This window comes from Achromobacter sp. Root565, from assembly GCF_001427425.1.
GTDB classification, from domain to species: Bacteria; Pseudomonadota; Gammaproteobacteria; order Burkholderiales; family Burkholderiaceae_B; genus Achromobacter; species Achromobacter spanius_D.
Genome location: NZ_LMGO01000005.1, coordinates 960,896 through 1,045,376, shown reverse-complemented (window position 1 = coordinate 1,045,376; position 84,481 = coordinate 960,896). Strand labels below are relative to the sequence as shown.

General features: G+C 65.7%; 71 protein-coding genes, 2 tRNA genes, 2 rRNA genes, 1 other RNA gene and 1 pseudogene (1 of these 77 only partly in view). 53 read left to right on the top strand and 24 right to left on the bottom strand.

The features are described from left to right. Nucleotides 1-25: 25 nt before the first annotated feature. The 3 genes from rrf (ASD71_RS21390) (at nucleotide 26) to ASD71_RS21380 (ending at nucleotide 1,007) form a co-directional block, all read left to right on the top strand. Nucleotides 26-138, top strand: a 5S ribosomal RNA gene (gene rrf / locus ASD71_RS21390). Nucleotides 139-367: 229 nt separating this feature from the next. Continuing rightward, nucleotides 368-480: ribosomal RNA gene (gene rrf / locus ASD71_RS21385) — 5S ribosomal RNA — on the top strand. Nucleotides 481-641: 161 nt separating this feature from the next. Continuing rightward, the gene (locus ASD71_RS21380) at nucleotides 642-1,007 is read left to right on the top strand and encodes a hypothetical protein (RefSeq protein WP_056569333.1); all 366 of its coding nucleotides are present in this window, start codon (nucleotides 642-644) and stop codon (nucleotides 1,005-1,007) included. Between the two features lie 509 nt (nucleotides 1,008-1,516). On the opposite strand, the gene ASD71_RS21375 is transcribed toward ASD71_RS21380, so the two are convergent. Next, a complete protein-coding gene (locus tag ASD71_RS21375; RefSeq protein ID WP_006217453.1) occupies nucleotides 1,517-1,795 on the bottom strand; it encodes an SWIB/MDM2 domain-containing protein in 279 nt (92 codons plus the stop codon). Between the two features lie 147 nt (nucleotides 1,796-1,942). Here ASD71_RS21375 and ASD71_RS21370 point away from each other — a divergent pair, with 147 nt between their 5' ends. Next, nucleotides 1,943-3,136 (top strand): M20 aminoacylase family protein, encoded by a 1,194-nt coding sequence (locus ASD71_RS21370; protein WP_056569330.1) that lies wholly within the window; start codon nucleotides 1,943-1,945, stop codon nucleotides 3,134-3,136. Then, the gene (gene pyrC, locus ASD71_RS21365) at nucleotides 3,132-4,211 is read left to right on the top strand and encodes a dihydroorotase (RefSeq protein ID WP_056569548.1); all 1,080 of its coding nucleotides are present in this window, start codon (nucleotides 3,132-3,134) and stop codon (nucleotides 4,209-4,211) included. The genes ASD71_RS21370 and pyrC overlap by 5 nt, the downstream gene beginning before the upstream one ends. 106 nt (nucleotides 4,212-4,317) lie before the next feature. Here pyrC and ASD71_RS21360 read toward each other — a convergent pair whose 3' ends face one another. Further along, nucleotides 4,318-6,144 (bottom strand): ATP-binding cassette domain-containing protein, encoded by a 1,827-nt coding sequence (locus tag ASD71_RS21360; protein ID WP_056569327.1) that lies wholly within the window; start codon nucleotides 6,142-6,144, stop codon nucleotides 4,318-4,320. Nucleotides 6,145-6,271: 127 nt separating this feature from the next. On the opposite strand from ASD71_RS21360, the gene rnpB reads away from it, so the two are divergent. The 16 genes from rnpB (at nucleotide 6,272) to lpxC (ending at nucleotide 25,402) form a co-directional block, all read left to right on the top strand. Then, nucleotides 6,272-6,677, top strand: an RNA gene (gene rnpB, locus ASD71_RS21395) — RNase P RNA component class A. Nucleotides 6,678-7,032: 355 nt separating this feature from the next. Further along, nucleotides 7,033-7,461, top strand: coding sequence for a division/cell wall cluster transcriptional repressor MraZ (gene mraZ / locus ASD71_RS21355; RefSeq protein ID WP_056322651.1), 429 nt, complete (start codon nucleotides 7,033-7,035; stop codon nucleotides 7,459-7,461). A 7-nt stretch (nucleotides 7,462-7,468) separates the two neighbouring features. Then, nucleotides 7,469-8,566, top strand: coding sequence for a 16S rRNA (cytosine(1402)-N(4))-methyltransferase RsmH (rsmH, locus tag ASD71_RS21350; protein WP_056569324.1), 1,098 nt, complete (start codon nucleotides 7,469-7,471; stop codon nucleotides 8,564-8,566). Next, nucleotides 8,566-8,859: a cell division protein FtsL gene (gene ftsL, locus ASD71_RS21345; protein WP_056569320.1), complete on the top strand. Its 294-nt coding sequence runs from the start codon at nucleotides 8,566-8,568 to the stop codon at nucleotides 8,857-8,859. Before rsmH ends, ftsL begins: the two co-directional genes overlap by 1 nt. Next, nucleotides 8,856-10,586 (top strand): penicillin-binding protein 2, encoded by a 1,731-nt coding sequence (locus ASD71_RS21340; protein ID WP_056569317.1) that lies wholly within the window; start codon nucleotides 8,856-8,858, stop codon nucleotides 10,584-10,586. Before ftsL ends, ASD71_RS21340 begins: the two co-directional genes overlap by 4 nt. Then, on the top strand, nucleotides 10,583-13,438 hold the full coding sequence (gene murF, locus ASD71_RS21335) for a bifunctional UDP-N-acetylmuramoyl-L-alanyl-D-glutamate--2,6-diaminopimelate ligase MurE/UDP-N-acetylmuramoyl-tripeptide--D-alanyl-D-alanine ligase MurF (RefSeq protein WP_056569314.1): 2,856 nt from the start codon (nucleotides 10,583-10,585) through the stop codon (nucleotides 13,436-13,438). Before ASD71_RS21340 ends, murF begins: the two co-directional genes overlap by 4 nt. After that, on the top strand, nucleotides 13,428-14,597 hold the full coding sequence (gene mraY, locus ASD71_RS21330; RefSeq protein ID WP_056569311.1) for a phospho-N-acetylmuramoyl-pentapeptide-transferase: 1,170 nt from the start codon (nucleotides 13,428-13,430) through the stop codon (nucleotides 14,595-14,597). The genes murF and mraY overlap by 11 nt, the downstream gene beginning before the upstream one ends. Continuing rightward, nucleotides 14,594-16,126, top strand: a complete 1,533-nt coding sequence (gene murD / locus ASD71_RS21325; protein ID WP_056569309.1) for a UDP-N-acetylmuramoyl-L-alanine--D-glutamate ligase — start codon at nucleotides 14,594-14,596, stop codon at nucleotides 16,124-16,126. The genes mraY and murD overlap by 4 nt, the downstream gene beginning before the upstream one ends. Before the next feature lie 55 nt (nucleotides 16,127-16,181). Continuing rightward, nucleotides 16,182-17,375 carry a putative lipid II flippase FtsW gene (gene ftsW, locus ASD71_RS21320; RefSeq protein WP_056569306.1) on the top strand — a complete coding sequence of 398 codons (1,194 nt, stop codon included), beginning with the start codon at nucleotides 16,182-16,184 and terminating at the stop codon, nucleotides 17,373-17,375. After that, complete coding sequence (gene murG, locus ASD71_RS21315; RefSeq protein ID WP_056569303.1) at nucleotides 17,372-18,448, top strand: undecaprenyldiphospho-muramoylpentapeptide beta-N-acetylglucosaminyltransferase; 1,077 nt, start codon at nucleotides 17,372-17,374, stop codon at nucleotides 18,446-18,448. Before ftsW ends, murG begins: the two co-directional genes overlap by 4 nt. Further along, on the top strand, nucleotides 18,445-19,851 hold the full coding sequence (murC, locus tag ASD71_RS21310) for a UDP-N-acetylmuramate--L-alanine ligase (protein WP_056569300.1): 1,407 nt from the start codon (nucleotides 18,445-18,447) through the stop codon (nucleotides 19,849-19,851). The genes murG and murC overlap by 4 nt, the downstream gene beginning before the upstream one ends. After that, nucleotides 19,848-20,798 (top strand): D-alanine--D-alanine ligase, encoded by a 951-nt coding sequence (locus ASD71_RS21305; protein WP_056569297.1) that lies wholly within the window; start codon nucleotides 19,848-19,850, stop codon nucleotides 20,796-20,798. Before murC ends, ASD71_RS21305 begins: the two co-directional genes overlap by 4 nt. Nucleotides 20,799-20,810: 12 nt before the next feature. After that, nucleotides 20,811-21,635 (top strand): cell division protein FtsQ/DivIB, encoded by an 825-nt coding sequence (locus ASD71_RS21300; protein WP_056569294.1) that lies wholly within the window; start codon nucleotides 20,811-20,813, stop codon nucleotides 21,633-21,635. 4 nt (nucleotides 21,636-21,639) lie between these two features. Beyond that, nucleotides 21,640-22,866, top strand: coding sequence for a cell division protein FtsA (gene ftsA / locus ASD71_RS21295; RefSeq protein WP_056569291.1), 1,227 nt, complete (start codon nucleotides 21,640-21,642; stop codon nucleotides 22,864-22,866). A 187-nt stretch (nucleotides 22,867-23,053) separates the two neighbouring features. Next, complete coding sequence (gene ftsZ, locus ASD71_RS21290; protein ID WP_008160099.1) at nucleotides 23,054-24,238, top strand: cell division protein FtsZ; 1,185 nt, start codon at nucleotides 23,054-23,056, stop codon at nucleotides 24,236-24,238. A 240-nt stretch (nucleotides 24,239-24,478) separates the two neighbouring features. Next, nucleotides 24,479-25,402, top strand: a complete 924-nt coding sequence (lpxC, locus tag ASD71_RS21285; protein ID WP_056569288.1) for a UDP-3-O-acyl-N-acetylglucosamine deacetylase — start codon at nucleotides 24,479-24,481, stop codon at nucleotides 25,400-25,402. Between the two features lie 216 nt (nucleotides 25,403-25,618). Here the strand turns inward: lpxC and ASD71_RS21280 are convergent, their stop codons facing one another. Further along, the gene (locus ASD71_RS21280; protein WP_082579009.1) at nucleotides 25,619-26,026 is read right to left on the bottom strand and encodes a DciA family protein; all 408 of its coding nucleotides are present in this window, start codon (nucleotides 26,024-26,026) and stop codon (nucleotides 25,619-25,621) included. Nucleotides 26,027-26,155: 129 nt separating this feature from the next. Here ASD71_RS21280 and ASD71_RS21275 point away from each other — a divergent pair, with 129 nt between their 5' ends. From ASD71_RS21275 to ASD71_RS21235, 9 genes are all read left to right on the top strand, one after another. Next, entirely contained in the window at nucleotides 26,156-27,130 is a 975-nt protein-coding gene (locus tag ASD71_RS21275) for a M23 family metallopeptidase (protein ID WP_056569545.1), read from the top strand. A 191-nt stretch (nucleotides 27,131-27,321) separates the two neighbouring features. Next, nucleotides 27,322-30,057, top strand: a complete 2,736-nt coding sequence (gene secA, locus ASD71_RS21270) for a preprotein translocase subunit SecA (RefSeq protein ID WP_056569282.1) — start codon at nucleotides 27,322-27,324, stop codon at nucleotides 30,055-30,057. 18 nt (nucleotides 30,058-30,075) lie between these two features. Beyond that, nucleotides 30,076-30,795 carry a VOC family protein gene (locus ASD71_RS21265; protein WP_056569279.1) on the top strand — a complete coding sequence of 240 codons (720 nt, stop codon included), beginning with the start codon at nucleotides 30,076-30,078 and terminating at the stop codon, nucleotides 30,793-30,795. A 199-nt stretch (nucleotides 30,796-30,994) separates the two neighbouring features. Beyond that, entirely contained in the window at nucleotides 30,995-31,768 is a 774-nt protein-coding gene (locus tag ASD71_RS21260; RefSeq protein ID WP_056569276.1) for a GntR family transcriptional regulator, read from the top strand. After that, on the top strand, nucleotides 31,768-32,754 hold the full coding sequence (locus tag ASD71_RS21255) for a tripartite tricarboxylate transporter substrate binding protein (protein WP_056569273.1): 987 nt from the start codon (nucleotides 31,768-31,770) through the stop codon (nucleotides 32,752-32,754). Before ASD71_RS21260 ends, ASD71_RS21255 begins: the two co-directional genes overlap by 1 nt. A gap of 64 nt (nucleotides 32,755-32,818) precedes the next feature. Beyond that, nucleotides 32,819-34,513, top strand: a complete 1,695-nt coding sequence (locus tag ASD71_RS21250) for a thiamine pyrophosphate-binding protein (RefSeq protein ID WP_056569270.1) — start codon at nucleotides 32,819-32,821, stop codon at nucleotides 34,511-34,513. Nucleotides 34,514-34,690: 177 nt separating this feature from the next. Then, complete coding sequence (locus tag ASD71_RS21245; RefSeq protein ID WP_056569267.1) at nucleotides 34,691-35,470, top strand: SDR family oxidoreductase; 780 nt, start codon at nucleotides 34,691-34,693, stop codon at nucleotides 35,468-35,470. A gap of 17 nt (nucleotides 35,471-35,487) precedes the next feature. Beyond that, nucleotides 35,488-35,946 (top strand): Lrp/AsnC family transcriptional regulator, encoded by a 459-nt coding sequence (locus tag ASD71_RS21240; RefSeq protein WP_056569264.1) that lies wholly within the window; start codon nucleotides 35,488-35,490, stop codon nucleotides 35,944-35,946. 161 nt (nucleotides 35,947-36,107) lie between these two features. Continuing rightward, nucleotides 36,108-36,719, top strand: a complete 612-nt coding sequence (locus tag ASD71_RS21235) for a gamma-glutamylcyclotransferase (RefSeq protein WP_056569262.1) — start codon at nucleotides 36,108-36,110, stop codon at nucleotides 36,717-36,719. A 6-nt stretch (nucleotides 36,720-36,725) separates the two neighbouring features. On the opposite strand, the gene pagP is transcribed toward ASD71_RS21235, so the two are convergent. The 4 genes from pagP to ASD71_RS21215 all read right to left on the bottom strand — a co-directional run bounded on the left by pagP (nucleotide 36,726) and on the right by ASD71_RS21215 (nucleotide 40,513). After that, the gene (pagP, locus tag ASD71_RS21230) at nucleotides 36,726-37,280 is read right to left on the bottom strand and encodes a lipid IV(A) palmitoyltransferase PagP (protein ID WP_056569259.1); all 555 of its coding nucleotides are present in this window, start codon (nucleotides 37,278-37,280) and stop codon (nucleotides 36,726-36,728) included. A gap of 133 nt (nucleotides 37,281-37,413) precedes the next feature. Continuing rightward, a complete protein-coding gene (gene mgtE, locus ASD71_RS21225) occupies nucleotides 37,414-38,886 on the bottom strand; it encodes a magnesium transporter (RefSeq protein ID WP_056569256.1) in 1,473 nt (490 codons plus the stop codon). 10 nt (nucleotides 38,887-38,896) lie between these two features. Beyond that, nucleotides 38,897-39,307 carry an acyl-CoA thioesterase gene (locus tag ASD71_RS21220; RefSeq protein ID WP_056569253.1) on the bottom strand — a complete coding sequence of 137 codons (411 nt, stop codon included), beginning with the start codon at nucleotides 39,305-39,307 and terminating at the stop codon, nucleotides 38,897-38,899. Between the two features lie 96 nt (nucleotides 39,308-39,403). Then, entirely contained in the window at nucleotides 39,404-40,513 is a 1,110-nt protein-coding gene (locus ASD71_RS21215) for a YeiH family protein (protein ID WP_235512269.1), read from the bottom strand. 112 nt (nucleotides 40,514-40,625) lie between these two features. Here ASD71_RS21215 and ASD71_RS21210 point away from each other — a divergent pair, with 112 nt between their 5' ends. Beyond that, nucleotides 40,626-41,519 carry a LysR family transcriptional regulator gene (locus ASD71_RS21210; RefSeq protein WP_056569247.1) on the top strand — a complete coding sequence of 298 codons (894 nt, stop codon included), beginning with the start codon at nucleotides 40,626-40,628 and terminating at the stop codon, nucleotides 41,517-41,519. A 17-nt stretch (nucleotides 41,520-41,536) separates the two neighbouring features. Here ASD71_RS21210 and ASD71_RS21205 read toward each other — a convergent pair whose 3' ends face one another. Next, the gene (locus ASD71_RS21205; protein ID WP_056569245.1) at nucleotides 41,537-42,733 is read right to left on the bottom strand and encodes a M20 aminoacylase family protein; all 1,197 of its coding nucleotides are present in this window, start codon (nucleotides 42,731-42,733) and stop codon (nucleotides 41,537-41,539) included. 77 nt (nucleotides 42,734-42,810) lie between these two features. Here ASD71_RS21205 and ASD71_RS21200 point away from each other — a divergent pair, with 77 nt between their 5' ends. After that, a complete protein-coding gene (locus ASD71_RS21200; RefSeq protein ID WP_056569242.1) occupies nucleotides 42,811-44,514 on the top strand; it encodes an AMP-binding protein in 1,704 nt (567 codons plus the stop codon). 68 nt (nucleotides 44,515-44,582) lie between these two features. On the opposite strand, the gene ASD71_RS21195 is transcribed toward ASD71_RS21200, so the two are convergent. After that, nucleotides 44,583-45,458, bottom strand: coding sequence for an inositol monophosphatase family protein (locus tag ASD71_RS21195; protein ID WP_056569239.1), 876 nt, complete (start codon nucleotides 45,456-45,458; stop codon nucleotides 44,583-44,585). Nucleotides 45,459-45,596: 138 nt separating this feature from the next. On the opposite strand from ASD71_RS21195, the gene mnmD reads away from it, so the two are divergent. The 6 genes from mnmD (at nucleotide 45,597) to ASD71_RS21165 (ending at nucleotide 52,968) form a co-directional block, all read left to right on the top strand. After that, on the top strand, nucleotides 45,597-47,468 hold the full coding sequence (gene mnmD, locus ASD71_RS21190; RefSeq protein WP_056569235.1) for a tRNA (5-methylaminomethyl-2-thiouridine)(34)-methyltransferase MnmD: 1,872 nt from the start codon (nucleotides 45,597-45,599) through the stop codon (nucleotides 47,466-47,468). 268 nt (nucleotides 47,469-47,736) lie between these two features. Beyond that, entirely contained in the window at nucleotides 47,737-49,962 is a 2,226-nt protein-coding gene (locus tag ASD71_RS21185; protein WP_056569232.1) for a glycoside hydrolase family 31 protein, read from the top strand. Nucleotides 49,963-50,184: 222 nt separating this feature from the next. After that, nucleotides 50,185-51,273 (top strand): methionine ABC transporter ATP-binding protein, encoded by a 1,089-nt coding sequence (locus ASD71_RS21180; protein ID WP_056569229.1) that lies wholly within the window; start codon nucleotides 50,185-50,187, stop codon nucleotides 51,271-51,273. After that, nucleotides 51,230-51,883 (top strand): methionine ABC transporter permease, encoded by a 654-nt coding sequence (locus tag ASD71_RS21175; protein WP_056569227.1) that lies wholly within the window; start codon nucleotides 51,230-51,232, stop codon nucleotides 51,881-51,883. The genes ASD71_RS21180 and ASD71_RS21175 overlap by 44 nt, the downstream gene beginning before the upstream one ends. A 45-nt stretch (nucleotides 51,884-51,928) precedes the next feature. Next, nucleotides 51,929-52,726: a MetQ/NlpA family ABC transporter substrate-binding protein gene (locus ASD71_RS21170; protein ID WP_056569224.1), complete on the top strand. Its 798-nt coding sequence runs from the start codon at nucleotides 51,929-51,931 to the stop codon at nucleotides 52,724-52,726. Nucleotides 52,727-52,892: 166 nt separating this feature from the next. Beyond that, nucleotides 52,893-52,968 (top strand) — tRNA-Lys (locus tag ASD71_RS21165). A 241-nt stretch (nucleotides 52,969-53,209) separates the two neighbouring features. Here the strand turns inward: ASD71_RS21165 and ASD71_RS28650 are convergent. After that, nucleotides 53,210-53,422: pseudogene (locus ASD71_RS28650) on the bottom strand (EAL domain-containing protein); the annotation flags it as partial. 275 nt (nucleotides 53,423-53,697) lie between these two features. Here ASD71_RS28650 and ASD71_RS21155 point away from each other — a divergent pair. Together ASD71_RS21155 and ASD71_RS21150 are read left to right on the top strand one after the other, a co-directional pair. Next, nucleotides 53,698-54,684, top strand: coding sequence for a patatin-like phospholipase family protein (locus ASD71_RS21155; RefSeq protein WP_369818989.1), 987 nt, complete (start codon nucleotides 53,698-53,700; stop codon nucleotides 54,682-54,684). Nucleotides 54,685-54,686: 2 nt separating this feature from the next. Next, nucleotides 54,687-56,138 carry a GntP family permease gene (locus ASD71_RS21150; RefSeq protein WP_056569215.1) on the top strand — a complete coding sequence of 484 codons (1,452 nt, stop codon included), beginning with the start codon at nucleotides 54,687-54,689 and terminating at the stop codon, nucleotides 56,136-56,138. 21 nt (nucleotides 56,139-56,159) lie between these two features. Here ASD71_RS21150 and ASD71_RS21145 read toward each other — a convergent pair whose 3' ends face one another. The 3 genes from ASD71_RS21145 to ASD71_RS21135 form a co-directional block, all read right to left on the bottom strand. Next, nucleotides 56,160-56,450: a ClpX C4-type zinc finger protein gene (locus ASD71_RS21145; RefSeq protein WP_056569212.1), complete on the bottom strand. Its 291-nt coding sequence runs from the start codon at nucleotides 56,448-56,450 to the stop codon at nucleotides 56,160-56,162. Nucleotides 56,451-56,558: 108 nt separating this feature from the next. Further along, nucleotides 56,559-56,978 (bottom strand): hypothetical protein, encoded by a 420-nt coding sequence (locus tag ASD71_RS21140; RefSeq protein WP_056569209.1) that lies wholly within the window; start codon nucleotides 56,976-56,978, stop codon nucleotides 56,559-56,561. Beyond that, the gene (locus ASD71_RS21135) at nucleotides 56,975-57,418 is read right to left on the bottom strand and encodes a Fur family transcriptional regulator (protein ID WP_056569206.1); all 444 of its coding nucleotides are present in this window, start codon (nucleotides 57,416-57,418) and stop codon (nucleotides 56,975-56,977) included. The genes ASD71_RS21140 and ASD71_RS21135 overlap by 4 nt, the downstream gene beginning before the upstream one ends. Nucleotides 57,419-57,526: 108 nt before the next feature. On the opposite strand from ASD71_RS21135, the gene ASD71_RS21130 reads away from it, so the two are divergent. Further along, nucleotides 57,527-58,309, top strand: a complete 783-nt coding sequence (locus tag ASD71_RS21130; protein ID WP_082579007.1) for an AraC family transcriptional regulator — start codon at nucleotides 57,527-57,529, stop codon at nucleotides 58,307-58,309. Nucleotides 58,310-58,337: 28 nt separating this feature from the next. Here the strand turns inward: ASD71_RS21130 and ASD71_RS21125 are convergent, their stop codons facing one another. After that, a complete protein-coding gene (locus ASD71_RS21125) occupies nucleotides 58,338-58,799 on the bottom strand; it encodes a YkgJ family cysteine cluster protein (protein WP_056569542.1) in 462 nt (153 codons plus the stop codon). A 117-nt stretch (nucleotides 58,800-58,916) separates the two neighbouring features. On the opposite strand from ASD71_RS21125, the gene ASD71_RS21120 reads away from it, so the two are divergent. Further along, nucleotides 58,917-59,525, top strand: a complete 609-nt coding sequence (locus tag ASD71_RS21120) for a DNA-3-methyladenine glycosylase I (RefSeq protein ID WP_056569198.1) — start codon at nucleotides 58,917-58,919, stop codon at nucleotides 59,523-59,525. Nucleotides 59,526-59,548: 23 nt separating this feature from the next. Here ASD71_RS21120 and ASD71_RS21115 read toward each other — a convergent pair whose 3' ends face one another. After that, a complete protein-coding gene (locus ASD71_RS21115; protein WP_056569196.1) occupies nucleotides 59,549-61,471 on the bottom strand; it encodes an LTA synthase family protein in 1,923 nt (640 codons plus the stop codon). A 348-nt stretch (nucleotides 61,472-61,819) separates the two neighbouring features. Here ASD71_RS21115 and ASD71_RS21110 point away from each other — a divergent pair, with 348 nt between their 5' ends. Then, the gene (locus tag ASD71_RS21110; protein ID WP_056569193.1) at nucleotides 61,820-63,895 is read left to right on the top strand and encodes an AsmA family protein; all 2,076 of its coding nucleotides are present in this window, start codon (nucleotides 61,820-61,822) and stop codon (nucleotides 63,893-63,895) included. Between the two features lie 4 nt (nucleotides 63,896-63,899). On the opposite strand, the gene ASD71_RS21105 is transcribed toward ASD71_RS21110, so the two are convergent. Further along, nucleotides 63,900-65,492 (bottom strand): sensor domain-containing diguanylate cyclase, encoded by a 1,593-nt coding sequence (locus ASD71_RS21105; protein ID WP_056569190.1) that lies wholly within the window; start codon nucleotides 65,490-65,492, stop codon nucleotides 63,900-63,902. Nucleotides 65,493-65,503: 11 nt separating this feature from the next. After that, the gene (locus ASD71_RS21100; RefSeq protein ID WP_056569187.1) at nucleotides 65,504-66,151 is read right to left on the bottom strand and encodes a TetR/AcrR family transcriptional regulator; all 648 of its coding nucleotides are present in this window, start codon (nucleotides 66,149-66,151) and stop codon (nucleotides 65,504-65,506) included. Nucleotides 66,152-66,265: 114 nt separating this feature from the next. Here ASD71_RS21100 and ASD71_RS21095 point away from each other — a divergent pair, with 114 nt between their 5' ends. The 3 genes from ASD71_RS21095 to ASD71_RS21085 all read left to right on the top strand — a co-directional run bounded on the left by ASD71_RS21095 (nucleotide 66,266) and on the right by ASD71_RS21085 (nucleotide 68,273). After that, nucleotides 66,266-67,012 carry a 3-oxoacyl-ACP reductase family protein gene (locus tag ASD71_RS21095; protein ID WP_056569185.1) on the top strand — a complete coding sequence of 249 codons (747 nt, stop codon included), beginning with the start codon at nucleotides 66,266-66,268 and terminating at the stop codon, nucleotides 67,010-67,012. Nucleotides 67,013-67,151: 139 nt separating this feature from the next. Then, nucleotides 67,152-67,227: transfer RNA gene (locus ASD71_RS21090), tRNA-Lys, on the top strand. 101 nt (nucleotides 67,228-67,328) lie between these two features. Beyond that, nucleotides 67,329-68,273 (top strand): metallophosphoesterase, encoded by a 945-nt coding sequence (locus ASD71_RS21085; RefSeq protein WP_056569183.1) that lies wholly within the window; start codon nucleotides 67,329-67,331, stop codon nucleotides 68,271-68,273. A 14-nt stretch (nucleotides 68,274-68,287) separates the two neighbouring features. Here ASD71_RS21085 and ASD71_RS21080 read toward each other — a convergent pair whose 3' ends face one another. Continuing rightward, nucleotides 68,288-70,201 carry a bifunctional diguanylate cyclase/phosphodiesterase gene (locus ASD71_RS21080; RefSeq protein WP_056569180.1) on the bottom strand — a complete coding sequence of 638 codons (1,914 nt, stop codon included), beginning with the start codon at nucleotides 70,199-70,201 and terminating at the stop codon, nucleotides 68,288-68,290. Nucleotides 70,202-70,678: 477 nt separating this feature from the next. Here ASD71_RS21080 and ASD71_RS21075 point away from each other — a divergent pair, with 477 nt between their 5' ends. The 4 genes from ASD71_RS21075 to ASD71_RS21060 all read left to right on the top strand — a co-directional run bounded on the left by ASD71_RS21075 (nucleotide 70,679) and on the right by ASD71_RS21060 (nucleotide 74,753). Next, the gene (locus ASD71_RS21075; RefSeq protein WP_056569177.1) at nucleotides 70,679-72,613 is read left to right on the top strand and encodes a bifunctional UDP-sugar hydrolase/5'-nucleotidase; all 1,935 of its coding nucleotides are present in this window, start codon (nucleotides 70,679-70,681) and stop codon (nucleotides 72,611-72,613) included. 333 nt (nucleotides 72,614-72,946) lie between these two features. Next, nucleotides 72,947-73,555: a hypothetical protein gene (locus tag ASD71_RS21070; protein WP_056569174.1), complete on the top strand. Its 609-nt coding sequence runs from the start codon at nucleotides 72,947-72,949 to the stop codon at nucleotides 73,553-73,555. A gap of 154 nt (nucleotides 73,556-73,709) precedes the next feature. Continuing rightward, a complete protein-coding gene (locus ASD71_RS21065) occupies nucleotides 73,710-74,357 on the top strand; it encodes an OmpA family protein (RefSeq protein ID WP_056569172.1) in 648 nt (215 codons plus the stop codon). Nucleotides 74,358-74,426: 69 nt separating this feature from the next. Further along, nucleotides 74,427-74,753, top strand: a complete 327-nt coding sequence (locus ASD71_RS21060; RefSeq protein ID WP_056569168.1) for a 4a-hydroxytetrahydrobiopterin dehydratase — start codon at nucleotides 74,427-74,429, stop codon at nucleotides 74,751-74,753. A 30-nt stretch (nucleotides 74,754-74,783) separates the two neighbouring features. On the opposite strand, the gene ASD71_RS21055 is transcribed toward ASD71_RS21060, so the two are convergent. The 6 genes from ASD71_RS21055 to ASD71_RS21030 form a co-directional block, all read right to left on the bottom strand. Beyond that, nucleotides 74,784-75,239 (bottom strand): MarR family winged helix-turn-helix transcriptional regulator, encoded by a 456-nt coding sequence (locus tag ASD71_RS21055; protein ID WP_056569165.1) that lies wholly within the window; start codon nucleotides 75,237-75,239, stop codon nucleotides 74,784-74,786. Next, nucleotides 75,236-75,478 carry a hypothetical protein gene (locus ASD71_RS21050; protein ID WP_056569162.1) on the bottom strand — a complete coding sequence of 81 codons (243 nt, stop codon included), beginning with the start codon at nucleotides 75,476-75,478 and terminating at the stop codon, nucleotides 75,236-75,238. Before ASD71_RS21050 ends, ASD71_RS21055 begins: the two co-directional genes overlap by 4 nt. Next, entirely contained in the window at nucleotides 75,475-77,100 is a 1,626-nt protein-coding gene (locus ASD71_RS21045) for an FAD-dependent monooxygenase (RefSeq protein ID WP_056569159.1), read from the bottom strand. Before ASD71_RS21045 ends, ASD71_RS21050 begins: the two co-directional genes overlap by 4 nt. 164 nt (nucleotides 77,101-77,264) lie before the next feature. Next, entirely contained in the window at nucleotides 77,265-77,963 is a 699-nt protein-coding gene (locus tag ASD71_RS21040) for a DUF6776 family protein (RefSeq protein ID WP_056569156.1), read from the bottom strand. 147 nt (nucleotides 77,964-78,110) lie between these two features. Then, nucleotides 78,111-78,797, bottom strand: coding sequence for an N-acetylmuramate alpha-1-phosphate uridylyltransferase MurU (gene murU, locus ASD71_RS21035; protein ID WP_056569152.1), 687 nt, complete (start codon nucleotides 78,795-78,797; stop codon nucleotides 78,111-78,113). Continuing rightward, the gene (locus ASD71_RS21030) at nucleotides 78,797-79,837 is read right to left on the bottom strand and encodes an aminoglycoside phosphotransferase family protein (RefSeq protein WP_056569149.1); all 1,041 of its coding nucleotides are present in this window, start codon (nucleotides 79,835-79,837) and stop codon (nucleotides 78,797-78,799) included. Before ASD71_RS21030 ends, murU begins: the two co-directional genes overlap by 1 nt. Before the next feature lie 168 nt (nucleotides 79,838-80,005). On the opposite strand from ASD71_RS21030, the gene ASD71_RS21025 reads away from it, so the two are divergent. The 3 genes in view from ASD71_RS21025 to rsmA are tightly spaced (at most 18 nt apart) and all read left to right on the top strand, a layout consistent with a single transcriptional unit that may run on beyond the window. Beyond that, nucleotides 80,006-82,387, top strand: a complete 2,382-nt coding sequence (locus ASD71_RS21025; protein WP_056569146.1) for an LPS-assembly protein LptD — start codon at nucleotides 80,006-80,008, stop codon at nucleotides 82,385-82,387. Continuing rightward, a complete protein-coding gene (locus ASD71_RS21020) occupies nucleotides 82,384-83,976 on the top strand; it encodes a peptidylprolyl isomerase (protein WP_056569141.1) in 1,593 nt (530 codons plus the stop codon). Before ASD71_RS21025 ends, ASD71_RS21020 begins: the two co-directional genes overlap by 4 nt. Nucleotides 83,977-83,994: 18 nt before the next feature. Continuing rightward, nucleotides 83,995-84,481 carry the 5' portion of a 16S rRNA (adenine(1518)-N(6)/adenine(1519)-N(6))-dimethyltransferase RsmA gene (gene rsmA, locus ASD71_RS21015; RefSeq protein ID WP_056569139.1) on the top strand. The gene runs 305 nt beyond the window's last position, so the window shows 487 of its 792 coding nt (coding positions 1-487); it begins with the start codon at nucleotides 83,995-83,997; the stop codon falls past the right edge of the window.

Sequence of the window (84,481 nt, the reverse complement as noted above, 5' to 3'; positions counted from 1 at the left end):
AACCGCAACCGCTCAACCAGTTACGCCTGACGACCATAGCAAGGTGGTACCACTCCTTCCCATCCCGAACAGGACAGTGAAACGCCTTCGCGCCGATGATAGTGGACGGACGTCTGTGAAAGTAGGTCATCGTCAGGCTTTTATTGCTCAAAACCCCGCAGGTATCCCCTGCGGGGTTTTGTCTTTAGTGAGAGACCAGACCGGCGCGCTGGAGGTTGATTGTGCGATAGGCACGAACCCTTCCGCGGCAGTGAGCGCCAGGTCCCCATTGCAATACCTTGCAGTACCCAACAGTGCCTAAGCAGCACCTAAGTAAGAGCCAAGATTCGAACGATTGACCCTGGTGTCAATTGCTCAAGCAGCTACGCTTGACGACCATAGCAAGGTGGTACCACTCCTTCCCATCCCGAACAGGACAGTAAAACGCCTTTGCGCCGATGATAGTGGACGGACGTCTGTGAAAGTAGGTCATCGTCAAGCTCTTATTCTCAAAGCCCCACCGGTACCCGGTGGGGCTTTGTCTTTGGGGCGTCATCGGCCTGCAAGCCGCGCCAATGCTGAATGTGCCCAAATAACAACGCCCGTGGGCGCGGTGGCTTTGTGCGGTAAGATTGTTCGAGTCAATTCGTTGGAGCGTTATCGTGAGTGATCCCCAGACCCCCGTGCCCGGTACGACATTGGACCTTCGCACGTTGACCCACGTGGCCTATGGCTTGTACGCCTTGGGCTTTCTGACGAGTGGATTTCTGGGCATTGCCACGATCGCGGCTGTTGTGCTCATGTACCTCAAGCGGTCGGACGCTGCCGGCACCGTCTACGCCGGTCATTTCGACTGGCTTCTGCGCACGTTCTGGTGGGCATTGCTGTGGCTTGCCATCAGCGGGATCGCGACACTCATCTTCATCGGCTGGATCGGCGTCGCGGCGACCATCGTGTGGGTGCTGTATCGCCTGATACGCGGCTGGCTGTCGTTGCTGGAAGGCACCGCGCCCACGTCCTACGCCTGAGTTCAGGTAATACCTTCGAGAAGGCCGGCATCGATGCCGGCCTTTTTGCATGCGGCTCGTGTGCATCCGGAAAGCGTGCGCCGGCGTGGTCCGTTCTTAGTGATCCGTTCTTGCGAGACGTGTGAACGATGGGATTAGATAGGGCGCCGGCGTCGCGTGTTGAACGGACGGCGCGGCGCTAACCTTCGGTCCAGTTTCGTGGGACGCGTAGGACGCATTCAGACGCCGCGTGCGTGCCTATCAGCGTCGAGCCTGATGGAGGGGACGTTGACGTGCGTGAGCATGCCGCGTGTCGGCTTGCGAAGGCGCACCTGTGCTGCCGGTGAGGCGATGGATATCGCTATTGAAAGATGGATATCGCTATTGAAATCGAGCGGGGATGTCCACGAACGTGGATATGAGGCACTGCGAGGAGGGGCTTGCGTGGTGGCGTGAAGCTCGCCCGGCCGTAAGCCAGGGCGTCGCGACAATCCAAAGGCAGGGACGTACGCCGTACGCCCTTTGCCTGCTTACTTCAGATGTGCGTTGACCAGTTTGGTCAGTTCGAACATCGTGACCTGATCCTTGCCGAAGATCGGGCGCAGCTTGGCATCGGCGTTGATGTTGCGCTTGTTGCTGGCATCTTGCAGGTTGTGCTTCTTGATGTATTCCCAGATCTTCTTGGTGACCTCGGTACGCGGCACGGCTTCCGAGCCGATGACAGCGGCCAATTCGGCGCTGGGGGTCAGCGGCTTCATGAATGCAGCGTTCGGCTTGCGCGCGGTCGCGGGTTTGGAGGTTGTGGCCATAATGCGGCGCTCCTTCTCTGGCTGTTGGAAAAATTGTCCTGCGGCCGGAGCATAACGTGTCTCTCCAGTAAAGACAAAGGCATTTATCCTCTGTAGCAACTAAAATGCACCGACCGTCCCCTCTCTCACGTCATTCTGTAACGTCCTATGTACGCACGTTCTCCGTTGGAATCGATTCGGCTTTTTCATGACGAATTGACGGCGCTCCGGCGCGATTTGCATGCCCATCCAGAACTTGGTTTTGAAGAGGTCCGAACGTCGGGCATCGTCGCAGGTGCGCTGGAAGCGTTGGGCATCGAAGTGCACCGCGGTATCGGGAAAACCGGCGTGGTGGGCGTGATCCGCGGCAAGCGCTGCGATAGCGGCCGCATGATCGGATTGCGCGCCGACATGGACGCGTTGCCCATGACGGAAGACAACACGTTCGGGCACAAGTCGACCAAGCCGGGATTGATGCACGGCTGCGGTCACGATGGTCACACCGCGGTGCTGATCGGCGCAGCGAAGTACCTGGCGCAGACCCGCAATTTCGACGGCACGGCCGTGTTGATTTTTCAGCCGGCCGAAGAAGGACGCGGGGGGGCGCGCGCCATGCTGGAGGACGGTTTGTTCGACACGTTCCCTTGCGATGCGATCTATGCCTTGCACAACTGGCCGGGCCTCAAGCCTGGCACGATCGGCATCAACCCGGGGCCGATGATGGCTGCGGCCGATCGCTTCGAGATCCTGATCACGGGCCGTGGCGGTCATGGGGCGCATCCCTATCAGACGATCGATCCGGTGACGATCGCCGGCCAAATCATCACTGCGTTGCAGACCATCGTGTCGCGCAACGTGAATCCACTGGATTCGGCGGTGCTGTCGATCGGTTCGGTGCAGGCCGGACATCCCGGTGCGATGAGCGTGATTCCGCGCGAGGCGCGCATGGTGGGCACGGTGCGGACGTTCCGCAAGTCCGTCCAGGAAATGGTCGAAACGCGCATGCGCGAGCTAGTGAGCGCCATTGCAGGCGCTTTTGGCGGCACCGCTGAAGTCGTGTACGAACGCATCTACCCCGCGACCCTTAACACGCCACAGCATGCCAACCTGGTGGCCGACATCGCGACCGAGATGATCGGCAAGGAAAACGTGGTGCGTGACCTGGTACCCTCGATGGGTTCCGAAGACTTTTCGTTCATGTTGCAAGCCAAGCCGGGCGCCTACTTCCGTCTTGGCCAAGGTGGTGCGGATTCCGGCTGCCTGCTGCACAACCCGCATTTTGATTTCAACGATGCCGTCATTCCCCTTGGCAGCGCAATGTTCTGCGCGCTGGCTGAACGGGGCATGCCGCTGGCAGATTAAGAAGCCTTCCATGTCTACTCAAAGCACGACTCAACTCACCATCACCCGACCCGACGACTGGCATCTTCACTTGCGCGACGGCGCGGCGCTGGAAGCCGTGGTTGCGGATACGGCGCGCCAGTTTGCCCGCGCCATCATCATGCCGAACCTGAAACCGCCGGTCACGACCACGGAGCAGGCGTTGGCGTATCGCGGCCGCATCCTGGAAGCGCTTGCGAAGACGGGCGTCAATCCGGACTCGTTCACGCCGCTGATGACGCTCTACCTGACCGACAACACGCCGGCTGAAGAAATCGTGCGCGCGCACGAGTCCGGCCAGGTGTATGCGGTCAAGCTGTACCCCGCTGGCGCCACGACCAACTCGGATGCGGGAGTGACCGATCTGCTGGGTAAATGCACGAAGGCGCTGGAAGCGCTGCAGAAGTGCGGTATGCCGTTGCTGGTGCATGGCGAAGTGACGGACGCGTCGATTGACGTGTTCGACCGCGAGGCCATTTTTGTGGAGCGCGTGATGAAGCCGTTGCGGCGCGCATTCCCGGCGCTGAAGGTCGTGTTCGAACACATTACGACGAAGGAAGGCGCGGAGTACGTGCGCGATGCCGAGGGCCCGATTGCCGCGACGATCACGCCGCAGCACATGCTGTACAACCGCAATGCGATCTTCCAGGGCGGCGTGCGTCCCCATTGGTACTGCCTGCCGATCCTGAAGCGCGAGACGCACCGCCTTGCGCTGGTCGAGGCGGCTACCAGCGGCAGTCCGCGATTCTTCCTGGGTACGGACAGCGCGCCGCACGCGCGTGGTTTGAAGGAGCATGCCTGCGGCTGTGCGGGCTGCTACACCGCGTTGCACGCCATGGAGCTGTATGCGACGGCGTTTGAGGCGGTCGGCAAGCTCGACAAGCTGGAGGGATTTGCCAGCTTCCACGGACCGGACTTTTACGGTCTGCCCCGCAACACCGGCACGTTGACGCTGTCGCGCGAGACGTACCTGGTGCCGGAGGAACTGGCGTTCGGCGATACGACGCTGGTTCCGCTGGCGGCCGGCGAGGCGCTCGAGTGGCGCGCGCACGTCTGAAGGCAATCGCGGCTGGCGCCGCATACCAATGAAAATGGGGTGAGCGGCTGTGCCGTTCACCCCATTTGTTTGCCGCCGCGCGCGCTATCTATATATAGCAGTGATGTCAGAGCGTGCCATCGCGGCGCGCTTCCAGGAGTTCCCAACGCGCGAACTTCTCTTCGAGCTCGGCTTCCAGCTTGGCCAGTTCGCCGTTGATGCGCTCGACTTCGGCCGGCGCATCGCGGTAGAGACTGCCATCTGCGAGCTGGCCTGCCAACTCAGCCTGTTTTGCCTCGAGCGCGGCAATCGCGTCGGGCAGACCTTCGAGTTCGCGCAGGTCCCAGGCGTTGATCTTGCCCGCCTTGGCTGGCTTGGTCCGCGCCGCCTTCGCACGCGAGGCGCCGTCTTCGGCCGGCTTCGCTCCCTTGTCAGCGTCGTTCGGCGAGGCGACAGGTGCCGGACGCTGCGCGACCCATTCGTCGTATCCGCCCACGTAATCGCGCCAGTGGCCGTCGCCTTCATAGGCGATGGTCTGCGTCACGACGTTGTTGAGGAAGGCGCGATCGTGGCTGACCAGCAGCACGGTGCCCGCGTATTCCTGCAGCAGCTCTTCCAGCAGTTCGAGCGTTTCGATGTCCAAGTCGTTGGTGGGCTCGTCCAGCACCAGCACGTTGGCCGGGCGGGCAAAGAGCCGAGCCAGCAGCAGGCGCGCGCGTTCGCCGCCTGACAGGCTGCGCACGGGCGAGCCGGCGCGCGCCGGCGAGAACAGGAAATCGCCCAGGTACGTCATGACGTGTTTGCGCACGCCGCCGATCTCTACCCATTCGCTTCCCGGGCTGATGATGTCGACCAGCGAAGCGTTTTCGTCGAGCTGCGCGCGCATCTGGTCGAAGTAGGCGACGGCAACGTTGGTGCCCAGGCGCGTCGCGCCGCTGTCAGGCTGCAGTTCACCCAGGATGAGTTTGAGCAGCGTGGTCTTGCCCGCGCCATTGGGTCCGATGATGCCGATGCGGTCGCCGCGAAGCAGGGTGGTGGAATAGTCGTCCACGACGATCTTGTCGCCGAACCGCTTGCTGACGTGCTCCAGTTCCGCCACGAGTTTGCCGGAACGTTGGCCCTCGGCCAGCGCCAGCGACACATTGCCCAAGCGCTCGCGGCGCGCGGCGCGCTCCACGCGCAGGCTTTCCAGGCGGCGCACACGGCCTTCATTGCGGGTGCGGCGGGCTTCCACGCCCTTGCGGATCCAGACTTCTTCCTGCGCCAGGAGCTTGTCGAAACGTGCCTGCTCAAGACGTTCGGACTCGAGCCATTGGGCCTTGCGCTCCTGCCATTGCGAAAAGTTGCCCGGAAAGCTGAGCAGGCGTCCGCGATCGAGTTCGACGATGCGGGTGGTGACAGCGTCGAGGAAGCGGCGATCGTGGGTGATGATGACGGCGGCGCCCTTCCAGGTGCGCAACATGTCTTCCAGCCAGGCGATGCCTTCAAAGTCCAGATGGTTGGTGGGTTCGTCGAGCAGCAGCAGATCTGGTTCGTCGATCAGGGCGCGGGCGAGGGCGACGCGCTTGCGCGTGCCGCCAGATAGCCCCGCGATCTGCACGTCGGCGGGCAGACCCAGTTTTTCCAGGACCGCACGTGCGCGGGAGGGGCGTTGCCAGTCTTCGTGGTCGCCGTCCGCATTGCACACGACATCAAAGACCGTGGCGTTGTCGTCGAGTTCGGGTTCCTGTTCGACGGTGGCCACCCGCAGGCTGGAGCTGCGCGAAATCGCGCCGTCATCGGGCTGCGTGCGGCCGTCCAGCAATCTGAGGAGCGAGGACTTCCCTGCGCCGTTGCGGCCGATGAGGCCGATGCGCTCGCCGGCCTGGATGGCGAAGTCGGCATGGTTCAGCAGCGGATGGTGTCCGTAGGCGAGCTGAACGTCGGTCAGGGTGATGAGAGTTTCGAGGGCCATGTAGTGTTGGTGTCTGCGGCATCTAAGCGGATCAGCGCGTATTGTCGCAGGAACCCGAGGTACTGTTCGCGCCGGTGCTGGCCGTCCCCGGGGACAGATCGGGCGGCTGTAATAGAATACGGCCTGCAAGGCGGGTTGGACGATCGCGGTGGGCGCGAGCTCATCGAGGAAGGTCCGGACTCCACAGGGCAGGGTAACGGCTAACGGCCGTCCGGTCGTGTCTTCGGGCACGGCTGAGGAATAGGACCACAGAGACGAGACTGCGGCGCGGGCGCGTTTTGCGCGCACTGATACGGCCATCTCCGTATTGCGCCGTCCGGCAACGGGCGTCGGCATCGCAGGGTGAAACGCGGCAACCTCTATCCGGAGCAACATCAAATAGGCATGCGGGCGGCCTCACGGCCGTGAAGGGCGGCTCCGTCCGAGCATGCGGGTAGATGGCTACAGCGGCTCAGCAATGATCCGCGCAGAGGAATGATCGTCCGCCAGGGCAACCTGGTGTACAGAATCCGGCCTATAGACCCGTCTTGCATTGAATTCCCACGGCGCGCGCGGATCAGGAAGAGGCCGCGCGGCCGTCTGGCGTGCTCCCCGCCAGCGCATTTCCGCTTTCAGGGTCGCCCATCCGGCAGGATGCCTCGCCAATTTGAAGGATCGGGCGGGCCCCAGACGGTAAGTCGCACCGTTAGCCGCTACTTCTGAAGTAGGACATTTAGAGTATGTCGCAACCTCCTGATTTATTAGGGGGTTTTTCTTTTTGCGAATTTACAAGTTGATCTAAGTCCTTGTTGTGATTGAAAAAATTGCAACCGCTCGCTTGACCGCCCCTGTCCCATACCGTAGAGTGGGAAATAGTAGGAAATTGTGCAATTAAGTGGGGTAAAAGTGGTGTTTCAGGGAAGCAGCGCGCTCACGCTGGATGCCAAGGGACGGATCTCCATTCCGACCCGGCATCGTGACGCGCTCATGTCGCAGGCCGAAGGCCGGCTGACCCTGACCCGCCACCCCGACGGCTGCCTGCTGGTGTACCCGCGACCGGAATGGGAAAAGAAGCGCGAGCAGATCGCCGCTTTTCCGATGACGGCCCGCGCGCTGCAGCGGCTGTTGCTGGGCAACGCTCAGGACGTGGAACTGGACGGCTCCGGCCGGGTCCTGATCGCTCCTGAACTGCGCAACGCTTCCGGTATGACGCGCGATGTGATGCTGCTCGGTCTGGGCTCTCACTTCGAGCTGTGGGACGCCGCTACCCTGGCAAGCCGCGAGGCTGAAGACTTGGCCAAGGGTATGCCGGACGTGTTGAACCAGTTTTCGTTCTGAAAGAGTTATGGAATTCGAACATCGGCCCGTCCTCCTGGCGCCGACGGTGGACGCGCTTTTGCTGCCCGGTTTTGGCGGCAAGGGCGCGGCTCGGTCGCAGCCGCAGGATGGGCAGGGTGTGGCTACGCGGATCGAAAGCGGCGTCTTTGTCGACGGCACTTTCGGCCGGGGCGGCCACAGCCGCGAGTTGCTTGGCCGCTTGGGCAAGCAGGCCCGGCTGGTTGTGTTTGACAAGGACCCGCAGGCCATTGCGGTCGCCAACGCGCTGGCGGCCGAAGATGCGCGGGTCACGGTGGTACATGGAGGCTTTGCCACCATGGCCGAAGAATTGGAGCAGCGCGGCATCGGCAAGGTCGATGGCGTGATGCTGGATCTGGGCGTTTCGTCGCCTCAGATCGACGATGCCGAGCGCGGTTTCTCGTTCATGCGAGACGGCCCGCTCGATATGCGGATGGACACCACTCGTGGTCCCACGGTGGCGGATTGGCTGGCGCAAGCCAGTGTGGATGAGATGCGGGAGGTCATAGCGGATTATGGCGAAGAACGGTTTGCTTTTCAGGTTGCAAAGGCGATTGCTGCTCGCCGCGCAACAAGGCCGCTGCGCACCACGCTCGAGCTTGCCGAGTGCGTCGCCAGCGCCGTCCGCACGCGCGAAAAGGGGCAACATCCGGCCACACGCACCTTTCAAGCTTTACGGATTTACATCAATCGGGAACTCGAAGAGCTCGCGCGCACCCTCGCGTCAGCTTTAGACCTGCTTGCCCCGGGGGGGAGGTTGGCGGTGATCAGCTTTCATTCGCTTGAAGACCGCATGGTCAAGCAGTGCATCGCGGCGGCGGCCAGGCCGGCTGCCGCGCATGCACGCCTGCCCCTGCGCGAAAGCGAAATGCCCCAACCCGTGGTGCGCTCCCTCGGCAAGGTCGTGGCCGAGGACGATGAGGTCTCGTCCAACGCCCGCGCCCGTTCCGCCATTCTGCGTGCGGCCGAGCGCACCGAAACGCCGCTGCCTGCCGAAGGCGGCTTTGCGTTTGTGAAGATCGGCTCGCTGCCCGGCAGCGACCTCGTCCCGCCGCCCCGGCGTGGCGGTAAGGGAGGGCGCCGCTGATGGGTCGCGTCAATCTGATCGTTGCGGCTTTGCTGATGCTGTCGGCCATTTCCCTGGTCACCAGCCGGTATCAGTCGCGCCAGCTCTTTGTGGAGCTGGGCCGCGATCAGGCGCATGCGCGCGACCTCGAAACCAACTGGCGACGCCTGCAGCTTGAGCGCGCCGAGCTGGCCCGCAATGCGCGGGTCGACGCCATTGCGCGCGACGGTCTGAAGATGATTCCCATCGTTCCGGACCGCACGCTATATATGAATCAGGCGCCCGTGCCCGCGGCTGCCGGAGGCACGCAATGAAGCGCGTGCCCTTCTTCGACAATCCCGTGCTGCGCGGCAGCTTGCCCACGTGGCGCGCGCGCCTGGTGCTGATCCTGCTGTTTGGCGGATTCACCGTGCTGGCCGGCCGCGCGCTGTTCCTGCAAGGATTGTCGACGGAGTTTTTGCAGCAGCAGGGCGAGCGCCGCTACGAGCGCACGCTGACGCTGGCCGCCACGCGCGGCAAGATCATGGATCGCAATGGCGCGGTGCTGGCATCGAGTGTGCCGGCGCGCGCCATCTGGGCAATTCCGGAAGACGTGAAGCAGGCCACGCCCGCGCAGCTGGACTCGCTGGCCAAGCTGCTGGACACGCCTGCGGGTGATTTGCGCCGCCGTCTCGTGGACGAGGACAAGAACTTCGTCTATCTGAAGCGCCAGGTCTCGATGGACGTGGCCGACAAGATCAAGCAGCTTGGTCTGCCCGGCGTGCACCAGCAGCCTGAAACCCGCCGCTACTACCCGGACGGCGACGTGATGGCCCACGTGGTGGGTTTCAACAGCGTCGAAGACCAGGGCCAGGAAGGCGTCGAGCTGACGTTCAACCAGCAGCTGTCGGGACGCCCGGGAAGCCGCCGGGTCATCAAGGACCGGTTGGGCCGCGTCATCGAAGACGTACAGGCCGTCACGTTGCCGGTGGACGGCCGCGACCTGCGCCTGTCCATCGACACGCGCCTGCAGTACCTGGTGTTCAAGGAACTGAAGGACGCCATGGACAAGCACCGCGCCAAGGGTGCGACGGCCGTGGTCGTGGACGTGCACACGGGCGAGATCCTGGCGCTGGCCAACGTGCCGACCTTCGATCCGAACAATCGCGAAACCTTCCATGGCGCCAACCTGCGCAATCAGGCGATCACGGATACGTTCGAGCCGGGCTCCATCATGAAGCCCTTTACCGCCGCGCTGGCGCTGGACCTGGGCCGCATCAGCACGTCGACGCAGTTCGAGACGGGCAACGGCCGGTTCACGTATCAGGGCAGCACGATCAGCGACGTGAGCCGCAATGGCACGCTGGACGTGGCGGGTGTGCTGCGCAAGTCCAGCAACATCGGCATGACGATGATCTCCGAGAAGCTGGAATCCCGCGAAATGTGGGACCGCTTCACCGAATTGGGCCTCGGCCAGGCACCGCAAGTGGGATTCCCCGGCGCCGCACCCGGCCGTCTGCGTCCGTGGGAACGCTGGCGCCTGATTGAAAAGGCCACGATGGCCTATGGCTACGGCCTTTCCGTGTCGCTGCTGCAAGTGGCGCGCGCCTATACCGTCTTTGCCCGTAACGGCGACATGGTGTCGCTGACCCTGGTCAAGCGCGATAGCGATCCGACCAGCGTGAAGATCTACTCGCAAAAGACGACCGCGCTGGTGCGCGCCATGCTGGAGGCCGCCACCGGTCCCGATGGCACGAAGGCCGCGCAGGTGCAGGGTTACCGCGTAGCGGGCAAGAGCGGCACCGCGCGCAAGATCGTGGACGGCAAGTACAGCACGCAACGGTACCGCAGCTCGTATGTGGGTTTTGCCCCGGTGTCGGATCCCAAGATCGTGGTGGCCGTGTCCATCGACGAACCGACGATCGGCGGTTATTACGGCGGCGCCATTGCCGCGCCCGTGTTCTCCCATATCGTGGGGGGGAGCCTGAGGCTGATGGGGGTGCGGCCCGACGCACCGTTTGAATCCACGATTGTTGCTGGTATCAAGGAGCCAGGCAGATGAGCGCCAACGGCTTCCTCTCTTCCCCTGTCGCCACGGTTGCCGAGACCGTGGCGTGGTTGCATGAGCGCGTGTCGTTGACCGCGCATCTCAAACTGGACTCGCGCGACATCGAGCCGGGCGACGTGTTCGTCGCGTGCCCGGGACTGTCGAGCGATGGCCGTCTCTATATAGATAAGGCGTTGGCGCTGGGCGCCAGCGCGGTGCTGTTCGACGCGCCCGCCACCGATGCCGTGCAAGCCGCGTCGGCCGGCACGCCGATGCTTGCCGTGACGGGCCTGCGCTCGCTGCTGGGCGAACTGGGCGACACCTGGTATGGCAGGCCGTCGGCCGCGCTGGCCGTGGTTGCCGTGACCGGCACCAATGGCAAGACTTCTTCGGTGCAATGGATTGCCCATGCGCTGAGCCGCAACGACAAGGCTTGCGGCACCATCGGCACGCTGGGCGCCGTGCTGCCCGACGGTCAGACGCTGGGCGGCAGCCTGACGACGCCGGACGTGCTGACCGTGCACCGCACGCTGGCCGCGATGCGCGACGCCGGCGCGAAGGCCGTGGCCATGGAGGCCTCGTCGATCGGTATCGAGCAAGGCCGCATGGATGGCGTGCGCGTGGCGTTGGCCGCTTTCACGAATTTGACGCGCGACCATCTGGACTATCACGTCACGATGGAACGCTACGAAGCGGCCAAGGCGCGCCTCTTCCGCTGGCCCGGCCTGAGCGCCGCGGTGATCAATGCCGACGATGAGGCGGGGCGCCGGATGCTGGCCAGCCTGCCGGACGGCGTGACGCCAATGGGTTACAGCCTGAGCGACGATCCCGCGATCCCCGCCGCGATGCGCGCGCGCGACCTGCAGGCCACGTCGCAGGGGCAGATCTTCACGCTGGTGTCGCCGCATGGCGAAGCCCAGATCGTGACGCGTCTGCTGGGAGCGCATAACGTTTCGAACCTGCTGCTGGTGGCGGGCGTGCTGTACAAGCTGGGCCTGCCGTTCGCGCAGATTGCGCGCGAACTGGCGGCGACGGATCCTGTCGATGGCCGCCTGCAGACCGTTGAACCGGCAGTCAGTTTGCCAGCGCACACGGCGCGCGGTCCGTTGGTGGTCGTGGATTACGCGCATACGCCGGACGCGTTGTCCCGCGCGTTGCTGGCGCTGCGTGCCGTCGCCACGGCGCGTTCCGGCCGCCTCATCTGCCTGTTCGGCTGCGGCGGCGAGCGCGACCCGGGTAAGCGCCCGGTGATGGGCGCGATTGCTGCGGAACTGGCCGACCACGTGGTGGTGTCCAGCGACAACCCGCGTACCGAGTCGCCCGAGGCGATCGTTCAGCAGATCCTGGCCGGCGTTCCCGAAGCGGCGCACGCTGACGTGCAAGTCGACCGTGCGCGCGCCATCCTGCAGACGATCTGGGCGGCCTCGCCGGAAGACGTGGTGCTGCTGGCGGGCAAGGGGCACGAAACCTACCAGGACATCGGCGGCGAAAAGCTGCCTTTCGATGATCGTGAATGGGCGCGTGTGGCGTTGCTGCTGCAGCAGACGCCGGGCGTGTCCACCGATACGCGCCGCATCGGCGAAGGAGAGCTGTTCGTTGCGCTGGTAGGCGAGAATTTCGACGCGCACGATTACCTGGATCAGGCCGCCTCGCGCGGCGCTTGCGCCGCGCTCGTCGCGCACCGTGTTGCCGATGCCGGACTGCCGCAGCTTGTCGTGGGCGATACGCGCGTGGCGCTGACGCGCATCGGCGCTGCCTGGCGCACCCGGTTTACGTTGCCCGTGGTGGCGGTGGCCGGCAGCAATGGCAAGACGACGACCAAGGAAATGATCTCCGCGATGCTCGCCGAATGGCAGGGCGAAGCAGGTCGCCTGGCCACGGCCGGCAATCTGAACAACGACATCGGCGTGCCGCTGACCTTGCTGCGCCTGCGGGCCGGGCATCGTGCCGCCGTGTTCGAGCTGGGCATGAACCATCCCGGCGAAATCGCGCAGCTTGCCGCCATGGCCGCGCCGACCGTCGCGCTCGTCACCAATGCGCAGCGTGAGCATCAGGAATTCATGCACACCGTCGAGGCGGTCGCGCACGAGAACGGCGCCGCGATTGCCGCGTTGCCGGCCGATGGTGTCGCCGTGTATCCGGGTGACGAACCCTACGCGGCCATCTGGGATGCGCTGGCAGCGCCGCGCCGCGTGCTGCGGTTCGGGTTGCAGCCTGGCCTGGACGTCTACGCGGAACAGATCATTGCGGAAGTGGACGCCACGCGCTGCCGTGTCGTGACCCCGGTCGGCGTTGCCGACCTGATGCTGCCGGTGGCGGGATTGCACAACCTGCGCAACGCGCTGGCCGCCATCGCCAGCGCCATTGCCGCGGGGGCGCCGCTCGAGACCGCGGTGCGTGCGCTGGCCGGATTCAGCCCGGTGGCCGGACGCATGCAGCACAAGCGAATGAGTGACGGAACGTTGCTCATCGATGACACCTACAATGCCAACCCCGATTCGGTTCGCGCGGCCATCGATGTGCTTGCGCGTATCGGCGGCACGCGCGCCCTGGTGCTGGGCGACATGGGCGAAGTCGGGGACAACGGCCCGGCCATGCACGTCGAGGTGGGCAATTACGCGCGCGAGCATGGGCTCGACGCATTCATCACGCTAGGCGAAGCCAGCCGGGCGGCAGCCGCCGCATTCGGTCCTGGCGCGCACGCCTGCGCATCGGTAGACGAAGTCGTTGCCGCCTTGCGCGGCTTGCGCCCGTCCTGCGTATTGGTAAAAGGATCGCGCTTTATGCGCATGGAGCGGGTAGTGACGGCTTTTTCTTTGAATGACGGTACGGCAGCCGCGGGGCAGGGAGAGCAGCATGCTGCTTGAGATCGCCCGCCTGCTTTCCGATGATGTTCGCGCGCTGGGCGTGTTCGAATACATCACCCTGCGCGCCGTGCTGGCGTGCGCGACGGCGCTGGTGATTGGCCTGGTGGCCGGTCCGCGCGTCATCCGCAAGCTGACCGAAATGAAGATCGGCCAGGCTGTGCGCACCTACGGCCCCGAAACGCATCTGGTCAAGACCGGCACGCCGACCATGGGCGGTGTCCTGATTCTGATCTCCATCGCCATCAGCACCTTGCTGTGGGCGGACTGGACCAACCGCTTCGTGTGGGTCGTGCTGCTGGTCACCTTCGGGTTTGGCTGGATCGGCTGGCGCGACGACTACCGCAAGGTGGTCTACCGCGACCCCGAAGGCATGCCGGCGCGGCAAAAGTTCTTCTGGCAAGCCACCATCGGCATGGTGGCCGCGGTGTATCTGGCGTTCGCGGTGTCCGCGCCCGCCAACACTGAACTGTGGCCTCTGTTCAAGGCCTGGGTGGGCAGCGGTTTCACGATGGCCTTGCCGACGCGCGCCGACCTGATCGTGCCGTTCTTCAAGACGGTGAGCTATCCGCTGGGCGTGCTCGGTTTCGTGGCGCTGACCTGGGCGGTGATCGTCGGCACCAGCAACGCCGTGAACCTGACCGACGGGCTGGATGGGCTGGCCATCATGCCGACCGTGATGGTTGGCAGCGCGCTGGGCATCTTCGCCTACGTGGTCGGCCGCGTGGACTATTCGAAGTACCTGCTGTTCCCGTACATTCCCGGCGCATCGGAATTGATGGTGCTGTGCGCGGCGATCGGGGGCGCGGGGCTCGCATTTTTATGGTTCAACGCGTATCCGGCGCAAGTGTTCATGGGTGACGTCGGCGCGCTCGCGTTGGGCGGCGCGTTGGGCACGATCGCGGTCATCGTGCGCCAGGAAATCGTGCTGTTCATCATGGGCGGCGTGTTCGTCGTCGAGACCCTGTCGGTGATGATCCAGGTGACCTGGTTCAAGTACACGAAGCGACGTTATGGAACAGGTCGACGCATTTTCCGAATGGCCCCGTTGCATCATCACTTTGAAGTGGGCGGCTGGAAGGAAACCCAGGTGGTCGTGCGTTTCTGGATCATCAGCATGATGCTGGTGCTGATTGGCCTCTCTACGCTGAAGTTGCGATGAACATGATGGAAACCTCCCGCGCTGACGCGCCGCTCGTGCTGATCCTCGGATTGGGCGAGACGGGTGTCGCCGCCGCACGCTGGTGCGCCCGACAGGGCGCCCGCTTGCGCGTGGCCGACACGCGCGCGGAACCGGGAGGCTTGGCCGCGCTGCGCGAAGCGTTGGCGCAAAACGAAGTGGAATACCGCCTGGGCTGCGACGAGTCGTTTGCCACCGATCTGCTGGACGGCGTGTCGCAGGTTGTGCTGAGTCCGGGTCTGGCGCCCACGCAGGCGCCCGCCGCCGATGTGCTGCGCGAGGCCGAGGCCCGCGGCATTGAAGTCGTCGGCGAGATCGAACTGTTTGCCCGCGCGCTGGCGGATCTGGCCGCCGACCGCGAATACCGCCCAAAACTGCTCGCCGTGACCGGCACCAACGGCAAGACCACCGTCACCGCGTTGACCCGGCAACTGGTCGACGCCAGCGGCCTGACGGTGATCGCCGCCGGCAACATCAGCCCCGCGGCGCTGTCCGCGCTGATGGACGCGCTGGACACGGACGCGCTGCCGCAGGTGTGGGTGCTTGAACTGTCCAGCTTCCAGCTTGAAACCACCCGCACGCTGATGGCCGACGCGGCTGTCGTGCTGAACGTGACCCAGGATCACCTGGACTGGCACGGCGGCATGCAGGCCTATGCCGATGCCAAAGGACGCCTTCTGAAGATGGCGCGCGTCGCCATCGTCAATCGCGACGATCCGATGACCGTCGATATGGTGTCGTCGCTCAACGCCATGAACGTGCGCAGCTTTGGCCGCGATGTGCCGGAGCTGGTGGGCGACATGGGTCTTGAATTGGGACAGGGCGTGGCGTGGCTGACGGCCTGCGAGTCCAACGATTTCGACGAGCCCGCGCCACCCACGCGGCGCAAGAAGGACGCGCCCGAACCGGTGCGCGCCAAGGGCCGCATGAGCCGCCTCATGCCCGTGGACGCACTGCGCATCAGGGGCATCCACAACGCGCTGAACGCGCTGGCTGCATTGCAGCTTGCCCGCTGCCTGGATCTGGGTTGGGGCGCCATGCTGCGCGCATTGCGTGACTACGCGGGCGAGCCGCATCGCGCCGCGTTTGTGCGCACGATCGGTGGCGTCGACTACATCAATGACAGCAAGGGCACCAACGTGGGCGCCACAGTGGCCGCGCTGGAAGGCTTGGGCCAGCCAGTGGTGCTGATCGCAGGCGGCCAGGGCAAAGGCCAGGATTTTTCGCCGTTGATCCCCGTGGTCTCGCGCCACGCGCGCGCGGTGATGCTGATCGGCCTGGATGGCCCGGAAATCGGCCGCGTGCTGGCGCCGACCGGCGTCAAGTGCCTGACTGTCGAGACCCTGCGCGACGCCGTGCGCGGCGCGGCCGAACTGGCGCAGCCAGGCGACGCCGTGCTGCTGTCGCCGGCCTGCGCCAGCCTGGACATGTTCCGCAATTACCCGCATCGCGGGCAGGTGTTCGTGGAAGAGGTCGAAGACCTGGCCCGCGACCGTGGAGAGGTGGCATGAACCGCAACGCCGCCTCCTGGGCAAATTCCGTGACGCGTGGCGCCGAGGCCGCACGATGAGCCTGATCGCCGACCTCACCGCCAGCGTCAATGCCGTACGGCCCGGCCGTACCCGCATGCGCAACTTCGACATGCCGCTCGTGATCGCGGCGTCGACGTTGCTGCTGCTCGGCCTGCTGATGGTGTATTCGGCGTCGATCGCGTTGGCCGACGGTCCGCGCTATGCGTCCTATGGCCGCTATTACTTCGTGATCCGCCACGGTCTCTTTGTAAGCGCGGGCCTGGTTGGCGCCGCCGTGGTGCTGGCGATCCCCATCCGGGTCTGGCAGCGCCTGGCCGTGCCGCTTTTCGTGGTGACGATGGTGTTGCTGGTGGCGGTGCTGATTCCCGGCATCGGCCGCGAAGTCAACGGCGCGCACCGCTGGATCCCGCTGGGGCCGCTGAACTTCCAGCCGTCCGAACTGATGAAGCTTGCCGCCTTGCTGTACGCGGCTGACTACACGGTGCGCAAGCAGGAGCACATGCAGGCCTTTGCCCGCGGCTTCCTGCCGATGGCGTTCGCGCTGGCCGGCGTTGGCATGCTGCTGCTGCTCGAGCCCGACCTGGGCGCGTTCATGGTGATCGTCGCCATCGCCATCGGCATCCTCTTCCTGGGCGGCATCAACGGCAAGTATTTCAGCAGCCTGCTCGCCGTGCTGGTGGGCACGTTCCTGATGCTGATCTGGCTGTCGCCGTGGCGCCGTGCGCGTCTGTTCGCCTACCTGGATCCCTGGAACGAAGACAATGCCTACGGCAGCGCGTACCAGCTTTCGCACTCGCTGATTGCGCTGGGCCGCGGCGAATGGTTCGGCGTGGGCCTGGGCGCCAGCGTCGAAAAACTGCATTACCTGCCCGAGGCGCACACCGACTTCCTGATGGCGGTGGTGGGCGAGGAACTGGGCTTTGCCGGCGTCATGCTGGTAATTTCGCTGTTTGCTCTCATCGTCTATCGCGGTTTTGACATCGGCCGCCAGGCCATCGCCATGGAGCGCACGTTCGCCGGCCTGGTCGCGCACGGCGTGGCCATGTGGTTTGGCGTGCAGTCGTTCATCAACATGGGCGTGTGCCTGGGTTTGCTGCCCACCAAGGGCCTGACGCTGCCGCTGATGAGCTACGGCGGCTCGGGCGTGGTGATGAACCTGTGCGCGCTGGCCATGCTGATCCGGGTCGACGTGGAAAACCGCATCATGATGCGCGGAGGACGGGTATGACCGCCGCCCGCACCATCCTGATCATGGCCGGCGGCACCGGCGGCCACATCATGCCGGGTCTCGCCGTGGCCGATGTGCTGCGCGCGCGCGGCTGGCGCGTGCTGTGGCTGGGCAATCCCGACAAGATGGAAGGCCGCCTCGTGCCGCCGCGCGGCATCGAGCTGGTGCCGCTGCACTTCCAGGGCGTGCGCGGCAAGGGCGCGTCCGCGCTGCTCAAGCTGCCGTTCCTGCTGCTGCGCGCGTTCGCCCAAGCGTGGTCGCGGCTGTCCGACGTGCGCCCCGACGTGGTGCTGGGCATGGGCGGCTACGTGGCGTTCCCGGGCGGCGTGATTGCCGCGCTGCGCGGCACGCCGCTGGTCGTGCATGAACAGAATGCCGTCGCTGGCACCGCCAACAAATGCCTGGCGAAGATGTCGCGCCGCGTGCTGAGCGGATTCCCCGGCGTGCTGCCCAAGGGCGAAGCCATGGGCAATCCGGTGCGCGCCGACCTGTGCGCCTTGCCGGACCCCGCCGAACGCTATGCCAGCCGCAGCGGCCCGCTGCGCGTGCTGGTGGTGGGCGGCAGCCTGGGGGCGCAAGCCTTGAATGCCACCGTGCCGCAGGCGCTTGCGCGTCTGCCGCTTGGCCACCGGCCGACGGTCGTCCACCAGGCCGGTGAACAACATTTGCCGGCGCTGCAGCAGGCGTACGCCCAGGCGGGAGTACAAGCCGACTGCCGCGCCTTCATCGACGACATGGCGGGCGCCATGGCCGACGCCGATCTGCTGATCTGCCGCGCGGGCGCCATGACGGTGTCCGAAGTGGCGGCCGCCGGCGTCGCGGCGCTGTTCGTGCCGTTCCCCCACGCCATCGACGACCACCAGACCGCCAACGCGCGCTTCCTGAGCGATGCGCAGGCCGCCTGGCTGCAGCCGCAGACCGCCATGACGCCCGAGTGGCTGGCGGACTGGCTGAGCCAGCGCACCCGACAAGAACTCGAGGCTGTCGCCGTCCGGGCCCGCGCGCATGCGCGTCCCGACGCGGCCGCCCATATCGCCGACGTCTGTGAACAAGCAGCGGGGCGTTCATCATGAAACACAGAATTCAACATATCCATTTTGTAGGCATCGGCGGTTCGGGCATGAGCGGCATTGCCGAAGTGCTGCTGAACCTGGGCTACGACATCAGCGGTTCCGACCTGAACGAGTCGGCGGTGACGCGCCGCCTGGCCGCGCTGGGCGTGAAGATCGCGATCGGCCATGCCGCCAGCAACGTCACGGGCGCCAGCGCCATCGTCACGTCCACCGCGGTGGCGGGCGACAACCCCGAAGTGATCGCGGCGCGCTCGGCGCGCATCCCGGTGGTGCCGCGCGCCATCATGCTGGCCGAGCTGATGCGCTTGAAGCGCGGCATCGCCGTGGCCGGCACGCACGGCAAGACCACCACGACCAGCCTGGTCGCCAGCGTGCTGGCGGCGGGCGACCTGGATCCCACGTTCGTGATCGGCGGCCGGTTGAATTCGGCGGGCGCCAATGCGCGACTGGGGCAGGGTGACTACATCGTGGTCGAGGCCGACGAGTCGGACGCCTCGTTCCTGAACCTGCTGCCCGTGATGGCCATCGTGACCAATATCGATGCGGATCACATGGACACCTACGGGCACGACGTGGCGCGGCTCAAGAGCGCGTTCATCGAGTTCACGCAGCGCCTGCCGTTCTATGGCAGCGCCGTGCTGTGCTCGGACGACGCGAACGTGCGCGAGATCATGCCGTTCGTGTCGCGTCCCATCACGACCTACGGCCTGAACGAGGACGCGCAGGTGCGGGCGTATGAAGTGCGGCCGGACGGCACGCGCATGCGCTTTAACGTGCAGCGCACCCACCGTGACACGCTGCTGCCGCCCCTGAACGTCGAACTGAATCTGCCCGGCCTGCACAACGTGCGCAACGCGCTGGCCGCGATTGCCGTGGCGACCGAGCTGGGCGTGTCCGACGCCGCCATCTGCGAGGCGCTGGCTTCCTTCAAGGGCGTGGGCCGCCGCTTCACCCAGACAGGCGAATTCCCGGTGCCGGCCAACCATGGCGGCGGCACCTTCACGGTGATCGACGACTACGGCCACCATCCGGTCGAAATGTCGGCAACGCTGGCCGCGGCGCGCGGCGCTTGGCCCGACCGCCGCATCGTGCTGGCCTTCCAGCCGCACCGCTACACGCGGACGCGCGATTGCTTCGAGGATTTCGTGCGCGTGCTGGGCACCGCCGACGCGGTGCTGTTGACCGAGGTCTACGCCGCGGGCGAGCCCCCGCTGGTCGCGGCCGACGGACGCGCGCTGTCGCGGGCACTGCGCGTGGCCGGCAAGGTCGAGCCGGTGTTTGTGGAAGACGTGGCGGAACTGCCGCAGACCGTTGTGGATTTTGTGCGCGATGGCGACGTCGTCATCGTGATGGGGGCGGGTTCGATCAGCAAGGTCCCGGCCCAGGTGGGAGAGCTGGCATGAGCAAGCAATTCGGCAAGGTAGGTGTGTTGTACGGCGGCCGGTCCGCCGAACGTGAAGTCTCGCTCATGTCTGGAAAGGGCGTGCACGAGGCGCTGACCAGCGCCGGCGTGGACGCGCACCTGTTCGACACCGGCGAGCGCAGTCTTGCCGAGCTGGCTGATCAAGGCTTTGACCGCGTGTTCATCGCGCTGCACGGCCGTTACGGCGAAGACGGCACCCTGCAGGGCGCGCTGGAACTGTTGGGCATCCCTTACACCGGCAGCGGCCCGATGGCCTCGGCACTGGCCATGGACAAGACCATGACCAAGCGCATCTGGCTGCAGCACGGCCTGCCCACGCCTGACTTTGAAGTGCTGGACGAGGATACAGAACTGCGCCTGGTTCCGGACCGCCTGCAGTTGCCGCTGATCATCAAGCCGCCGCATGAGGGCTCGACCGTGGGCATCACCAAGGTCGTCGGCTATTCCGACATGAAGGAAGCCTACGCCGCGGCCGCGCAGTACGACAGCGAGGTCCTGGCCGAACAGTTCATCACCGGACGCGAGCTGACCGTGGCCGTGCTGGGCTCGGGCAAGGCGGCGCACGCGCTGCCCGTGATCGAGATCGCGGCGCCAGGCGGCAACTACGACTACGAACACAAGTATTTCTCCGACGACACGCAGTATTTCTGCCCGGCCGCCTTGCCCGCGGACGTCGCTGAAGAAGTCGCGCGGATTGCCGTCAAGGCGTATCAGACCCTGGGCTGCGAAGGCTGGGGCCGCGCCGATTTCATCCTCGATGCCGACAACCGGCCCTGGCTGCTTGAAATGAATACTTCGCCCGGCATGACCGGCCACTCCCTGGTGCCCATGGCTGCGAAGGCTGTGGGGATCAGCTATGCAGAATTGTGCGTGGCCATCCTGTCCGAGGCCTCGTGCAAGGTGCACGGCCACGCCCGCAACGCTTGACCTGGATACTCCGTGTGGAACGACGCTCGTACTACCAACCTGATCGCCAACACGCTCGCCGTGCTGGCGGTTGCCGCCATGCTCATCGCGGGCGTGGTGTGGGTAGCGCAGCGTCCGTATTTCACGCTGTCGGCGATCGAGCTGGAATCAATGCCGGACACCGAGCTGCACTACGTGTCGACGGGCGCCGTGCGCTCGGCGATCGCGGGCCGCGTGAAGGGCAACTTCTTCACGGTGGACCTGGACGACGCGCGAGAGATCTTCGAATCGGTGCCGTGGGTCCGGCATGCCACCGTGCGGCGGATCTGGCCGAACGTGCTGCGCGTGCGCATCGAAGAGCAGCAGCCCCTGGCGCTGTGGAACGAAAACCAGATGATCAACACCTGGGGCGAGGCGTTCACGGCCAACACGGGCGAGGTGGACGACGATACGGTGCTGCCGCAGTTCTCCGGACCCGACGGCACGGAGGCGCTGGTCGTGCAGCGCTATGCCGAATTGGCGCGCTGGTTCGCGCCGCTGGACATGCATGTGGAAAAGTTGGAACTGAGCCCGCGTTACGCCTGGCGCGTCGTGCTTTCCAACGGCATGCTGCTGGACCTTGGCCGCGATCCGGGCGCCGATGCGCCGGACCCGCATGGCCTGCCCGGCGCCTTGCCGTTCGCGGCTCGTATTCAACGCTTTGTGCAGGCGTGGCCCACCGTGGCGGGACGCCTGGAAGGGCGCTCCATCACGCAGGCCGACCTGCGATATCCGAATGGTTTCGCCCTGGCGCTGGCCCCGTTGCCCGCGTCGGAAACCAAATCCAAATCCACACCGAAACCTCCCAAGAAACGCTAACGCCATGACCCGTGACATCAAGGACCTTATCGTCGCCCTCGATATCGGCACCAGCAAGGTGGTGGCTGTGGTGGCTGAAATCCTGCCTGAAGGCCGCTTCGAAGTGCTAGGCCTGGGCCAGCACGAATCGCGCGGCATGCGCAAGGGCGTGGTCGTCAATATCGAGACCACTGTGAATTCCATCCAGCGCGCGCTTGAAGAAGCCGAGCTGATGGCAGATTGCAAGATTCGAGACGTCTACACCGGCATCGCCGGCAGCCATATCCGCAGCTTCAATTCCAGCGGCATGGTCGCCGTGAAGGACAAGGAAGTCACCGCCACCGACGTCGCCCGCGTCATCGAGACCGCCAAGGCGGTGAACATCCCGACCGACCAGCAGGTGCTGCACGTGCTGACGCAGGAGTTCATCGTCGACGGCCAGGAAGACATCCGCGAACCCATCGGGATGAGCGGCCTGCGCCTGGAAGTGCGCGTGCACATCGTGACAGGCGCGGTCAGCGCCGCGCAGAACATCGTCAAGTGCGTGCGCCGCTGCGGCCTGGAAGTGCAGGACCTGATCCTGCAGCCGCTCGCCTCCAGCCTGGCCGTGCTGACGGCTGACGAAAAGGAACTGGGCGTCGTTCTCGTCGATATCGGCGGCGGCACGACCGACGTGGCCATCTTCACCGGCGGCGCAATCCGCCACACCGCCGTGCTGCCCATCGCCGGCGATCAGATTACCAACGACATCGCGGCGATGCTGCGCACGCCCACGCCCGATGCCGAAGAAATCAAGCTGCGCTACGGCGTCGCCAAGCAGGTGCTGGCCAGCCCGGAGGAGTCCGTGGAAGTGCCGGGCCTGGGCGACCGCGGCCCCCGCCAGGTCAAGCGCCAGGCGCTGGGCGCGGTGATCGAGCCGCGCGTCGAAGAACTGTTCACGCTGGTGCAACAGGTGGTGCGCGATTCCGGCTACGAGGACCTGCTGGCTTCCGGCGTGGTCCTGACCGGCGGATCCGCGCAGCTGCCCGGCATGATCGAACTGGCCGAGGACGTGTTCCTCAAGCCGGTTCGCGTGGCGGTGCCCGAGTACGAAGGCAGCCTTGCCGACGTGATGCGCAATCCGCGCTTCTCGACGGTGATGGGGCTGCTGCAGGAAGCGCGCATGCAGCGTGTGCGCGGCCGCAAGGTGGCTGCGCAGACGGGCAACTTCAAGAGCCTGCTTGCGCGCATGAAGGAGTGGTTTATGAATTAAAGGGTGCAGGTTGGGGCCTGCTCCTTGGTGCGAACCGCGGCAGTTTTGCGGGGAGCGCCAGAAAGAGGAGGCGTCTCAAACCCGTGGCGGGCCTATGTAGCCGGCGTCGGCTTTGAGGCGATTCACAAAAGATAGGTTGTCGGGGAATTTTTGTGATTTGCAAAATCGGACTTGTGAGGGAGTCATCATGATGAACTTTGAGATGCTTGAGAACAACACCAAAGGGACCGTAATCAAGGTCGTTGGTGTGGGTGGTGCGGGCGGCAATGCCGTGGCGCACATGATTCGCAGCGGTGTGCACGGGGTGGATTTCATCTGCGCCAATACCGATGCGCAAGCGCTGGCGGCAACCAATGCGCCGGTGCAGATCCGCCTGGGCCGGACCGGCCTTGGCGCGGGCGCCAAGCCCGAGCAGGGACGCGCGTCGGCTGAAACCGCGCGTGAGGAAATCCGTGCCGCGCTGAACGGCGCGCACATGGTCTTCATCACCGCGGGCATGGGCGGCGGCACCGGTACCGGTGCAGGTCCGGTCGTGGCCGAAGTGGCGAAGGAACTGGGCATCCTGACCGTGGGCGTGGTCACCAAGCCTTTCACCTTTGAAGGCAACAAGCGCCTGAAGATGGCCGAGGACGGTATCTCGGAACTGGCCAAGCACGTGCATTCGCTCATCGTGGTGCTCAACGAGAACCTCTATGAACTGATGGACGAGGACGCGACGCAGGAAGACTGCTTCCGTTCGGCCGACGACATCCTGCACAACGCGTGCGCGGGTATCGCCGAAATCATCAACGTCGAAGGCAACGTCAACGTCGACTTCGAAGACGTCAAGACGATCATGGGCGAGCAGGGCCAGGCCATGATGGGCACGGCGTCGGCATCGGGCGCGGATCGCGCACGTGTTGCCGCCGAGCACGCCATTGCTTGCCCGCTGCTGGAAGGCGTGGATCTGAACGGCGCGCGTGGCGTGCTGGTCAACATCACCGCCAGCCGCTCGCTGAAGATGCGCGAAACGCGCGAAATCATGGAAACGATCCGCAGCTACGCTTCGGACGACGCGACCGTGATCTTCGGCACCGCCTACGACGAGTCCATGGGCGAAAACCTGCGTGTCACGGTGGTTGCAACCGGCCTTGGCCGCGCGCAAGCCCGTCCGCAATTGGTGCAGACCACCGCTGAAGTGCTGCGCACCGGCACCGACAACATGCCCATGGGCACGATGCCGGCCGGTCAAGGCGGTGATTACCGCAACCTGGACATGCCGTCTGTCATGCGCAATCCGCGCAGCCAGGCGTCGGCCCAGGTGCGCGCGCTGGAAAGCTCGGGGATGGATCATTTCGACATCCCGGCCTTCCTGCGTAAGCAGGCGGACTGAACCTAGAGCCGGTCAACGGCTCTAACTGCACTCCCTCATCTCCGGCTCGCCTGTCCCCACGGGCGAGCCGGAGGCAGAGCGGTCCGTGTTTCCCTTGCACGTTAAATAAGGGACGGAGGTTTCGGTCGGTCTGAGCGCCAGTTTGAATGGCGGCAAGGATCGGACAGCGTTACAATACTTCGGTTACGCCGGCAATCCGTACTTATCTTGCCGGCTTCCGGGTTCAAAATTCCAAGTCTCATGTTCCGACAGCGCAGCATCCAGAATCTCGTCCGCACGACAGGCGTCGGCGTCCACTCCGGACGGCGGGTAGAGCTCACCCTGCGTCCGGCACAGCCCAACACCGGCATCGTCTTTCACCGTGTGGATCTGCCGCAGGTCGTTGACCTGCCCGCGCAAGCCACGGGCGTGGGCGATACCCGCATGGCGTCCGTGCTGCAGCAGGGCAATGTTCGCGTGTCGACCGTGGAGCATCTCATGTCGGCGTTGGCCGGCCTGGGTATCGACAACCTGCACGTCGACCTCACTGCCGAAGAAGTCCCCATCATGGACGGCAGCGCGGCGACGTTTGTGTACCTGTTGCGCTCGGCGGGCATCGTCGAGCAGAACGCGCCCAAGCAATTCATCCGTGTCCTGAAGCCGGTGGAAGTGCGTGAAGGCGAAGGACGCACCGAGAAATGGGCCCGTCTCGAACCCCATGAAGGGTACGCGCTGGCCTTCTCGATCGACTTTCGCCACCCCGCCATCGACTCCACGGCAAATTTTGCCGAAATCGATTTCGCCACGCATTCGTACGTGCGCGAGATCGCGCGGGCACGCACGTTTGGTTTCGTGAATGAAGTCGAGGCCTTGCGGTCGATGGGCCTGGCCCGCGGCGGCAGCCTGGATAACGCCATCGTCATGGACGAGTACCGTGTGCTGAACAGCGACGGGCTGCGTTACGACGATGAATTCGTCAAGCACAAGATCCTGGACGCCATCGGCGACCTGTACCTGCTGGGCAAACCGCTGGTGGCGCGCTATGTGGCGTGCAAGTCAGGCCACGGCCTGAACAACCAGCTCGCCCGCGCGCTGCTCGAGCAGCGCGACGCCTGGGAAATCGTCACGTACGAATCGCAGGCAGAAGCGCCCCAGGCGTTTCGCCACGAATGGAAGCTGGCCTGACGCCAGGCTTTCCGCTGAACCCGCGCAGGGGCCTGACCCCAATCCCGCGCGGGTTTCGGTTTAGATTCCCGCCTGGGTTTCTACTTTGGGACGACGCTGGCCGTCATCCCCTCGCGCGGTAGTCGCAATCCGGTAGCAAACCATCCGGCCATCGGTCTGAAAAGTTGGTTTCGCGACGTTTCCGGACCCCCGAGTTGCCGGACAAAGCCCGGTTGCTCAGCTACTCTTGTGATGCCTCAAGAGCTTGGCGACAGCATCGGCCAACGGACCCGGCCGCAGATTGTCGTGCAGCGTTTCGAACGCGCCCAATGCCTTGTCGTTCAGGGGCTGCGCCTCTTTGGGAGGGCGCGGCTGACGGGCGCCGGGCTTGGGTAACCCGGCTTGTACCTTGATGGCAATTTCGTTAAGGTTCCAGCCCTGGTCCGCCAGTGACCGCGCGATGCGCGGCGCCAACTGACGCATCTTGGCCGCGTGCGCGGCGGTGGGCACCACCAGATGCAGACACAGGTTTTCCAGCTTGGCGACCTGGCACACAGCACCCAGCGGGGCGGGCAACACCGCCGCCACCGCGTACTGAATTTGCAGATGCTTGCGGGCAGTCGCCAATACACCGGCGCCCCGCATGTCATGACCCAGCCATCCCAGGGCGGTATTTTCACCGCGCCGGCTGGTACTGGAACGTTGACGGTATGAAGCGGGTCTATTCATGCCGGCTTTAAAAGAATTAGGAAGCAAACCTTGAAGATCGTGATTATGCACGCCCGGGACGGGCAGGACGGGCATCTCACCCTGGGCGGCGCGCGACTGGCGTTGTTTCTGGGGGGCGCCTTGATTACCGCGGCCATTTTTGGCGCAGCGCTTCAACGATACATCACTCCCATCCTTCCCGCCGTCCACACGATGGGATGGCCGCTTTCCGAGCAGCCTGGGCGCGACGCCGATTTCCTGCGTGAAAACATGAATCTGCTGGCCTCGAAGGTGGGCGCACTGCAGGCCAAGCTGGTCAGCATTGACGGCCTCGGCCAGCGCGTGGCCAAGGTGGCGGGCGTGGCTTATACCGACCCCGAATTGGCTCAGCAGCTTGCGTCGGCGCAGCCTGAGGCGCCGGCTCACCCCGAAGCCACGCAGGTCATGGACGACCTCTTCACCGACCATCCGCCGCCCAGCGCGGCGTCGGCCGAGGCGTTGGGCCGGCAGCTCGACGAGATCCAGGCACGGCTGTCGCAGCAGACCGACAACCTGAAGCTGCTGGATGCGGCGCTCACCAAGCGTTCGGCGGATCAGGCGCGCATGCCGACCGCCATGCCGATTACCGATTACCCCTATCTGTCGTCTTCGTATGGCTGGCGCCGCAACCCGGTGACGGGCCGCTCGGCCATGCACGAAGGACTGGATTTCGCCGCGCCCTCGGGCACGCCGATCCTGGCCGCGTCCGGCGGCGTGGTGCTCGAGGCCAAGTGGGCCCCCGGCTTTGGCAACATGGTCGAAATCGACCACGGCGACGGCCTGATCACCCGCTATGCCCATGCGTCCTCGTTGCTGGTCAAACAGGGCGATCTGGTTGAGCGCGGTCAGCAGGTGGCGCGCGTGGGCAGTTCCGGCCGATCTACCGGGCCGCACCTGCATTTCGAGGTCCGTCTTGCCGGGCAGCCGCTGGATCCGCGCCTCTTTCTGGGGCCCCAGCCTCAGCACGCGCCGCCCACGGTTGCGCAGGCCGCCGCGCCGTGAACCCTTCGCGGGTTGGCCGGTCAAACCGGCCAACAGTGCTACCCTGGTCATAGGTCCAGGCTATTACGCTCCAGGTGCGTTAAACTGGTTCGTTTCCCAGCGGACCCCCGCTCAACCAATAACATCAAGTCACGGGTGACGCTGCCCCAGGCGCTTTCGGGTGTGGTGTGGCTCGTGCGGCCGACATACGCATGGTTTCTCTGCTCAAAAAACTCATAGGTAGCCGCAACGACCGGCTGCTTAAGCAGTATCGCAAGCTGGTAACCCAGATCAATGGGCTCGAACCCAAGATCTCCGCGCTCTCCGACGCGGAACTGGCGGCCAAGACCGACGAATTCCGATCCCGCCACGCCCAGGGCACGTCCCTGGACGATCTGCTTCCCGAAGCGTTCGCCGTTGTGCGCGAAGCCGGCAAGCGGGTGTTCGGCATGCGGCACTTCGACGTGCAGATGCTGGGCGGCATCGCCCTGCATAACGGCAAGATCGCCGAAATGCGCACGGGTGAAGGCAAGACGCTCATGGCGACGCTGCCCGTCTACCTGAACGCCATCGCTGGCAAGGGTGTGCATGTGGTCACGGTGAACGACTACCTGGCCCGCCGCGATGCCGAATGGATGGGGCGCCTGTACCGGTTCCTGGGCATGTCCACGGGCGTGGTGGTGCCGCAGCAGCCGAACGAGGAAAAGAAGGCCGCGTACGCCGCCGACATCACGTACGGCACCAATAACGAATTCGGTTTCGACTACCTGCGCGACAACATGGAATTCCGTGTTGAGGACCGCCGCCAGCGCGTGCTGTTCTACGCCATCGTCGACGAAGTGGACTCGATCCTGATCGACGAGGCCCGCACGCCGCTGATCATCTCCGGCCAGGCCGAAGACCACACCGAACTCTACGTCCGCATGAACGCGGTGCCGCCGCTGCTCACGCGCATGGCGCACGAGCCCAAGCCGCAAGAGCCGGAACCCGAAGGCGATTACTGGGTCGACGAAAAGAGCCAGCAGGTCTACCTGTCGGAAGCCGGTCACGAACACGCCGAAGGCATTCTTGCCCGTCTGGGCATCCTGCCCGAAGGCGAATCGCTCTACGACCCGCGTCACATCGCGCTGATGCACCACCTGATGGTGGCGCTGCGTGCCAACACCCTGTTCTTCCGCGACCAGCAGTACGTCGTGCAGGACGGTGAAGTGGTGATCGTGGACGAATTCACGGGCCGCCTGATGGTGGGCCGCCGCTGGTCCGATGGTCTGCACCAGGCCGTCGAAGCCAAGGAAGGCGTGAAGATCCAGCACGAGAACCAGACGCTGGCGTCGATCACGTTCCAGAACTACTTCCGCATGTACGAAAAGCTGTCCGGCATGACCGGTACGGCCGACACGGAAGCGTACGAATTCCAGGAAATCTACGGGCTCGAAACGGTCATCATCCCGACCAACAAGCCCATGGTCCGCAAGGATCAGAACGACCAGGTCTTCAAGACCGACGGCGAGAAGTACAACGCCATCCTCGAAGACATCCGCGATTGCCACGAGCGCGGCCAGCCCGTGCTGGTCGGCACCACCAGCATCGAGAACTCCGAGCTGCTGTCCGGCCTGCTGAAGAAGGCCAAGCTGCCGCACGAGGTCCTGAACGCCAAGCAGCACGCCCGCGAAGCCGAGATCGTGGCTGAAGCCGGCAAGCCGGGTCACATCACGATCGCCACCAACATGGCCGGTCGCGGTACCGACATCGTGCTGGGCGGCAGCGTCGACAAGCAGGTCGACCTGATCCGCGCCGACGAATCGCTGTCCGAAGCCGAAAAGACGGCGCGCATCGACAAGATCCGCGCTGAATGGAAGCCGCTGAACGAACAGGTCAAGGCCGCGGGCGGCCTGCGCATCATCGGCACCGAGCGCCATGAATCGCGCCGTATCGACAACCAGCTTCGTGGCCGTGCCGGCCGCCAGGGCGATCCGGGCTCGTCCCGCTTCTACCTGTCGCTGGAAGATTCGCTGATGCGCATCTTCGCGGGCGACCGCGTGCGCGCCATCATGGAACGCCTGAAGCTGCCCGAGGGCGAGCCCATCGAGGCCGGCATGGTCACGCGTTCGATCGAGACCGCGCAGCGCAAGGTGGAAGGCCGCAACTTCGACATCCGCAAGCAATTGCTGGAATACGACGACGTCTCCAACGACCAGCGCAAGGTGCTGTACTCGCAGCGCAATGACGTGCTGGAAGCCTCCAGCGTCGGCGCCACCGTGCAGAACCTGCGCGATGCCGCGGTGACCGATCTGTTCAACACGTACGTGCCGCCGGAATCGGTGGAAGAACAGTGGGACATCCCCGCGCTGCAAAAGGCGCTTGAAGCCGACTGGCACCTGCATCTGCCGCTGACGGAGATGCTGGAAAAGGAACCCAACCTGAACGACGAAGAACTGCGCGAACGCGTGGTTGCGGCGGCGCGCGATGCGTACCAGGCCAAGGTCGACCAGGTGGGCGAGGAATCGTGGTCGCAGTTCGAGCGCTCGATCATGCTGCAGGCGATCGACACGCACTGGCGCGAGCACCTGTCCGCGCTGGATTACCTGCGTCAGGGCATCCATCTGCGCGGCTATGCGCAGAAGAATCCCAAGCAGGAATACAAGCGCGAAGCCTTCGAGCTGTTCTCGGGCATGCTGGAACGCGTCCGCGACGACGTGGTGAAGGTGCTGATGACGGTGCGCGTGCAGTCGTCGGAACAGGTCGAGCAGGCCGAAGCCGAAGCGGCGCAGTCGCATGTGCAGAACGTGCAGTATCACCACTCCGACTACGACGAGGCGCTGGCTTCCGATGCGCAGGAGACGGGTGCGCAACCCGCGCGCAACGCACTGCCCAAGGTCGGCCGCAACGATCCGTGCCCGTGCGGCAGCGGCAAGAAGTACAAGCAGTGCCACGGTAAGTTGGTCTGATAAAAGGGGTTAGCCTTCATGCTGCATTCCGTTGGCCGCACTGAATTCGACCACGCCGTCGTCATGGTGCGCGACCGGCTGGATGCGCTGGCGCCCCATTACGAACGGCAGGGTTTTCATCTCAGCGACAAGGGTGTGCACAACCTGGGGTCGTGCAATCGCCTGATCGTGCTGGAAGGCACGTACGTCGAACTGCTGGGCTGGCCGCCGGGCGCGCCGCCCGCGCGCAAGGAAATTGCCGATTCGCCGTTTGGGCTGGAAGCGCTGGTGTTCCGGACCTATGACGCCGAGGCCACCTACAAGCGGCTGCAGGATGCCGGCTTTGCCGTCAATCCCGTGCAAGAACTGACCCGTCCGGCCATGCTGGACGGTCAGGAAGTCCAAGCCCGTTTCCACACCGTGCGCTTTGCCGAGCAGCCCTTGCCTGGCATCCGCATGTATTTCTGCCGGCACCTGACGCCCGAGTGCGTCTGGTCCCCCGATCTGATGGCGCATCCCAATGGCGCCCGCAGCCTGCAACGCATCGACGCGCGCGCGGCGGACGCCCGTGGCGTGGCCGAGCGTCTGGCGCTGGTCGCCGGGGTGACTGCCGAAGCCGCCAACGGCGGGTGGGACGTGCCGTTGGCGAACCTGCGTATTCACGTCCAGCAGGACGGCACTGCGCAGACGCCGGTCCTGTCCACGCTGACCCTCGAGAATCGCGACGGCGCGCACTACACGCTGGACACTGGGCTGTAGGCCGTCGCCGTCCAACCGTCCCCCGCGACTAGCCCGCCTCTACAGGCGGGCTTTTTCATGCCTGGCGGTTGCTTCCGGATCTGGGATTCCGCCCGGGTAGAACGCCACGCGCTTCGGGCAAACCCGGGTTGCCGCTCAAAGTGTATGCACTTTAGTATGCACTTCATTCCGACTGGAACTTTGCCACAGGCGATCCGGTATGACGCTGTCCCAACCCGCAACTCGACCCGCGACCCAACCCACTCCCCGCGCGGCCCGCACCTCGGCCGGGCAGGCGGAGCTGTATGGCGCCGTCAAGGCCATGGCGGTGCGGTTTGAGTTCAAGCCGGGCGAACGCATCAACGAGGTGGAGCTGGCGCGCCGGCTCAATGTAAGCCGCACACCGCTGCGCGAGGTACTGAACCAGTTGATGGTCGAGGGGTTTCTGACGCGCTCGGTCAACCGCGGCTTCATTGCCCGCCTGCTGGACGCCAAGCAGATCCACAGCCTCTACGAATACCGCGCGGTGCTGGAAGCCGGCATCGTGCGCGCGGCTTGCGAGCGCGCCACCGACGAGGAGCTTGCCAGCCTGCGCGCCTTCGTCGAACGTTCGCGCGACGAGCCCGACGACAGCGATGCGGCCCGGCTGCTGGAACTGGACGAAGCCTTTCACCTGGCGCTGGCCCGCTACTCCCGCAATGACGAATTCGTGCGTGCGCTGGAAAGCGTCAACGCGCGCATTCATTTTGTGCGCTGGATCGACATGCAGCAAGGGCGCCGCAGCCATACGCAAGGCGAACATCTGCGCATCGTGGACGCGCTGCAAAAGCGCGACATCGAGGCCTTGCCCGGCCTCATCAGCGCGCATATCGGCCGGCGGCTGGACCAGATCACCGATGTCATACGCACGGGTTTCTCAACGATTTACATGCGGGACCAGGCCGAACCCGCCACGGCAGTGCCGGCCAACACCACAACAGCAGGGGAAAACTGATGAATAGAACGATCAAGCGGACGCTGGCGGCGGTATGCACGCTGGCCGCGGCCGGGGGCGCCTTTGTCGCCGCGCCGGCAATGGCCGAGGAACGGCCGCTGATACTCGTCGTGCCGTATCCGCCGGGCGGCAGCACGGACATCCTGGCGCGCATTCTGCAGCCGCGCCTGTCGCAGCAGATGGGCGGCCGCGCGGTGGTCGTCGAGAACCGTCCGGGCGCCGCCAGCCAGATCGCCACGGCGTTCGTCGCGCGGGCCGAGCCGGACGGCAACACGCTGCTGGTCAGCTTCGACAACCACGGCATCAATCCGGCCGTGAAGCCCAAGCTGCCGTACGACACGTTCAAGGACTTTGTCGCCATTGGGCAGACGGTGCGCTTTCCGCTGGTGATCGGCGCAAATCCGAGCGTGCCTGGGGACAACCTGAAGGAGTTCCTGGCGGCGGCCGCCAAGCAGCCGCCCAACAAGTTCAACTATGCGTCCACGGGCGTGGGTTCGCTGAACCACCTGGCGCCGGAAGAGCTCAAGCGGCTGTCCAAGGTCGAGCTGTTGCACGTGCCTTACGGCGGCGGCGGACCGGCCATCCAGGCTGTGGTCGGCGGGCAAGCCAACATGACGTGGCTGAGCTTTGCGGCGCTACGCGGCCAGATTCAGGGCGGCAAGATCAAGCCGCTGGCCGTCGCGGGCGAAAAACGCCTGCCCGAGCTGCCCAACGTGCCGACCGTGGCCGAATCGGGCTTCCCGGGCTTCGTCGCCTATTCGTGGAGCGGCATGTTCGCCCCGAAGGGCACGCCCGAAGCCACCGTCAAGAAGCTGACGGCCGATTTCCAGGCGGTGCTGGCCGATCCCGAGATCAAGAAGAAGGTCACGGAAGCCGGCTTCGAGATCGTGGCTTCCGATGGTCCGGCGCTTGATGCGTACGTGAAGTCGGAATACGACCGCTGGAGCGCCTTCATCAAGAGCAGCAAGATCAATCTGGATAACTGAACGGCGTCGGGCCGGGGCGGCTGACCGCCGCCCCGGCCCGGCTCCCGAATTACGTGGAGATGACATGGAACACATGAACGGCGCCGAAGCGATGGTGCGGATGCTGCAACACAACGGCGTCAAACATATCTTTGGCCTGTGCGGCGACACCACCTTGCCGCTTTATGACGCGCTGTACCGCCTGGATCACGGCATGCAGCACATCCTGACGCGCGACGAGCGCAGCGCGGCCTACATGGCCGACGCCTATGCCCGCGTGACCGGCAAGGTCGGCGTGTGCGAAGGCCCGAGCGGCGGCGGTGCGACCTATCTGCTGCCCGGCCTGGTCGAAGCCAACGAATCGTCGATTCCCGTGCTGGGCATCACGTCGGACGTGGCCGTCGGCTCGCGCGGCAAGTATCCGCTGACCGAACTGGACCAGGAGGCGCTCTACCGCCCGCTGACCAAGTGGAACCGCACGATCGACCGCGCGGACCAGATCCCCGGCATGGTGCGCGCGGCCTTCCGCGCCATGACGACCGGCAAGCCCGGCTCGGCGCACCTGTGCTTTCCCTATGACGTGATGAAGCAGGAAGTGGATGCGTCCGACGTGTGGGCGCAGCCGGAGCACAGCAGCTTCCCGGCCATGCGCTTCGCGCCGGATCCCGCCGACGTGGCGCGCGCCGCGCAACGCCTGGTGGCGGCGCGCTCGCCGGTGATCATCTGCGGCGGCGGTGTCGTCATCGCCGGCGCCTGCGGCGCGCTGCAGGAAGTCGCCGAGGCCCTGAAGGCTGCGGTGTGCGTGACGGTGAGCGGGCAGGGCAGCCTGGCCGACACCCATCCGCTGAACGCGGGCGTGGTCGGGTCGAACGGCGGCGTGATGGCCACGCGCGATGTGGTCGCGGCTGCCGACGTGGTGCTCTTCGTGGGTTGCCGCGCTGGGTCGACCTCGACCGAGCACTGGCGCTTCCCGAACCGCAACGTGCCGATCCTGCACATCGACATCGACCCGATGGTGATCGGCGCCAACTACCTGACCGAAGTGGGTCTGGTGGGCGATGCCAAGCTGGCGCTCGAAGCGTTGTCCGCCGAAGTGCAGGCGCGCATCAAGCACCGGCCCTCCGACGCGGCCGACGGTGCGGTGCTGGCCGGACGCGCCAAGGAAGCGCGCCGCGCGCAGCTTGAGCCGCTGGCCGCCAGCCTGGATGCGCCCATCCGCCCCGAGCGCGTGGTGCAGTCGCTGAACCGCCTGCTGCCTGACGACGCGGTGGTCTGCGCGGACCCGGGCACGCCGTGCCCGTACTTTTCGGCCTATTACGACGTCTCGCGTCCTGGCCGCCACTTCATCACCAACCGCGCCCACGGCGCGCTGGGCTTTTCGATGTCGGCGGCGCTGGGCGCCTGGGTCGGCCGTCCGCAATCGAAGTGCGTGTCGGTGATGGGCGACGGCAGCTTCGGCTTCACGGTGGGCGAGCTGGAAACCATCGTGCGCCACAAGGCGCCGCTGCTGATGGTGGTGTTCTCGAACTCGGTCTATGGCTGGATCAAGGCCAGCCAGAAAGCCGGCTACGACAAGCGCTACTACAGCGTGGACTTCAACCGCACCGACCATGCGCGCATCGCCGAAGCCTATGGCGTGAAGGCGTGGCGCGTCGAGGACCCGTCCAAGCTGGACGCCGCGATCAAGGCCGCCATGGAGCACGATGGCCCCGCGCTGATCGACGTGATCGCGCAGCCGCTGCAGGACACCGCCGCGCCCGTGAGCCAATGGATGGGCTGATGCGGTAACCGCGTCGCGCTGCATAGCCGATGGGGCCCTTCGCGGGGCCCCATTTTTATTGGCCGGACGGATCAGAAAAAAATTCCCTGGTGGCGGGCGCGCTCCTATACTGGACCGCTTCGGCGCGGCGGTCCGCGGAGGTCCGGCGCCATCAACGCGACAGCAGAGAGGGCAGGCATGGACCTGGGGATCAGCGGCAGGAAGGCATTGGTGTTTGGCGGCAGCCGCGGCATGGGGCGCGCCTGCGCCCTGCAGCTTGCGCGCGAGGGCGTGGCGGTGACCATCGCGGCGCGCAACCCGCAGACGCTTGAGCAGGCCGCCGCCGAGATATCGCGCGAAACCGGCATCGGCGTGGGCTGGGTGTCGGCCGACCTGACGCTGCCGCAGGGACGCGACGCGGCCATCGCCGCCTGTCCGCATCCCGACATCCTCATCAACAACGCCGACGGCCCGCTGCCGGGCGACTTCCGCGACTGGTCGCGCGATGAGTGGATCGCCGCGCTCGACGCCATGATGCTGGGACCGATCGACATGATCCGCCGCGTGGTGGACGGCATGGTCGAGCGCCGGTTCGGCCGTATCGTCAATATCGTGTCGCGCAGCGTGAAGGCGCCGCATGCCGAGCTGGGGCTGTCCAACGGCGCGCGCTCGGGCCTGATCGGCTTCGTGGGCGGCCTGGCGCGCCAGACGGTGCGGCACAACGTCACCATCAACAATCTGCTGCCCGGCGCTTTCGCCACCGATGCGCAGACCCGGCACATCCAGGGCATGGTGGAGCAGGGCGGCAAGACGTTCGAGCAGCTGTGGGACGAACGGGCGCGCAGCAATCCCGCCGGCCGGTATGGCCAGCCCGAGGAACTGGGCGCGCTGTGCGCGTATGTCTGCTCGGCACACTCGGGTTACATGACGGGGCAGAGCCTGCTGATCGACGGCGGCGGCTACCCCGGGACCTATTGATGGCGTCAAGACATCCCATGGACCAGACGGACCTGAAGATACTCGCGCTGCTGCAAAAGGACGCGACCTGCTCGGTCGCGGAAGTGGCCGAACAGGTGAACCTTTCCGTGACGCCGTGCTGGCGCCGGATCCAGAAGCTCAAGGACGACGGCGTCATCGCGCGCAACGCCATCCTGCTTGATCCCCGCGCGCTGGGCCTGAACCTGACGGTGTTCGTGTCCATCCGCACCAGCCAGCACAACGAGAAATGGACGCAAAGCCTGATCAATGCCGTGATGGCCTTGCCCAACGTGGTCGAGTTCCATCGCATGGCGGGCGACGTGGACTACCTGCTGAAGGTGGTGGTCGAGGACATGGCAGCCTATGACCGCTTCTATCGCCGGCTGATCGGCGCGGTGGACCTGCTGGACGTCAGCGCCAGCTTCTCGATGGAAGTCATCAAAAGCACCACGGAATTGCCGCTGGGCGCGGTGTAGCCGCGGGACGCGCAAATTTTTTCCTGAGTCCCCCTCCGCCGCGGATGCAAATTTCTTTCTGCGTGTTGCGCGGGCCCAATCTGGCAATGCTTTTGCGCGGGGCGCGGCGTAGGATATCGCTCACTCCAGTCTTGGAGTGAATTGGGATATCAGAGGACCCTATGTCGTTGGCAGTGCCCGCCGGCTGCGCCGGATTGCAAGAATCGCGGCAAGCAGCATCGGTGGATGACCTCCTTGCCGGCTGGAACGGCGCCGACGACCTGTGGGTGTTCGCCTACGGTTCCCTGATCTGGCATCCCGGCTTTGCCTGGCGCGAGCGGCGCCTGGCCACCGTGCGGGGCTATCACCGGTCGCTGTGCCTGTGGTCGCATGACCACCGCGGGTCGCCCGACAATCCCGGCCTGGTGTTCGGACTGGATCGCGGCGGCTGTTGCCGCGGCGTGGCTTTCCAGATCGCGGCCAGCGACGTGCCGCAAGTCTTTGAAGCCTTATGGCGCCGGGAGATGGTCACGGGTGCCTACCGTCCGCGCTGGCTGACCTGCCACACCGACGCCGCGCCGGTGCGCGGACTGGTATTCCTGTTGAATCGCACCTGCCGCGAGTACGCGGCCGATCTCTGCGACGACCGCCTGCTGACGTCCGTGCGCAATGCGGTCGGGCATTCCGGACCTTGCCTGGACTACGTGGTGGAAACGGCGCGCGCGCTGCGTGCGCATGGCATCGACGACTGGCGGCTGGGCGATCTGGTGCGCAAGCTGGGACACGCGTTCTGACGCGTGTCAGAAATGCCAGCGGCCGAACATGAACAGCACGTTTCCCGCGCCGCTTGAGCCCGGGATGTACGTCGCGTAAAGCATGGCGTCCTTGTAGCCCGCGCTGACCAGCGGCAGGATGCCGGGAAACGGCACGTAGCTCATGATGTCGTGGCGCGCGGTGAGGAATACCGTGTAGCCCGCGCCGAGCCGGAAGTTGTCGCTGACCTGGCCGATCTTCAGAAAGCCATAGCCGGCGATGGGCTGCACCTTGGAGTGCGAGTCCAGAAACGCCATGGCGTACAGGCCCTGCCAGTCGCCGTCCTCGTCGTAGATGCTGCGCCCGTACCCGCCGCCCCAGGCAAGTTCGCGGAAGCTGTCGATCTTGTCGGCGCTGTATTTGGCGCGGTTGTGCCAGGCCCACCCGCTGACATACAGGTCGTTGCCGCCATCGGTCCAGATCTGGTCGATGCGGTTGCACGCCGACTGCGCCCACGAGGGCATGCCGTCGCAGGCGTGGGCGGAAACGGTGAAAACGGACAACAGCAGGCAAAGCAGCGCGGCGCGGATTCTGGCGGTCATTGCGGCCCCAGGTAAAGATGACAGATCCGTTACTGTAACGGAGTGGGTGTCATCTTCCCTGTCAGCGGGCTGTCACCTGCGGGGCGGCACGGGCTGATTCAGCCCGATGCGGCGTTGGGATGTGGCGGGGGCGCTACAGCAGAAAGATCGTGGCCAGGCCCAGGAAGATGAAGAAGCCAAGCGAATCGGTGGCGAACGTGAGCAGCACCGACGAACCCATCGCCGGGTCCTTGCCGAAGCGTGCGCGCACCATGGGCACCAGCACGCCGACCGAGGCGCCGACCAGCATGTTGCAGACCATGGCGGCCATCATCACCAGTGCGATGGACAGCGAACGCGAGATCACCCATGCGAACAGGGCGGCCACGAGGCTGCCGCACAGACCCACCAGCAAGGTCACGAACAGCTCGCGCTTGACGAGTTGCCACAGGTTGCGACCGGTGATCCGGCCCATGGCCAGCGCCCGGATGATGAGCGTCATGGTCTGGTTGCCGGAGTTGCCGCCGATGCCGGCCACGATCGACATCAGGAACGCCAGGATGACGATTTGGCTAACCGTACCCTCGAACTGCGATGCCACGAACGAGGCCGTGGCGGCGGTACAGAGGTTGAACAGCAGCCACGGCGCGCGGTTGCGCAGCGCGGTGCTGACCGGCGCAAAGATGTCTTCTTCCTGCAGACCGGCGCGCGACAGCGCCTGCTCTTGCGAGTCTTCGCGCATCACGTCCACGACGTCGGCGATGGTGACGCGGCCGATCAGCCGGCCCTGGTCGTCCATCACGGGGGCGGAAACCAGGTCGTAACGCTCGAAGGCGCCGGCGGCGTCCGCGTCGGAGTCCAGCGGGTTCAGCGTCAGGAAGTCGGAATTCATGACCGCCCGAACTTCGGTTTCGGGCTCGCTGACCAACAGGCGCGACAAGGGCAGGATGCCCTGCAGCTTGTCCTGGCGGTCCACGACGAAGATCTGGTCGGTGTGGTCGGGCAGTTCGTGCAGCCGACGCAGGTAGCGCAGCACGACCTCGAGCGTGACGTCCTCGCGCACGCGCACCATCTCGAAGTCCATGATGGCGCCCACGCTGTCTTCCGGGTAGCCCATGGCTTCCAGGAGCTGCGCGCGCTCTTCTTCGGTCAGGCCCTTTTGCACTTCGGCCACCACGTCGGGCGGCAGGTCGGGCGCCAGGTCGGCGAGCTCGTCCGCGTCCATGCTTTCGGTCGCGGCGACGAGATCCTTCCGGTCCATCGCTTCGATCAGCGATTCGCGGACCCAGTCTTCGACTTCGAGCAGAACGTCCGCGTCGTGCTCAGGGCTGACCAGCTTCCAGATCGCCTGGCGCTCGTCCTTGGGCAGCGATTCAAGAATGAAGGCGATGTCGGCCGGATGCAGGTTGTCGACAAGCGTCTTGAGCTCGGCCTCGTGTTGGCGATGCACCAGGTCTTCGACCAGGGGGGCCTTGGCGTCGCCTTCTTCCTGGCGGTGAACCAGGCTTTCGACGAGCTGCTGGCGCCGCAGGCGCTCCTGGACCTCCGCGAGAGCGGTCTGGGCGTCTTCCGGGTCGAGGCGGCGGGGCGTCGCGGGCGGTTTCTGCGCGGCGGCGGACTGCGTCATGCGTTACGGCTCAAAGTGTGGGAAGAGGGCGGCTGCGCCGCGCTTCGTCGGTGGCGACATACGTCAGCGTGGCCTCGGTGACCTTGACGACTTCGGCGTCCAGCCGCTGGCGTTCCGCGTAGACCTCTACGGAGACCGTGATGGACGTGGTGCCGGTCTTGACGATGGCGGCGTAGAAGCTGAGCAGGTCGCCCACGAACACGGGCTCTTTGAACTGGAAGGCATTGACCGCCACGGTCGCCACGCGGCCGGCGGCACGGCGGGCGGCGGGGATGGACCCGGCGATGTCGACCTGAGCCATGATCCAGCCGCCAAAAACGTCCCCGTGGATGTTCGCATCGGCCGGCATCGGCATGACGCGCAACACCGCGTCGCGATGGGCAGGCAGAGTCGTAAACGGGGTTTTGGTGCTGGAGGTCATGCGGCCGACTCCAATGCTAGAGAACCAGCCGATTATGCAGGAAAAACGAGACGGCGGCGTGCGCGTTGGCGCCCGCCGCCCCGCGCAGCGCGGCGATCAGGTCGCCAGCTTGACGATCCCGTAGCCGCCAGCCAACAGCCAGACGTAAAGGATGAACCCCAGGGCCATCACGCGCGGGCCGGCCTTGCGGATCTGGGCGAAGCGCGTTTCGATGCCCAGCGCGGTCATGGCCATGGTCAGGGCAAAGACGTCGAGCCGGCGGATGGCCGCGACGATATCGGCGGGAATGATGTCGAGCGAATTGATGATGGCCAGCACCAGGAACCCGACGGCGAACCAGGGAATCGGAAGCTTGGCGCTCTTGCCCTGGCCGTCCGCATGGGAGGCGGCGCTGCGCAGGTACATGCCAAGCACCAGCAGCACGGGCACCAGCAGCGCCACGCGGGTCATCTTGACGATGGTGGCGACCTCGGTGGTGGCGGGGTCGATGTTGCTGGCGGCGCCCACGACCTGCGCCACTTCGTGAACCGTGCCGCCGATGTAGATGCCGAGCGCCTGCGTATCGAAGTTCAGCCAGCCGGCGTGATAGAAGACCGGATACAGGAACATGGACAGGGTGCCGAACAGCACCACGGTCGCCACGGCCACGGCGCTCTTGTGGGGGGCGGCGCGCAGCGTGGGTTCGAACGCCAGCACCGCCGCGGCGCCGCAGATGGCGCTGCCCGCGGCGGTCAGCATGGCGGTGTCGCGGTCCAGCCCCAGCAACCGCTGGCCGACCACGGTGCCGATCAGCAGCGTGCCCACCACCACGGCCACCGACACGGCCAGCCCCGGCATGCCGACGGCGGCAATCTGCTGGATGCTGATGTTCAGGCCGTAGAAGGCGACCGCGATGCGCAGCAGGCGGCGGGCGGTGAAGTTGACGCCGACGCCCCAGTCCGCGGGCATGGTGCCGCGCAGGAAGTTGCCGTACAGCATGCCGCAGACGATGCCCACGACCAGCGGCGAAAAGCCGAGCTGGCGGATGAAGGGCAGATCGGCCAGCTGCATCACCGCGCCGGCCATCAGGCCCACGAACAGCACGCCGTTGAGCTTGTCGCGCCACGGGGTGGCCGAGACGGCCGGGGTTGCGGCGGCCGGCGCTGCGGCAGCTGGGGCGGCCGGGTTGGCGGGGAGGGGGACGGCGGTTGTGGTGGAAGTGTTCATTACTGGCCCTTTGGGCATAACTACATAACTAGACGAAATATTAGATCCGGCCGTATTATTTGAAAAATCTTCAATCTAAATAATGAATATCAGTAATTCTGATATCAGCCCTATGACGCCGGATCAATTGCTCACGTTTGCCGCAGTCGCCGATACCGGCAACATCAGCCGCACCGCCCAGTCGCTGCACCTGTCGCAACCGGCGGTGTCGGGCCAGCTACGCGCCTTGCAGGAATGGTTTGGCGAACCGCTGTACCGGCGCAGCGGCCACGGCATTGCGCTGACCGAGGCCGGCGAGCGCCTGGCGGAGCAGGCGCGGCAGCTGCGCCAGGTGTACCGGCAGGCGCAGGCAGTTCGCGAATCCTGGCGCGGCCTGGAAACCGGCGCGCTGCGGCTGGGCGCCAGCACCACGCCGGCCAGCTATCTGCTGCCCCGTCTGGTGGCGGATTTCCGTCACGCGTTTCCGGCCGTCAGCCTGCATCTGTCCGATGGCAACACGCGCGAGATCGTGGATCGCCTGCCGGCGCTGGACCTGGCGTTCATCGAAGGCGACGTGCCCGCCGGGCTGCCCGCCGATACGGCGGTGCACGCGTGGCGGCAGGACGAAGTGGTGGCGATCGTGCGGGCGGATCACGCCCTGGCGGACAAGGGCGCCGTGACGCTACGGGATCTGGCGGAGTCGCCGCTGGTGATGCGTGAACCCGGTTCCGGCGTACGCCGGCTGGTCGAAAGGGCGTTCAGCGATGGCGGTCTGGCGCCGTCGGTTGGTCTGGAACTGGCGGGGGTGGAAGGGGTGAAGCAGGCGGTGCGGGCGGGATTGGGCGTGGGTTTCGTGTCCGTGATGTCGATGCGTCACGAAGACGGGGCGCTGGCAGCCCTGCGCCTGCTGCCCCGGCCGCTTACGCGCACGCTGAGCATCCTGGTGCCGCACGCCGACGCCGCTGCCCGCGCCGCCGAGCGCTTTCTGGCGATGTGCCTGGCGGTCGGTGGGCAGGACGTTGGGTAAATGCGCGGCCAGGCCGTTCAGGCCTTGGCCAGCCTCTTGAGCGCGAGCTGCACCCAATAGGTGCCGCCCAGCGGCAGCAGATCGTCGTTGAAGTCGTAGCTGCCGTTGTGCAGCATGCACGGGCCTAGTCCGTGGCCGCTGTCGCGGTGCTCGCCGGTGCCGTTGCCGATCCACACGTAACAGCCCGGCAGTTCCTGCAGCATGAAGGCGAAGTCTTCCGCGCCCATGGTCGGCTGCACGTTGGCGTTGACGTTGTCCTCGCCGACGATGTCGTGCAGCACGTCGGCGCAGAACGCGGCTTCGTCGGCGTGGTTGATGGTGGGCGGATAGTTGCGCTGGAACGTGAATTCGACTTCGCAGTCCATCGCCGCGCTGGTGTGGCGGGCGATCTCTTCCATACGGCGTTCGATCAGGTCCAGCACGTCCAGCGTGAATGTGCGCACCGTGCCGCGCAATTCGGCATGGTTGGGCACGACGTTGTCGGCGCTGCCGGCATGGATCTGCGTGATGCTGAGCACGGCCGCGTCAAGCGGATTGCGGTTGCGCGTGACGATGGTCTGCAGCGATTGCGCCATCTGCACCGCCGCCATGACCGGGTCAATGCCCAGGTGGGGCATGCCGGCGTGCGTGCCCTTGCCCTTGATGACGATCGAGAATTCGTTGCTGGAGGCCATGATGGGGCCCGGCGTCAGACCGAACTGGCCGGGCTTCATGCCGGGCCAGTTGTGCATGCCGAACACCGCTTCCATCGGGAATTGCGTGAAGAGGCCGTCGTCGATCATGCGCTTGGCGCCGCCGCCGCCTTCTTCGGCAGGCTGGAAGATCACATAGACCGTGCCCGCGAAATCGCGGTTCGCGGCCAGGTATTGGGACGCGGCCAGCAGCATGGCGGTGTGGCCGTCGTGGCCGCAGGCGTGCATCTTGCCTTCGTTCTGGCTGGCATGCGTGAAGGTGTTGACCTCCTGCATGGGTAGCGCGTCCATGTCGGCGCGCAGGCCCACGGCGCGATCGCCGGGCTGGTTGCCGCGGATGATGCCGACGACGCCCGTGCCGCCCAATCCGCGATGGATCTCGATGCCCCATTCCTCGAGCTTGGCCGCGACCACGTCGGCGGTGCGGAACTCTTCGAAGGCCAGTTCGGGATGCGCGTGGATGTCGCGTCGGATCTTGGAAATATCCTGGTGCCAGGCAACGATGGGTTCAAGGAGTTTCATGTGCGAACTCGCGCGGAATATGGGGAACGCACAAAGGGTATCATCATTCAAAAATCAATTTAATGGAGACAAATACCATGACGCGTCCGTGGCTTGCTCAGTATCCCCAAGGCGTTCCTGCGGAGATCTCCACCGAGGATTATTCCTCGCTCACCGACTTGCTGGACCGGGCCTGCAAGCGTTACGCGCCGCGCATCGCCTGCACGGCGATGGGCAGCAACATCACGTATGCGCAGCTCGACGGGCAGGCGCGCGCGTTCGCGGCATGGCTGCAAGGCCTGAACCTCGAAAAGGGCGCGCGCGTGGCGCTGATGATGCCCAACGTGCCGGCGTATCTGGTGTGCATGCTGGGATCGCTGCGCGCGGGCATGACCGTGGTGAACGTCAATCCCCTCTACACCGCCGAAGAGCTGCAGCGCCAATTGCTGGACAGCGGCGCGTCCGTCATCGTCATCCTGGAAAACTTCGCGCATACCTTGCAGCAGGTCTCCAATCGCGGCGATCTCAAGCACATTGTCGTGACCGGCCCGGGCGATCTGCTCGGCGGCCTGAAGGCGCCGCTGGTCAATCTGGCCGCGCGCTATATCAAGAAGATCGTGCCCGCCTGGCAGATCGACGGCGCGCATGCGCTGCCCAAGCTGCTGCGCGAAGGCGCGCACATGCCCTTCAATCCGCCATCCATTTCGATGGACGACGTGGCGGTGCTGCAGTACACGGGCGGCACCACGGGTGTGCCCAAGGGTGCGATGCTGTCGCACCGTAATCTGGTGGCCAACGTGCTGCAGACCGAAGCGGTGGCGCAGCCGGTCGTGCATGACCTGGCGGACCAGCAACTCACCATCATCAGCGCGCTGCCGCTGTACCACGTGTTCGCCATGACGGTCTGCGGCCTGTATGCCGTGCATGCCGGCATGCGCAACGTGCTCATCATCAATCCGCGCGACCAGCCTTCGCTGATCAATGCATGGCGCAAGACGCCGGTGAATCTGTTCCCGGGGGTCAATACGCTGTTCAACGCGTTGGCGCATAACGAAGACTTTGCGAAGCTGGATTTTTCCGGCCTGCGGCTGACGCTGGGCGGCGGGATGGCCGTGCAGCAGCAGGTGGCCGAACGCTGGCTGAAGATCACCGGCCGGCCCCTGATCGAAGGCTATGGCCTGTCCGAGACGTCGCCGGTGGCAACGGTCAATCCCACCAATGCGACGGCGTATTCCGGGTCCATCGGGCTGCCGTTGCCGTCGACGGACGTGGCAATTTTGGACGATGCCGGCAACGAGGTGCCGCTCGGCGAACGCGGCGAAGTCGGCATCCGCGGGCCGCAGGTCATGCTGGGGTATTGGCGCAAGCCCGACGAGACGCGCGATTCGATGACTGCCGACGGCTACTTCCGTACCGGCGACATCGGCATCATGGACGAGCAGGGGTACACGCGCATCGTGGACCGCAAGAAGGACATGATCGCGGTGTCCGGATTCAAGGTCTATCCGAACGAAGTTGAGGCGGCGGTTGCGCAGCATCCCGGCGTGCTCGAGTGCGCGGCGATCGGGGTGCCGGACGAACACTCCGGCGAAGCAGTCAAGGTGTTCGTCGTAAAGAAGGATCCGGCGTTGACCGAAGAACAGGTGCAGCAGTGGTGCAAGGACAAGCTGACGGGCTACAAGCGCCCGCGTTTCGTGGAGTTCCGAGACGAACTGCCCAAGAGCAACGTGGGCAAGATCCTGCGCCGCGAGCTGCGGCCTGACGCGCAGGCCGCGGCGGTATCCGCGAAGACGTCCACGTAATGTGCCAGAGGCCGCGCAAGGCGGCCTCTGGTGTTCAGGCCGCCACTTGGCTGCCTGCGGCTTGCGATTTACCCCTGCTTGTCCAGGTGCGGGGCGATCATTTCATGCAGCGCGCGTTCGATGGCGGGATTGCCCGCCACGACGCGCCCGCCGATCGGCCAGGGGTCCTGCTTGTGCATGTCGGAGCACACGCCGCCCGCTTCGCGCAGAATCAGCGTGCCCGCAGCCACATCCCAGGGCGCCAGGCCCATTTCCCAATAGCCGTCGTACCGGCCGCAGGCGGTCCAGGCCAGGTCCAGCGCGGCGGCGCCCATGCGGCGCACCCCGCGTGACCGGTTGATGGCGTCATGCAGCATCGGCATGTATTGCGCGGCAAATGAGAAGTCGCGGAACGGAAAGCCCGTGGCCAGCACGGCGTCTTCGATCGTCTGCGTGCGCGAGCACGTGATCCGCCGGCCATTCAGCCACGCACCCACGCCGTACACGCCGGTGAACAGCTCTTCGCGGCAGGGGTCGTAGACCACACCGATGACCGGCGTGTCTTCCGCCAGGGCCTCGTTGGCGGACATCGACGTGCCCGCGTGCGCGATCAGGGCGATCGACACGGCGTAATGCGGGATGTCGTGCAGGAAGTTGGTGGTGCCGTCGAGCGGGTCGATGTACCAGGTGGCCGCGCCTTGGGCCTTGCCGCCCGTTTCTTCGGCGACGATGCCGAACTTGGGCGTGCGCGCCTTCAGTTCCTGGATGATCGCGGCCTCCGCCTCGCGGTCCGCCTGAGATACGAGATCGTTGCGGGCCTTGCGATCTATCACGAGATCGGCGCGGTGGTGCGCGTAGGATTGCAGGATGGCTGCGCCGGCATGGGCGGCCGTGACCGCCGCGTCGATCGCGGCGCACAGGTCGATGGGAGAAGCCAGCGATTGGGGCTGATCGTAGGTATCCATTGGTCCAGTGTAAGCCCACCCATGGGTCAAACCTGTGGCAAACGGACTAATCCATTGGGCCGCGTGGTGCGCATCCAACGCGAATCGGCAGGTGGCCCGATAATTCGCGCTTCATCGTATTTGTATCTATTGGGCTGGATGTCTGTGACTTACGTTCCGCTGGTTCCCGCGAAGGTTGACGTCGACGCCGACGGCAGGCTGGTCAGTGCCGTCCATGGCGACGTCTACCACTCGCCGTCCGGGGCGCTGGGCCAAGCCGAACACGTTTTCCTGGGCGGCAACGGCCTGCCGCAGCGCTGGCGGGGGCGCGCGTCGTTCACCGTCTGCGAGACGGGATTCGGGCTGGGGCTGAACTTCCTGGCGCTCTGGAAAGCGTGGCGGGATGATCCGCAGCGGCCCGCGGCCCTGCACTTTGTTTCGATGGAGGCGCACCCTTTTTCGCGGGACAACTGTGCCGCGCTGCTGGCGCGCCACGCGCCCGAGCCGCTGGCGGGGTTGGGGCGTGCGCTGGCTGCGCAGTGGCCGGCGCTGCTGCCGGGACTGCATCGACTGGAATTCGAGAACGGCGCCGTCACGCTGACCTTGGGTTTTGGCGATGCGCAGGTGTTGGCGCCGCGCCTTGGCGCGCGGGTGGACGCGTTTTTCCTGGACGGCTTTGCGCCCGAGCGCAACCCCGAGATGTGGGCGCCGCCGCTGTTGCGCGCCTTGGCCAGCCTGGCGGCGCCGGACGCCACGGTCGCCACCTGGGCCTGCACCGGAGAACTGCGCCGCAATCTGGCCGATGCGGGCTTCGATGTGCGGCGGGCGACCGGCTACGGGGGGAAATGGCATATGACGGTGGGGCAGGTCCGCCAGGCCGGAGGCGCCGCGCTGCCGGCGGCGGTCTCGTCGGATCGGCATGCGGTGGTCGTGGGGGCGGGGCTGGCCGGCGCGGGCATTGCCCAGGCGCTGGCGGGCCGCGGCTGGCGCGTCACGGTGCTGGACGCCGCCCGGTCGCAGGGCGCGCCGGCGCACGCCGGCCACTTGGCCGCGGCGCTTACCCCGGTAGTCGCGCGGGATGACAATGCGCGGGCGCGGCTGTCGCGGGCGGGCAGCGAACGGGCGTTGGCGCGCTGGCAGGGTCTGCCCGGCGGCGCGGCGCCCCGCGTCTGCGGCACCGTCCAGGTCGAGCGCGACGCGGGCCGGTCGGCGGCGCTGGCCGGCACCCTGGAAGCCCTGGCGTTTCCGGCGGACTGGGTGCGCCAAGTGTCGCGCGAAGAGGCCAGCGCATTGGCCGGGCTGCCCGTGGCGCGCGGCGGCGTGTTCTTTTCACAGGGCATGCTGGTCCAGCCCGGGCTGCTGATCGACGCGCTGCTGACCGCGTCCGGCGCGGCGGTCATCCCCGGCCGCGCCGAGCGGGTGTCGCCTGCGGGGCAGGGGTGGCGCGTGCTGGACCCGTCGGGCGCGGAGCTTGCCCGTGCCGACACCGTGATCCTGGCCAATGCCGCCGGTTCGCGCGAGGTGCTGGCGGCCAGCGGCCTGCTGGACCCGCTGCCCCGCGTCGCCCAGATGCATGCGCTGACCGGCGAGGTCACGCTTATCCCCGCGGCGGCGCTGGACGGTGGCCCGCGGTGCATCGTCGGGGGCGAGGGGTATCTGTTGCCGGACATCGGGGTGGGCTGCGTCGTCGGCAGCACCTATGTTCACGGCGCCGCCGAGGCCTCGGTGGGCGCAGAAGGGCAGGGCGTCACGCTGGGCAAGGCGGCCGGGCTGCTGGATGGCCGGTTTCCGGCATTTGATGCGCTGGTGCCGGGCAGCCTGCCCGGGTGGGCCGGGTGGCGCGCGGTCCTGCCGGGCCGCTTGCCGGCGGTCGGCGAACTGCCGCATGCCCCCGGTCTCTGGCTGGCCGCCGGATATGCGTCGCGGGGATTGTCGTGGTCGGCGCTGATGGGAGACCTGATTGCGGCCCGCCTGATGGGCGAACCCCTGCCGCTGGAGACCGATCTGGCCCAGCTTGTTTCACCACGATGAAAAAAATTTAATGCGGGCCGGGGGCTTTGTCCGCCTGGCGTAGAATTGTAAGAATTGCCGGAATTTGGCGCCAGTAGGCCGCAATTGACCTTTCGGGACGGCAATTCGGCGACTCGGCGGCGTTTGTGCGCCTAGCGCAGGCCAAGGGCTTCATGCCCCTTTTTTGGATGAATTAACCGTCCAAAAGAGGGATCGAGTTTATTTCAAAGCTCAAATCCGTCAAAATAGCGTCTTTTGATGGTTTTTGGCTTAAGCCGGGGGATGCTCTGTGCCGCCCAAGTTCGACTTTGCCCATACTACCCAGCTCGATAATGTCGAGCTGCTGACGTCCCGCCCCAGTCGCTTCGATTTCGACGCGGGCGATGGGTTGCACCTGGTAGTCGAGGCGCATGCGCCTGGAGTTTTTCGCCTGCGCTGCGGCGAGGCGAACCACTTCAATGATGACAAGCCCGGCGCGCGCGTGCGCGCCGTGGCCGAAATGCTGCTCGCGCGCCAGGAGGCGGTGGGCGAAGGCGCGATCGCGCCCCGCGAAGGCGGGGACGGTTGGCGAATCACACAGGGCGACGTTGCCCTGGAGATTCAGACCAGCCCCGTGCGCGTCGCCCTTTACCGCAACGAAGACCGCGTCTTCGAATCCGAGGTTTCCGCGCATACGCCCGCATTCGGGTACAACGCGCTGGACCAGGCCGACGACGCCGTCTGGACGGCCGGCTTCACGCTGGCCGCCGACGAGCGGGTGTTCGGCCTGGGCGAAACCCCCGGGGACCTGAACCGCCGCGAGGAATCGGTGGTCTCCGACGATCCCGAGCACCGTGCGCTGCCGCTGGCATGGAGCCCGCGCGGTTGGGGCGTCTACGCCAACTCGATGCGCCGCGTGGAGCATTCGGTGGGCGTCGCGCCCGCGGATTCGGCCTATGTGCTGACCGTCGACGACGCCGTGCTGGACCTGTTCCTCTTTGCCGGCGAGCCCGCTGAAATCCTGAATCAGTACACCGCGCTGACCGGCCGCGCCGGGCAACCCGTCCTGTGGGCAATGGGCGCGTGGCTGCAGCAGGCCGCCGGCGAAATGCCGACGCAGACGGTCGCCCTGGTGGCGCGCATGCGCGAAAACCAGATTCCCGTCGATGCCGTGACGCTGGCTCAGCCGATCGCGTGGGGCTTTCAGGCGGACAAGACGGTTTTCGAGTGGGACGCCCAGCGCTTTCCCGACGCCAAGCAGATGCTGGCGCTCTTTCACAAGCACAACGTGCATGTGGCGGCCTCCGGCTTTCCGGGCGTCATCAAGACCAGTCCGCTCTTTGAAGAGCTGGAAGACCGCGGCTGGCTGCTGACCAAGGACGACGGCGCCGCCCAGGTGTTCGACGGCAATGCCGCCACGTCCGGGCAGCCCTACGGCCTGCTGGACCTGACCTACCGCGACATCTACAACCTGTGGGTCGAGCGTCACCGCCAACTGGTGGAAGATGGCCTGGACGCGCCCGCCTGCGACGCGCAGATCGCGATCCCCGATGGCGTGACCGCGCGCAACGGCGAGACCGGCGCCGCTCTGCGCACGATGTATCCCCTGCTGGTGCGCCGCGCGCTGTTCGACGCGGTGGCCGGCCTGAAGGTGCCGCCCGAAGGCGTTGTGCCCAGCGCCGACCTCTTCCCGGCGGCCCAGCGCCTGCCGTGGCAGGTGGGTCCCCAGGTCGACAACACCTGGGAAGGCCTGCGCCACACGCTGCGCACGTCCCTGTCGATCGGTTCCAGCGGCGTACCCGTCCAGGTGCACAACATCGGTTCCGCCGCGCGCGACCGTTCGGGCATGACGTCCGAGCTCTACCTGCGCTGGCTGACCGCCGGCGTGTTCTCGGCCAACTTTGCCTTCCAGGGCGTGGAAGGGCTGATGCCCTGGGATTTTGGCGACGAAACCCTGTCCCACGCCAAGACCTGGATGCAGTGGCGTTATCGGCTGGTGCCCTACGTGCTGGGCGCCATCGAGGACTCGGCCCGCACCGGCCTGCCGGTGCAGCGCTCCATGGCGCTGTCGTTCCCGAACGATCCGCACGCCCACGAATGGGACCTGCAATACCTGCTGGGTCCGGCCCTGCTGGTGGCGCCGGTTACCGAGCCGGGCAATCAGGTGCGCGTCTATCTGCCCAAGGGCGAGGCTTGGTGGGATCTGAACACCGGCCATCGCTACGAAGGCGGCACGACCTGGACCATCGACTGCGAGCTGGGCCAGTTCCCGGTGTTTGGCCGCGAAGGTCACATGCTCTGTCTTGGCCCCGCCGCGCAGCATACGGGCGAGTTCAACTCGGCCCGTATCCTGGACGAGGTCTGGATGTTTGGCATGCCGGTGCATAACCCGGTCGTCATGCGCAACAAGATCCGCGTGATGCAGATGCAGGGCTCGAGCTACATCAAGGGGTTGGAAGGGCTGCGGATTTCGCCGTCCGAAGGCCTGGAAGTGAAGCGCCGCGGCGCGGAAGTCCGCATTTCGCGCGCTCGCTGAACCCGGATCGGCCGCCAGTCGGCCGCCTGAAAAAAGGGCAGTCAGGAAGGCTTTCCTTCCCGGCTGCCCTTTGTGTCTTTGCCGGATCGCCGTTGTCGGGGCAGTCGCGTGTCCTCTGGGAGCGCCGCAGGGCCGCGCCGGCAACTTATATTACTTATAGTTATTAAAAACGGAAAAAACGGTCGTTCTCTTTAGAAGAGAAAAGATACAAAATCGCTTGCCATGATTCACATCGAGAACCTATCCAAGATCTACGCCACGCCGCATGGAGAATTCCAGGCGCTGCGCGGCATCAACCTGCACATCGAGCAGGGCGAGGTCTTTGGCATCATCGGTCCCAGCGGGGCCGGTAAAAGCACGCTGGTCCAGTGCATCAACCTGCTGGAACGTCCCAACCAAGGCAGCATCTCCATCGGCGGCCAGGCCCTCACGGGCCTCAACGAAGCGCAGCTTCGTGAACAGCGCCGCCGTATCGGCATGGTGTTCCAGGGCTTCAATCTGCTGTCGCGCCGCACGGTGTACGGCAACGTGGCGCTGCCGCTGGAAATCGCGGGCGTGGCCAAGGCCGAGATTCCGGCGCGCGTCGAACGCCTCCTGGCGCTGGTGGGCCTCGAGCATCTGCGCGACCGTTACCCCAGCCAGATCAGCGGCGGCCAGAAGCAGCGCGTCGGCATTGCCCGGGCGCTTGCCAACAATCCGGACGTCCTGCTGAGCGACGAAGCCACATCCGCGCTGGACCCGGAAACCACGCACAACATCCTGGCGCTGCTGCGCGACATCAACCGCAAGACGGGCGTGACCGTGGTCATGATCACGCACCAGATGGAAGTCGTGCGCGAGGTCTGCGACCGCGTCGCCGTGCTGTCGCAGGGCGAGGTCGTTGAAGTGGGCAGCACGCGCGAAGTGTTCGCCCAGCCGCGCCACGACGTGACGCGCAACATGGTGTCGGCCGCCACGGCGTCGGAACTGACCGACGCCACGCTGGCCGCCGTCCAGGAACGCATCCGGGCGCTCACAGCCGCCAAGCCCGGGCAGGCCGTGCGTCTGCTGCGCCTGTCGCTGACCGGCACTGACGCATCCGGCGCCTTCCTGTCGGACCTGACCAAGCAGTTCGCGTTGGACGTGGGCCTGGTGCAGGCGCGCGTCGAAGACATCCAGGGCGTGGCCGTGGGCACGATGTTCGTGCTGGCCCAAGGCGCACCCGCCGCGCTCAAGGACGGCATCGCCGCCTTGAACGCCCGTGACATTACCGTTGAAGAAATAGCTCATGAGTCCGCAACTGATCGACCTGCTTATTACGTCGCTGCTTGACACCCTGCTGATGGTGGGCGTGGCCAGCGCCATCGCGGTGATCATCGGCATTCCGCTCGGTGTGACGCTGACGGTGACCGCGCGCGGCAACATGCTCGAAAACCAGCCCGTGAACCACGTGCTGGGCGCCATCATCAACGCAACCCGTTCCGTGCCGTTCGTGATCCTGATGGTCGCGATCATTCCGTTCACGCGGCTTGTCGCGCAGACCTCCATCGGCACCACCGCCGCGATCGTGCCCTTGTCGGTGGCCGCGATTCCGTTCATGGCCCGCATCGCGGAAAACGCCATGCGCGAGGTCGATCCGGGCCTCGTCACCGCGGCGCGCGCGATGGGCGCATCGCCCATGCAGATCATCATGAAGGTGCTGCTGCCCGAAGCCCTGCCGGGCCTCATCGCTGCCACCATCGTGACCGTTGTCAGCCTGATCGGCTATTCGGCCATGGCCGGCGCCATCGGCGGCGGCGGGCTGGGCGACCTGGCGATCCGCTACGGCTACCAGCGCTTCCAGTCGGACGTCATGGCTGCGGTCGTGATCGTGCTGATCGTATTGGTTCAGGCCATCCAGAGTTTGGGCGACCGCTTCGTGCGCCGCATGTCGCATCGCTGATCCACTTTGTTTTTTCCTACTTCCGTCATATCGGGATATCGCAACATGAGCATCAAGGTTTTGAAGTCGCTGGCCGCGTTCGCGTTGGGCGCCGCCGTTTTCGCCCAGCCCGCGCTGGCTCAGGACAAGCCCCTGAAGGTTGGCGTCACTGCCGGCCCGCACGCCCAGATCTTTGATGTGGTCAAGGCCGAAGCCGCCAAGCAGGGCTTGAACCTGCAGGTCATCGAGTTCTCGGACTACGTGCAGCCCAACGTGGCGCTCGCCGCGGGCGACCTGGACCTGAACAGCTACCAGCATCAGCCCTACCTGGACAACGCCAACGCCGACCGCGGCTACAAGCTGGTCAGCATCGCCAAGACCGTGATCTTCCCGATCGGCATCTACAGCAAGAAGATCAAGTCGCTGGCCGAACTGAAGGAAGGCGCCCGCATCGCGCTGCCGAACGACCCGACCAACGGCGGCCGCGCACTGCTGCTGCTGCAGGCCAATGGCCTGATCAAGCTGCGTCCGGAAGCGGGCCTGAAGGCCACGCCGATCGACGTGATCGAAAACCCCAAGAAGCTGCGCTTCATCGAGCTGGACGCCGCCCAGCTGCCGCGTTCGCTGGATGACACCGACGCCTCGGCCGTGAACACCAACTTCGCGCTGGAAGCCGGCCTGAACCCGACCAAGGACGCCATCGCCCAGGAATCGCCAGATTCGCCGTACGCCAACGTGCTGGTCGTGCGTGAAAAGGACAAGGACCGCCCCGAGTTCGCCAAGCTGGTCTCGATCTATCACAGCCCCGCGGTGAAGCAGTTCATCGAAACGAAGTTCAAGGGTGCGGTGGTGGCTGCCTGGTAATTCAGGAGCTGCACGCGTTCTGAAGACGGCCGCCGCGAGCGGCCGTCTTTTTGGCGGGTGCGTTGCGGGTTGCTTTGGCGCGATGCGGACGGACCGCCCCTGCAACACCGCCAGCGTCATTTTTTGACAAGCCCATCGAAATCCGCCATAATTTCGGGCTTCGGTCGGGTTGTTAGCTCAGTCGGTAGAGCAGCGGACTTTTAATCCGTTGGTCGCGAGTTCGAGTCTCGCACAACCCACCACCCCAATTCGCAGTTCATTGTGAACGCCGCTATTCGTAGCGGCGTTTTTGCGTTTGGCTTGCCGCTCGCAACATGATCGATAAGCGACAAGCGACAAGCGACGAGCGACAGCGGCTCCGCTACGCCGCGGAGCGTTCCTTTTGCAGGCATTTGGTAATTTCTGCTTCGGGCACGGCCCTCGAAAACAGAAATCCTGCAGCTCATCGCACCCCGCAGCGCGCAGGAAATCGCGATGGGCGGGCGTCTCGCCCCCTTCCGCATTGATTGTCAGGCCCATGGAACGACCCAGCATCACGACCGCGTTCACGATGGCGGTCGAGTCGCTGCCTTCGCCAATGTTGGCCACGAAGCTGCGGTCGATCTTGATCTTGTCGACGGCGAATCGCTGCAGATAACTCAAGCTGGAAGAGCCGGTTCCAAAATCGTCCGGCGCGAGAAGACCGTCAAGACGCATGTATCGGCCATCCTGGGCACGCTTGGAGTGCTGAACCGCACGCAGGCCACGCTGGTGGCGCGGCGCGGCGGCGTGTTCGGCAAGCCGGTCTAGGGCGGCCTTCCGTTTTACAAAGCCATCGCGTATAACATCCGAACGATATGTGCGCCGCAGCATGGTTCATATCGCAGTCATCTGATCGCCCGCTCATCCCCAGCCTCCCCGCAAGGAGTTCCGCCGTGGCCCGATCCAAAGCGTCATCGACTGCCCGCGATCCCCTGTTGATCGATCTTGCCCTGCAAGGAGGAGGCGCGCACGGCGCGTTCACCTGGGGCGTGCTGGACCGGCTGCTGGAAGAAACCTGGCTTGGCATCGACGGCATTTCGGGCACCTCCGCCGGCGCCATGAATGCCGCCGTGCTGGTGCTGGGTCATGCGCGGGGCGGCGCCGATGGCGCCCGTGCCGCGCTCGAGGATTTTTGGCGGCGTGTGTCCGATGCCGCGCGGTTCAGCCCGTTCCGCCGCAGCCCGCTCGATATCCTGATGGGTTCCTGGTCGCTGGATCATTCGCCCATGTTCATCGCCTTTGACCTGGCGTCGCGGGTGTTTTCCCCTTATGACCTCAGCGCTGCGGGAACCAATCCGCTGGCGGCCATCCTGCAGGAAGTCATCGACTTCGACGAGCTGGCGCGTGCGCCCATTCATCTGTTCATCACGGCGACCAATGCGCGCACCGGGCGCGGCCGGGTGTTCAAGAATGCCGAGGTGAATGCCGACGTGCTGCTGGCCTCGGCCTGCCTGCCGACCATGTTCCGAGCCGTGATGATCGACGGCGACCCCTACTGGGACGGCGGTTACAGCGGAAATCCCACGATCACGCCGCTGGTGCGGGAGTGCCAGTCGCACGACACGATCCTCGTGCAGATCAATCCGGTCGAGCGCGCCGGGCTGCCCAGCAGCGCCCGCGAGATCATGAACCGCCTGAACGAAGTCACGTTCAACGCGTCGCTGTTGAAAGAGCTGCGCATGATCGCGCTGCTGCGCCAGGTGGCCGACCCCGGCAATGGCGAGGGCAGGATGTGGGCGGACATGCGCATCCATCGCGTCTCGTCCGACCTCATGGTGGAGCTGGGCTATTCCTCCAAGCTCAATGCCGAATGGCCGTTCCTGTGCATGCTGCGCGACGAGGGCAGAAAGGCCGCCGACCGCTTTCTGGCCGAGCATGGCGATGACCTGGGCAAGCGGTCATCGCTGGACATCGACGAACTGCTGGGCGAGGTCTGACCATGGGACTCTTTGGCATCCTCCTCGCACTGGTACTGCTGATCGGGCTGGCCTACCGCGGCTGGAGCATCCTGCTGCTGGCGCCGGCGGCGGCCATGGTGACGGCGGCCGCCGCCGGGGAACCGCTGCTGGCCCACTGGACGCAGACGTTCATGGGCGGCGCGGCCGGATTCGTGGCGCAGTTCTTCCCCTTGTTTCTGCTGGGGGCGCTGTTTGGCAAGCTGATGGCCGACAGCGGGTCCGTCACGGCGATTGCCGACGCGATGACGCGCAAGCTCGGCGCGCGGCGCGCCATCCTGGCGGTGGTGCTGGCCGGCGCCATCGTGACCTATGGCGGCGTCAGCCTGTTCGTGGCGTTTTTCGTGCTGGCGCCCATGGCGCACGCGCTCTTCAAAGCGGCCGGGATCCCGGTGCGCCTGATGCCCGCGGCCATCCTGCTCGGCACGTCCACGTTCACGATGTCCGCGTTGCCCGGCACGCCCGCCGTGCAGAACGCGATTCCCATGCCGTTCTTTGCGACCACGCCGTTCGCCGCGCCGGGGCTGGGCATCATCGCCAGCGCGATCATGCTGGGCTTCGGGTTGTGGTGGCTGAGCCGTGCGGAAGCTTCGGCGCGGCGCGCGGGCGAGGGCTATGTCGCGCCGGCCGGTATGGCTGCCGACGTGTCCGACGATGTTCTGGTGCGCGAGCGTGCCACCGTCGCGCGCGAGTTCGATCCCGCCGAAATGCATCATGGCCAGCGCAGCCCCGACGCGCCGTCCACGCTGGTGGCAGCGGCGCCGCTCGTCGTTGTGATCCTGGTCAACCTGTTCATGACGCTCGTCGTTCTGCCGCGCATGGACACCGCCTGGCTGGCCGAGGCGCGCTGGGGCGGCACGAGCCTGGCTGCGGTGGGTGGGGTCTGGTCGGTGATCACCGCGCTGCTCGCTGCGATTGCCGTGCTGGTGGTGCTGAACTTCCGGCGTCTTCCGTCGCTGCGCGACACCATGGACGCGGGCGTGAACGCCTCGGCGCTTCCCCTGCTGAGCGTCGCGAGCCTGGTGGGATTTGGCGCGGTGGTCGCGTCGCTGCCGTCGTTCGCGGCGGTGCGCGACTGGGTGCTGTCGATCGAGGGCGGGCCGCTGGTGTCGCTGGCCGTCGCCACCAATGTGCTGGCGGCGCTGACCGGCTCGGCGTCCGGCGGCCTGACCATCGCCCTGCAATCGCTGGCCGCGACGTACATGGAACTGGCACAGACGCTGGGTATCGATCCGGCGCTGATGCACCGGGTGTCGGTGATCGGCGCGGGCACGCTGGACAGCCTGCCGCACAACGGCGCCGTGGTGACGCTGCTGGCTGTGTGCGGATCGACGCACCGGGACGGCTACATGAACATTGTCGTGGTGGGCATCGTGGGGCCCATCATCGGGCTGGCCGCCGTCATTGCGCTGGGTAGCGCGCTGGGGTCCTTCTGACGCCGGGCGGCGTGGCGCCGGTCAGGACAGCGTGCGCGCGGGCAACGCCGCCGACAGATCGTTCAGGCTGAATCCGCAGCATCGCGCCCGCTCGGCCAGCGTTTCGCTCTGTGCCAGCGCGCGGCTGCTTTCGTCCAGCAGCACGTCCAGTTGCTCTTGTGGCGTGGCGGCCATCGCCCACGCGCGGTCGGCAAAGCGGACGGCGAACTGGTCCACACAGGTTTTGCAGATGGCCGCGCCGTTCTGCTCGAGCAGCGGCGCGCCCTGCGCGAGCGTCGATTGGCAAAACAGACAGGCGAGGGCGTGGTTCATGCGTCGGGCAGCCGGTGCGAAAAGTGGGCAATGGCGGCCGCGCGGATGGCGGCGCCTGTCATTGAACAACGGCCGCGCACGCCCAGTCTTAAATCGCGATCCGGCCCCTTAATCGACGTTGAAGCCGCCCGGCCCGGCCTGCCCCAGCAGTTCGCGGGCGCATTGGACCGCTTCGCCCGGCGTCGCGACCGCCAGGAACGGCAGGCCGAAGGCCCGGGCCATCTTTTCGCCGCGCTTGCGCAGCTTGTCGAGCGCGCTGGTGTCACGCTCGACGGCGATGAAGGCCCGGCAGCGCGCGCGCAGCCGCGGCATGTTGGCCGTTTGCCATTCGATCATCGCCTTGCGGTCGTCGTGCGCGGCCTCGTGGCGGGTATCGGGCACCACCATGACGAAGCTGCGCGGGTTGTCCACCAGCAGCTCCATTTCGCGGATCCAGGAGGCCGAGTAGCCCAGCGGCGCGCCGCCGTGGCGGGCGGTCACGATGGGAAATTGCGACAGGTCGTGGAAGAAAAACTGATCGGGGTTCATTCGAAGGCTCCGTGGGGCAGGGCGGGATCGTCCTGGGCGCAGCCGCAGCTGCCGTAAAGCACCAGGCTGTAGGAATCCAGTTCGAAGCCGCTGCGGCGCGCGATCTTCCTGACCAGTTGCGCCATGGCCGGATCGCTGGATTCCCGGATCTGCCCGCAGCGCGTGCAGACCAGATGGTCGTGATGGCCCTTGTCGTTCAGTTCGAACACATTGGTGTGCGTATCGAGCTGGGTGCGTTTGAGCAGGCCGGCGTGCTCCAGTTGCGTGATCACCCGGTACACCGTGGCCAGGCCGATATTGCTGTGATCCGAGATGAGGCGGCGGTAGATGTCCGCGGCGCTCATGTGCTCGTCTGCGTGGCGGTAGAAGATGTCCAGGATCTTCATCCGCGGGAAAGTGGCTTCTTTGATGCCGGCGTCGCGCAGCCGTGTGTGGTCCATGTAGATTCTCCATCCGGGGGGCCGATACCCGGTTGATGAGAATGATGTACATTTTCAAATGGACCCGCTAACGGGAACCCGTCAATCTGTGCCTCAAACCTGCCAACCATGCTTCAAGCGGCTGCCGCACCCCCTCTGCCCGACGTCCTGCTGACGCCGTTCAGCCTGCGCAGGCGGCGGGAGTCGAAGGGAATCTCCGTGCCGGCGCACACCCACGCCGAGGGGATGCTGGTGCTGGTCCACGAAGGGCTGGTGATGGTGCAGTCGGGCGAGCGCGTGCTGACGGTGCTGCCGGGCAGTCTGGGATGGATTCCGCCCGGGGTGCAGCATGGCGCGCGCTGGTTCGGCGAGGCGCGCGGGTCATTCCTGCACGTGCACCCGGACGTCTGCGGACGCCTGCCGCCGAACTGCCGCGCGTGGCCGTCCTCCCGGCTGATCGAGGCGCTGGTCGAACGCTTTACGGAAGGCGGGTGGCAGGACGCGCCGCCGTCCTATCAGGCGCAGCTTTTCGATGTACTGCTGGAGGAACTGCGGCAGCGCACCTTCGATGCGACCGCGCCACTGCCGATGCCGGCCGATCCGCGCCTGCAGGACCTGGCCAACACGCTGCTGGACACGCCGGACGACACGGCGGGCATCGACGAATGGGCGCAGCGGCTGAACATGTCGTCGCGCACACTGATGCGGCGTTTTCGCCAGGAGACCGGCGTGACGTTGGGGCAGTGGCGCCAGCAAGCCCGGTTGCTGCGGGCGCTGGAGATGCTGTTCCGGGGCGGATCGGTCACGCAGGCCGCGCTGTCGGTCGGGTATGAAAGCACCAGCGCGTTCATTGGCAGCTTCCGCACGGCGTTCGGCATGACGCCGACGCGGTATCTGGCGGATCGCGGTTAGGGGGGGGACGCGGTCAGGGGTAGCGCAGTCAGGCGGCGGCGGGCTGGTCCGGATGCAACGGGCCTTCCGGGTCGTTCTCGGCGTCCGGCCGGGGCGGCACCGGCGCCAAGCCGAGCGACAGCCGCAGACGCTGGCAATCCGGATTGGGTGAGCCGTCCGGCATCCAGATGTCGAACTCGCGGCACGGCGTGGGCCGGCTCTCGTAGATGTCGCAGTGGATGCCCGGCTTGCCCAGCTCGCCGCGCAGCGAAATGCAGCGTCCGCCGCCCATTTCCGTGCCCTTCATGCAGGCGCGCAGGGGGCTCATCTGGGTGACCAGTTCCAGCGGCACGTGGCCGCCGTTCTCGCCGGCGAGCTCACCGACGTAAAACGACACGCGAAAGTGCGCGCAGCAGGCGCCGCAGTCCAGGCAAGGATTGGCGGACGGGTCGTCGCCGGCCAGCACCGCGGGCGATACGAACGAAACGAGCGAAGTCAGTGGCAGGGACATGGGCATGGGTCCGAAGGCCGGAAATATTATCTGGATTTGCGTTGCGGCCGCTACGACTTTTTTCAGGGACGTTGCAGGAGTAGCATCGGTACCCTGTCAGCCTTGAGGAGCGCTTTCTTGTCCGCGAAAACCGATTTTCCAGATGGCCTGGCGCGTTGCGGCTGGGTGGACACGTCGGCCGAATACATGGCCTATCACGACACCGAATGGGGCCGCCCCGAAGGCGACGATCGCGCGTTGTTCGAACAGCTCTGCCTGGAAGGTTTCCAGTCGGGACTTAGCTGGCGCACCATCCTGAACAAGCGCGAGGCCTTCCGCCGCGGCTTCGCCAACTTCGATCCCGCAAAGCTTGCCAGCTTCGGCGAACCGGAAGTCCAGGCGCTGCTGGCGGATGCGGGCATCGTGCGCCATCGCGGCAAGATCGAAGCCATGATCAACAACGCGGCCCGGGCGCTCGAAATGATCGATCGCGAGGGATCGTTGGCCGCGTATTTCTGGCGCTTCGAAGCGCCGCCTTCCAAGGTATCGACCTACGGCGCCTCGACGTCCGAGCAGTCCGAGGCCCTGTCCAAGGCGCTCAAGAAGCTGGGCTGGAAGTTCGTGGGGCCCACCACGGTCTACGCCTTCATGCAGTCCGTGGGCATGGTCAACGACCACAGCCCCGGCTGCCATTGCCACGCAGTCATCGAGAAAAAGCGCAAGGCGTTCGTGCGGCCGGCGGGCTGACGCATTGCGCCGAATGGCGCGCGTCAGGCCGGGCGGCCGTTCTCCAGCCCGGTTTGCACCGGCGCCTGCCCGGGCAAGCTGTAGCGGCCCTCGCGGTAAGCCCAGCTTGGCCACAACGCATGCGCCAGCGCCTCGGTCGCCAATTCGGGGTTCAGCGGCGCGGGGGCGTAGTCCTCGGGCGCGGTGTAGCGGTACTGCACCGCGGGCTTGTTGGGCGCCAGCACCAGCAGGTCGTCGCCCTTCAGGTATCCGTACGTGCTGTCGTACTGCATGATCGCGCGTCCCGGCGCGCTGCGTGTGAGATCGTGCCCGATCATCGGGTGTTCGGTGTCCACGCCAATCAGCGATAGCAGCGTCGGGGGCAGGTCGATCTGGCTGACCAGGCGGTCGTCGCGGCGCGCCTCGACGCCGGCGCCCAGGATCACTGCGGGGATATGAAAGTGGCGCACCGGCACCAGGCTGGCGCCAAACACGCGCGAGTCGTGGTCCGCCGCCACCAGGAAGACGGTGTTCTCCCAATACGGCGACGCCTTGGCCCGTTCAAAGAAACGGCCCAGTGCCCAGTCAGCGTACCGCACCGTGTTCTCGACCGTGGCGGGATTGCCGTCGGTCTCGATGCGGCCGGCCGGATATTCCCACGGCGTATGGTTGGACACGCTGAACGCCAGCGTGAAGGTCGGCCGGTCGCCGTCCTCGCGCAGCAGGCGGTCCAGCTGATTGAACATGTCCTCGTCCGAGGCGCCCCAGGTGCCAACGAACGCCGGGTCGACAAAATCGGCCCGGTCCACAATCTGCTTGAAGCCGTTGCCCAGGAAGAAGCCCTTCATGTTGTCGAAGTGCGACTCGCCGCCATAGATGAAGCGCGAGTGATACCCGTGGCGGCCCAGCAGATCCGCCAACGAGAAGAACCCGCGCTGCGACCGCGGCAGCTTCAGCACCGCCTGCGCGGGTGTGGGCAGAAATCCGGTGGTCACGGCTTCCAGGCCGCGCACCGACCGGGTGCCGGTGGCGTAGGCGCGCGTGAAGGTCCAGGCGTCGCGCGCCAGCGCGTCCAGCTCCGGCGTCAGGTTGGCGCCGCCCAGGGCCGCGCTGTACTGGGCGCCCAGGCTTTCTTCAAGAATGATGACCAGGTTGAGCGGACGATGCGTCTTGCGCGTGGCCGGCTGGCGGTGCAGGCTGGGGTAGTCCGGGTTCGGGGGCGGATACGGCAGTCCGGACTGCGCCAGCACCAGCGCGTGCATCTCGTCGTCGTCCATGCCGCCATACACGGCGGAGGCCGACTTTTCGTTCTTCATGCTGTAGACCGCGTAAAACACGTTGTACAGCGAATTCAACGCCAGGGTATTGAGCATCCCATCGGAGCTGTAGGCCACCGAAGACGGGTTGATCGGACGGTGGCTCAGCGTGCCGCGGATGGCCAGAATCACCACCGCCAGGATCGCCACGCTGGCAAGCGGCATCTGCCACCACGTCAGCGGCGCGTCGGGACGCGCATGGCCCAGCAGGGTCCACGCAGCCCAGCCGATGACCGCCAGCGCGCCCAGCCCGCCCAGCAGCGCGCCCTTGTACCCGCGCCACAGCATCCCGGAAACCTCGCGCGGATGCTTCAGATATTCGACAAACAGGCGATTGGGACGGGAGTCGTATTCGATGATGAAGGGCGGCGTCGCCACTTCCAGAAACGCCAGCAGCACAAATGCCACCAGATACCAGCCGGCGGCGATGTCCGCCGCCAGGGGGATGTGGCCAAACAGCGGCGACAGCACGGCCGGCAGCGCCGCCAGCACTGCGATCTGATGCGCGTCGATGCGCAGGCCCCGCAGCAGCAAGGGCGCAAGACCGCCGGCATTGCGCACGCGCTGCCATTGCCACAGCGCAAGCGCCAGGCGGCTGAGCGTCAGCAGCGCGAACGCCGCCAACACGAAAATCAAGGTTGAATGCCGCATCGGGCCTCCAGGTTGTCCTGCTTCACCGCCCAGCTCGGGCAGATTCGGTCATTTGGCATTGGAACCGCGCCGGCGTCAAAAATTCTGAGAAGGCGCCCGATGTGCCTGCATTTCGCCGTCCTTAGTCGTCTCTCTTTGTAACGGCGCAGACGATGCGCAGGCACGTCGCTTGCTGCGCAGCGCTGCGGGCGGTCGCGCCGAGGCCATATTTACACGGCGCGCACGCCCGGAAAAATCCGCACACATTATGGCGTCGTTCCGTCCGACCGTCGCAACAGGCCGCGATACCCTGGGGTAGTGAGACCGGCCAGCGGTGTGCGGCCGGCAGCCAAGCCAAGGATAGTAACCATGACGCGCACAAGAAAAATCGCGATCGGGATTGTAGGGGGCATTGCCCTGGTGGTGGCGGTATTGGTGATCGTGATCGCCACCTTCGACTGGAACCGCGCCAAGCCCATGATCAATGAACGGGCCACCGCCGCCATGGGCCGCCCCTTTGCGATCAACGGCGACCTGAGCGTGCGATGGCAGCGGGAGGCGGGTGAAGGGGGCTGGCGATCCTGGGTGCCATGGCCGCGCGTGGTCGCCAACGACATCACGATCGCCAATACAGAGTGGGGCAAGGCGCCGCATTTCGCCACGCTCAAGCGCGCGGAATTCAGCCTGTCGCCCTTGCCGCTGCTGGCGCAGCACGTCGTCATTCGGCACATTCAATTGACGGAACCGGCCGCCGATCTGGAACGGCAGGCCGACGGCCGCGCCAACTGGGTCTTCACCCTGCCGGAATCGGGCGAGCCGTCGCCCTGGGTGCTGGACATCAACGAGATCGGATTCGACAAGGGGCGCGTCGGTTATGCCGACGACATGCTCAAGGCCGACCTGACCGTGCTGATCGATCCGCTGGGCAAGCCCGTGCCGTTTGCGGACGTGACGGGTAAATTGTTCGTGCCTGAGGACGGTACGGCCCCGGCGCCGCGCGACTATGTGTTCGGCTGGAAGGTCGACGGCAAATACAAGGGGCTGGCCACCAAGGGCGAGGGCAAGGTCGGGGGCATGCTGGCCATGAAGGACCCCAAGCAGCCGTTCCCCTTGCAGGCGGACGTATCCATCGGCGGCACGCGCGCATCGGTCGCGGGCACGCTGACCGATCCCGTGAACCTGGGCGCGTTGGACCTGCATCTGAAACTGTCCGGCTCGTCCATGGCGCAGCTCTACCCGCTGACCGGCGTGACGCTGCCGGACACGCCGCCCTACAGTACCGATGGCCATCTGGTCGCCAAGCTGCAGAATCCCGGCGGCGCGGTGTTCGACTACAAGAACTTCAACGGCAAGGTCGGCGACAGCGACCTGCATGGCGACATCACCTTCGCGTTGGGCGCGCCCCGGCCCAAGCTGACCGGCAAGCTGTCGTCCAAGCTGCTGCAAATGGCCGACCTGGGTCCGCTGATCGGCGTGCCGTCCGGCGGCGGCTCGAAGGCGGCCGTTGACAAATCCAAGGACGCGCCCGCCAAGCCCAAGGGCGGCAAGGTCCTGCCGACGCAGGAGTTCCGCACGGACCGCTGGCGCGACATGGACGCGGACGTCTCGCTGGACGCCGCGCGCATCGTTCATGACAGCAAGCTGCCGCTGTCCAAGCTGTCGGTGCACGTCATTCTGCAGGACGGCAAGCTTGCGCTGGACCCCCTCAGCTTCGGCATGGCAGGCGGCACCATGAACGCCACCGCGCGCCTGGACGGGTCGCGCGCGCCGCTTACCGGCCGCATCGACATGCACGCGCGCCGGCTGCAGCTCAAGCAGCTCTTTCCCTCGGCCGAATCCATGCAGAAGACGCTGGGCGAGCTGAATGGCGACCTGGCGATCAGCGGCACTGGCAACTCCGTGGCGGCATTGCTGGGCTCGGCGACGGGCGACGTCAAGATGCTGGTCAACGACGGCGTCATCAGCCGCAGCCTCATGGAGCTTGCCGGTCTGAACGTCGCGAATTACGTGGTCTCCAAGCTGTTCGGTGACGACGAAGTGAAGATCAACTGCGGCGCGGCGGACCTGGAGTTGAAGAGCGGCGTCATGACGCCACGCATCTTTGTTTTCGACACCGACAACGCATTGATCACGATCACCGGCTCGGCCAACTTCAAGGACGAGACCATGGATCTGGACATCGATCCCGACAGCAAGGGGTTCCGTATCTTTTCGCTGCGCTCGCCGCTGTATGTGCGCGGGACGTTCGGATCGCCCGACGTGGGCGTGCATGTCGCCCCGCTGGCGGCGCGCGGCGCGGGCATGGTGGCGCTCGGCGTGCTGCTGACGCCGGCGGCTGGGCTGCTAGCGCTGATTGCGCCCAGCGCCAACGACGAGAACGCGTGCGGGCCGCTGCTCGAGCAGATGCGCAAGCCGCCGAAGGCGCCGCCGCCGCCCAAAAAGTAGGGTGTCAGCCCCCGGGCATCAGCCGGAAGCCGCCGGGCGCGGCCTCGTCGGCCGCGCACACCACATCGCGGCCATGGTTCTTGGCGTGGTAGAGCGCCTGGTCTGCGCGTTCGAACACGGCCTCAAGTGTGGCGCCCTGTTCCGGATAGTGCGCCACGCCCGCCGAGATGGTGATGGGGGCGGGCAGGGGCGTCGCCTCCGGCGAGGCCAGGCGAGTGCGCAACCGCTGCGCAATCGCGATGGCCGCCGCCATGCTGGCGCCCGGCAGCAGCATGACGAATTCCTCGCCACCCGGCCGCGTCAGCACGTCATCGCTGCGCGACCCCTCGCGCATCACGCCCGCCAGCGCCTGCAAGGCCTGATCCCCCGCCGCGTGGCCGTAGCGGTCATTGATGCGCTTGAAGTGGTCGATGTCGATCGCCACGATGGCCACCGGCGTGCCTTCGGCGCCCAGCAGCGCCAGCGCCTCGTCCATGCCGCGGCGGTTCAGCAACCCGGTCAGCGTGTCGGTCGTGTTTTCACGGCGCAGGTCGCTTAGCTTGTGATGAAACGACGCCAGCCCCATCAGCAGCGCGCGCCGCAATTGCGCGGCCTCGAAATACCACGAACGCACGGCGCGGATGCGGTCCGCGGAATCCGGGTCCTGCATCCGCTTGGCAATGCTGGCCATCTGGCCCAACGGGCGCGCGATCCAGCGCGACAACAGCCAGATCAACGCCACCGATAGCAGCAGCAGGGGCAAGGTGTTGCGGGCGGTGGCCATCAACAGGTCCGTCAGCGGGGCGAGCGTGCTGTCCACCGGACGCTGCGCGATGATGCTCCAGCCGGTGCTGGGCACGGGCGCAAAGCCCGCCAGCATGTCGCGGCCCTCGCTGTCGATGAAGCGCCGCTCGCCCGTCTCGCCGCGCCGCGCCGCGGCGAAGGTCTCGTTATCGGGAGCCGGCTTGCCCAGCTGGGCGCTGTTGGGGTGGTAGATCAGCGTGCCCTTGCGGTCGATCACGTAAAGAAATGAATCGTCGCGGTAGAAATGCTGGTCCAGCAGACGATCCAGCAAATTGTCCTCGTGCAGATAAAGCGATCCCGCGATGAATCCGAGATAGCGGAAATCGCGGGAAAAGATGGGTTGGGTGTAGAGGATCTGCCAGCGGCCGTTGCTGGCCTGAAACGGTTCGCTGATCGTGGGCTTGCGCGCGGCAAGCGCCTGCTTTACCGCATTGCTGACCAATTGATGTCCCAGCAATTGCGGATACGACGGCGACACCGCCAGCACCTTGCCCTGGGGCGATGCGACAAAGCTGGAATTGAAAAGCCCCAGCTGCTGCTCCTGCCGCCGCGTTTCCTCGGCCATGCGTTCGGGGTGGCTTTCCATGCCGGCCAGTTCATCAGCGCTGTAGGAAAGGTAGCGATGAACATCGTTCAGCAACGCATCGGTGGTCAGCGCCAGCTTGGACGCGTAGATGCGGTTCGTGTCCATGGCATTGCGCAGCAGCAGATCGCGCTGCACCAGATAGCTGGCATGCAGGCCGCCCGCAAGCACCACAACGACCGACAGCAGGCTGATCCACAGGATGAGACGCCGCAGGTCGACGCGGAACATGACGGTATCCGTCAGTTGCGGGCGCGGCCCGGCGGCACGCCGGAGGGCGGCGGGGCGTCGCAGATCAAGGCGTCCCACGCGCGCATCGCCTGCCGGGCCACGGCCTGCAATGTCTTGCGGCTGGCGCCGTCGCGCGCCTGGATGGACATGCCATGCAGGACCGTCGTGTAGAACGCGGCCAGCCCCTTCAGGTCCGTCCCGGCGGGCAATTCGCCTTGCGCGGCGCCGGCGTTCAGACGCGCGAGGATGCGGCTTTGCATCTCGCGCCGGTTGTCTCCCAGAAAATTCCCCACGCCGGCCTGGTTGTCGCAACCCGCAGGTGCGCCCAAGACGATCATGCAGCCGGGCGGCAGGCCAGGGGCCGTGAAACGTTCGGCCGACGCCAGCAGCATTGCCTGCACCGCATCGCGCGCAGTCGGCGCCGCAAGCAGCGCGCGCCGCGCCGAACCGCCTTCGGTCTCGCGGTAGAGCTCGACGGCTTCGCGAAAGAGGCCTTCCTTGGAACCGAAGGCGCCATAGAGGCTGGGCGAGTTGATGCCCATCGCTTCCGTCAGATCGGTCAGCGATGCCCCTTCATATCCCTTCGACCAGAAAACCTCCATGGCCTTTTGCAAGGCCTGGGCACGGTCGAAGTTCCGCGGGCGCCCACGTTCAGCCATGCCCGCGATTTTACTCGCGCCGCCTATTTTGTGTTGATCGCTAAAAAATTGTTGACCACGGCGAGGTTGCACGGCGATGATATTTGTACCGATCACTACAAAACGAGATTGACCATGCAGAACTTGAACGGAAAAGTGGCTTTCGTCACCGGCGGCAGCCGAGGCATCGGCGCCGCCATTGTTCGCCGCCTCGCCGCCGACGGCGCGGACGTGGCCTTCACCTATGTCAGCGCAACATCGGCCGCACCCGCCCAGGCGCTGGTGCAGGAGTTGACGGCGCTAGGCCGCCGCGCCAAAGCCATCCAGGCCGACTCTGCGGACGCCGCCGCCGTCAAACGCGCGGTCGAAGACGCCATCCGCGAGCTCGGTCCCATCGACGTGCTGGTCAACAACGCCGGCATTTTTCTGGCCGGGCATGTCGCGGACACCAGCCTGGATGACTACGAGCGGACGATGGACATCAACGTGCGCGCCCCTTTCGTCGCCATCCAGGCGGCGCAGGCCGCCATGCCCGATGGCGGCCGCATCATCAACATCGGCAGCTGCCTGGCTCCACGCGCGGGCCGCGCGGGCGTTGCGCTGTACGCTGCCAGCAAATCGGCATTGGTCGGACTGACGCAAGGCCTGGCGCGCGATCTGGGTCCGCGCGGCATCACCGCCAATGTTGTGCACCCGGGTCCCATCGACACCGACATGAACCCGGCCGATGGAGACCGCGCGGCTGATCTGGTTGCCGTGCTGTCCTTGCCTCACTATGGTGAAGCCCGCGACATCGCGGGGATGGTCGCATTCTTGGCTGGACCCGAAGGCCGCTATGTCACGGGCGCCAGCCTTGCGGTGGACGGCGGGTACGCGGCCTGATGTAGTCGTTTCTAAAACTTTTTCGCCACCCGACTTGCACAAACAAAAAAATCCCCATATAATCTTTCTTCTTCGCGGCACACACATAACGAAACGCTACAGCGGCAACGCAGCAGCAGATCAAAGTGAGTGACTCGCAGGGCTGTTAGCTCAGTTGGTAGAGCAGCGGACTCTTAATCCGTAGGTCGAGTGTTCGAGCCACTCACAGCCCACCAGAATTCTTTGGCAGTACGTGCAAAAAAAGCCCACCGGTTCCGGTGGGCTTTTTGCGTTCTACTACCTGAAAATCGGCAGAGGACGGCATGGAGGAAGACGCATGTACGACATCATCGGCGACATCCACGGAGAAGACCTGAAGCTCGACGGGCTGCTGCGTAGTCTCGGCTATGTTCCGGCGGGCAAAGGGTACAAAGCCCCCCAAGGCCGTCAGGCAATATTCCTTGGCGATCTGGTGGATCGAGGCGCGGGGCAGCGCCGTGTCCTGGAAATTGTCCGCGCCATGATGGACGACGGCCAGGCCTTGTGCGTCATGGGCAACCACGAATTCAACGCCATCGGCTATGCCATCGAAGACCCCCACCATCCCGGCGAGTTCCTGCGGCCCAATCGCGGCGACTCGGCGACGTGCCGCAAGAACCGCAAGCAGCACGGTGCCTTCATCGATCAGATAGGCGAAGGCAGCCCGGAGCATGCCTCCTGGGTCGCCTGGTTCCGCCAATTGCCGCCGTGCATGGACTTGGGCGGGATTCGCGTTGCGCATGCGTGCTGGGATGACCGTGCCGCCAAAGCGTTGGCGGACGCGGGTTGGGTGCCTGGCAAGCCATTGGATGACGCCATGCTGGTGGCCATGCATCAACAGGGCACGGAGCTGGAGCAAGCCAGGAAGCTGCTCACGTCAGGAATGGAGTTGGCGTTGCCTGACGGCCGCTACATCGAGGACAAGGAGGGGCACCGCCATCACCATGTGCGGCTTGCCAATTGGCGCGATTGGGCCAGTGCCTTGCATGAGGTCGCCTTGGTGCCGGCTGGCCAGGAGGAGCAGATTCGCGGGCTGGCATTGCCAGAGGGCTTTTGCCGGACGCCGCTCTCCGGCGCGCCCGTTTTCATCGGCCACCATTGGTTCAAGGGGCAGCCCAAGATCGAGAGCGGCAAGCTTGCCTGCCTGGACTGGTCGGCCGCTGCGGGCGGTCCGCTGGTGGCGTACCGCTGGGATGGCGAAGACACGCTGTCCAACGGAAAGCTGGTCTGGGAAAGGGAATAGCGCCGCGACGGCCTTCAAGCCATGATCCGCAGCGCCGTCTCAATCCCGAACGTCTGCGCAAACTGCTGCGCCGCCATCGGTTTTCCGAAAAGATACCCCTGACCCTCTTCGCAATGCTCGGCCTGCAGCCGTTCGCGTTGCTCGTCGGTTTCGATGCCTTCGGCGATGGTGTTCAGGTCAAAGCTGCGCGCCACATCCAGAATGGCGCGGACCACCGTGGCGTCCTGGTTGGATTCCAGAATCCCGCTGACGAACGAGCGGTCGATCTTGATGCGCGTGATCGGATGCGTCTTCAAAAGACTGAGCGACGCATACCCGGTGCCGAAGTCGTCGAATGAAATGCCCACGCCCTGGGCGCGCAGGCGCTGGAGCGTTTCCAGCACCGTGTCGTCGCTGTTCAGCACGATGTTCTCGGTGATCTCCAGTTCCAGCGCCTCGGGCGGCAGGCCGTGCCGGGCAAGCGTTTGCGCGACTTCGGCCGCCAGGTCGCCCTCGCGGAATTGCACGCTGAAGAGGTTCACGGCGATGCGGAAATCGTGCATGCCGCTACGTCGCCAGAACGCGGCCTGGCTGCACGCTTCGTTCAGCACCCATGAGCCGACCGTGCCCGCCAAGGGGCCGCCTTCCAGTGATGGCAGGAAGACGCCCGGCGCCAGCAGGCCCAATTGCGGATGGCGCCATCGCAACAGCGCCTCGGCGCCAGTCAGTGAGCCGGTCGCCAGATTGATCTGCGGTTGATAGAAGAGCAGGAATTCGCCTTTGGCGACCGCGCGGTGCAGCTCCATGCCGTACAGGCGCCGCGCCACGGCTTCCAGGCGCAGGTTGGGGGCGAAGACAAAGATGCGGCCGCGGCCGACCGTCTTGGCTTTGACCAATGCGAGATCGGCGTTGCCCACCAGTTCCAGCGCTTCGTGCGCATGCAGCGGGGCCAGGGCCACGCCGCAACTCGCGGTCAGGCGCAGCTCCTGGCCTTGGATCGATATGGGTTCGGCAATGCGCGCCAGCGCCTGTTGCGCCAGTTCCGTTGCCTGTTTCAGGTCGCCGACGTCGTGCTGCAGGATGGCGAACTCGTCGCTGCCCAGGCGCGCGACCGTGTCGCAGGGGCCCGCCGTGCCGTCCAGGCGCGCCGCGAGCTCCCGCAGGATCGCGTCGCCGACCGCATGGCCCATCGTGTCGTTGATGTCCTTGAAGCCGTCCAGGTCCAGCATCAGGATGGCGGCGGCGCACGGATGTGCCAACACGTCTTCCACGCGCCGGTAGAAGACTCCGCGGTTGGCCAAGCCGGTCAGCGGATCGAAACCGGTCAGTTTGCGCGCGTCGTCGTCATGGCGCTTGTGCGCGGGCGTGTGGCCGGGCCGCTGCGCGGTTGCGCGCTTCGTTCGATGTCCGGCCGCTGGCGGTTTGGCCCGCGCGCGGGCAAGTTCGGCGCTGACTTCGACACGCCGCAATTCCAGGCGGTCGGCCGCCATGCGGGCCAGCTCGCGCAGGCGTTCCTTGTCGTCCTCGCTGAAATCGGCGTGGGGTTCCGTGTCGATGATGCACAGCGCGCCCAGCGGATGGCCGTCCGGTGAGCTCAGGGAAACGCCGGCATAGAACCGGATGCTGGCTGGGCCCGAGACGAGCGGATTGTCGTGGAAGCGTTCATCCTGGCGCGCATCCGGCACGACCATGACGTCGTCCTGCAAGACCGCATGGGCGCAGAAAGAGACGTCTCGGCGCATGTCGGTGTCGCCGACGCCTATGCTGGCCGCGAAAAACACATGATCGCTGCCGACCATGTTGATGGCCGACACCGGCATGTTGAACATGCGCGATGCAATGCGCACGACCGGGTCCAGGCTGGGCAGCGGATGCTGCGGATCGAGCCCGTATTCCGACAGGGCGCGCAGCCTTTCGGTTTCGGTCGGCAAAGGTGGGGGGCATTTCATCTACAGCCTCCTTTCTATTTCTCCTCGTGCTGCGCCGTCTGGTTCCCCCGGCGTTGCGCGGGCAAGCCGCGCAACTGCCAACCGCATTGCCGCGCCGCCATTGCTGACCACGCGGCGGGTGGTGTCGCCGATCAATGCGTGTTTGTCCTGCGCTACAGCGAAACCGACGCCACATTTGCCGGAGGCGTCGGCGGGAGAACCAGTTTCGAAGTGTGACGCGGCTGAAAAATTATGGAAGACAAATCTGTAACTGATTCTTCCGACATATGAATTTATCGCACATGCCTGCGATTTTCCAGCTGGCGGCGCGCGTTTGACCTCACCCCCCCGCGTTACACCACCCACGCGTCAAAAGCATTTCCAGGCGCCAAAAATCGACCATTTTCTTGCGCGGAAGGCTTCAGCTTGCATTCATCGTTGCGTCATACGCGGCAAACAGAATGCGGGCCTCGATCAGCCTCCACGGGAAAAAGGAAAATGAAGCACTGGAATCGGAATGCGCTGGCCTGCGCAATGATGAGCGCGATGGCGCTAGTTGCGGGCTGCGGCGGGGACAACGACAGCGATAACAGCAGCGACCCCGAAACGCCGCCCATCACCGAACCTCCCGTGCAGCCTCGTCCGCTGGAGCTGACGATTCTCCACATCAATGATCACCACTCCACGCTGGACGGCAAGGACCGCACGCTGACCCTGAAGAACGCGGCCGGGATCGATACCGAAGTGACCGTGTCCGCCGCCGGCATGCCGCGCGTAAAAGCCGCCATCGACCAACTGGCCGCCAACTCGCCGAACGTGCTCAAGCTGCATGCGGGCGACGCGCAGACCGGCACGCTGTACTTCAACCGCGCCGGCGCGCCGGGCGAGGCCGATGCCGCGCTGATGAACACGGTTTGCTTCGACGCCATGGCGGTCGGCAACCACGAATTCGACAAGGGCGACGACGGCCTGAAGCGCTTTGTGGACTTCCTGCATGCCGGCGCCTGCCAGACGCCGGTTCTTAGCGCGAACGTCAATTTCGGCGCGAGCTCGCCGCTCAAGGGCTCCGACCTGATCAAGCCCGCCGTCGTGGTGGAGCGCGATGCGCAGAAGATCGGCATCGTCGGCCTGACCATCGCCAGCAAGACCAAGGAATCGTCGAGCCCCAACGCGGACACGACGTTCACGGACGAAGCCGTGGCCGCGCAGGCGCAGATCGACGCCCTGCGCGCCAATGGCGTCAACAAGGTCATCCTGCTCAGCCACATCGGCTACGGCTACGACAAGGAAGTGATCGCCAAACTGAGCGGCGTCGATGTGGTAGTGGGCGGCGATTCGCACACGCTGCTGGGTCCCGACTCGATGAAGACGATGGCCGTGGGCACGCCGGGCGGCGCCTATCCCACCCGTCTGGCCGACAAGGACGGCAAGCCGGTCTGCCTGGTGCAGGCCTGGGAATACTCGCAAGTCGTGGGCGAACTGAAGGTCAGCTTCGACGCCAACGGCGACGTGACGAACTGCGCTGGCACGCCCCACGTGCTGATCGGCGCCGACTACCGCGTCAAGTCGGGCAGCGCCCTGGTTGCGGCCTCCGATGCCGATCGCGCCGCCTTCAAGGCCGGCGTCTCGGCCAGCGGCTTCCTGCGCGAGCAGACGCCGGACGCCGCCGCGCTGTCGGTGTTGCAACCGTTCAAGGCCAAGATCGACATCTTCAGCAAGACCAACGTCGCCCAAGTGCCGCTGGAACTGTGCTTCCGCCGCATTCCGGGTCCCACGCCGACCAGCAACGCGGCCAGCCCCGCATGCGAGAGCGAAGGCAACGTGGCCCTGCGCGGCGGCGACATCCAGCAGTTGGTGGCGCAAGCCTATCTGGACGTGGCCAACGCCGAATACGGCGGCGCCGACATGACCCTGCAAAGCGGTGGCGGTGTCCGTCGCGCGTTGAACGGCACCGTGACGGCCGCCGACGTGATCGCTGTCGTGCCCTTCGGCAACATGCTGTGGCGCCTGGACCTGACCGCCAACGAGGTCAAGTCCATGATCGAGGACGGCCTGGACGCCACGTACAAGCCGGGCGGCAAGGACGGTCCTTACCCGTACGCGGCCGGCCTGCGCTGGGACGTGACCGCCTCGAACGCCAAGGGCAGCCGCGCCAGCAATATCCAGTACCTGGACCAGGCCACCAGCACGTGGCTGCCGCTGGACAACGCGCGCACCTATCGCCTGTTTGTGCTCAGCTTCAATGCGACCGGCGGGGATGGCTACACGACGCTGGCCAACGTGCCGGCCGAGCGCCGTTCCGACATCGGCGTGCTGGATGCGGATGTGTTCCAGGCCTACATCGACATGCAGACCAAGGATGTGGGCACCGGTCTGCCGGTTCTGAACCGCATCGACAACGACCGGTACAGCACGCATAACTGGCTGCCGTGATTGTCACAATACCTTGAACACCGGCTGACTCGTACCGGTCTTACCGACCGAGGGATGGCGGCCGGCGGCAAGCCAGCACATCACATCGAACGTCAGTTCAGAGCCCGTGGGAGCGCGTTCGCCGAAGGTCGCGAGCACTTGCGATACGGTGGCGGGCGGACGCCTGGCGCTGGATGCGCAAGGGTCGCAGCCAGTCCATCGAGTTCACCGCCAAGCCTTGGGACGAGTCGGTGCTGGTCGATGACGATATCGTTAATGCCCGACATCCGCTCGCTGCCCATGGGCGGCAGCGGTTCAAATCCTGTAAAAGCGAATAACTGACAAGGCGCACGCATGAACAGCAACGAAGGGATCCCGGTATCGGTCTACACGCGATGGCACCAGTTGTCGGTGCCCCTGGCGTTCGCGTTGGCCGCCGGCAGCTTCATGCTCGTGGTGTTCAATCGCGGGCCGATCGGACTGGCCGCCGTGCTTGCCGTGCTGGGCCTCTTCGTGCCGCCGTTGGTTGCGTTCAAGGGGTTTCCCACGCGCAATGATGTCAAGGTGACGGCCGAAGGTCTGGAGTTTTCGCGCGGCAAGCCCATCGCCTTCGGCGAGCTGGCCAGTTGGGGCACGGACGATTACCTCAAGCTGGTCCGTCGCGGCCTGCCCACCGTGCTGGTCAGCGCGGTGGACCTGCCCCGGCGTGAGCGCCTGTTGCGCGAGTTTGAGCAGGCATTGGCGGCGTGGCAACAGCGCCAGCCGGCCGGTACGCAGGCGGCGCGCCGCACGCATTTCTATGGTTCCACCGGCGGGCGTCTGGTCGGCTTGGGAATCACCGCCCTGGGCGCGGGATCGGCCATCATGGCGCTGAACCTGCGCGAGCCATCGGTGTCGCTGGCCATCGTCGGCGGGCTCGGGGCGTTGTTCGGGTTGGCGATGGTGTTTGGCCGGCGCGGGTGAGGCGCGCCGATCCGCCCTGGGAAAGCGCGTATTGCTTACTGGGGCTGGTGCGCGCCACGCGTACAAAATGTTGCCCGGCGCCCCATTTACGCTTGCTAGCATGATCCTCGCCGGAATGATCCGGCATTCGGATGGATGGACAGTGGAGGTTGCCATGAATTCAAGAAGAACACTCAACCGGATCGCCGTGTTTGCGGCGGCGGGCGCCTTGATGGCTGGTTGCGCGACGCAACAGCAAACGAACACCGCTGTCGGTACGGGCGCGGGTGCGGCCTTGGGCGCGGGCATCGGCGCTTTGATCGGGCACGGCAAGGGCGCCGCGATCGGGGCCGGCATCGGCGCGGTGGCGGGCGGCCTCGTGGGCTACAACTGGAAGGTCGTGAAAGATGACGTGCAGAAGTCCGGCGCGTCGTCGCTCGGCATCGACGTCGTCGAAATGCCCGACGGCAGCCTGAAGGTCAATATTCCGAGCGGCGTATCGTTCGATACGGACAAGACGCAGCTCAAGCCGGCGTTGCTGCCGGTGCTGGACAGCGTGGCGCGTTCGCTGAATCAGCACCCTGAACTGCGGGCCAAGGTGGTCGGCCATACCGACAGCACCGGCGCGCTGGCGCATAATCAGACGTTGTCGGTGAACCGCGCCAAGAGCGTGACGGATTACCTGGCCAAGCAGGGCGTGGCTGGCACGCGTCTGTCGGTGGAAGGCCGCGGCCCGAACGATCCGATCGGCGACAATGCGACCGCCGAAGGGCGCGCGCTGAACCGGCGCGTGGAGATCTACCTGTACGCGGTCCAGCAATAAGCGCGGGCGCGTCATTTGCTGTCAGGCGGTTGGCGCGATGCGCCGCCGCCTTTCTTTACGGAGTCTGACATGAGCGATTTTCCCCCCGCCCGCATCGGCACCGATATCGCGATTGCCGCGCTCACCGGCTGGCAGGCCGTGGCCGAGCGCGATGCCATCGAAAAACGCTACCGCTTTCCCAATTTCAATGCCGCGTTCGGCTTCATGGCGCGCGTCGCGATGTTCGCGGAAAAGCTGAATCATCACCCCGAATGGACCAACGTCTACAACCGCGTGGATGTGACGCTGACCACGCATGACGCCGGCGGCGTGACCGAGCTGGACGTGCGGATGGCGCAGTTCATGGACGAAGCCGCCGAGCACGCGGGCGCGACTGCGCCGAAAGCGCAGCCCTGATCACTGCCCTGAACGCAGCCGGCCCGGCGCTCAGTCCGCGGCGTCGCCGGCCTCGGCTTGCAGGTGGCCGATCAGGCGATCCAGCATGTCGCCGAATTGCCGCTGTTCGTCGGCGGTCAGGCAGTTGAAGATGTCGTCGTTGCGGCGCGCAATGAGGTCGATGATGCGGCGGTAGTGCGTCAAGCCCTCGGCGGTCGGCGCCAGCACGACGCCACGTCCGTCCGACGCCGATACCGTTTTCTCCACCAGCCCGCGATCCACCAGCGCCTGCGCGGATCGGCTGGCCTGGCCCTTGTTCAGGTTGGCGGCGCGCGCCAGGTCATTGACCGAGAGCGGCGCAAACCGGCCGATGGCGGCAAGGCAGCGCGCCTCGCCCAAGGGAATGTCGCAATCCTTCAGATAAGCCCGATTCGTGTCCCGGTCCGTGATCTTGTTGAGCACGTGCAGGCGGTAGGTGAGGAATCGTTCCAGAGGGGGCGTTTTCACGTCGGGCGGGCGGGGTCGGCGCCCGCGGAAGAGGAGACCGGATAGTTTGCCATGGCGCCGTCCTCGAGACTGGCGGCTTCCGCCTGCGCCAGCAGCGCCAGAGCTTCCTGCGCGGAAGGCAGGCGGCTCAGCAACGACAATCCGAGGATCGACAGAAAGAGTGGCGCGCGCGCTTCGCCGACGCGCGTCAGCGCCTGCGCCATGCTGGTGTAGACCTGGTCCAGTGATTCGTTGTTCATGCTTGGCCTTTCGGGGTGGCGTTCAAGTTCAGCGAGGGGTAGTAGGGCGCTAGCGCCGCGCGCAGTTCACCGGCGGCGGGCGCGATCCAGCGCCCCAGCACGTAGCCGTCCGGACGGAGCAGGTAGACGGAGCCTGTTTGATTGCCGTAACGCGCGGCAAGCTGGCCGTGCGGGTCGGCCAGGCCGTCGTCGCCCGCGTGCAGCACCCGCAGCGGATGCGGCGCGTCTTGCGTGTCCGCAGCCAGTGTGTTCAACGCCGCCGACAAAGCCGCATCGGGCGCAATGGCCAGCGCGACGAAGCCCGCGCCAAAGCTGGCGGTCAGGTACTGCGGCTTGTCGCCGTCTTGCAGCAGCACGTCGGGCGCGGGCTGTCCGGGCGCGGCGGCCGGGCCGGCTTCTGGCGCGCGGTCCTCGCGGTTCAAGGGCGAGGTGTCATAGGAGATGGGCGCGGACTGGCGCGGATTGATGAGCGACCGTACGCCGTCGTCCACCAAGGCCAGGCGCAGCGCGGCCTCGCGCATCAGCCGGAAGCCGAAATCCGGCGGCGCCATGAATTCCGTGCTTTTCGCACCATAGGCCAGGTTCTGCCGCGTGGCATGCACGCGTTCGATGCTGTAGCTGTCCAGCAGGGTGTCGGGCGACTGGCCCTTCAGCACCCACGCCAGCTTCCATGCCAGGTTGCCGGCGTCGTCCAGCCCGGAATTCAGGCCGCGCACGCCGAAGATGGGCACGAGGTGGCCTGCGTCGCCCGCGAACAGCACGCGGCCGTGGCGGTAGCGGTCCAGCGTCAGGCACTTGGCGTTGTAGATGGAGATCCAGAGCGGCTTCCAGGGCGCGGTCTCGCCGATCATGTCCAGATGGCTTTGCACGCGCGGCAGCACGTTTTCCGGCTTGACGGCCTCGTCGGGATCTTCGTCGTCGCGGATCTGGTAATCGACGCGCCAGACGTTGCCGGGCTGGCGGTGCATCAGCAGCGTGGAGCCGGGATTGGACGGCGGATCGAACCACGCCAGGCGCTCGACGGGCCGTTGCGATTCCTGTTCGATATCGACGATGACGTAGCGGCCTTCGTACTGCATGCCTTCCAGCTTCAGGCCCATGGCTTCGCGCACCGTGCTGCGCCCGCCGTCGCAGGCAACAAGCCAATCGGCGCGCACCGTCTGGCGGGCGCCGTCCGCCTCCACCTCGACCGATACGCCGTCCGGACCGGGCTGCACGGCAGTGACGCGTGCCGAGCAGGCGAGGGTGGCGCGGCCGGGATGGCGCCGCATGGACTGGTGCGCGAATTCCTCCACGTAGTACTGCTGGATGTTCACCATCGGGGCGTACCTCTGCAGGGGATCGTGCGGCATCTGGAAGTGCAGGACTTCGCGGTCGCGGTAATAGCTGCGCCCGCCTGTCCAGGCCAGACCGGTGTCGATCAGCGGCCGGTCGGCGCCGATCCAGCTCAAGATCTCCTGCGACCGGCGCGACATGCAGATGGCGCGGCTGCCGCTGCAATAGCCTTCATCGGCCTCTACGGTGAGCGAGGCAATGCCGTACTCGGCGAGCAGGGCGGCCAGGGTCAGACCGACCGGACCGCCGCCGGCGATCAGGACGGGAACGTGCGAAGGGAGCGTCATGCCGTCTCCAGAATTTGGTTGTTTGCGCAACTATATGCGCGGTATGTTGCGCACGCAACCAATTTTTCAAGGCGATAAAAAACCCGCCAGTGGGCGGGTTTGGGGGTCAATTCAGGCCGGCGAGAGGCCTTCATTCAGGGGCGCATGCTTCAGTTCGGCAAGTCTCAGTTGCGTACGTTGTAGATGCGCATCGCCTGCTGTTTCTGGTTGGGGTCCAGCACACGCAGCACCACGACCCTTGCGGTAAAACCGTCGGGCAGCTTGAGCTGGCCCAGCGCGTAGTCGTAGCGATCGACCGTGAGCGCGGGGCCTTCCGGCGTCACGGTGGCGGCGCGGCCGTTGGGGTAGGAGCCTTCGATGGCGAAGGTCAGCGTGCCCTTGAACGGCGCGCCCGTGCGGTCTTCGCGCATCACCAGCACCTGATAATCCAGCAGGCCGGGGGCGCGCTTGAAGGTGGCCGAACGGATGCCGAGATTGCCGCCGCGGGGGTCGGGCGGCATGGCGTCCTGGAACAGCACCAGTTCCTTGTTCAGCGTTTCGATCTTGGCGCGGCTTTCCGCCAGGTCGCTGGTCAGCTTTTCGTGGCCGGACTTGTTGGCGTCGCGCTGCTGCGTGGCTTCTTCAAGTTGGGTCTGCAGGCGCTGGCGCTCCATGTTGGAGGCGCTGAGCTCGCTGTGCAGCTGTTCGGATTGTTCGACGGTCAGGCGTTGCGGGCCGTAGTTGGTTTGCAGGAAGAGCACGCCGCCCGCGCCAAGCGCAATGCCAACCATCAGCAGGACGAGCCAGCGCGGCATGCGGCGCGTGCGTTGCCCCGGCTGGTATACGGAGGGCTTGAACGTGGCCCGTTGCGATCTTCCAAACATCCCCATTCCTAGAAAACTTCCTGTGTATATGCCTGTCGGCAAGCGGCGCGCGCATGCCAAAGCGTCAGAGAATACCCCGTTAGCCGGGGGCGATGCGTGCGCAGACAAGCCTCGTTGCGCACCTTGATATTGTGAAATATGTGGGTGTCAGGCGGCCGTGCCAGCCAGTTCCGCGTCCAGGTCCGCAAGCCGTTGCGGGGTGCCGACATCGGTCCATCGGCCCGAATGACGGGCGCCGCGCACCCGGTCCTGGCCCATCGCCTGCCTGAGCAGCGGCGCCAGCGGCGCTGCGGCGCCGCGCGGGACATCCGCGAACAACGAAGGATGGTAGACGCCCACGCCGGCAAAGGTCAAACGCGGCTCGCCCTGTGCCAGCACGCGCCCATCGGCCGTCAGGATGAAGTCGCCGGCAGGATGGTGCGCGGGGTTGTCCACCAATAGCAGCCAGGCGCCGCCGTGCGTGGCGAGGGGCGCGGCGTGTTGTGCGGCGGCCGGATCCCAGTCGCACCAGATGTCGCCATTGATGACGAGGAACGGGTCGTCGCCGAGAAGGGGGAGCGCCTGCGCAATGCCGCCCGCGGTTTCCAGCGCGGTGGCTTCGGCCGAATAGCGGATGCGCACGCCGAGCGCCGCGCCATCGCCCAGCGCGCGTTCGATTTCGTGGCCGAGCCAGGCGTGGTTGATGACGATGTCGCGGATACCGGACGCGGCCAGGCGTTCCAGGTGCCAGACGATCAGCGGCTTGCCGCCCACCGGCAGCATGGGCTTGGGCAGGCGGTCGGTCAGCGGGCGCATGCGTTCGCCGCGGCCCGCGGCGAGGATCATGGCGCGCATCAGAACGTGTATCCGACGCTGACCTGGCGGTCGTCCAGGCGGTCCAGCAGGCGCAGGAGCGGCGTGAAGACGCCGTAGCGCTGCGCCACCTGACGGACGTAGCCGTTCACGCGCGGCATGTGCGCCAGATAGTGCGCTTTGCCGTCGCGATGGTTCAGACGGGCGAAGACGCCCAGGATGCGCAGGTTGCGCTGCAGCCCCATCCATTCATAGGCGCGGTGGAAGTCGGCGAAATCGGCATCGACGGGCAGGCCGGCGGCGCGCGCCATTTCCCAGTAGCGGATCGCCCAGTCAAGCTGCTGCGGTTCTTCCCAGGTGGTCCGGGCGTCGGTCACCAGCGACGCCAGGTCGTAGGTGATGGGGCCGGCCAACGCGTCCTGGAAGTCGATGACGCCGGGGTTGGGTCCGTACTGCGGCTGGTCGCAGACCATCAGATTGGGCGAATGAAAATCGCGGTGCACCAGCACTTGGGGCTGTCCGCCATTGCTGGCCGACAGCAGGGCGAAGATCTTTTCGAGGGCGTTGGCGGTCTTGTCGTCCAGCGTGACGCCGTGATGCTTTTGCACGTACCACTCGGGAAACAGCTTGAGTTCGTCGGCCAGGCGCGCGCTGTCGTAAGTGCCCAGGCCGGCGGTCGAGGCCTTTTGCAGCTTGACCAGGGCGGCCAGCGCCTCGCGGTACAGCGTCTGCAACTGGGCGTCGTCCAGTCCATCCTGGATGCGCTGGTAATAGGTTTGTTCGCCCAGATCGGACAACAGCAGCAGGCCCTGGTCCAGGTCCTGCGCCAGCACCGCCGGCACGTTCAGCCCGGCGTCCGCCAGCAGTTTGTCCACGTGCAGGAAGGGGCGGCAGTCCTCGTGTTGGGGCGGGGCGTCCATGACAATCAGGGTGCGCGATCCGGCGTCCAGCCTGAAGTACCGGCGAAAGCTTGCGTCAGCTGACGCGGGGCGCAGCGTCTCCACGGCCAGGTTCAGGGCAGGGGGCAGGCCTTGCAGCCAGTTGCGCACCTGCGCCAAGCGGGGGTCGTGATCGTTTTTCAAGGAAGATCCGTGTCAGAAGGGCAAAATTGCGGAAAATTCGATTTGGCGAACATAAGGCTGGGCGTTGTTCGCGGCTTCTCTATAATACCGGCTCATTTCCGTCAGCATTGGCCCCCCGTGGGCGCCTTTGTCCGGCTCTCCCATGGTCAAAAAGGGCTGTTTTCACTCGTGCGCAAGGTTCCGTGGTTGATCCTATCTGTTGTCAGCGTCGCCGCCGGAGCCGCCCAGGCTCAAGGTAGCCCGGACGCCGCTGCTTCCGCGCCGTCGGTCACGTCAACCCCCCAACTGCGCACGTCTCCCGGCCTGCGCATGCACCGGTTGCCCGACGAGAGCATTCCCGCTTTCATGGAAGCGGACGCCATTTCAGGCGACCCCGACTACGAGCTCACGCTATCCGGCAACGCGCAGGTGCGTCGCATCGATGGCGTGATCAAGGGCGACGAAATCAATTACCGCAAGGACACCGGCAAGGTCGACGTGCGCGGCAACGCCCGCATGATGCGCGACGGCACGCTGGTGACCGGGCCGTCCGCCACGTTCAATGTGGACCGGTACTCCGGCGAGGTCGAAAAACCCAACTTCTGGCTGGGCGCCACCGGCGGCTTCGCCGTCGCCGACCACGCGGATATTTTCAGCAAGTCGCAGATGCGGCTGCACACGGTGACGTACAGCGGCTGCCCTTGCGAAAACCCGTCGTGGTACATCAAGGCCAATTCGGTCGATATCGACTTCGACGAGAACGAGGGCGTGGCCCGCGGCGGCGTCTTGTATTTCAAGGACGTGCCGATCCTGGCCTCGCCCTACATGACCTTCCCGGTCAAGCGCGAGCGCAAATCGGGTTTCCTGATCCCGACCTACGGCACCACCAGCCAGGGCGGCTTCGACATTTCGATTCCGTACTATTTCAACCTGGCGCCCAATTACGACTTGACGGTGCAGCCGCGCTACTTCTCCAAGCGCGGCACTCAGTTGGGCGGCGAGTTCCGCTATCTGGGTTACACGTACGGCGGCATGCTGGACGGCACCTATCTGCCCGATGATGACGTGACGGGCAAAGACCGCTGGATGTACTGGTGGCGTCACCAGCAGCGTTTCTCGCACGGCTTCTATACAGACTGGGATATCGCCAAGGTATCCGACGACAATTACTTCCGCGACATTTCGCAGCTGGGCCTGAACCAGGCGTCCACCACGTACCTGCCGCAGCGCGGCCGCGTGGGCTGGGTCTCCGATCACTGGAGCGCCTACGCGCAGGTCTACAAGTTCCAGACGCTGCAGGATCCCGACGCGCCGCTGGTTCCGCCGTACAACAAAGAGCCCGAGATCTACTTGCGCGGTTCGCGCTACGACTGGGGCGGCTTCGATGTGGACTGGACCTCGACTGCCGTGCGCTTCAGCATGCCGCAGTACGGCGCCGCCCTGCGCGCGCCCGACGGCGACCGTCTCCAGAGCTATGCGGCAATCTCGTATCCGATCGTGCGTCCGGGCTGGTTCTTCACGCCGAAGGCGGGCATCAACTACACGTCCTATCAGACCAAGTGGTATGGGGTGGACGCGCAGGGGCTCAATGGCGGGTCGGCCGTTGGCCTGCCGCGCTCGCAGTCCCGCACGCTGCCCATCATGTCGGTGGACACGGGCCTGATCTTCGAGCGCGACACCACGCTGTTCGGCAAATCTTCCACGCAGACGCTCGAACCGCGCCTGTACTACCTGAACGTGCCGTACCGCGACCAGTCCAAGCTGCCGGTGTTCGACACGTCGCTGGCCGACTTCAGCTTTACCCAGGCCTTCGAGGAAAACATCTACTCGGGCGGCTGGGACCGTATCGCCAACGCCAACCAGCTGACCGCGGCGCTGACGACGCGCTGGCTCGACGCCGATACCGGCTTCGAACGCCTGTCGCTTGGCGTGGCGCAGCGTCTGTACTTTGAAGACCAGAAAGTCACGCTGCCGCTGGAAACCCCGCGGACGGACGTGCGCTCCGATTTCCTCGTAGGTGTCTCCGCCGCGTTGACGGACACGCTGAACACCGACGTGGCCGCGCAGTACAACCCTTACGACAACAATTGGTCGCGCGGGCTCATCAGCGCGCGCTGGTCGCCTCAGCGCTTGACCACCGTGGCGGTGGCCTACCGCTACCAGCGCGACCCCCAGCCTGGCGTGTTCTACCAGCCGCAGGGCCAGAACCAGGTCAGCCTGGCCGTTCAATGGCCGTTCAATAAGCGGTGGTACGGTGTGGGCCGGGTGGACTATTCTTTGCGTTCCGGACCGTCCAGCACGCTGGCCAATACGACGGAATCCCCCCGCGTGACGCAGGCCATCGCTGGCCTGGAGTACAAGGGCGACTGCTGCTGGGTGGGCCGCATGGTCTACCAGCGCTACGCCGTATCGGCGGCGGACACCAACTCCGCGCTGTTCTTCCAGCTTGAACTCACGGGCCTGGGTTCCCTCGGAACCGACCCCATGAGCCTGCTGAACAGAAGTATCCCCGGTTACACGCGCGTCACGCCGCCCGCGCAGACCGGGACCACATTTGAAAGGTATGAATGATGCGTAGGTTGCACTCTTTGCGCCGCCTCTCCGGCAAGGCGCTGCTGCTGGCCTTGTGCGCCGGCTTGCCCGCCGCCCATGCGGCCGAGCAGACCGCCCGCGGCGCCAACAGCGCCAAGGCCGCTCCGGCCGCGCAGAACAAGGAAGCGCCCGCGCCCAAGGGCGAGCAGTTCGTGGACGGCATCGCCGCGATCGTCGACAAGGACGTGATCACGCTGCGCGAACTGCGTGACGCTTCCCAGCGCATCGCCGGCGAACTCCAGTCGCGCGGCATCCAGGTGCCGGACGCCCAGACGCTGCAACACCAGGTGCTGCAGCGTCTCATCATGGAACGCGTTCAGCGCCACGAAGCCGACCGCCTGGGCATCCGGGTGGACGACGCCCAGATCGACACGGCCATCCAGGCCATCGCCGCCCGCAACAAGATCACCGTGGCGCAACTGCGCCAGGAACTCGAAAAGTCCGGCACGTCCTGGGACGGTTACCGCAAGTCGCTGCGCGACGAGATCCGCTCGGATCGCCTGCGCCAGCGCGCGGTCGACTCGACCATCGTCATTTCCGACGCGGAAGTCGACGCCTTCCTGAAAGATCAGCGCCGCAACCCCGCTTTCGCCGCGGCTCCCCCGCAGGCGGCGCCCCAAGCGCAACCCCAGCCTCAGCCGCAGGCAGCACCCGAGCAGGCAGCCGCCGCCGGTCCCATGCTGTACGCCCTGGCGCAGATTCTGGTGCGCGTGCCGGAAGGCTCGTCGCCCGATCAGCTGGCGCTGCTGCGCAAGAAGGCCGAAGGCCTGTTGGCGCAAGCCAAGCGCGGCGATGACTTCGCAAGCCTTGCTGCGGCGTCGTCCGACGGCCCCGAGGCGCTGCAGGGCGGCGTCATGGGCGTGCGTCCGCTGGACGGCTGGCCCGACCTCTTCGTCAAGGCGGTCAGCAACCTGCAGAAGGGCCAGGTCAGCCAGCTCATCCAGAGCGGCAACGGTTTCCACATCATCAAGGTGGTGGACCGCGGCACCGCCCAGCCCGCGCCCAGCCGCACGGCCCGCGCGCCGGCGCCGCAAGCCGCCCCGCAACCGGCTCCGCAGCCGGCCGCAAGTCCCCAGGCGCCGCAGGGTCCCACGCAAGTCGTCCAAACGCGTGCCCGCCACATCCTGATCAAGACGTCGACCGTCATGAGCGACGATCTGGCCCGCCAGCGCCTGGAGCAGGTTCGTCTGCGCCTGGTGAACGGCAGCGCCAAGTTCGAGGAAATGGCGCGCCAGTATTCGCAGGATGCCACCGCGCCGCAGGGCGGCGAGCTGGGATGGCTGAACCCGGGTGAAACCGTGCCGCCGTTCGAGGCCGCGATGAACGCGCTGCAACCTGGCGAAATCAGCCAGCCCGTGCAGTCGCCGTTTGGCTGGCACCTGATCCAGGTCGAAGAACGCCGCGATCACGATGCGACCGACGACCTGGCCCGCATGCGCGCCCGCCAGACGCTGTTTGAACGGCGCGCCCAGCCGGCCTTCGAAGACTGGCTCGAGCAACTGCGTGCACAGGCGTATGTCGACAACCGCCTCGAAAAGCAGCAGAAGATCCAGCAGAACAACCGCTAAACGCATTACGGGCTTTTCATGTCTCAACACCAGGCGCGCAAGCGCTTTGGCCAGAACTTCCTGACCGACGACAGCGTCGTCGAGTCCATCGTCCGGGCGGTTGCGCCCGCCCGCGACGATGCCGTGGTCGAGATCGGCCCAGGCCTGTCCGCGCTGACGCGGCCGCTGCTCGAGCGTCTGGACCATCTCACCGCGGTCGAAATCGACCGCGATCTGGCCGCCCGCCTGCGCAAGCAGTTCGAGGCATCGCGCCTGACCGTGGTCGAAGCCGATGCGCTGACGGTGGATTTCTCGCAGTTCGGTAGCGCGCTGCGCGTCGTGGGCAATCTGCCCTACAACATCTCCAGCCCGTTGCTGTTTCACCTGATGACGTGGGCCGACCACATCCGCGATCAGCATTTCATGCTGCAGCGCGAAGTGATCGACCGCATGGTGGCCAAGCCCGGCTCCGGCGACTTCAGCCGCTTGTCCGTGATGCTGCAAGCGCGCTATCGCATGCACAAGC

Bases quoted from the DNA above. Each gene is read 5' to 3' on its own strand.
- ASD71_RS21375 (WP_006217453.1), bottom strand. From the start codon at position 1,795: ATGGCCACAACCTCCAAACCCGCGACCGCGCGCAAGCCGAACGCTGCA.
- ASD71_RS21370 (WP_056569330.1), top strand. From the start codon at position 1,943: ATGTACGCACGTTCTCCGTTGGAATCGATTCGGCTTTTTCATGACGAA.
- ASD71_RS21360 (WP_056569327.1), bottom strand. From the start codon at position 6,144: ATGGCCCTCGAAACTCTCATCACCCTGACCGACGTTCAGCTCGCCTAC.
- rsmH (WP_056569324.1), top strand. From the start codon at position 7,469: ATGGAATTCGAACATCGGCCCGTCCTCCTGGCGCCGACGGTGGACGCG.
- ftsL (WP_056569320.1), top strand. From the start codon at position 8,566: ATGGGTCGCGTCAATCTGATCGTTGCGGCTTTGCTGATGCTGTCGGCC.
- ASD71_RS21340 (WP_056569317.1), top strand. From the start codon at position 8,856: ATGAAGCGCGTGCCCTTCTTCGACAATCCCGTGCTGCGCGGCAGCTTG.
- murF (WP_056569314.1), top strand. From the start codon at position 10,583: ATGAGCGCCAACGGCTTCCTCTCTTCCCCTGTCGCCACGGTTGCCGAG.
- mraY (WP_056569311.1), top strand. From the start codon at position 13,428: ATGCTGCTTGAGATCGCCCGCCTGCTTTCCGATGATGTTCGCGCGCTG.
- murD (WP_056569309.1), top strand. From the start codon at position 14,594: ATGAACATGATGGAAACCTCCCGCGCTGACGCGCCGCTCGTGCTGATC.
- ftsW (WP_056569306.1), top strand. From the start codon at position 16,182: ATGAGCCTGATCGCCGACCTCACCGCCAGCGTCAATGCCGTACGGCCC.
- murG (WP_056569303.1), top strand. From the start codon at position 17,372: ATGACCGCCGCCCGCACCATCCTGATCATGGCCGGCGGCACCGGCGGC.
- murC (WP_056569300.1), top strand. From the start codon at position 18,445: ATGAAACACAGAATTCAACATATCCATTTTGTAGGCATCGGCGGTTCG.
- ASD71_RS21305 (WP_056569297.1), top strand. From the start codon at position 19,848: ATGAGCAAGCAATTCGGCAAGGTAGGTGTGTTGTACGGCGGCCGGTCC.
- ftsA (WP_056569291.1), top strand. From the start codon at position 21,640: ATGACCCGTGACATCAAGGACCTTATCGTCGCCCTCGATATCGGCACC.
- ftsZ (WP_008160099.1), top strand. From the start codon at position 23,054: ATGATGAACTTTGAGATGCTTGAGAACAACACCAAAGGGACCGTAATC.
- lpxC (WP_056569288.1), top strand. From the start codon at position 24,479: ATGTTCCGACAGCGCAGCATCCAGAATCTCGTCCGCACGACAGGCGTC.
- ASD71_RS21280 (WP_082579009.1), bottom strand. From the start codon at position 26,026: ATGCGGGGCGCCGGTGTATTGGCGACTGCCCGCAAGCATCTGCAAATT.
- ASD71_RS21275 (WP_056569545.1), top strand. From the start codon at position 26,156: ATGCACGCCCGGGACGGGCAGGACGGGCATCTCACCCTGGGCGGCGCG.
- secA (WP_056569282.1), top strand. From the start codon at position 27,322: ATGGTTTCTCTGCTCAAAAAACTCATAGGTAGCCGCAACGACCGGCTG.
- ASD71_RS21265 (WP_056569279.1), top strand. From the start codon at position 30,076: ATGCTGCATTCCGTTGGCCGCACTGAATTCGACCACGCCGTCGTCATG.
- ASD71_RS21260 (WP_056569276.1), top strand. From the start codon at position 30,995: ATGACGCTGTCCCAACCCGCAACTCGACCCGCGACCCAACCCACTCCC.
- ASD71_RS21255 (WP_056569273.1), top strand. From the start codon at position 31,768: ATGAATAGAACGATCAAGCGGACGCTGGCGGCGGTATGCACGCTGGCC.
- ASD71_RS21250 (WP_056569270.1), top strand. From the start codon at position 32,819: ATGGAACACATGAACGGCGCCGAAGCGATGGTGCGGATGCTGCAACAC.
- ASD71_RS21245 (WP_056569267.1), top strand. From the start codon at position 34,691: ATGGACCTGGGGATCAGCGGCAGGAAGGCATTGGTGTTTGGCGGCAGC.
- ASD71_RS21240 (WP_056569264.1), top strand. From the start codon at position 35,488: ATGGACCAGACGGACCTGAAGATACTCGCGCTGCTGCAAAAGGACGCG.
- ASD71_RS21235 (WP_056569262.1), top strand. From the start codon at position 36,108: ATGTCGTTGGCAGTGCCCGCCGGCTGCGCCGGATTGCAAGAATCGCGG.
- pagP (WP_056569259.1), bottom strand. From the start codon at position 37,280: ATGACCGCCAGAATCCGCGCCGCGCTGCTTTGCCTGCTGTTGTCCGTT.
- mgtE (WP_056569256.1), bottom strand. From the start codon at position 38,886: ATGACGCAGTCCGCCGCCGCGCAGAAACCGCCCGCGACGCCCCGCCGC.
- ASD71_RS21220 (WP_056569253.1), bottom strand. From the start codon at position 39,307: ATGACCTCCAGCACCAAAACCCCGTTTACGACTCTGCCTGCCCATCGC.
- ASD71_RS21215 (WP_235512269.1), bottom strand. From the start codon at position 40,513: ATGAACACTTCCACCACAACCGCCGTCCCCCTCCCCGCCAACCCGGCC.
- ASD71_RS21210 (WP_056569247.1), top strand. From the start codon at position 40,626: ATGACGCCGGATCAATTGCTCACGTTTGCCGCAGTCGCCGATACCGGC.
- ASD71_RS21205 (WP_056569245.1), bottom strand. From the start codon at position 42,733: ATGAAACTCCTTGAACCCATCGTTGCCTGGCACCAGGATATTTCCAAG.
- ASD71_RS21200 (WP_056569242.1), top strand. From the start codon at position 42,811: ATGACGCGTCCGTGGCTTGCTCAGTATCCCCAAGGCGTTCCTGCGGAG.
- ASD71_RS21195 (WP_056569239.1), bottom strand. From the start codon at position 45,458: ATGGATACCTACGATCAGCCCCAATCGCTGGCTTCTCCCATCGACCTG.
- mnmD (WP_056569235.1), top strand. From the start codon at position 45,597: ATGTCTGTGACTTACGTTCCGCTGGTTCCCGCGAAGGTTGACGTCGAC.
- ASD71_RS21180 (WP_056569229.1), top strand. From the start codon at position 50,185: ATGATTCACATCGAGAACCTATCCAAGATCTACGCCACGCCGCATGGA.
- ASD71_RS21175 (WP_056569227.1), top strand. From the start codon at position 51,230: ATGAGTCCGCAACTGATCGACCTGCTTATTACGTCGCTGCTTGACACC.
- ASD71_RS21170 (WP_056569224.1), top strand. From the start codon at position 51,929: ATGAGCATCAAGGTTTTGAAGTCGCTGGCCGCGTTCGCGTTGGGCGCC.
- ASD71_RS21150 (WP_056569215.1), top strand. From the start codon at position 54,687: ATGGGACTCTTTGGCATCCTCCTCGCACTGGTACTGCTGATCGGGCTG.
- ASD71_RS21145 (WP_056569212.1), bottom strand. From the start codon at position 56,450: ATGAACCACGCCCTCGCCTGTCTGTTTTGCCAATCGACGCTCGCGCAG.
- ASD71_RS21140 (WP_056569209.1), bottom strand. From the start codon at position 56,978: ATGAACCCCGATCAGTTTTTCTTCCACGACCTGTCGCAATTTCCCATC.
- ASD71_RS21135 (WP_056569206.1), bottom strand. From the start codon at position 57,418: ATGGACCACACACGGCTGCGCGACGCCGGCATCAAAGAAGCCACTTTC.
- ASD71_RS21130 (WP_082579007.1), top strand. From the start codon at position 57,527: ATGCTTCAAGCGGCTGCCGCACCCCCTCTGCCCGACGTCCTGCTGACG.
- ASD71_RS21125 (WP_056569542.1), bottom strand. From the start codon at position 58,799: ATGTCCCTGCCACTGACTTCGCTCGTTTCGTTCGTATCGCCCGCGGTG.
- ASD71_RS21115 (WP_056569196.1), bottom strand. From the start codon at position 61,471: ATGCGGCATTCAACCTTGATTTTCGTGTTGGCGGCGTTCGCGCTGCTG.
- ASD71_RS21110 (WP_056569193.1), top strand. From the start codon at position 61,820: ATGACGCGCACAAGAAAAATCGCGATCGGGATTGTAGGGGGCATTGCC.
- ASD71_RS21105 (WP_056569190.1), bottom strand. From the start codon at position 65,492: ATGTTCCGCGTCGACCTGCGGCGTCTCATCCTGTGGATCAGCCTGCTG.
- ASD71_RS21100 (WP_056569187.1), bottom strand. From the start codon at position 66,151: ATGGCTGAACGTGGGCGCCCGCGGAACTTCGACCGTGCCCAGGCCTTG.
- ASD71_RS21095 (WP_056569185.1), top strand. From the start codon at position 66,266: ATGCAGAACTTGAACGGAAAAGTGGCTTTCGTCACCGGCGGCAGCCGA.
- ASD71_RS21085 (WP_056569183.1), top strand. From the start codon at position 67,329: ATGTACGACATCATCGGCGACATCCACGGAGAAGACCTGAAGCTCGAC.
- ASD71_RS21080 (WP_056569180.1), bottom strand. From the start codon at position 70,201: ATGAAATGCCCCCCACCTTTGCCGACCGAAACCGAAAGGCTGCGCGCC.
- ASD71_RS21075 (WP_056569177.1), top strand. From the start codon at position 70,679: ATGAAGCACTGGAATCGGAATGCGCTGGCCTGCGCAATGATGAGCGCG.
- ASD71_RS21070 (WP_056569174.1), top strand. From the start codon at position 72,947: ATGAACAGCAACGAAGGGATCCCGGTATCGGTCTACACGCGATGGCAC.
- ASD71_RS21065 (WP_056569172.1), top strand. From the start codon at position 73,710: ATGAATTCAAGAAGAACACTCAACCGGATCGCCGTGTTTGCGGCGGCG.
- ASD71_RS21060 (WP_056569168.1), top strand. From the start codon at position 74,427: ATGAGCGATTTTCCCCCCGCCCGCATCGGCACCGATATCGCGATTGCC.
- ASD71_RS21050 (WP_056569162.1), bottom strand. From the start codon at position 75,478: ATGAACAACGAATCACTGGACCAGGTCTACACCAGCATGGCGCAGGCG.
- ASD71_RS21045 (WP_056569159.1), bottom strand. From the start codon at position 77,100: ATGACGCTCCCTTCGCACGTTCCCGTCCTGATCGCCGGCGGCGGTCCG.
- ASD71_RS21040 (WP_056569156.1), bottom strand. From the start codon at position 77,963: ATGTTTGGAAGATCGCAACGGGCCACGTTCAAGCCCTCCGTATACCAG.
- murU (WP_056569152.1), bottom strand. From the start codon at position 78,797: ATGCGCGCCATGATCCTCGCCGCGGGCCGCGGCGAACGCATGCGCCCG.
- ASD71_RS21020 (WP_056569141.1), top strand. From the start codon at position 82,384: ATGATGCGTAGGTTGCACTCTTTGCGCCGCCTCTCCGGCAAGGCGCTG.